Here is a 93,691-nt window from a genome sequence, read left to right on the forward strand (position 1 = left end):
TGGCATGGACACGCCTTTCTCGGCCTGCTGGATGCCGGAGACGACGCCGAGCAGCCGGAAGCCGTCGGTGGGGTCGAAGACCTTGATGGTGAGGTTGCGCACGTGGGTGAAGCCGCGGGCGCGGGCGCGCTCCCAGAGCTGGGTCAGGGCCTCGTTGAGGACGCCTTCCTGGGTCAGCGTGTTGCCCGTCGCCTACCCGGTGCTGCCGGTTCCGCCGCTGGTGCTGCCCGGCGTGGTTCCGGTGCCGCCTTCGGTGCCGGTATCGCCGTTGGCGGTGCCGTCGTCCGCGCCAGTGTCAGCGTCGCCAGGTTGGTCCTCGTTGGAGGTGCCGTCATCCTGCACCTTCGGCCAGATGTCGTGCTCGTGCGCGTATTCCGACGTGTAGACGAAGGACTGCTCGTCGATGTGGATGCTGGCCCAGGGGTCGCCCGCCCCGCAGAGCAGGTCGCCGCGCTGGTAGACGTAGGCGCCGGCCTCGATGCCGCGGCGGATGCCCTTCACGAACACATCATCGCCGACGAGCATGGGCAGGCCGGGATCGCGGCGAAACTCCGCCCGCAGGGTCGCGGTGGTGATCTTGCCCTTCTTCAGCGGCGTGCGGTCGCGGATGTAGGCGGGGGAGTCCGGGTCGTCCTCGGGCAGGCGCAGCTTGTTGTTGGCGCGCAGCACCTCGATGACCTGCTTCTGCCCCTGGCCCGGCTTGTCCGATGCGCTCTGCACGTCGATGGCTGTGTGCGCGAGATCCAGGTTGGCGCCGTCGATGCGGTTGCGGGACGGGTAGAGGACATGCCGGTAGCACTGCTGGATGGCGAGCGCCAGCTCCTGCTCCGAGCGGTGCCACCATTCCAGGATGCGCTCGCGCTGATGCTCGGCGAAGTCGTTGAGCTTCTCGGGGCGGCGCAGCGCGTTCAGCGCCAGGCGCCAGGCCATCTTCTGCTTCATCTCCGGCTTGCGGGCCTTGTCCGCGAGCAGGAAGGCGAGGTTGTTGCGGTTGAGCCGCAGCTCCTCGCTGGCGCCCTTGTGCGCGTAGATCCGCCCGGCCAGGTCGGGCGCCACGACGTTGTCGGCGGAGACCTCCACGGCGTCGTAGCCGAGCACCACGAGCGTGGGTTTGCCGTCGCCGGCGTCATCCGGCACCGTCGAAGGCCGCGATGCGGACGTTGCCGGCGGGTAGCAGGCTGGGGTCGATGAATTCGGCGACGTTCTCGACGCCATCCATGCCCTGGACCGTGTGGGTCAGCGCGATCAGGCAGTGGGTCTTGCCGCCGCCGTACTGGGTGTCCAGCCGGAAGATGCAGGCGACCTGATCCGGACTGCCCGCAAGCCGCAGGCAGACGTTGCGCAGCAGGTCCCGCAGCCCACGTGTGGGGTGGGTGTTGGCGAAGAACAGGCGCGGGTCCTTGTACTCCGCGGGCGCGTCGCCGCGGAGCACCTGGGCCAGGTCGGCGGCGAAGTCCGACTCCGCGATGGTGCCTTGCAGCACGTCGTCGCGGGGGGTGCAGAGATCAAACAGCGTCGGTAATTGCATATCCAGTCCAGGTGCGCCTTTCTCTCGTGTGGCTCGGTCAAGCTCGCTCGGGCGTCGCACCGGCCGCGCGCGTCATTGCTGTCGGCTTGCCAAGGCCCGCACCGCCGACGAGCCTACCGGGGAATCCCGCATCTGTCTACGGAACTGGTGCTGCCGGCGCGGGCCTCGCGGCGGTAGGCGGCGCTGGCACCGGCGCCCGGACGCGCGCAGCGGCGTGATCGCAACGCTCATCGGGCGTCGCACGCGCCTACGGGGCGTCCCGCCGCGGCTCCGGCGTGCGCCCGGGCTGCGCCGACCCGGTCAGGTTCCGGTGGTCGCCGGGGGCAGCGCCCAGCGTGGCGGCAGCCGCGCGCGCAGATAGTCCACCAGGACATCGATGCGCCGCGGGCGTGCGCCCCGCGGCACGTGGTAGGACAGCTCGATCGGCGGCGCCTGCCAGTCTTCCAGCACCCGTGCGAAGCGTCCGCGGTGGCCGTGGCGGGGGCATTCCGCGAGCCATGACGGCAGGATGCCGATGCCGTAGCCGCGGGCAATGGCGTCGGCCAGCATGGCCACGGAGTCGAGCCGCAGGCGTGCCGGCGGCTCCAGGCTGTGCCGTTCGCCGCGCTCGGCGTGCTCCAGGACGACCGGCCCGGTGTCGGCGGCGAGGCCGATCCAGGTGCAGGCCGAGATCGCGTGCGGATGGTCGAGCCGGCAGCAGGGGCCGTGAGGCGCCGCGGCCGTGTAGACGCGCCGGTGCCAGCGCCCGAGCGGCGTGCGCCGCAGCTCGGGCAGCGTGCGGGTGTCGCAGGCGAGCCACAGGTCCGTCGCCCCGGCCGGCGGCAGACCGGCGGGCGGCAGCACCGAGACGGCCATGTGCACCCGCGGATGCTCGGCGAGAAACTCGTTCAGCGTCCGCGTCGCCCAGCCCTGCGCGAAGGCCGGATCGATCCGCACCCGCACGCTGCCCAGCATCTCCTGCGACAGGGCCGCGACCGAGCGCCGGGCTTCCTCGGCCAGCGCGAGGATGCGCTCCGCATAGCCGGCGTAGCAGGTGCCGGCGTCGTTCACCGCCAGCCGCCCGGTGTCCTGGCGCGTGAGCGGCTGCCCGAGCTCCGCCTCCAGCGCGGCGAGTCGGCGGCTGAGGGTCGATTTCGGCCATGCCAGCGTGCGCGCCGCCGCGGTGAGGTTGCCCTCCTCACGCAGGGCCAGCAGCGCCCGCAGGGCCTCGAGGTCCGCCATGCTTGTTACCTTCTTGCAACGACATTCTTGCAACGACATTCCTGCAACGATCTGTTCCGCGAATCGCACTTCTCGACGTGCCGCTGTGGCACTAACATCGACAGCACTTAATGAGAATCATTCTAACCTAGACCGAGGCGCGCGACGATGACACCCGAGCAGTACGTGAAACCTGTCGCTGCATTCCTGATCACGGCGCTGCCGGCGGCCGCCGCGGCGCAGCCGGACACCGGCGCCGAGGTGTCGCTGCCGACGATTCAGGTGGAGGCGGTGGACCAGATTACGGGGCGCGAGATCCCCATCGCCACCGTGCAGCGCACGCTGGCCGCGGACATGGCGGACGTGCTGCGGGCGGACCCGTCGGTGCGCATCGGCGGCGGCGCGCGCAACGCCCAGCGCATTTACCTGCGCGGCATCGAGGGCAGCAATCTCAACATCACCATCAATGGTGCGCGACAGGGGCGGTCGCTGCACCAGCACCGCGGCGGCATCGGCGGCATCGACCCGGATCTGCTGAAGCAGGTGGACATCATCACCGGCCCGTCGGCGGACCTGGGGCCGGGCGCGCTCGGCGGCGCCATCCGCTTCGAGACCGTCGATGCGCAGGACCTGCTCGCGCCCGGGCGCGCGGTCGGCACCGCGGTGAAGGCGGGCTATGCCAGCGCGGACCAAGCGGAGCTGGGGAGCCTGACCTTCTACGGCCTGCTGGAGGAGCACCTGGGGCTGCTGGCCCACGTGTCCGCCGCCAATCGCGAGGACTACCGCATCGGCGGCGGCGGCCGGGTGCCGAACACGGCCGGGCAGGACCGGGACTACGTCTTCAAGGCGACGCTGCTGGATCTGGCCGACCACAGCCTGCGGCTGGGCTTGGAGCGCAACACCAACTCGGGGCTGTATCTCTTCGGCAGCCACGGCAGCGACATGGGTTACCCGCCGGCGGGCGCAGTGGCGGACTACCAGATCATGTCCCGCGATACCGCGACGTTGCAGCACCGCTATCGGCCGGACAATCCGCTGATCGATACCCGCTTCGAGCTCTACGCCAACGACAACACGCTGGATAACGAGGACCGCAACAGCGAGGTCGCGAGCGAGGAGGTCGGCGGCAGCCTGCGCAACGTCGCGCTGTTCAGCATCGGCCCCACCGAGCACCAGCTCACCGTCGGCGCGGACTACTACGACGAGAGCGCCATCAGCCGCCCGGCCGACGGCAGCCGAATCGAGAACGGCTCGCGCAACCTGGGGCTGTTCCTGCAGGAGCGGGTGCGGCTGCACCGGCTCAGCCTATCGCTGGGGGCGCGCTTCGACGACTACTCCGCGGACTACGGCCCGGAGACGGTGACGGGCGACCACATCTCGCCGAACGCCGGTGCCGAGCTGCGCCTGTTCCAGGGGCTGAGCGCCTTCGCGGCCTATGGCGAGGCGGTGCGCGGCAGCGGCCTGATCCCGGTGGGCTGGCTGTCCAACGTGGATGCCTCCACCAACTTCAACGACGGCAAGCCCTTCGACGCGGAGAAGTCCATCCAGCGCGAGACCGGCCTGCGCTGGCTGGCGGAGGGCGTGCTGCGGCCGGACGCGGCGCTCGATGCCGAGCTGACCCTGTTCGACACCCGCATCCGCAACACCATCGAGCGGGTCGGCGGCGGCGGCGGCCCGGTGGCCAAGATCATCAGCAACCCCGACACGATCAAGTCGCAGGGCTTCGAGGTCCGCACCGGCTGGAGCTGGCGCAGCTTCGTCACCCGGCTGGGCTACACGAGCGTCGACACCACCGACAGCGACGGCAACCCGGTCGGCATCATCCGGCGCAAAGCGGCGAGCAGCGGCGATCAGTTCGTCTGGGACAGCAGTTGGAGCCCGCGCGAGGATCTCATGCTCGGCTGGACCCTCACCGCGGTGGCGGGGCTCGACGACGTGCCGGAGGGCGACGACGAGCGCCCCGGCTACACCCTGTTCGACATCCAGGCGCAATGGCAGCCGCCGGCGCTGCGCAACCTGACCCTGGCGCTCGCCGTGCACAACCTGTTTGACCGCCGCTACAGCGACCAGACCTCCATCGCCAGCAGCCGGACCGGGATCATCCACGAGCCCGGCCGCGATATCCGCCTGGCGCTGACCTACCGGTTCTGACCGCAACGAAAACGGCCGGCGTGCGCGCCGGCCATCGGGATCGAAATCGAAATCTGGATCGGAATCGAAATCCTACCCCTAACCGCATTTGCCTCAAGCGGCGTCGATGTGCGGAACCCTTGTGTCGTGCGATATCGCTCCCCGTCGATACCGATACCGATACCGATACCGCTTGTTTTTGAGCTTCACTAAAGAGAGCACCACCCCATGATCGCCACCCCCAACGCGGCGCGGCACGCCGCGCTGTCGCTGCTGACCTGTCTCGCGCTCGGCAGCGGCCCCCTCGCCGCCGACGACCCCGAGCCGCCGGCCGCGGCGAGCGCGCCGGCGGGCCAGCTCTACCTCGTCAGCGTCGGCATCGGCGACTCGGACAACATGACCTTGCGTGCGCAGAAGACCATTGCCGGGGCGGACATCGTCTTCGGCATGCAGATGGTGCTGGAGCAGCACGCCGCGCTGCTCGGGGGCAAGGCCGTCTACGAGGCCGGCCACGGGCTGTTCCGCGAGCTGCCGCCGCGCCCGACGGCACCGCCGGGCAGCCCGGACGCCGACGCCGCCCGACAGCGCGACGGCGAAGACCGCCCCGCGCTGGAGGCGCAAGCGCGCCGGGTCATCCGCGACGCCGTGGCCGCGGGCAAGACGGTGGCGGTGCTGGATTATGGCGACCCGATGATCTTCGGCCCGCACACCGGGTATCTGAGCGAGTTCGCGGACCTGAGCCCGGTGGTCGTCCCCGGCATCTCGAGCTTCAACGCCGCGAACGCGGCCCTGCGGCGCAGCCCCACCGGGGGCGTCGGCAGCCAGGCGGTGATCCTGACCCGGCCGCCGCGCGGCGAGGCCGAAGACGGGCGCGCGGAGACCTTCCGGACCTTGGCTGCGAGCCCCTCGACCCTGGTGCTCTTCACCATGCGCACGAAGCTGCCGGAGCTGGTGGCGCAGCTCAAGGCGAGCCGCCCGGGCGACACGCCCATCGCTATCGTTTTCTACGCCGGGTTCAGCGCCCGGGAGCGGGTGCTGACGGCGACCCTCGACAGCATCCTCGCGGCGGTCGGCGACGCGCCGCTGCCGTTCGCGCACCTGATCTACGTCGGCGAGTTTCTGCAAGGAGCGTCGCCGGAATGAGCGTCGCCGGAACCAGTGTCGCCGGAACCAGCGCCGCCGGACCCGGCGCCGCCGAGCCCCGCGAGCTGCGCCGCGAGATCGGGCCGGGCTCGGCCACCGTGCTGGTCATCGCCAACATGATCGGCAGCGGCATCTTCACCACCTCGGGCTTCATCCTCGCGGAGCTGGGCAGCCCGCAGGCGCTGCTGCTGTGCTGGCTGCTCGGCGGCCTGTTCGCGCTCGCCGGCGCGCTCTGCTACGGCGAGCTCGGCGCCATGCTACCGCACGCCGGGGGCGAGTACGCCTACCTGCGCGAGGCCTTCGGCCCGCTGCCGGCCTTCCTGTCCGGCTGGGTCTCGCTCATCGTCGGCTTCTCGGCCCCCATCGCCGCGGCGGCCATCGCCTTTGCGACCTACTTGCTCGGCGGCGCCGGTGAGCCCTGGCTGGTGCTCGGGCCGGCGGCGCGGCCCTGGCTCACGCTGTCGGCGGTGACGGTGCTGGCCTGCGCCGCGGTGGTGCTCTTGTCTTTGGTGCACATCCACAGCCTGCGTCTGGGGCAGGGCGTGCAGAACGGGCTCACCGCCTTCAAGCTCGGTTTCATCGTCGTGTTCATCGCCGCCGGGCTCGCGCTCGGCCGCGGCGACCTCGGGCACCTGGACCTGGCCCTGCCGGACGCGGGGGCCTCCGGCGGCGGCTTCGCGGTGGCGCTGATCTTCGTCTCCTTCGCCTACAGCGGCTGGAACGCCGCCGCCTATGTGGGCGCCGAGATCCGCCGGCCCGGGCGCAACCTGCCGCTCGCGCTCATCCTCGGTACGCTCGTGGTCATGCTCTTGTATCTGCTGCTGAACCTGGTCTACGTCTATGCCCTGCCGCCGGCGGCGATGGACGGGATGCTGGAGATCGGCACCGGCGCCGCGACGGCGCTGTTCGGCCCCGGCGTCGGCACCCTGGTGGGGCTCGCCATCGCGCTCGGCCTGCTGTCGGTGATGAGCGCGATGATCATGGCCGGCCCGCGGGTCTACTTCGCGATGGCGCGCGACGGCGTCTTCTTCCGCCGCTTCGGCAGCGTGCACGCCGAGCGCCGCACGCCGGTGCAGGCCATCGTGCTGCAGGCGCTCATCGCCATCGGCATGATCCTGGGCGCCGCCTACGACGCGCTGCTGATCTACATCGGCTTCACGCTGACCTTGTCGTCGCTGCTGACGGTGGCGGGCCTGCTGCGGCTGCGCCGCCGGCAGCCCGGCTGGGCGCGGCCTTATCGCACCTTCGGCTACCCGCTGACGCCGCTCCTGTTCATCGGCGGCAGCCTGTGGATTCTGCTCTACACCCTCGCTAGCCGGCCGGTGGTGGGGCTGTACGGGCTCGGCACGTTGCTGCTGGGCGCGATCCTGTATCGTTTGCTGCAATCTATCGTGAATGCGAAAGCATCGCATTACGTTTTGCGCTAAACTTCTGTCCGGCGCCGCGTGAGGGTGCGGCGCCCTGGCAGATCGCCATGATCCACCTCGCGACCGAACCAACGCCCATGCACGGCCGAACGAAACATTGCCCTTCGCCGGGCTGCCTGTCTGCAACCGTCGGTGCTCGTCACCTGGCCGTGGGCTTGGTGCTGCTGGCCGCCGTGACCGCGGCGCCGGCGGGGGAACCGGCGGCGGCGACGGCGGTGCCGGGCGACGCATCGACGAGCGCAGCGAAGCCCGCGATCGAGACCCCGCAACCCGCTGCCGGCGATAAGGCAGCCGCCGACCCCATCGAGATCGAGCTGAACCGCCTGGAGCCGGGCAAGGACGCCTGCCGCCCGTACCTGGTGTTTCGCAATCGGGGCGACGCGGCGCTCGCCGCCTTCACGCTGGAGCTGGTGCTGTTCGACGGCGAGGGCTTCATCAAGCAGCAGTTCACCCTCGATGCCGCGCCGCTGCCGGCGGGCAAGACCAGCGTCAAGCTGTTCGAGATCCCGGGCGTGGATTGCACCGCCATCGGGCGGATTCTGCTCAATCAGGTGACCGCCTGCGCGGGTGCCGACGGCGCGCTGCCGGACTGCATGGCGCGCATCCGGGCGTCGTCGCGGGTGCCGGTGGACTTCTTCAAGTAAGCGACGGGTGCTCAGCCTCATGACCGACCTCACCGACAGTGCAGCGGCGATGCCCGAGGCCGCCGACGCCGCCACCGCCTCGACGGGCGCGAACGCCACGGCCGCAGCCGACGCCGCGCTCGGTACGGCCGCCAACGGCGACCCGTTCGCCGGGCTCTGGTCCGCCGCCGCCGACGGCCTGCCGGGCACGGCGGCGCTCGGCGCCGTCGGGGCGCGGCTGCAAGAGTTGCTCGCGGCCGGCGGCCCGGTGGTAGCGGTGCTCGGGGTGCTGTCCGTCATCGCGCTCGCCGTCGTGCTGCTGAAGCTCTGGCAGTTTCAGCGCGTGCAGCTCGACCGCCTCGGCCCGGCGCAGGCCGCCCTCGCGCGCTGGCAGGCCGGCGACACCGCGGGCGCCATCGCACAGGTCGCCGGCAGCAGGCAGCCGGTGGCGCGCCTGCTGGAGGTCGCGCTCACGGCGCTCGCGCGCCCGGCGGTGGACCTTGCCCTGTTGCGCGAGGAGCTCGCCCGCATCGCCGCCGCCGAGCTGGAGCGGCTGCGCAGCCACCTGCGCATGCTGGAGCTCATCGGCACCCTGAGCCCGCTGCTCGGTCTGCTCGGCACCGTGCTCGGCATGATTGAGGCGTTCCAGCGCCTGCAGGCCGCGGGCAGCCAGGTGGACCCGGCGATCCTGTCCGGCGGCATCTGGCAGGCGCTCCTGACCACTGCGGTGGGCCTGACGGTGGCCATCCCGGTGGTGCTGGCACACGCCTGGCTGGAGCGGCGCGTGGATCATTGCGGCCACCGCATGGAAGATGCGGCCACAAGGGTATTCACACGCGCCGTTGCGGTGCCCGCGCCAGTGACCGCGGCGCCGGCGGCCGCCGCGCTCGAGGTCGGCTATGCGACTTGACAGGCAGGCGCCGCGCGCCGGCCGCGCTGTCGGGCTTACGCCGCTGATCGACGTGGTGTTCATCCTGCTCCTGTTCTTCCTGCTGGCGTCGCACTTCCATCAATGGCGCGCCCTGCAGCTCGACACGGCGTCGGCCGAGCTCGACGCCGAGCGCAGCGCCGACGCCGAGCCGCCGGCGCTGCTGGTGCGCGTGCACGCCGACGGCGCCGTGGACATCAACGGCGAGCCGCTGTCGCCGGCGCAACTGCCGGCGGCCCTGGCGGACTGGCGCGACCGCCGTCCGGAGCTCGCCGTGGTGGTGGCGCCGGGCGCGGACGTGCGGCTGCAGGCCCTGGTGGGGATCATGGACGCCGTTGTGGCCGCCGGCGTCGCAACGGTGCGGCTGCAATGAAGCTCCCGGACCGCCGCCGGCGCTCCCGCCCGGATGACCATTTGATCCCGCTGATCAATGTCATTTTCTTGATGCTGATCTTCTTCATGATCGTCGGGCAGATCCGCCCCGCCGACGCGCTGCGGGTCGAGCCGCCCGAGTCGCAACAGGAACAGGCCGCCGCAGACACCGAGCCGGACCTGGTGCTGGCGGCGGACGGGCGCTTGGCCCTGGGTGATCGCGTGCTCGCGCACGAGGCACTGCCGGCCGCGCTGCGCGACCGGCAGGCGGCCGTCGGCACCGCGCCGGCACCGCTGACGCTCAAGGCGGATGCCGCCGTGCCCGCCGCCGTGCTGCGCGAGACCCTGGCGCTGCTCGCCGCGGCCGGCATCATGGAGGTGCGGCTGCTGACCATCGCGGCGGCCCGGCACTGATGGAGATTCGCGCCCGGCACTGGGTTGCGGCGCTGTCCGCGGCGGCGCTGGCCCACATGGCGCTGGTGGCCGTCGGTGTGGGCATCGCGCCGAAGCCGGCGCCGGTGCAGAAGCCCGTGACTATTCAGCTCGCCGCGGCCGGCAGCGCCGAGGGTGCCGCCGGCGGCGGGGCGGCGGCTGCGCTTGCACCCACGGATGCGCCGCTCGCACCGCTGGCCGCAAGCGGCGCGCTGGCCGCTGTGCCGGCGACCGAGCGCTACGAGGCGCGTGCAGTGCCGCAGGCGACGCCACCGAAGCCCAAGGCCAAGCCTGCCGTAACGCAGAAGCCCAAGCCCGTTGCCAAGCCCAAGCCCGTCGCCAAGCCCAAGCCAGTCGCGAAGCCAAAGCCCAAGCCGCAGCCCAAGCCGCAGCCCCGCACCGCGCCGCCAGCCGCGCCCAAGGCTGCTCCGAAGCCTGCGCCGGCGCCCCGGGCGCAGGCCCAGCCCAAGCCGCCGCAGGGCGCCGGGTCGGCGGTCGGTCGTGCCAAGGCCGGCACCGGCAGCAGTGGCAGCGGCAGCGCTCAAGGCTCCGGCTCCGGGCGCGCAGCGGCCGGCGCGGGTGCAGGGACAGGCAAGGCTGGGACGGGCAAGGGCAAAGGCGGCAGCGCCGCCGGCAAGGGCCGCGGCGCCGGTGGCGGCACGGTCAGCAAGTCCAACTACTACGGCCAGCTCGCGGCGCGACTGAACCGGCAGAAGCGCTATCCCGGCGACGCGCGACGGCTGCGCCAGCAGGGTACGGTGCGCGTCAGCTTCACCATCGACCGCAGCGGGCGCGTGGTGTCGCATCGCATCGTCGGCAGTTCCGGGCACGCCGCGCTGGACCGGGAGGTCAGCGCCATGGTGCGGCGGGCATCGCCCTTCCCGCCGATCCCGGGCAATCTGGGCCAGTCGCGCCTTAGCATCACCGTACCCATCAGGTTCAGCCTGCGCTAAGGAGACACCGATTCATTGGGCCGCCTGCCCAAGAATCGGACGGAGCCGGAGGACGCGCTCTCCCGGCGCCTGCAATCTCAGTGCCTTAACGGCGCTGACAATAGCCGCGCATCCGACCCGGCGAGAAACGCTAAGTACTTTGGCGTTTCCTTAAAGAGCCCTGTCAAGCCGTGGCGGCAACCGAGGGGGCGGGCCGAGGGCGGAGGAGGGCATCCGCGGCCCTGTTGTACCCTGGCACCGTGTCGGTTTGGGCGCCGGCTCAAGCGGCGCGGCTGTCCGTGTCGTTTGCGAGCCCGCTCTCCGCCCGCCGCACACGGACGCGCCGCGCCAAGTGCTCCGGCAGGTGCATGCGCCGAGTGCCGACGCGCACGATGATGTCGCCGTAGTCGCCGCGGTATTCCACCAGTAAGGGCTCCTCGTCGCCGATGCCGAGCAGGTGCAGCCGGTGCCGGGCGTGGTTGCTGGTGACGACGTCGATGCGGACGGGGTCCCCCACGGGCGAGGATGTCAACAGGTGATTGCGCGGCGTCGGCATGGCCTATCTCGGCTGTTGTTGTAAGCTTCCAAAAACCGTAACGCAAATAACAAAGATTCGCAATACGGGCAAGCCGGGATGAGGCTCAGTCGCTCGCTGCCGCGTGCCGGGCTGCTCAGCCGGTGCGTGAGGGTTTGCTTGTGAGAATGATTCGCAATAGTATATAGCGTCTTTCCGTGGCGCAGGTGCGCTACGGTTTGCGCCAGCTCGCGAGCAACCCGGTCACGGGGCTCGGCAGGCCAGCAGGATGTCCCCGATTACGCCCGACCCCGGAGCCGTCCAGTCCGGGCCCGTTGCGGAGACCTGCTGATGATGTTTCCACCCAGTGCCTACCGCGCCGAGCCCCGGCTTGGCCCCGCGGCTTGCGTGGTGTCGGTGCCGCCCGCGGTGCGTGCGCCGTCGGCGGATGCGCCGAGCCGGGACCGGGCGCTGCCGCCCGATGCCGCGCGCAACGGCGAATCGGACCAGATCGCTGCCGTGCTCGGCAGTCACCCGGCAACGCTCGCCGACCACAGCTCCGCCACGGTCGCGGCGCCCGGCGTTGCCGATCGTCGCGCGCTCTGCCTATTCGAGAACTACATCGACGGCGCCTGGCGCCGCCCCGCCGCGCGCCGGTGGCTGACCACCGCGCCGGGCAGCGGCGCCGGCGGCGGCAGCGTTGCGCGTGCCTGTGCCCGCGACGTCGCCCTGGCCTGCGCCGCTGCCCGTGGTGCGGCCGCCGACTGGCTGCGCTGCGGCAGTGCCGTGCGGCGCGCCGTGCTTGGGCAGTTGCCGGCATGCATCGCCGAGCAGGCGCCGACGCTGGTCATGGCGCGCGCCTGTGACCGCGCCATGGATACAGAGCCGCCGGACCCCGGCTGGGCCGCGGACATGGCGCTGGCCGTGCGCGATGTTGTGCGCGGGCTGCGCGCCGGCGCCGCGGCCCTGGTCGAGCCCGCCGTCGCGCGTCGGGTTTGGCCGGCCGCAGCGCCGGAGCGCGCCGTCTGCCGGCAACTGCTGCCGCTGCTCTACGAGGGGCGCGTGGTTGTGGTGCTGCTCTTGTATCCCGATGGGCGGCGCCTACCGGTGCGTCTCCTGCAACTGCTCGGCATCGTCGGCGCGGCCCTGCCCGCGGGCGTGCTGAACGTGCTGACCGGGCTTGGGCTCGAGGCGGGCGTCGCGCTGGTGGAGCGCGCGTCGGCCTCTGCCCGAACGGGCCCATTGCGCGGCCCGACCTCCCACGGCGTCGACGGCGGTGCCGTGGGCCTGTCCTTTCCTGTTCAAACCTGAAGCGGAGCATCCTCCATGCACGTCCATCCCGTCTCCTACTCTCTGCTCGCCGGCCTGCTCTGGGGCGCCGCCGGCGCCGCCACGGCGGCCTGCGATTTCGTCGTCGAAGTCAACGATGCAATGGTCTTCCAGGTCCAGGAAATGGTGGCCGAGAAGAGCTGTGCGGCGATCAACGTCACCATCAAGCACTCGGGCCAACTGCCCAAGCAGACCATGGGCCACAACTGGACGCTGACCAAGACCGCGGACTATCAGCCGGTGGCGATTGAGGGCATGAACGCCGGCCTGGACAACGACTACATTACCCCTGGCGATGCGCGGGTCATTGCGCACACCAAGATTGTCGGCGCCGGCGAGTCCGACAGCATCAGCTTCTCCCCCGCCGCGCTGGAGGCCGGCGGCGATTACACCTTCTTCTGCTCCTTCCCGGGCCACTGGTCCGTGATGCGGGGCAAGTTCGTCGTCAACTGAGCGTGGGAGGCAGCGCTGCCATGGGGTGCTCGCCGCTGTGCCTGCGCGCCGTCGGCGTCTACCTGGGCGTACTGGCACTGCTTTGGCTGTCGGCAGCGGCGCCCGACAGCGAGCCCGCGGCGGCCGACCCGCCCGGTACCGGGGCGGGCGGCGCGCTGCTCACCTATGCCGCCGGGCGCGACGCGTTGGCCCTGCTGCGCGCGCCGCCCGGCATCGCGGAGCGGGTGCCGACGCGCCTCAGGGGCGAGCACCTGCTCGCCGCCGACTGGCTTGCGGAGCCGCCGGTGCCCGACGCCTTCGGTCCACACTTCGACGAGGCGGGCTGCTTCGCCTGCCATGTGGAAGGGCTGCCCCGCGCGCAGGCCCTTGGGCACACGCCGCCGCCGGTGGCGCGGCTGCTGCATCCGGCCGACATCGCCCGCAGCGGCGGCCAGATCAATCGGCACGCCGTCGTCGGCGCGCCGCAGGGCCGCGTGCTGGTGCACTGGCAGACGCATGAGCTGCGTTTCAGCGACGGTACGCCGGTGTTGCTGCGCGCGCCGCGCATCGCCGTCGCCGACGCTGCCGAGGCGCCGCTTGGGCCGGTCACGCTGCGCATGCCGCCCGCGCTGTTCGGCTGGGGCTTGCTGGAAGCCGTGCCGGACGCCTTTCTGCACAACTTCGCGGACCCCGAGGATGCCGACGGCAACGGCATCAGCGGGCGTGTCAGCCTGGTGCAGGATCGCACGCGCGGGCGCCAGGCGGTGGGGCGCTTCGGCTGGAAGGCCGAGCAGCCGTCGCTGCGCCAGCAGACTGCCGCGGCGCTGTGCAACGACATGGGCATCACGACGCCGGTCTTCACGGGCGCGGACTGCCCCGGGCAGCAGGCCGCGGTCGAGCCCGAGCTCGGCGACGCCGCGCTCGAGCAGCTCGTGGAGGCGCAGCGTTACCTGGGCGTGCCGGACCGGCACGGGCGCGAGACGCCGCAGACCATCCCGGGCCGGGTGCTGTTCGATGAGCTGGGCTGTGGCGCCTGCCACTTGCCGGTCATGCTGACCGGGCCGGCGGATGCGCCGGCGCTGGCGGATCAGGTCATTTGGCCCTACAGCGATCTGCTGCTGCACGACATGGGCGAGGGCCTTGCCGACCCGGCGATGGGGCCGGACGACGCCCTGGCCCGGGAGTGGCGCACCGCGCCGCTGTGGGGCATCGGCCGCATGGCCGAGCGCTTCCCGGAACGCGGCTTCCTGCACGACGGGCGGGCGCGGACCCTGCTGGAGGCCATCCTGTGGCACGGCGGCGAGGCGGCGCCGGTGCGCGAGCGCGTGCTGCGGCTGCACCGCGATGAGCGGGCGGCGCTGTTGGTCTTCTTGCGATCCTTGTAGCGGCGGGCCGGCGCCGTGTGGATGAGACAGGGGGCAGGGCGTTCTGTCCCCGGCGATCAGTGCAGCTTGCGCCGCGGCGCCGGTTCCGCTGAGGCTGGTGCCGGCTCGACCTGATCCTGAGCGATCTGCCAGTGCCGGGCCAGCCGCCGGCTCGCGTCGCGCAGCGCAGGCAGCTCGGCGACGCCGGGATGGGTCGAGAGCCAGCGCAGGTGCGAGGCGATGAGCGGCGGCAGCGTCGGCGAGGGGGTGCGCACCTGGCGGCTCAGCAGGAACAGCAGCCCGCAAAGCAACTGCTCGAAGGACTCGTCGCTGGTCATGCGGCGCTTGTCGTGCGGTGGCGCGCGGTGCGCTGGGTGCTACAGGCTTAGCACCCATTGCACCAGCTTGCGGATATCTTCCTCGCTGATGTGCGGGTGCGGCGTCATCGGGACTTGGCCCCAATTGCCGGCGCCGCCGCTGCGAACCTTGGCCACCAGGGTCTCGACCGCGGCGGCGTCGCCCTTGTAGCGAGCCGCAACCTCTTTGTAGGCGGGGCCGATGACCGCGGTCTCTACCTGGTGGCAGACCGTGCAGCCGCTCTTGGTGGCCAGTTCGAGGTCGGCGAGCGTGGGGGGCGAGGCGAGGCTCGCGAGCAAGGCGATGGGAAAGAGCGCAGTCGAAAACCGTGGGTGGCGCATTGTCGCTCCTGGCGTGTTGGCGTTAGTAGGAATACGAATAATAACGCGTCGCATTAACGAGCGAAACGCCGGAGCGACGATGCCGCGTTACGACTGGTGTGTCGGATCAGGCGCCGCCGCCGAGGAGCTGGGGCAGTCGCTTGGGGGGCTGATGTCGGAGGACGGCGAGGGGAGTGCGGTGGGATGGGCTCGGCGATTTCGCCCGGCGGGCTGCCGCTTCCGTGCGGCAGCAGGCGGACCTCAGAACTCCACGGCCAACTGCGCGACGAAGCTGTTGCCGCTGTCGCCGGTGCCGCCTTGGTTCTCGCTGTAGTCGCTGTCGTTGCGGTACTCGAAGGACAGCGCGGTGTTCTCAAGGATGCCGATGGACCAGCCGACGAGCCAGCTCTCCTTCGGCAGCCCCAGCGCCACCGCCTCTTCGGTGCCTTGGTAGGCGACCGCGGCGACGGTGTCCTTGCCGAAGGCAGGGAAGCTGTAGCCGAGCTCGACGTTCCACGCGGAGGGCTTGGCGCCCTTGTCCTTCCAGGCCAGGCTGTCGGCGTCGAAGTGGTCGGTGGCAGACAGGTACTCGCCGATCAGATTGAAGCGGCCGGCGACGACACCGAGGCTCACGGTCCAGCCGCCGGTGCGGTCGATCGCGTCCGTGCTGAAGGTGTCGGCGCGCGGATCTTCACCTTCCACGAGCTCGTCGAAGGCCGCGCTGCGGTTGTCGGACAGCGCGTCCTGCAGTCCGTCGGCGTCGCCGAGGTTGTTGATCCAGCCCGCGGCTAAGGCGACGCCGACGTCGTCCTGCTCCCAGGCATAGCCGAGGTTGGCGCCCCAGCTACTGATACGGTTGTCGCCGTTGAGCTTGGTGTCGCCGTTGAAACCGTAGACGCTGCCGCCGAAGCCCCCAAGGCCATCCACCTGGTACTCGAAGCCCACGAGGGCGGCCGTCTCGCGCGTCTCGCCGAGCTCGAGCGTCAAGGGGTCTGAGACCAAGTTGGTCTCGTAGACGCCGAAGGGCACGTAGATCTGGCCGCCGGTGAAGTACACGGGCGCCACGTCCGGGTTGTAGAGGGTGATGTAGGCGGTGTCGACATCAAGCTCGGTGTCGTCCTCCTCGTAGAGCAGCGAGGCGCCCACTTCGACCCAACTGCCGATCTGCGACATGATGCCGAGCTCAAAGGTGGCGAGCGCGAGGTCGGACTCGGACGGCGCGTCGAAGGGCTCGATGTAGCCCGCTTCCAGCTCGACGACGCCGGCGATTTCAATGTTCTCGAACCAGTTGCCGCCGCTCTGCTCCTTGTCGGCAAGCGCTGCCTCCAGCTCTTTGACGCGCTCCGGCGCGCCCTGAATGCGCTCTTCCTGCGCGCCAAGCTGCTCGCGCATGCGGGCGTTGTCGCGTTCCAGGGCTTCGACGCGCTGGTCGAGCGTCTGTGCCTCAGCGCCCGTTGTCACAGCCGCGACGCAGGCGAGCGCGACGGCGGCGGCGATGGGTCTGTTGTGCATGGGGTCGGTCTCCGGTTGGCGGCTTCATCCGAACGGATGAAGAGCAGTATGATAAATCGTCAAAAAGATATGATCCACGCGGCGCGGCGCGACGCGACGCGACGCGGCGCGCACGCCCGCCGGCCGGGCCGACCCGGTTCGTGCCGGGTCGTCGGCGCTTGGCGGTTGCATGCCGGGCGCTCGCAAGCGCGGGTCTGCAGGGTTGGCCCTAGAGCTCGCTCGCGTGGATCCAGAGCACGGCGTCCTGGGACAGCTCCTTGCCCTCGTGCTCCTTGGTCGGGCCTGAGCCCAGGCAGGCGAAGCCCCAGTGGCCCGGCCGCGGGATGCCGAACGTGAACATGCCGTTGTCATCAGTGATGGCGACGATGGCGCTGGGCGGCACGGGGCCCTTGGTCTCCTTGCTGAAGCTTTGGCCGGCGAGGTCAATGTCGGAATTGATGTACTCGATCTCACACTCCACGCCGGCTGCAGGCTTGCCCTCGCTGAGCAACTGGCCGGTGAAGGTGCCGCCGGCGAAGGCCTGATAAGGCTTCGTCAGCGGGACGATCTCGGTCGGCAGGCCAATGGGCTCGTTCCAGCCCGTGGGCATGGCGCCCTTGTTGACGATACTCTTCGTGATTTGCTGGATGTAGATGTCCTCGGCGCCCTCCATGTACGGTGCCGGCACGACGGCGAAGATGTAGTCACCGTTGCGCTTGATGCCATAGGTCGCGGTGTAGGCGTCCGCCTTGTCATCCCCGGGGCCGGACCATTTCACGGCCTCGAGCTTGTCCTTGAGGTCCGTCTTCTCGCCCTTGAAGACGACGAAGAACTCCTCGGGCTCACCCATGTTCATGGTGTGGCTGTTCTCCATCGGGTGGCCGAACGCCAACACCAGCGGGATGTCGCCTGGCTTCTCCAGCATGACCTCGGGCGTGTATAGCAGTTGGAAATGGGCCTGCGCGCCGCCGGCCAGGGTCGTTGCCGCCGCCGCGGCGATGAGGATGGATTGCTTCATGGGCGTTCTCCGTTGTTGTCGGGGTTGTTGTAAGCGCGGCGGGTGCCGCGTAGCGTGGGATCTCACGGTGCCCGCCCGGTTGGCGGCGGCTGGCCGGGCGCTGCGGGGGTTCGCTTGGTGTGCCGCGGCGTTATTCGACGATGTCCTTGCCGTCGATCTCTACCGCGTGACCGGGACCGGCGTCGAAGACGACCTTGTAGTCGCCGCTCGGCTTGTCGAACTCGAATTCGCTGTTCTCGCTCATCTCGCCCTCGATGATCGGGTTCCCCTTGCCGTCGAGGATGCGAATGCCGACGCCCGAGGCGGAGGAGCCGTCGGAGAAGCCGCCTTCGCAGAGCACCGTGCCGTCGCCCATGTCGTAGCAGGAGCAGAGCGGCGTGTGGGCGTAAACGGCGATGGGGCAGAGCAGGGCGGCGAGGGCGGCGTAGAGGGGGTATCTCAAGGCGGATCTCCTTTGTTAAGGGAATCAGGAGCATGCCGGCGCCGCTGGGGGCGCGGCACGGGTATGCCCCCAAAGGTTAAATGCCAATTCAGGGAATGTAAATAGCAAGTGTTCGTATTTACACAAAGTCCCTTGTGGGGTAAGGTGTTTGCGCGATTCGCCCCTTCGCAGCATCCAACCCCATGCCCGCTCCCGCACACAACGCCCAGAGCCTCCGCGCCATGTCCAATCTCCTACTGCGCCGGTCAGCCTCCGGCCTGCTCGATTCCGGCTCGGACCTCTGTTCGGGGCGGGTCGTCAGCGCCCTAGACGGCGCAGGCCAGCGCCGATGAAGACGCTCAACGATGTTCAGCCGGGCGGGCGCGTGCGCATCCGCCGGCACCTGTCCACGGGCGCCGTGCGCCAGCGGCTGCTGGACTTGGGCCTGATGCCGAACGTGCTGGTGACGGTCGTGCGCAGTGCGCCGCTCAATGACCCCATCGAGGTCAAGCTCGACGCATCCAACGTATCGCTGCGCCGCCGGGAGGCGCGCACCATCGAGGTCTCCGCGGAGGAAACCGATCATGTCTGAGCACGCATCGTCCGGACACCAGGGCGTGCTGGTGGCCCTGGCGGGCCAGCAGAACGCGGGTAAGTCCACACTGTTCAACGTGCTCACCGGGGCGCGTCAGCACGTGGCCAACTACCCCGGTGTGACCGTGGACAAGAAGTACGGCCAGTACGCCGATGACGCCGGTACGGTGCACACCGTGGACCTGCCCGGCACCTATAGCCTTACGTCCTTCTCACTGGAAGAGCGGGTGGCGCGGGAGTTTCTGCTCGACGAGCGCCCGGACGTGACCGTAAACGTCGTTGACGCCTCCAACCTTAGGCGCTCGCTGCACCTGACGCTGCAGTTGCTTGAGCTGGAGCTGCCGACGGTGCTCGCGCTCAACATGATGGACGTGGCCGAGAGCAACGGCGTGCGCATCGATAAGACGGCGCTCGCCGAGCGGCTGGGTCTGCCGGTGGTGGCCACCGTCGGGCGCAAGGGCGAGGGGCGCGAGCCGCTGCGGGCCGCCATCCGCGCCGAGGCGACGCGGCAGGCGGCCGCGCCGACGGCCCCGCCGCCGCCGGTGCGCTACGGCGCGCTGGAGCCGGCCATCGTGCAGCTCATCGCGCGCACGGCGCCGCAGGCGGGGCTGGACGGTGTGCCGCGGCGCTGGCTCGCGCTGCAACTGCTGCAGGGCGACGCGGCGGCGGCGCAAGTGTTGGAGAAGCGCCTCGGCAGCGAGCTCGCGGGCCCCATCCGCGAGGACGCCCGCCGGTTCATCGAGGCCTTCGAGAGCGCCGAGGGCATCGAGGTGTCCGACCATGTGGTCGCCTGCCGTGACCGCGTCGTCGAGACGCTGCTCGACGGTGCCGTGATCGGGGCCGACGACGGCCGACCGAGTGTCACCGACCGCATCGACCGCGTGGTGCTAAACCGCTGGGCGGCGCCGCTGTTCCTGGTGGCCACGGTGTTCGCGATCTATCAGGTGTCCATCGTCTGGGGCTACGAGCTGACCACGTACACATGGCCCTTTCTAGCGAAGCTGCGGGAGCTGATCGCCGGTGTGCTGCCGAGCGCGAATTTTTTGGTGGACCCCTACTCGCGCTCACTCGGGCTGTGGCTGGTGGACTCCGCGAACACGCTGCTCAACTATGTGCCGATCTTTCTGATCCTGTTCGCGGCCATCGCGATCATCGAGGACTCGGGCTATATGGCCCGCATCGCCTTCATCCTCGACAAGATCCTGCATCGCTTCGGCCTGCACGGGCAGAGCACGCTGCCCTTGATCCTCGGCGGCGTTTTCGCCGGCGGCTGCGCGGTGCCGGGCGTCATGGCCACCAAGGGCATCCCGGACACGCGCGCGCGCTTCGCGACGATTCTGACCGTGCCCTTCATGAACTGCCTGGCCAAGGTGCCGCTCTACACGCTCTTGCTCGGCATCTTCTTCGTCGAGCACAAGTCGCTGATGATGTTCTACATCTCCACGATGACCATCATCTTCGCGCTGCTCGTCGCGAAGCTGCTGACCAAGACGGTGCTGCGCGGCCAGGAGACCTCGCCCTTCGTCATGGAGCTGCCGCAATACCATCTGCCGACGGTCAGCGGCGTGCTGCGCCGGTCCTTCGAGCGCACCTGGCAGTACATCCAGAAGGTGGGCACCGTGGTGCTCGCCGTGGCCGTGGTGGTGTTCGCGCTGCTACACCTGCCGGGGCTGTCGGCGGAGAGCAAGGCCGGTTACGAGGAGCGGGGGCAGGCGGCCGTGGCGCAGTTCGAGGCCGCGCTCGCGGAAAACAGCTATCGCGACGTGGCCCTGGGCGACAATCTGGTCCCGCTCGTGAATTACTTCACCGACTACAAGCGCGCCAAGCTGAACGCCGCGGGGGCCGCGGCGTCACAGCGTGTCGCGGAGAAGTTTGAGACTCGCAATCCCGACTTCTATCCGCTGGTGAAGCCGCCGGCCGGGGACCGCGACGCGAAGCGCGCGTGGGGAGCGCTGCGCAAGCTCGCCGCCGCCCGCCAGACGCTGCGCCGGGAGATGCGTGAGGAGCGCATCACCACGTCTATCCTGGGCAGCATCGGCCGTGGGCTGGAGCCGGTGACGCAGTTCGCGGGCTTCGACTGGAAGATCAACGTCGCGCTCTTGTCGTCGTTCGCGGCGCGCGAGAGCAGTGTTGCGACCCTGGGCGTGCTGTTCCAGCAGGACGACGACCAAAACGCGACGCTGGAGGAGCGCATGGGCGCCGAGACCCGCGCCGGCGGCGCCACGGGGCTGCTCGCCGTATCCATGCTGCTGTTCTTTGCGCTGTATCCGCCATGCCTCGCGACCACGATCATGGTCAAGGTGCAGACCGGCTCCTACAAGTGGATGCTGTTTTCCATCGTCTTCCCGACCTTTCTTGGACTCGGCGTCGCGAGCGCCGTCTACAGCATCGGCACGGCAGCGGGTGCGAGCGGCATCACGGCGATGTCGGCGGTCTACTGGGGCGCCTTCGCGCTGCTGCTGCTGGTGGGACTGCTGAGCGAGCGCCAAGCTGGCCGGCGGCTGCGGGCGCGGCTGTCGCAGGCGGGGGCGGACGCTTGATGCGCGGTACGCGTTGCGCAAGCAAGGCGACGACAGTCGTGTGACTCCGGCCATCGACACCTGAGATTCCAACATGAACCAAGCCGATACCGACCACATGCAGACCGAGACGCAACCGCCACCGGCGGCGCCGGACATCAGCGCCGATACGGGCACGAACTGGGCGGACTGGGCCGTGGTCGCCGCGGTGCTCGCGGTGGCGCTCTGGTATCTCTATCGCAAGCTCTGGGCGAAGCGCGGCGGTTGCGGCGGCTGCGGGAAGGGCAGCGAATGCGCCGTGCGCCGCACGGCCGGCGCAGCGCCGCCACCGGGCAGCGTCGAGGTCAAGCTCGACCGCGGCAGCCCGGGGCGCTGATGTGCTGACCGCAGACCGGGCGTCGCGCGCAAGCGAGTCCGCGTCGAGCGACCTCGCAGGTGCGGCGCCCCCCGACAGGGGCGTCGCCGCCGCGCCCGCCATCGAGGTCCGCCACCTCGCGCACCGCTACGGCAGCCGCTGGATCTATCAGGACCTAAGTTTCTCGGTGCCGGAGGGGCGAGTCGTCGCGCTGCTCGGCAAGAACGGCGTCGGCAAGACGACGCTGATCCGGCTCTTGATGGGCTATCTGAAGCCCGTAGGCGGGCGCTGCCGCGTGCTCGGCGAGCCGTCCCACGCCCTGTCCCCGGCCACCCGTGCGCGCATCGGGCTCCTGTTCGAGGGGCATCTCGCCTACCCCTTCATGAGTATCGCGCAGGTCGAGCGCTTCTACGGGCCCTTCTATCCGCGCTGGCGCCGCGACCTCTTCGACGAGCTGGTGGACCGCCTGGAGCTGCCCCGTGACCACAAGATCGCGAACATGTCCTGCGGTCAGCGCTCGCAGGTGGTGTTGGGGCTGATCTTCGCCCAGGACCCGGACCTGATGATCCTGGACGACTACTCCATGGGTCTGGATGCGGGCTACCGGCGGCTGTTCCTGGACTATTTGAAGCGTTACCTGGATCAGGGCGGCAAGACCGTGTTCGTCACGTCGCATGTCGTGCAGGACATGGAATCGCTGGTGGATGACTTGATCTTTCTGCGGCGCGGGCGTGCGGCGCTGCAGATGCCGCTCGGGCATTTCCGCGAGCGCTTCCGCTGCTTCGCCTTTGCGCCGGACGACGGCATGGCGCCTGCGGCGGACGGCGTCATCGAGAGCGTCGACCTGCACGGACGCGAGCCACTGCTCTACAGCTTCGCATCGTCGGAGCAGCTCGCCGAGCACCTCGCGGAGCGCTGGCCGCGGGTGCGGCTCGGCGACGAGCAGCCGATGACGCTGGAGGACGCGTTCATTGGGTTGACGGGGAAATATTAACGGGAGGGCCGAGGAACCAGCGCCCGACGGAGTCGGCACACCCAGGCTTTCGACACCACGGCTGAAACCCATGCTGCGCGCGATCTTTCTCAAGGAATGGCTCAAGCTCCGCTGGTCCTTGTTCGGGCTGCTGCTATTGCATCTGTGCCTGCTCGGCTATCTGTGGCTCCGCCTGCGCCATCAGTTTCAGGTGGAGCACTCGGAGATGATCTGGTACTGGGTGTTCGAGCTGCGCCGGTTGCTCTACGACCAGCTCATGCTGCTGCCGGCGCTGACGGGCGTGGTCATCGCCGTGGCGCAGTTCGGCCCGGAGATGCTGGGCGGGCGCTTTCGCCTGTCGCTGCATTTGCCGGTGCGCGGCGACCTGCTGGTCTGGGCCTGGGTGGCCTTTGGCGCCGGCGTCGGGGCGCTGTTGGCGCTGCTGGATGTGGTGGGGCTGTACGGGCTGATCGGCCTGTTTTTTCCGCGCGAGGCGGCGGCAAGCGCCGTGCTGACGGCGCTGCCCTGGCTGCTCGGCGGCTGGGTGGCCTATGTCGGCACCACGCTGGTGCTGCTGGAGCCGGCCGCGGCGCGGCGGGTCGTGTATCTGGTGCTCGGGCTCGCCTTTCTGGCGCTCCTGTACCGGCACCGCGGCTACCAGGAGTACGACCGCATCCTGCCGGCGCTGATTGCGGCCTCACTGCTGCTGGTGCCCGCCGTGATCCTGCCTGCCCACCGTTATCGCCACCGGAGCTGACCCGCCATGACCGCCCACATTGCCCGCTGGTCGCTCATGCTGCTCGCCGTCTTCCTGCTGGCGGTGTGGTTGCCGCTTGCGAAGGAGCTGTTGTTCGGCTACCGCTATGGCAAGACGGACCTCTTCTACAGCCCGGTCATCGAGCGCTTTGTCTACACGGAGCTGCTGGGCGACGGGCATCAGTTTATCTACCGCGACGATGCCGGTAACGACTACACGCGCGAGGCCTTTGAGGCGCTGATCCCGTTTATCTACTACAAGAACATGGAGATCTGGGGCAGGCTGCCGCTTCTGATCCAAGGCCAAAGCTTCGATAAGGCCGCGATCCAGGCCGAGCGCCTGGTGCTGCAGCTCGACCCGGACGAGTTGCCCGGTCACACGCCGCGCATCGGGCTCTATCCGCTGTTGGAGTCCAATCCCGGCCGTGCCCGGCTCAGTTTTCCGGAGGACATCATGCGCCCCGGCGCCGCGCTGACCTTCATCGGCTCCGATGCGAATCGCGTGGACCCCGCGCTGACCCTGACCTTCACGGCGGCGCTACGCGAGGCCGGCTTCGCCTTCCCCGTGCGCGCGACCTTCGGGCGTGTGTCCATCCTGAAGGCCTTCGACGCCGGTTACTTCCTGGTCGATGCCGATGGCGGGCTGTTCCATCTCAAGCGGGTGGACGGTGCGCCCGCCGTCGCCCGGGTGGCGCTGCCCGAGGGCGTTGCGGTGCGCCATGTCAAGGTCGCCGAGAACCGGCGCGGCGAGCATCTCGGGCTCCTGCTCGCCACGGACGGCCGGTTGTTCCTGTTGGGCAAGCAGGACTACGTGCTGACGCCGCTGCCGCTGCCGGGCTACGATCCGGACCGCATGGAGGTCAAGATCCTGTTCAATCCGCTCCAGCGCACGGCGGTGTATTCCGACCACCGGGAGATCCGCGCCGTCGCCATGGACCGGGACTTCCGACCCATCGCCGAGTACGGCCGCGAGATGGCCATGGCCCGGCCGCGGCCGGTGGACCGGGTCTGGAGCGCGCTGTTGCCTTTCGAGCTAGTGCTGTCGGACCCGAACAGCCGCTATCTCCGCCTGGATCTCCGCCTGCATGGCCGGAGCGCCGCCATTGGCATCGCCGTCGCGCTGCTCGCGGCCTTGCTGCTGCTCCGCCGCCGCGGCCTGTCCTGGTTGGCGCTGCTGCCGTCCCTGGTGTTTGTGGCCGTGACGGGGCTCTACGGCCTCCTCGCGTTGCTGCTGTTTCCGCCGGAGCGGGCCTTGGGCGTCGAGCCGGAGCCTGCACACGCGCGAGCGCTGAGCCCCGCCCCGGCGGGTGACTGACCCGCCGGCCGTGGACGTGCTGAACCTCCTCGGCGGTGCCCGCAAGCAGCCGAGCGCCCCGGCGCTGCTGGTGGTGGGGGCACACCGCGAGGAGCGTGCCTTTGGCGAGGCGGTCGCCGCGCGCTTGCCGGGGGCGGGATTCGATGTGCTGCGCATCGAGCGCGGACTCTCCGGTCGCCGCCCGGGGCCTGAGGCGCTCGACGCCTATCGCCGCCGCCATCGCGCCCTCTATGAGCAGATCCTCGGCCACATCAGGCCGACCCACCACGTCGTGCTGGATCTGCACACCGGCTTCGATGAGTCGGGCCTGTGCGCGGAGGTGCTGTCGGCCGACCCCTTGCTGCTCGGCTGTATCGAGCGGGCCGGCTCAGCCGGCGTGGCGCCTGCGCTGGGCGTCAGCAGGCTGCGCGGCGTGCAGCTCGTCGCCGAGTGCCCGTTGGATGGCCGGCCGGATGCCACCGCCGGCACGTGCGCGCCGCGCGCCGGTTGGCCCCGGCTCAAGCCCGACATCCCGGCCGCCGTCTGGCACGTCGAGCATCCCCTCTACATCGGCGTCGAGATCTACCTGCCCGGCGCGCCCGGCACGGCGGGCATCGAGTTCGGCGCCGCCGTGGTCACCGCCGCCGCGCGCTGCGGGCTGAACCTCATGGCGACGCGGGAGCACACCGCCGTCCGCTGAGCTGGAGGCCGACACCTGCCGGTCGGCCCGCAGCCGGAGCGATTCGGCGTGGGGGCCTGATGGCTCGACGCTTTGCGAATAGGACTAATTCGCGATAGCATAACCGCACTTTCATTATCGTTAATCAAGCTGCGGGGCCATTCGCCATGCTCCAGATCAAACACCAGGTGCCCGGCAGGGTCCGCTTTCACGTCGAGAAGTCTCGTGCCGATGTTGGAGCGGCCGCCGTCGGGCTCGATGACCTTGCGGCGGTCCTGCGCCGGCAGCCGGGCGTCCGGCAGGTCAGGCTGAACAGCGCCTGCGGAAGCCTCGTGCTGCACTACGACCCGGCGCGCACCACGGCGGCGGCCCTGCGCGAGGCCGCGCTGGCGCGCCCGCCCGCGGTGGGCGCTGAGGGCATCGCGCGGCTGGTGCGCGGCTGGCGCTGGCTGTCGCCGGCGCCGGTCCTGCGCAAGCCCGTCGCGGGCTGTCGCCTGTGTCGGTTGCAACTGCGCATCGCGCGCTGGCTCACGCGCTCCACGCTGCGTTGTTGGTGGCAGGAGTGGCGCCGCGGCGGCGACCAGGCCAAGGCCCCGCGCCGTCTGCGCCCGCTGATCGGCACGGTGTCCGGCGGCACGCGGCGGCTGCCGGCGGCGGCTGACCCGCGGCGCCTCCGGTTGTCGCGCTCAACGCCTGTGCGGCTCGTCTTGCCCGCACCTGCCCGACATCAATCCCGGCTGCACGAGGCGGCTTGACCCCGGGGTGTCGATGCGGTTAACCTGCGAATGAGAATGATTCGCAAGCGTCTGCACCACGCCAACTGCCGGTGATTGGGTCGACAGCAGTCACCGCGGCCAGCTAAGTGTTTCTTCCCATTGCATGCATCGGCTCCGCCGATGCCGAGGAGACCCTGGCATGTCCGTTATCACGCTCTCGCCCGTTGCCAATGATCTGACCCACGCGCTGATCCCCGACACGTCGCCCGCAGCCTTCGGGCACAGCCACGCCAAGCCGCGGTCGCGCCGCGTCGCGCATGCAGTGCCGCAAACAGTCGGTGCCGACCTGCGCTTCAGCGGCCACTGGTTCGAGATCCTGTCTGATCTGACGCTGCTCGGGCGCGTCGGGCTTGATCTCGGCACCGACAACGTCCGCTTCCATCAGGAGTTGTCGCTGGCGGGGCTGCGCGTCGACGGCCCGCTCGCGACACTGTCCGGCCGGACGCATGCACTGCGGCTCCTGCTCGGGCGCTGCCATGCGCTGGCGGCGTCCCCGGCGCGCGATGCCCTTGAGCTGCAGGACGACCTGGGTCGGCCGCAGCTCAAGCTCACGGCCGCGATGGCAGAGGACGCGCGGCTCTGGACCATTGTGCTCGGCGGCATTTTCGGCGCGGCCGAGCGCGTGGTGCCGCTGTGCGAGCCGGCCAAGGCGCCTGCCCTGACAGCGCTGACCAGCCATCCCCTCGGCGTCATCCAGGCGCTGTGCGACGACACCGCCGACGCCCCCGGCTTTCGCGACACCGCCGAGCTCACGGGTCAGCTCGCGCTGGCGCCGGCGCGGCTGCATCGCGAGGCCGAGGCCGGCACCGCGAGCGCGATCGCCGTGGATCCGGCGCTCGTCCCCTGCGCCCTGCGCTCGCTGTGCGAGGAGATGCTGCCCATCGTCGTCACCGCCGGCTCGGATGCCCTGGTGCTGCGGCGCGCGGGGGCCTTCCATGCCTTCGACACGGAGGGGGGCCGAGCATGGATCAAGGGCGACGCGGCGCGCTTCGAGCTGGACCTCGCCGCCATCGACAGCGCCTGGGTCACGGGCCGGCGGGGCACATCGCGGGAGCTCCGGCTCTACGACGCCGACGGCCGCGCGCTGGCGGTGCTGGCGGCGGTGCCCTCCGCCTGCCGGGACAAGCCCGGCCCGAACTGCTGCGGCTGCGGCGGCGAGCCGCGCTTCTGGCGCTCCCTGATGAACGCGTTGACGAGCTGAGCCGGCCGGACGCGGTCAAGTCAGCGCGGCGCCCGGGTGGCGGCGCGGTTGCGCCGCCGCCGTCGGGCGTTGCGGTCCCGGCCGGCTCGGGCGCTGAGCCGTGCGGGGCCCGAGCGGGTGGGCTGATGCGGGCCGCTTGGCGGTTCCTTGCGCAACCAAGCCAAATCGGAAGAACAGGCACGGCGCCGTCATGCCTCCGGGTTCCGCCACCAGCAGCGAGTCTTGCCATGACCGCTGCCCCGCGCGATCGTCTCGCCGACGCCACCACGCATTCTCCGCGGACAAGGGGTGGGGCCGGGTCATTGCCGGGTTGCGGGATCTGGCCCGGGCGGATGGCCCGAACAAGAGCAAGCGCGGCTGTCAAAGGGCAGGGGCATCGAGATCATCAAGCGCTGGTTCGCGGACGAGGATCATCAGGGCGAGACCGAGCTCGCCGTCATTGCCGCCAAGCTGAACGCGGGCTTCAAGAAGCTCGCAGCCGCGATGCGCAAGGGCGCAGTGATCCTGACGGACGTGCCGGAGGTGCGCGGCGACACCGCGAGCACCATCTGGCTGTCCGAGGCCGCGGCTGCACCGGGTTCCGCGGCGACCGACAGGATTCGGGTGGTCTATATCGAGAGCGCCTTTTGCGCCGACCAGAACGTCCTGTCAGGCAAGAAGAATTGGACGCGCATCCTGGTTCACGAGATGTCCCATGTCGAATTGGGCACAGACGATCATCGCTATGCCCACAACGCGCTGGGTATGAAGCCCGACAAGCACAACCTCAGCACCGCCACCTGTCTCGACAACGCCGAGAGCTGGGCGTTCTTTGCCGCCGACTGTGCGGGCAACCTTGATGATGGCATCCGTGGCACCGTCCTTAAGGCGATTTCTGTCAAAAAACATACCGCCTGGCTTGTCTTTTCGCCCGCCTTCTGCGTCGCGGCAGCGGGTGCATAGTTCCACTATGCACCCGCTGCCGCTCCTTGAAGGCAGACGAAAATCCTGCGCCATTCGGTACGTTTTTTTCCGGCAATCGCCTAAGTGATCCCCTGCGCCCGTTCGGCGCGGCCAGCCTCGGCGCAGTTCTCATGCTTTTCGCGCCGGCGTGCGAGGCCGACGGCCCGCCCCCGCCGGCTCCAGTTGCACAGGAGAGGCCCATGTCGGGTTTAATGGCGAGTCGCCCTCGGGCGCCCCAAGTACCTCCGGTAACCATCGGCGGCGTCCGCTACGAGCCGACGGCGCAGACCGCCACACCTGGCCCCGAGCACGCCCCTGGCGTGCTCGGGGCCTATGATGCGGCCTCGGGCGCCAGACTCTGGACCCTTGAGGTCTATGGCCAGCAGATCGATTCCCGGCTGGAGCGGGACGTGCAGGAGGATCATTTCCAGAGCCTGGAGGCGACCCCGGACGGCAAGCTGCTGATCGTCACAGAAACCGGCCGGCGCTACGAGGTCGACCCCACGACGCGAGGCGTTCGCGCCCTCCCCTAGGGCGCGCCGGCCGCGCCGCGCTGCTGCGGTCGCCACCGGCGGCCTGCCGCCGCGCGAGCGGAGTCCCCGCCGCGACTCGGCGCTCCAGCCGTTGCACGGTGAGATCTGACGCCGGTCGTCCTGATCTGACATGATGCGAACCATGAGCCGACCAAGGCCGCGGATGTCGATAAGGCGACCGAGCCTACAGACATGACCACGCCATCCGTCACCCCTGATCTGCCCGATCTTGCGGAATGCCGGGCTTCCTTGCCCATGCAGGCGGTCAGCGCTGGCGATTTCTGTCGGGGGATGCGCGAGCAGGATCGTTGTTGATGCTCATCGCCTGCGTCATCCTGCGTCTGGACGAGCGACTGGTCAAAGCCGGTCAGCAGTTGGGAATCGCAGCGGTTTGTCTGCGGTCGGAGACATCGACGGATAACGACGGCTAACGGATACGGATCAGACCTTGATGCGCGTCGCGGCCGGCCGAGCACTCCGGGGCCGGTGGTACGCCGCGAGGCGACGCCGTGGTTCGGGTTGGAAAAGCAGGCGCGGCGCCGTCATGCTCCCTGGCTCAGCCGCCACCAACGAGCCCTGCCATGAACGCTGCCCCGCGCAATCGCCTCGCCGACGCCACCAGCCCGTACCTTGAGCAGCACGCCGGCAACCCCGTCGACTGGTGGCCCTGGGGCGAGGCGGCGCTGACCCTTGCCCGGGATCAGGACAAGCCGATCCTGCTCTCCATCGGCTACTCCGCCTGCCACTGGTGCCACGTCATGGCGCACGAGTCCTTTGAGGACCCGGCGACGGCCGAGGTCATGAACCGGCTCTACGTCAACATCAAGGTGGACCGGGAGGAGCGCCCGGACTTAGATCGCATTTACCAGACCGCGCACCAGTTGCTGGCCCAACGGCCGGGCGGCTGGCCGCTGACGGTGTTCCTGACGCCGGACGACCTGCGCCCCTTCTTTGCCGGCACCTATTTTCCGAAGGCGCCGCGGCACGGGCTGCCGGCCTTCACCGAGCTGCTCGCGAGCATCGAGCAGGCCTACCGCGAGCAACGCGACGCCATCCGCACGCAGAACGACTCGCTGATGGCCGCGCTCGCGTCGCTGGAGCCCGAAGCCGCCGCCGAGGTGCCGGACACCGCGCCGCTGGACGGCGCGCGCCGGCAGCTCGCGGGCAGCTTCGACGCGGCGCGCGGCGGCTTCGGCGGTGCACCGAAGTTCCCGCATCCGACCAATCTGGAGCTGCTGTTCCGCCACTGGGCGGCGACCGCCGCCGATGGCGTGCCGGACCAGCAGGCGCTGCACATGGCCCGTTTCACGCTGGAGCGCATGATCCGCGGCGGCATGAACGACCAGCTCGCCGGCGGCTTCTGCCGCTACAGCGTCGACGACGACTGGATGATCCCGCACTTCGAGAAGATGCTCTACGACAACGGCCCACTGCTCGCGCTCTGCTGCGATGCCTGGGCCATCACCGGCGAACCGGTGTTCCGCGATGCCGCCGCCGCGACGGCCGACTGGGTCATCAACGAGATGCAAGGCCCGGACGGCGGCTATTACAGCAGCCTGGACGCCGACAGCGAGGGCGAGGAAGGGCGCTTCTACGTCTGGGACCGCGATGAGATCGCGGCCCTCTTGACGCCGGCGGAGCTGGCCTTCGTCACCCCTCTGTACGGGCTGGACCGGCCGCCCAACTTCGACGGCCGCTGGAATCTGCACCAGTACCAGACCCCCGAGGCCGTCGGCGCCGCCCAGGGGATGACGCCGGAGCAAGCCGCGGCGCTGCTCAGCTCGGCCAAGGCAAAGCTGCTCGCGGCCCGAGCATCGCGTGTCCGGCCCGGCCGGGACGAGAAGGTGCTCACGAGCTGGAACGCCCTCATGATCAAGGGCATGGCGCGCGCGGCGCGGACGCTGCAACGCCCCGACCTGCTCGACTCCGCCGAGCGGGCGCTCGGCTGCATCCGCAGCACGCTGTGGCGCGACGGCCGGCTGCTCGCGACCTGCAAGCACGGCCGCGCCCATCTCAGCGCCTATCTCGATGACTATGCGCTGCTGCTCGATGCGCTCCTGGAGCTGCTGCAGGTGCGCTGGCGCCGGGCGGACCTGGACTGGGCCATCGCGCTCGCCGACGTGCTGATGGAGCAGTTCTTCGATGCCGAGGCGGGCGGCTTCTTCTTCACCGCCGCGGATCACGAGGCGCTGATCACGCGCCCGAAGCCGCTCGGCGACGAGTCCATCCCGTCCGGCAACGGCGTCGCCGCGCATGCGCTGCAACGGCTCGGGCACCTGCTCGGCGAGCATCGCTGGCTGGACGCCGCCGCGGCGACGTTGCGCTTCGCGGCTGAGCCCATGCGCCGCGTGCCCTACGCGCATGCGACGCTGCTGGCGGCGCTGGATGAGCATCACACGCCGCCTGAGACCATCGTCATCCGCGCCGACCCGCTGTCGCTCTCTGACTGGCAGGCCGCGGCGCAGCAGGGCTACCGGCCGCGGCGGCTGGTGCTGCCGATCCCGGCCGACGTCGGCGACCTGCCCGGCAGCCTGGCCGCCATGGTGCCGCGGGCGGATGCCGGCGCGCTCGCCTATCGCTGCCGCGGCACCCACTGCGAGCCGCCGATCATGAACCTCAGCAGCTTGGCGGACTGAGCGCGGGGGCGGCTGAGCTGCCGCGCAAAAAAGAAGCCCCCGGGCATCCTGCCCGGGGGCCGACGTCGCCATTGGTTGAGTGGGTCCGAGGCCTGCACGTCCGTTCGCGTGAGTCCGTTCCGATGCGTTCCTTGCCGTTGCATCCATGCCGGCGACAGGGTTAGTTTCGCCCAGAATACGCCCTACGTTTGTGGCTTATTACCGCCGCGCGCTGTAGGAATCGGACTACACTGACGCTCGCGGCGCGCGGCCGCTGGGGCTGCCCCGACAGAGCCCGTGCCGCAGGACCGCCGTGCCGATGCGTCTTCCGATCTATCGCCGCGCATTTCTTGTCCACCACCTTTGCTCAGCGCATGCACGACTCCAACCGGCCCGACCCGCTGTTTCCGCCCATCTCGCCCTATGTCACGCACCGCCTGGATGTTGGCGATGGGCATCGCCTGTACATCGAGGAATGCGGCAACCCCGACGGCCTGCCGGCCGTGTTCCTGCACGGCGGTCCCGGCGCCGGCTGCGGGCCGACGCACCGGCGCTTCTTCGACCCCATGCGCTGGCGGCTGGTGTTGTTCGATCAGCGCGGCAGCGGGCGCTCGACCCCGCACGCGGGGCTCGACGCCAACACCACCTGGCACCTCGTCGCCGACCTGGAGCGCATCCGCGAGCACCTCGGCATCGAGCGCTGGCTCGTGTTCGGCGGCTCCTGGGGCTCGACGCTCGCACTCGCGTATGCCGAGACCCACCCGGAGCGGGTCAGCGCGCTGGTGCTGCGCGGCATCTTCCTGTGCCGTCCGTGGGAGATCCGCTGGTTCTACCAGCACGGCGCGCACCTGCTCTTTCCGGACTATTGGCAGGATTTCCTGGCGCCGATCCCGGCGGCCGAGCGCGATGATCTGGTGCAGGCCTATCACCGCCGCCTCACCGGCAGCGACGCGGCAGAGCTGCGCCGCGCGGCGCTGGCCTGGTCCATCTGGGAGGGGCGCTGCGCGACGCTGCTGCCGGACGCGGGCGTGCGCGGCGCCTTCTCGGACGATCACGTGGCGCTGAGCCTCGCGCGCATCGAATGCCACTACTTCGTCAATGACGCCTTTCTGGCGCCGGATCAGCTCATCCGCGACGCGCCCCGGCTCGCGGCCATCCCCGGCGTCATCGTGCACGGGCGCTACGACGCCATCTGCCCGCTCCAGTCCGCGTGGGAGCTGCATCAGGCCTGGCCGCAGGCGGACTTTCAGGTCATCGCCGACGCCGGCCACGCCGCCTTCGAGCCCGGCATCGCCGCCGCCTTGGTGGCCGCCACCAACGGCTTCGCGGACCGCCTCGCCGGCAGCCGATGATCGGCCTATTGCAGCGCGTGTCCGCGGCGCAGGTGGTCGTGGACGGCGCCGTCGTGGGCGCCATCGGCCGCGGCCTGTTGGTGCTGGTGGGGGTGCAGCAGGGCGACGACACCGCCCGCGCCGACCGGCTGCTGGAGCGCCTGCTGGGCTACCGCGTGTTTCCGGATGCCGCCGGCAAAATGAACCTGAGCCTCAAGGACATCGGCGGCGGGCTGCTCTTGGTGCCCCAGTTCACGCTCGCCGCCGACACCCGCAAGGGCACCCGCGCGAGCTTCACGTCCGCCGCCGCGCCGGCAGACGCCGAGCGCCTCTTCGGTCACCTCATCGCGCGCGCCCATGCCGCGCATCCCGACGTCGCCACCGGCCGCTTCGGCGCCGACATGCAGGTCAGCCTCACCAACGACGGACCGGTGACCTTCTGGCTGGAGACCTGAGAGCGGCCGGCGGCGCGGACAGGTCCGATGCCCTCAGCCCTGCGACGGTGCCTGGTCGCCTGCCAGGCGGTTTACCAGGCGGTTTACCAGGCGGGCGCGCAGCGCGATGAGCATGAGCACCAGCGGAAGCTCGACGAGGAAGAACAGCGTCGCGAACAGCACCAGCTTGACCTGGCCCAGGACCGCGGTCCCGATGATGGCGACCAGGGCCAGGTTGCGGATGCTGAGCTCGATCAGCAGGGTGAAGCGATCGCGGTCGGGGAGTCGCGCGAGGACCCCGATGAGCAGCCCGGCGGTCATGGCCAGTACGCAGAAGGGCAGTGCAACCGGGAGCGCGGCGCGCGTGGCGGCGGCCAGCCCGTCGCGCTGGTCGAACAGGATCATCGCCACCAGGGCTGCGATGCCGATGAGACTCAATGCCCGCAGCGATGCGCGGCTGGCGCTGATCCGAGCCGGCATCCGCGCCCGCAAGCCCATCCCCAGACCCAGCGGGAACAGCATCATCAGCACCAATTGGCCGGCCATGCTGCCGACCAAGGTCGGCACCTGGTGCGACTCGTGCAGAAACAGGGACAAGCCGGCCGCGACCAGGGCCGGCATGGTGACCGGGGCGAGTAGCGTGGAGAGGGTGGTGAGGGTGACCGATAGGGCCACATTGCCCTTGCCAAGGTAGCAGAAGAAATTGGACATGGCCCCGCCGGGGCTGGCCGCGAGCAGGATCAGTCCCGCCATCACCCAGGGCTCCGGCCGCTGCACCCAGATCAGCAGGGCGGCGCAGGCCGGGAGCACCAGGAGCTGGCCCAGGGTCGCCACCGCAACCGCCCGCGGATAGCGCAGAACGCCGCGGAAGTCCCCGGGCGTCAGCTCCAGGCCGACGACCAACATCAACAGCCAGACCAGCGCGGGGATGGCGAGGTCGCTGATCGGGTCCAGGCCGTTCATCCGAGCCGGCGTCCGGCATCGCTGCCGGCTGCCTCGCCGGTGGCGCCGGGCCGGGCGATGCCGAGCTTCTGCATGCGCGAGCGCAGGGTGTTGGGGTTGAGTCCAAGCTGCTCGGCGGCATTGCCCTTGCCGTTGATGCGCCAGCCGCAGCGCTCGCAGACGGCAAGGATGTGGTCGCGCTCCACCTGCTCCAGGGTTCGGTGGTCCGCCGCGCTGCGAGGATGTGGCGCAGCGGCGGCCGCGTTCGCGTTGGCGGGCAGCCCGGCCATGGTCAGGCTGGTGCCGGATGACAGGATCAGGGAGCGCTCGACGATGTTCTCCAGCTCGCGCACGTTGCCCGGCCAGTCGTAGGCCAGCAGCTCGGCCACCGCCCGGTCGGGGATATGGGTCACCTGCCGATCGAGCTTGTAGCGCAGCTTCTCCACGAAATAGGCCGTCAGCAGCGGGATGTCCTGCCGGCGCTCGCGCAGCGGCGGCAGGGTGATGGGGAACACCCCCAGGCGATAGAACAGATCGGCGCGAAACGTCCCCTCGCGCACCATGCGCGCGAGATCGCGGTTGGTCGAGGCGATGACGCGCACGTCGGCGCGGCGGCTGGCGGTTGCGCCGACCCGCTCGAACTCGCCGTTCTGCAGCACGCGCAGCAGCTTGGCCTGCAGGTCCAGCGGCAGCTCACCGACCTCATCGAGTACCAGGGTGCCGCCGTCCGCGACCTCGAAGCGGCCGATCTGACGGGCGATGGCCCCGGTGAAGGCGCCCTTCTCGTGGCCGAAGAGCTCGCTCTCGATGAGGGTCGGCGGCAAGGCTGCACAGTTGACCCGGATCAGCGGGCGCTCGGCGCGGCGGCTGCGCCGGTGGATTGCGGTGGCGATCATGTCCTTGCCGGTCCCGGTCTCGCCTAGGATCAGCACCGTGCTGCTGGTCGGCGCCACTTGGTCCACTTGATGCAGCACTTGCGTCAGAGACGGACTCTGGCCGACGAGGTCGTCAGGGCCACCGCAATGCAGCACCTCCTCCCGCCACACCGCATTCTCGGCCTCCACGCGCCGGCGCAGCGCCAGGTTCTCCGCCAGCGCGGACCTGAGCTCCAGCTCCTTGCTCCGCCGCAGCAGGGCGCTGGCGAAGACCCCCGCCAGCAGGCGCAGCCGCCGCACCTGATCGTCTGTCCAGTTGTGGGCGTGACGGATGGCGCCGAAGGACAACCAGCCAAGCGTCTGGCCGGCCGCGGCCACCGGGAGGATGGCCATGGATTTCAGCCCGAAGCTGCTGAGCGCCCGGGCGTCCGCGCTGGCCGCAAGCGGCAGGTCGGTGATCTGGCTGTAGATGGTCGGAACGCCCGCGCGCAGCAACGGGGCCAGGTAAGGAAAGCGGGACTCGGGTAGGGGCGAGGGGATGGGCTCGATGCCCGCCAGGGCCCAGGAGTGGGTCGTCATGAGCTGGCCGGGGAGCGCGTCGAAGCGGCCGAGTGTCCCCCGATCCACGCGGAGAAAGAGCACGATGCGCTGAAGGGCATCCACGATCAGGTCGTCCAACGCCGACGCGTCCACCGCGACGAAGGACGCCGTCAGGTCGGTCACGAGATCCTCGAAGCGGGTGCCGAGGCTGGGCTGCCGCGCCGTCGCTGCATCTTGCCGAGTGCTGGTCACGTCTACCGAAACCCCTGGCTGCGAAGTCTCTCGTGCGCATTGCTGCGCGCCCCTAAGTGGCCCGCGGCGTCGCCTGCGCGCGGCGGCACCAAGCGCGCTTTGCACCGCATGGCGCGCTGTCCGCTGGACGGCCGGTGGCGTGCAGCCGGCGTATGCGGCGGCGGGGCGGGCCGCTCACGATATTTCGTGAATTCCGAAATATCGGGGCTAAGGATAACTCTATTTCGTCATTTGCCGCGCTACTGCCGCCTACTGACGTGTCCGGTCTGAGCGGACAAGCTATCAGTTTTTCTTGTCAGAGCAGCCGCTTGCAGAGCAAGCGGTGGCTGATGAAAAAATTGGCCGGCTTCCTGCTCTATTGCTGAGTTATGACCTTCCGGATCACTCGGCTGTTGGACGGGCAGACAACGGTCGTCAAGATCGATGGGCGGCTTGAAGTCGAAGGCCTCCCTGAGCTCGTGGTCGCCTGCGGTGACCCTGCCTCGGCGCCCATTCTGGACCTTGCGGGCGTGCGGCAGGCGGACGCGGCGGCCGTGGAGCTCCTGCGCCGGCTTGCAGCGGCCGGGGCCCGGCTTGCCGGCTGTCCTCCCTACCTGGCGCTGCGGCTCGGGGTGCCTGCCGCACCGGATGGTCATGACGCGTGAGATCCGACGCGTGAGATCGGACGCGTGAGATTGGACGCGTGAGATTGGACGCGTGAGATTGGACGCGTGAGATTCAAGTAATCCGTGCGCCTGCGACGGCCGGCCACCCATCATTCATTTCGAGGAGAGACAATCCGATGCAGTTGATATCCATACGGAAAGCGCCCAATCGCCCCGGCGCCCGCCTGGGGGGTTGCCTGGCACTGTGCGCCGCCCTGGCGCTCACCGGCCCGGCGGTGGCTGCGGAGAAGCCCAACGTGCTCGTGGTCTGGGGTGACGATATCGGGCAGTCGAACATCAGCGCGTATACGAAGGGGCTGGTGGGCTACCAAACCACCAATATCGACCGCATCGCCGACGAGGGCGTCCTGTTCACGGACTACTACGCCGAGCAATCCTGCACGGCCGGTCGTGCCTCCTTCATGCTCGGCCAGAGCGTATTCCGCTCAGGGCTGTCCAAGGTGGGCCTGCCCGGGGCCAAGGAGGGTATCAGCACGCTGGACCCCACCATCGCCGTGGTGCTCAAGGATCAGGGTTATGCCACCGGCCAATTCGGCAAGAACCACTTCGGCGACCGCGACGAGCATCTGCCCACGAATCACGGTTTCGACGAGTTCTTCGGCAATCTCTATCACCTGAACGCCGAGGAGGAGCCGGAAAACGAGGACTACCCCGGCGATCTGGTGCTGGCCGACGGACAGACCTTCCGGCAGAAGTTCGGCCCGCGCGGCGTGATCCATTCCTGGGCCATGCCCGATGGCACGCAGAAGATCGAGGATACCGGCCCGCTCACCAAGAAGCGTATGGAGACGGTAGACGACGAAACCTCGGCGCGCGCCCTGGAGTTCATCGAGGAGCAGACCAAGGCCGGCAAGCCCTGGTTCGTTTGGTGGAACGGCACCCGCATGCACTTTCGCACCCATGTCAAGGATGAGCTGCGCGGCATCTCGGGTCAGGATGAATACGCCGACGGTATGGTCGAGCACGACCGGCACATCGGTCAGTTCCTGAAAAAGCTGGACGACCTCGGCATCGCCGATAACACCATCGTCTTCTATTCCACCGACAACGGCCCGCACAAGAACACCTGGCCCGACGCCGCCGTGAATCCCTTCCGCGGCGAGAAGAACACGAACTGGGAGGGCGGTTGGCGCGTACCGGCAATGGTGCGTTGGCCCGGCGTGATTCCGCCGGGCTCGGTCAGCAACGAGATCGTCCATCACATGGACTGGTTGCCGACGCTCGCTGCTGCCGCCGGCAAGACCGACATCAAAGAAGACCTGCTCGATGGCTATACCTCGGCCGCACTCGGCCGCGACTACCGGGTCCATCTGGACGGCTATGACATGTCGGCGCATCTGAGGGACGCGGAGAATACCCAGAGTCCTCGCAAGGAGATCTTCTATTTCTCCGACGATGGCGACCTGACCGCCCTGCGCTACGGCGACTGGAAGATCATCTTCATGGAGCAGCAAACGGCGGGCACCTTGCGCGTCTGGATGGACGAGTTCAGCCCGCTACGCGTGCCGCTGATCTTCAACCTGCGTCGCGATCCTTACGAGCAGGCGACCATCACCTCCAACAGCTACCACGAGTGGCAGATCGACCGGGCGTTCATGCTGGTCCCGGCCCAAGCCTACGTGGGCCAGTTCCTGGCGTCCTTCCAAGACTACCCGCCGCGCATGGAGGCGGCGAGCTTCAGCCTGGACAAGGTGATGGAGCAGATGATCAGCCCCGGGCCGCACTGACGGGGCCGGTGGCGGCGGACAAGGACGTCCGTCTGTCGTCTTGCACCCGAGGTTGGGCTCGCCGGGGAACCCCCGGTTGAGCCATTCATGCGTGACCGCTGGGTGATCACGCATGCAGCGCTCTAGCACGGCAATCCGCCGGCGGGCGGGCGCCGCATGGCGGAGCACCCAGCGGGGCGCACCCCCATTTGGGCAGCGGAGGAACACTACCGTGCTGCGACGTCGCCGCTTCAATCTGTCGCTGACCAACCTCATGATCGGCGCCCTCTGCGTCGCGCCGATCTGCGCCCCGGCCGCGGACGGGCAGCATGACTGGGAGTATCAGGCAACGCTGTATTTCTGGGCTGCCGGGATCAATGGCGAGACGGCGGGCGGCGCCGACGTCGATGTCGGCTTCGATTCGCTGATCAAAAACCTCAATTTGGCCTTCATGGGCGCCTTCGAGGCCCGGCAGGAGCAATGGTCCCTCGCGGCCGATCTCGTCTACCTCAACGTTGGGGCCGGCGGCCGCGGCACAGTGCCCGTGCGCGACACGGCCGGGGCACTGCAGGTCTCGGCGGACGTCAAAACGAAGGGTTGGGTGATCAACCTCGCCGGTGCCTACACCCTCATCGAGACCGAGCGGGCGAGTCTTGCGGTGCTGGTTGGGGCTCGCTATCTGGACCTGAGCTTGGACTTCGACTGGGGCCTGGCGGCTGGCGGCTATGGCGTGGCGCGAACGCTCTCGGCCTCGCAGAGCAGTTGGGACGGCGTGCTCGGCGTCAGCGGGCGTGTCGTGCTCGATGGTCGCTGGTATCTGCCCTATCACCTTGATGTCGGAGCCGGTGAGGCTGACTTCACCTGGCAGGCCGCCAGCGGCATCGGGTACGGCTTCGACTGGGGCGACGTGACCCTGCTGTACCGCCACCTCGCCTGGGAATTCGGCTCCGGCTCCGCGCTGGGCAACATCGATTTCAGCGGCCCGCTGCTGGCGGCAAGCTGGAGATTCTGAGCCGCGCGGTCGCGGCGCGTGACGTCGGTCCCGAGACCTTACAGCGAATCGATCCGCTTCAGTGCAGCGTCGAGCCGCCGGAGCGGCCGAGGACCTTGCCGCGCGGGATCGCGAGCAGGATCAGGAGCACCCCGGCGCCGATGCCGACGCCGTTGGCGAGCATCGAGCCGCCGCTGAGCAGGAAGGGTGCGCCGATGAGTGCGGCGCCGACGAGCAGGTTCGCAAAGCGCAGCCCCCGGGCCACCTCGGCCAGTGCGACCACCGACACACAGAGCGCCAGCGCGCCGAGCAGCCAGTCGCTGTCTGCCCGGGCGCCGGTGGTGTCGAGCCAGAGCCGCGTGGTCATGAGCCCGACGCCGATCAGCGCCGACAGCGCGAGCGACCAGGGCAGCGTGACGCCGCCGCCGAGCATGTCCCGAAGCACGGCCCCGGCCGGGCGCGCGAAGGCGCCGGCGGGCGCCATGCCGCGGCCATCGGCGGTGTCGCCGAACAGCAACACGCGCAACACCGGCTTGCCCTTGCGCCGGCGCGCGCCGAGGAACTGCAGCGTTGCCGCCAGCTCGTCGCAGGCGTACGGGATCTGGAGCAGCATCACCAGCGCCGCCGCGAGGCAGGGCGTGCACCAGGCGCCGGTCAGCACCGGCTGAGCGATGCTGAGCGCGATGCCGATGGGGCCGAGCAGCAGGATCAGCGCCGAGGACAGCACCACCACCCAGGGCAGCGTGCGCCAGCGGTTGCGCCCGCCGATGAGCCCCGTCAGCAGCACCAACAGAAACAAGAGCGCGGCGAGCCCCGCGCCCGGCGCCGGCCAGGCACCGGCGCTGTCGGCGCCGAAGAATGGGTCCCAGGTCGCGTCGCTGTGGCCGAGCTGCTGGGCCGCCAGCCAGCGTGTGACCAAGAGCCCGAGGAAGGCGAGGGCGCTGATCGGCAGGCGTTGCGTCCAGGCCGACGGGCTGTAGGCCCAGCCGGCGGGGATGTCCGGCCCGGTGAGCTTGGCCATGGGCGCGACGCCCGGCATCGGCGCGATGACCACCGCGCAGCAGAACACCAGCGCGCCCACCAGCGTGGCGTTGAGGTAGGCCGCGGCGTCCGGCGTCGAGAAGACAACGGGCGCGGCCATGAGCCAGAGCCCGACGCCGGCGGTGGGGAGCCGCGCCCAGCCGTGCCGCCAGGACAACGACAGCGCCGCAAACAGCAGCACGAGCGCCCCCGCCGCGAGGTCGCTCCAGGCCATGGCGCGCTGCGCATAGCCGAGCGTCGCCGGGCTGGCCAGCAGCCAGGCACCGAGGGCGATGTTCAGCAGCGGCGCCCAGCGCGTTGCGTCGTGCTCGTCGCGCTGCACGCGCTCGAAGGCGGCGTGGATCTCGGCCGGGTCTTCGTCTTGCTCTTCCGCCGTCGTGAGCCAGGGCGGCGGCGTCAGCTTGTTGCGCCGATACCAGCCTGCGGCGTCCGCCTGCAGGTGCTCGACCATCGTTGCCAGCACGTCGCGCAGGCGGTGCTTCGGGCTCCAGTCCAGGAGCCCACGGGCGCGGCCGATGTCGAGCTCGTAATGGTCCTCGGCCAGCGTGGTCATGTAAGGCCGGATGAAGGGCGCCTCGCCGCGGTGGACGCCATCCGGCACCAGCGGCTGTGCCTGCTGCTGCAGCCAGGCGCCGGCGGCGGCGATGGGCGGCGGCAGGCTGTGGGTGCGCCAGCCCTCGGCGCCGTGCAGCAGCTCCGCCAGGCGGTTCTGCAGGGCCTGGTAGCTCATCGCCTCGGGCTCGCCGGCCAGCATCGGCGTCAGGCCGTCGACGCGCTCGCGGCGCTCCACCAGCCGCACGCACAGCGCAATCAGGTCGTCGACATGAATGAACGCCTGCCCGCGGCGCGTGTTGCCGGCGTACAGGCTTGCCGTGATGCGCCGCTCGTACAGCCGCTGGATCTGGTGCGCGATGAAGGGCGAGCCGCAGTCGTCGGTGTAGACGCCGGCGACGCGCAGCAGCACCGTGGGCAGCGCGCCGCGCGCCTCGCCGATGACCTGCTCGGCGGCGAGCTTGGACGCGGGGTAGGCCCACTTGGGCGCGAGCGGCGCGTCCTCGGTGATGGGCAGGCCCGGCAGCGTCGGCGCGTGCACGAGCATGGTGCCGGCGTAGACGAAGAGCCCGACGTCGAAGTCCTCGCGCAGCGCCTGCAGCAGCCGGCGGGTGCCGTCCACGTTGAGCTGCTGATAGAGCGGATGGTCCGCGCCGGACAGGTCGTAATAAGCCGTCAGGTGGAAGACCACGGCGATGCTGCGGCCGTGCTCGCGGGCGAGGCCGGCGAGCGCCGCGGCCAGGCTCGCGTCGTCGGTGAGATCGGTCTCGATGCAGCGGTGCTCGGCGCCGTCGCAGTTGAGATCGAGCCCGACCACGTCGCAGTGCGGCGCGAGCGCCGCCGCGAGCCGGGTGCCGATGACGCCGCTGCTGCCGGTGATGAGGATCAGCGGGCGTTGGCTGGACCTGCCCCCGTGCGGGCCGCCGTCGGCCTGCGCTTGCGACCCGGGGGCGTCGAGCATCGGTCAGGGGGCCTCGATGGCGATGGGCATGTCCGCGAGCGGCACGCGGTGGCGCTCGCCGGGCCGCAGCGCGATGCGCTGCTCGCCGACGCGGATACCGATGGCAGCGCGATCCGCCGAGATGGCGCGGAGCTCCATGCGCGCCTGACTGATGTCGAGTGCCAGCGTCTGGCCGCGAAAGCGCAGCCGAATGCACAGCGCGGCAAGCTCGTCCGGAAGCTGCGGGTTGAGCCAGAGCCGCCCGTCGCGGATCTCGATGCCGGTGTAGCAGCGCTGCACCAGGTCCACGGTGCCGGCCATGGCGCCTAAGTGAATGCCCTCGGACGTGGTGCCGCCCTGGATGTCCGCGACATCGCTCGCGACGGCCTGCGTGAAGAGCTGCCAGGAACGACGCCGGTCGGAGCGCGCAAGCACCCAGGCATCGACGACGCGGCTCAGCGTCGAGCCGTGGCTGGTGCGGGCGCCGTAGTAGTCGATGTTGCGCGGGATCATGTCGGGGTCGAAGGCGTAGCCGAGCCGCTTGAACAGCGTTGCCAGGGCCTCCGCCGACAGTAGGAAGAAGAGCATCAGCACGTCCGCCTGCTTCGTGGCCTGGTAGTGGTTCACGGAGTCGCCCTCCGCTTCCAGGATGCGGTCCAGTCGCTGGATGTCGCCATAGTGCTCGCGGTAGCGCTCCCAGTCCAGTTCCTTCAAGCGCTCGAAGCCCTCGAACTGGCTGATGATGCCCTCGCCGTGGAAGCAGACCCGGAGCTTGCGGCTCACCGTGTCCCAGTGTTGCAGCTCGGCCGCGTCGATGCCGAGCTGCTCGACGAGCTCGTCCCAGCGCTCTCGCGGCAGGTGCGCCGGCAGCTCCAGCGCCCGGCATAGCACCCAGCAGGCCATCACCGTGGTGTAGGCGTGGTTGTCGAGGCCCAAGTCGCTTCGGTCCGGATAGCGGGTGTGGAACTCGTCCGGGCCGACGACGCCCTTGATCTCGTAGCGGTCCAGCACCTGGTTGCGGGTCGCCTTGCTGGCCCAGAAGCGGGCGATCTCGAGCAGCATCTCGGCGCCGAAGAAGGACAGAAACTCCCGGTCGCCGCTGGTCTGGTAATACTGCCAGATGTTGTAGGCGATGGCCGCGTTGACGTGGCGCTGCAGATGCGTCTCGTCCGGCACCCAGTTGCCGGAGCGCGGGTTCAGATGCAGCGCCTGACTCTCCTCGCGGCCGTTACTGCCGCTTTGCCACGGATACATGGCGCCGTGATAGCCGGCGGCCTTGGCGGCGGCCCGGGCGGCGTCGAGCCGGCGGTAGCGGTACATCAATAGGGAGCGGGTGATCTCGGGCAGCCTGAGATCGAGCGTGGGAAAGATGAACAGCTCGTCCCAGAAGATGTGCCCGCGGTAGGCCTCGCCGTGCAGGCCGCGCGCCGGCACGCCGACGTCGAGGTCCATCACCTGCGGCCCCGCCGTTACCAGCAGGTGAAACAGATGCAGGTGCAGGATGGCCGCGGTGCGCTCGCCGTCGTCCCGGGCCAGCGTGAGCCGGAGGTCGAAGCGCCGCCATAGCTGCGCCCACAGCAGCGCGCTGCCGGCGAGCAGCGCGTCGAAGCGCGGCAGAGCCGCGATGGCGTTGCGGGCCTCCTGCCCGCTCTCGCTGATGGCCGCGTCGCGCGAGGTGTAGAGCGCGACGATCTTCTCGATGACCACGGGCTGTCCGGCGTCCATCGGCACATCGAAGGCCTGGCCGATCCAGTCGGCGCGCTGGATCAGCCGCGGCTCCAGATCCAGCGGCACGTCGTCGTGGTAGAGCCGCGTGCAGGCGGCGAGCGCCACCTCCAGGCGCGACTGGCGCGTGCGCACCTTGAGCCAGATGCCGTCCTCGCCGACCGCGTCCGTGACGATGGGCTCCAGGTGGTTGCCTTCGAGCGCGCCGTAGCGCTCGACGCCGGCGTTCTGGACGCTGCCGTCGAGCGCGCTTTCCACCGTGATGCTGCCGGACCAGTCCAGGGGCGTGAGCTCCGTGGCGAGGGCCGCTAGGTGCTTCTGCCCCATGTGCACGAAGCGCCGCTGCCTGAGCGCCGTCGTGCGCCCGAGCGCGTCGCGAAAGCGCACCTCCCGCAGCAGCACGCCGCGGCGCATGTCCAGCGTCTGGCGCGCGCTCAGGATCTCCATGTCGTCCATCGAGAAGCGGCTGCCGTCGTCGAGCTGGAGGCCGAGCGGCAACCAGTTGGGCAGGTTGACCAGGTCCTCGTTCTCGACAACGCGCCCGTGCACGTCGCTCTCCGTCCGGTTATAGCCGCCGGCGACGTAGGTGCCGGGATAGTGGTGCGCCGACGCCGATGCCTCCGGCGCGGCGCCGCGGGTCGCGAAGTAGCCGTTGCCGAGGGTGCAGAGCGCCTCGCGCAGGCGCTCCTGCTCCGGCTGGTAGTCGTCGTACTGCCAGTGCCATGCGCTCATGCGGGGCTCCGTGGGTGCGTGAGGGGCCGCTCAGACCCCATTCAGACCTCATACAGGCCGACAATGCGGCTCTGCTCAATGATGTGCTCCGCATAGTCGCGCAGGAAGCTGTCGCGGTCGGGTGTGCCGCGCACCGGCTGGTCCAGCGCATAGAGCCAGAAGTAGTAGTGATGCGGCCCGTGTCCCGGCGGCGGCTGCGGGCCGCCCCAGCCGACGTCGTCGTAGTCGTTGGGGCCGGGGCGAAAGCGGTCCTCGCCGTTTTCGGGGATCTGCTGCGTATCCGGCGGGATGCCGTACAGCGTCCAGTGCGTGAAGCCGGACGGCGAGGGCGCGTCGGGGTCGTGGCAGATGATGGCCAGCTCGCGGGTGCCCTCGGGCACGCCGGTGATGATCAGCTCCGGCTGGTCGTCGGCACCGGTCTTGGTGTAGCGCTCCGGCATGCCGGTGCCGGTGGCAAAGGCGGAGGATGACAACTGCATGGTCATGGGCTCGCTCCTGAATATTGAAGGTTCAATTAGGGAAGCGCCGAAGCATTCGGCGTTCCTTGTCTCAAGCTCCCCCGTGTCATGCAAGGATCGGGGCGGGTCGGTGCGATGCCCCTCGCGTTGCGCGGCTTGTCTGGCGGCGGCGCCGCGCGCAGCATGACCGGCACGGGATCTGCCGCATGCCTGGCATCAACCCAAGCCGGAGAGCAGCCATGACCCCAATGCCGATTCGCCCGCCCACCGCCGCCCCCTGCATCCGCCGCGCAGGCGCCGTGGTCTTCGCCATGCTCCTGCTCACCGCCGCCACCGCGTCCGCGCAGGGCGGCCCGGAGCCGCCGGACGGGATGCTCGCGCCGATGGAGGCGCCGCGCCCCGTGAACCCGGACGGCACCGGCATCGAGGCGCTGCCGGGCTCCGACCTGTGGCTCAAGGCGCGGCTCATCGCGAGCCTGAGCAGCAACGCGGAGCTGGCCCCGTTCGAGATCGGCGTGTCGGTAGACGACGGCACCGCGATCCTGACCGGCAGCGTCGACACCGAGGCGCAGCGCGCGCTCGCCGCGCGAGTGGCGGGCGAGCTCACCGGCATCGCGCGGGTCGAGAATCGCATCCTCGTGGCCCCGGCCGGCAGCGCGGCGCCGCGCTCTGACCCGTTCTTTCGCGTCATCGAGCAGGCCGACATCGCCACCCGCGTCAAGCTCCAGCTCCTCTGGCGCAGGCCCGGCGACGGCGTGCTGCTGCATGTCTCCGCCCGCGACGACACGCTGGTGCTGACCGGCGAGGTGGCGAGCAGCGCCGCCCGTGCCCGCGCCGAGCGGATTGCGCGGCGCACCGCCGGCGTCGCCGCGGTCGACAACGAGCTGCGCGTCAACGCACCGGCCGTGCGCGCGGAGGAGGCGGCCATGGCGAAGTCGGCCCAGCCTAAGTCCGACGCCTGGATCGAGACCCGGGTGTTGGCGGCGCTGCGCTTCGACGGCACCCTTGATGCCGAGCGCGTTGCCGTCAGCGCCGAGCAAGGCGTCGTGACCCTGACCGGCGCGATGCCCACGGCGGCGCAGAAGGCGGACGCTGCCCTGATTGCCGGCGAGGTGGACGGCGTGCAGGCCGTCGCGAACGAGCTTGGCGTTGACGGGGCTGTTTAAAACAGAAGGGCCGAGGGCCGAGGGCCGAGGATGTCTTCCTTGGCCCTTGGCCCTTGGCCCTTGGTCCTTGGTCCTTGACCTTATGCGAGCGGTTGTTGTGCCCCAATGGCGGGTCATCTGCCCCGGCCGGCCGCAGTCCGATGCTCAGCCCCCGGCGCGCTCGATCTCGGTCAGGTGCGCAAGCAGCGCCCGCACGGCGTCGGCATCGCGCAGCCGGTAGGCCGCCGTGCTCGGGCGCGGTGCCGCGGATACCAGGATGCCGATGCCGCCGCGCTCGGCCAGCGCGCGGAAGGCGTCCTCGTCCGTGTCGTCGTCGCCGATGTAGATGGGGAGCACGTCCGGGCCGTCCAGGTCCAACTGGGCCAGCAGCCAGGTCACGGCGCGGCCCTTGTCCCAGTCGATGTCGGGCCGGAGCTCGTAGATCTGCTTGCCGCCGGTGCGCTTGAGCGTCGGCAGTGCCTGGGCCGTCGCCGCCACGGCCTGCTCCACCTGCGGCATGTGCTCGGCGGCGACGCGGCGGTAGTGCACGGCGATGGCAAAGCGCTTGCGCTCGACCTGGGCGCCGTCGATGGCGGCGAGGCGCTGGTGCAGCCGCTCGGCGGCGTCGGCGAGGTCCTCCAGGGCATCGACGCCCTCCGGCTGCTCCAGGCGCAAGTCCGGCCCGCGGATGTCGAAGCCGTGGCTGCCGGCGTAGATCAGCTCGTCGAGGTCCACCAGCGCGGCGACGTCGTCCAGATCGCGGCCGCTGACGATGGCCACCGGCATCACGGCCGCCGCCGCGCGCAGCGCGGCGCGCATGGCGGGGTCGATGTGGGCGTCCTCCGGGCGGTCCACGATGGGCGTCAGCGTGCCGTCGTAGTCCAGGAACAGCGCCGGGCGGCGCTCGGCGAGCCGGCGCGAGATCAGCGCCGGCTCGGTCAGGAGCTGCGGGCCGACGACGCTCGGTACCTCGGTGGCGGCATCGATGCGCACGCCGCAGAGGTCGTGCAGCACCCGATGGGCGCCGGCCTCGCGCAGCGCCTCCGTCTGGCCATCGCGGGAGACGCCGATGACGAGGGCGAAGTCGCCGCGCCGCGCCGCGCGCACGCCGGCGACGGCGTCCTCGAGCACCGCCGTGCGCGCCGGCTCGGCACCGAGCCGGGCGGCGGCCTCGATGAAGGTGTCCGGGTCGGGCTTGCCCGCGAGTCCGAGCGCGTCGGCCACGACGCCGTCCACCCGTGCGTCGAACAGCTCCGCGATGCCGGCCTTGTGCAGGATGGTGTCGCAATTCTTGCTCGCCGTGACCACGCCGACGCGGAAGCCCGCGGCCCGCAGCCGCTGCAGCAGTGCCACCGCGCAGCCATACAGCTCCACGCCCTGCTCGCGCAGGGCGGCGTGGAACAGCGCGTTCTTGCGGTTGCCGAGGCCCCACAGCGTCTCGCGCTCGGGCGGGTCGTCCGGCGCGCCGGTGGGTAAGTTCACGCCGCGGGCGGCGAGGAAGTGCTTGACGCCTTTGATACGCGGCTTGCCGTCGACATAGCGCCGATAGTCGCGCTCGACATCGAAGGGGCTGTGGTCCTCGCCGCCGCGGGCCGGGCGCTCGCGCAGGTAGGCATCGAACAGCTTCTTCCACGCCGCGGCGTGTACCTTCGCGGTGCGCGTCACGACGCCGTCGAGGTCGAACAGCACCGCGTCGAGCTCGCTGCGGGAGAGGGTCGTGCTGGGCTCGGAGTCGGGCATGGGGGTCTCGGGATGGGTTGCGGGCGGCACGAACGCGTGCCGGCGGCCGCGGTGCCTGGGCTTGCAGCGGGGGACGCAGGGAGACAAGCAAAAAAGGTGCCTCGGCGGGGGCGGCCAAGGGCCGAGGGCCGAGGGCCAAGGGAGCCCTCCTTGGCCTTTGGTCCTTGGTTCAGCTTGCAGATGCGTCGAGTTTCGAACGGGGCGACCTCTGAGACGTCAACATAATCGTGGTCGTCATCGAAGGTTCGCGGTGTTGACGGGCGTTGACTGGAGTGTTGACCACCAGGTCAACACGGCCACCGAGCGGGATGCACTGGTGTCGCGACTGCGGGGGGCGACCTGGAGGTCGGCTCTCCAGCCGGGCCCGGCCCGGCTCCCGCTCCGGCTCGGCTACGGGAGGGGAAGTGCTGTGCTACCGAGTCTCCGCGGTTCCCGCGCCTCGCTGCCCCGCGATGCAGCGGTCGGGATCGGTTGGCGCTCGGTTCGATTTCGATAGCGATTTCGATAGCGCGCCGGAGGTCAGCGCGCGCCGGACACCTGCGGTCGAGCACCGCGGCCTGGCGTCAGTCCAGCCCGCGGGCGCCCTTGAGCTTGGCCTTCTTTAGGGTCGCGCCCTTGAGCTTGGCCTTGCGCAGGTCGGCATCGCTGAGATCCGCGCCGGTGAGGTCGGTGCCGCGCAGGTCCGCCTGGCGCAGGCGCGCGTCGTGCAGGTCGGCGCCCGTCAGGTCCGCGTCACGCAGGTTGGCGCCGTTGAGGTGCGCATGGCGCAGGTCGGCGTCGCGGAGCTTGAGGCCGCTCAGGTTCTTGTCGTCGAGGTCGACGCTGCTCTTGCCCTTCTCGCGCCGCTCCTTGACCCATTGGTTGAAGCTCTCGACGTCGCCGTCTTTGAGCAGCTCTACGGCCTTTTTCGTCGCCACGCTCGGATCTCCGCCGGGGAATGCCCAAAGCCTAGCAGATGCGCCGGCGGCGGTGCGGTGGCCAAGGTCTGCAATGGCCTCTATGCTTTGGCGCATGCCTTCCGCCGCCGCCTTGCCATTTGCGCCATGCATCCGGTCCTGATCGTCGTGCCCGTGCTTGGTGCCGTGCTCGGTCCGCGGCTCTGGGCTCGGGCGCAGCTCAATTTCCACGATGGCGAGGACAGCACCTTCCTGCCGGCCGGCGAGCTTGCACGGCGGCTGCTGGACCGCCACGGGCTCGGCCAGGTGCGGGTGGAGGTCACGGACTTGGGCGATCACTACGACCCGCTCGCCCGCGCCGTGCGTCTCAACCGGGCGCGCTTCGAGCGCCGCAGCCTCACCGCCGCCACCACGGCCGCGCACGAGGTCGGCCATGCGCTGCAGGACGCGTCCGGGCACTGGGCCTTCCGGCTGCATCGGGTGCTGGTGCGCGTCGCCCGGGTCACCACCGGCGTCGGCTCCGCACTGCTGCTGGCCGTGCCGGTGGCGGCGGTGGCCGCGCAGACGCCGGCACCGGCGCGTGGGCTGGGCGTTGCCGCCGTGGCGATGCTCGGCACCGGCTTTGCCGCGCAGCTCGCGGCACTGCCGTCCGAGCTGGATGCGAGCTTCGCGCGCGCGCTGCCGTTGCTGCGCGATTGCTGTCTGTCCGAGGCGCAGGCGCAGGACGCCCGCCGCATCCTGTTCGCCTGCTCGCTGACCTATGTCGCCTCCGCGGCGGTGCCGGCGCTGGCGCTGTTCCCGTGGCTTGCCCCATGGCCGGGCGCGAGGGTCGGCGCAGCGGCGGCGCTGGGGCTCATGGCGTCGGGCTCCGGCTTCGCGCCGGTGGTCCCAGCAGCGCGGGAGCGCGCCGTGCGGCGGGTCTCCGGCGGCCCGGACCTGCGGCGCTCGTCCGGGCTTGCGCCGCGCGACCCGCCGTTGCCGGGAGTGTTTGCGCCGATCTGGGTTGCTGCGCCACGCGCAGCGGCGGGGCAGCGGCGTGAGGCCGAGACGTTGTTGCACTGCAGGCGCGCGGCTGTCGCCCGCGGCGTGCCGGAGCTCGCGCCGCCGATGCGCGCGCTGCGCCGCCTCGCCCGGCCGCTGCTGCGCGGCTGGCTGCGGGTCACGGGGGACTATTGACCGCGCCGGCATACTCGGGTCAGATGACCCGATCGGCGTAACAGTTCTGTAACACTTGGCTCCGTCGGCGCTCGCGTGCCGGGCGCCGCCGACCGCCATGCGACCAGAGGGCGCCTGCCGGGTTCTCCCAGCACGCCACGCACCACCAAGAGGAGCCCATGACCGACGACACCGCTATCCCGCCTGCCGCCACCGAGCGCGTCATGCCCGTGCACCGATGCCGCGGTCGCGTGCGGCTGCAGGTGCACGGGCTCTACCGCAAGCCGGCGCTGCGCCGGCGGTTGGAGACGGCACTCGCGGACGTGTCCGGTGTCGAGCGGGCGGCGGCCAACCTCGCCACCGGCAGGCTGCTGGTGCTGTTCGCGGCACCGATGACGCTGCCGCGGCTGGTGGCGCAGGTGGACGCGCTGCTCGGCGAGCGGTGCATGCCCCGCCCGGCGGCGCGTCTGCGCCGCTATCCGGCGAGCAGGGCGCTGGCTTCGTTCGCGGCGCTGCTGCGCGGTCTCGGGCGCTTTGTCGTGGCCGAGCCGAGCTTCGGCGCCCTGGCCGGCACGGCGTCGGCCGCGCACCCGCGACGGCTCGAACCGCAGCCGCTCCAGGCCTGGTTTGCGATGCAGCTCGCGGCGGTGGAGTCCGCGCTGTCGGCGAGCCCCGAGACGGGCCTCGCCGCGGACGCCGCGGCGGAGCGGCTCCGCCGCTACGGCGAGAACGCGCTGGCGGCGGCCGAGACGCGCTCCGACATCGCCATCTTCGTCGGTCAGTTCAACAGCCTGCCGGTGGGGCTGTTGGCCGTCTCCGCCGGCGTGGCCGTCGCCACCGGCGGGGTGCTCGACGCGGCGGTGATCCTGGGTGTGATCATCATCAACGGCGTCATCGGCTTTGTCACCGAGCGCCAGGCGGAGCGGACTATCACCTCGCTCACGCAGACCGGCGCGCGCACCGTGAAGGCGCTGCGGGGCGGCGAGGCCGTGACCGTGCCGGTGGAGCAGATCGTCCCCGGCGACGTGCTGCTGCTCGCCCCGGGTGACTACGTGGCGGCGGATCTGCGGCTGTTGCGCGCGCACCGACTGAGCGTGGATGAGTCGGCGCTCACGGGTGAGAGCCTGCCGGTGAGCAAGGATCCTGAATTCATCGCCAAAGAGGACACGGCGCTCGGCGACCGCCTGAACATGGCCTACATGGGCACCCACGTCACCGGCGGGAACGGCCGCGGACTGGTGGTGGCCACCGCGGCGGCGACGGAGCTCGGCCAGATCCAGACCATGGTGGGCGAGGCCGAGGCGCCCGAGACGCCGATGCAGAAGCAGCTCGGGCGCATGGGGACGCAGCTCGCGCTCCTGTCCGGCGGCGTCTGCGCCGGTGTCTTCGGCATCGGCGTGCTGCGCGGCTTTGCTTGGCTTGAGATGCTGAAAGTCTCGGTGTCCCTCGCCGTCGCGGCGGTGCCCGAAGGCCTGCCGGCGGTGGCGACGACGACGCTCGCTATGGGCATCAACGAGATGCGCCGGCGCAACGTCGCGGTCCGCCACCTGGATGCCGTCGAGACCCTGGGCTCCGTGCAGGTGTTCTGCATGGACAAGACCGGCACGCTGACCATGAACCGCATGGCCGTCGTCGCGCTGCACGGCGCGGGCGAATCCATCAAGGTCAGCGATCACCAGCTCTTCGACGAGCACGGCCATACCGTGGACGCGCTGGAGCGCCCGGAGCTGATTCGGCTCATGCAGATCGTCGCGCTGTGCAGTGAGACCGAGGTCAAGGGCGCCCCCGGCAAGTGGCAGTTCGAGGGCTCGCCAACCGAGAACGCGCTGGTGGAGCTGGCACTGGACACGGGTATCGACGTGGCCGCGCTGCGCGCCGAGCGCCCGCGGCTCAAGACCCGCTACCGCGCCGAGGGGCGGCCCTTCATGAGCACCCTGCACCCGTACAAGGCGGGCAAGCATCTGCTCGCCGTCAAGGGCAGCCCCGAGGAGGTGCTTGGACTCTGCACGACCCTGCTCCGCGGCGGTCGCAAGGTGCGGCTCACCAAGATCACACGCGCCAAGATCATCAACGAGAACCAGCGCATGGCGGGGCAGGCGCTGCGCGTGCTCGGCGCCGCCTACCGCGAGCTCGACGACGGCGTCATGCCCGAGAAGACCGAAGGGCTGTGCTGGCTTGGCCTCGCCGGCATGGCGGACCCGATGCGCCCCGGCATGGACCGGCTCATCGCCGAGTATCACCGCGCCGGCATCGAGACCATCATGATCACCGGCGATCAGAGCGCGACGGCCTATGCCATCGGCAAGGAGCTCGGCCTATCCGGCGAGCGGCCCCTGCAGGTGCTGGAATCGAACAAGCTGGAGGACATGGACCCGGATCTGCTGGCCGGGCTGGTGCGCAACGTGCACGTGTTCGCGCGGGTGAGCCCGGCGCACAAGCTCAAGATCGTGCGCGCGCTGCAGGAGGCGGGCATGGTGGTTGCCATGACCGGCGACGGCATCAACGACGGGCCGGCACTGAAGGCCGCGGACATCGGCGTGGCCATGGGCGAGAGCGGCACCAACGTGGCGCGGGAGGTCTCGGACGTCGTGCTGGAGGACGACAACCTGCACACCATGACCATCGCCGTGGCGCAGGGGCGGACCATCTACAACAACATCCGCAAGATGATTCACTTCATGGTCTCCACCAACCTCACCGAGATCGAGGTGATGCTGGTCGGCGTCATCCTCGGCTGGGGCGAGACCATGAACCCGATGCAGCTCCTCTGGATCAACCTGGTGACGGACATCTTCCCGGGGCTCGCGCTGTCCATGGAGCCCGCGGAGCCGGACATCATGACCCGCCCGCCGCGGGACCCCGAGGAGGCGATGATCACCCGCGAAGACCTCAAGCGCATGACCTTCGAGTCCGGCATCATCGGTATCGGCACGCTTGGCGCATTCGTCTACGGTATGCGCAAGTACGGCCTCGGACCGGCCCCGGCCACGCTCGCATTCAATACGCTGGTAATGAATGAGCTAGCCCATGCGCTCAGCTCGCGCTCGCGTTACCGCAACGTCTTCGGCGGCGAGAAGCTTGCACCCAACAAGCACCTGACCCGCGCCGTGCTCGGCATGGCGGCGTTGCAGGTGGTGGTGAGCCTGGTGCCCGGGGCGCGCCGGCTGCTCGGCACCGTACCGCTCGGCTGGATGGACCTCGCGGCCATCGGCGCCGGCGTGCTGCTGCCGCTGATCGTCAATGAGGCGACGAAGCCTGCTTATCGCGGGCCGGAAGGAAAGTTTGAAGTTTGAAGGGTGAAGGGTGAAGGTTGAAGTTTGAAGTTTGAAGTTTGAAGGGCGGGCGCTACTCGATAAGTTGATTAGTGACGGTTCATCGGTACTCTGGCAGGAGTGAATCAGTGCAGCACAACCCGACGGCAAGGGCATCGAAATCGCTATCGGGATCGCTATCGGGATCGCTATCGGGATCGCTATCGGGATCGCTATCGGGATAGACAGGACACGACACTGGGTCCGGCCATGAGATGCGCGATTTCGATTTCGATCCCGATCCCGATCCCGATCCCGATTTCGATTTCGATGGCAAGGAGCCCTAACCACCTCAGTCACGAACAGTCGGGAGCCCGCGAATGAGCGACGACTTCATCTTTACGTCCGAATCCGTGACCACCGGCCATCCGGACAAGCTCTGCGATCAGGTGAGCGACGCCATTGTCGATCACTTTCTGAGCCAGGACCCGAACGCCGGCATCGTCGCCGAATGTGCCGTGGCGAGCGGCGTGCTGTTCATCTCGGCGCACTACGCCTCCAGGGCCGGGCTCGCGATCCCGGACGTGGCGCGGGCGGTGGTCCGGGGGGTCGGCTATCCGCGGCAGGTGTTCGACGCGGACGCCTGCACCATCATGACCAGCTTCATGGATCATACCGAGCGGGACTACCGGGAGCTGGACCTGGATGCGCTGGACGACGACGGCATCGCCGGCATCACCGCGAAGGACCAGGTGACGGTGTTCGGCTACGCCTGCGATCAGACCGACGCGCTGATGCCGCTGCCCATCAGCATCGCCCACGCGCTGGTGCGCAAGCTCGACGAGCCGGGGCTCGATCGGGAGCTGCCCTACCTGCTGCCGGACGCCAAGGTCCAGGTCGGCGTCGAGTATCGCGAGAACCGGCCCGTTCGCATCCACAGCGTCGCCGTCGAGACGAGCCAGCGCGAGGGCAGCGCCCCGGCCCCGGACCGGCTGCGAGCCGACCTGATCCATGGGGTGATTACGCCCGTACTCGCCGAGCAGAGCGTCGCCCCGGATGGCCACACCCACTACTTCATCAATCCGGAGGGGCCGGTCATCGGCGGCGGCCCCGCCGTGCACTCCGGGCTCACCGGCCGCAAGACCGGCATCGATACCTACGGCGAATACGCCCGCCACAGCGGTGCCGCGCTGAGCGGCAAGGACCCGATGCGCATCGATCGGGTCGGCGCCTATGCGGCCCGCTACGCGGCCAAGAACGTCGTCGCCGCCGGACTGGCGCGCGAATGCGAGGTGCAGCTCAGCTACAGCATCGGCGCGGCGGGACCCGTCAGCCTGCGCGTGCGCACGCTCGGCACCGGCAGCATCGACGACGCCGACATCGCCCGGCGCCTGCGCGAGACCTTCGACTTTCGCATCGGCGCCATCGTCCGCGATCTGCGCCTACGGGAGCTGCCGGGCGAGCATCCCGAGGGCTTCTACCGGCGCCTCGCCGTCTACGGCCAGATGGGGCGAACCGATTTCGACGTGCCCTGGGAGCGTACGGACCGCGCCGGACGCCTCGGCTAGAGCGCGCCTCGGCGAGTCGCGGGGCCGCTGTCGGCGCCGGAACTTGGTACTTGCGTCTGTGAGGTTGCGACAGCGCCGCAGCAACCTTGTAGGCGATGCGCCAGCAGGCCCGCCATCCAACTGATGGATGTGCAAGCCGTGCCGATGACCCGGGAACAACGGCCTTGACCATCACCTCGGCCGCGCGGGCGCGCAGACTGCGTAGTCAGGCCATCCTGGCCTGACAGAATCGGGGCTGGAAGCGCTGGCTACGCGCGCCGTGCGATCGGGCCATCGGCCGCGTTGTTACGCTCAATGGACGCTCTGGATCCCGGAAAACGTGGCCTGTGCAGGCCTGTCCCAAATTGTTCCCTTGCGGGTCACCCCTAACCACACTGAATGCTGTCGGGCCTCTTCGTCCTGAGAGCGTTCGAGCCCCGAGCCCCGAGCCCCGCAGCGCGGCAACGTCCGCCCAGGTTACAGCCGTCCGCACTGCCCGCAATGCACGCGCAGAGCCCCACGTCCGGGGACAAGCTTGGATCAGCAGCGTCTCCTGCATGGGCTGGGGATCGACGTCGAGCTACCCGCGACGGTGTGGCGCTAATTCATCACGTTGACGTGTTGCCGGGTAGTTGTGCACGGGATTTCGCATGCCGCACACACCACCTGGCCTCGCGCGACCGCTGCACCTGCAACTCCGATTCAGGTTACTTGGTTCGGTCTCGGAAGCCAGCTAAGAGATAAGTCAACTGTCCCCGGAACTTCCCCTCTCGTCCCGAGTTTTCCCGCGCTCGTCGTTGACAACACCGCCATCTCAAGGGCAAATTCCATAGCCACACGGGCCGGATCGCGCCAACGTCCAACAAGTGGATCAGCGCGGACGCCCGCGGACAGTCGCGAACCGGACCGTCGGCGCACGACGCCGGCGCAGGCGTGGCGGCGAGCCTCGTCGTCTCCACCGCGGGCGCCGGCTATCCACAACGTTAGCCAACAATAGAGCGTGGTCCACGTTAGCAAAATAAGGATGAAGACTAAACATGAAGATTAGTAGGATCGTTATAAGGAATTTCAGATCATTTGAATACTTAGACGCCCCTATATCAGCAGGGACAACTTGTGTCATTGGTGAGAACAACACCGGTAAAAGCAATTTCCTCCACGCGATCCGGCTATGCCTTGATGCGGGCCTGTCTTCGACTTACCGATCACTAATGCCGAATGATATTCACTCGGTGGTGGATATCTCGCAGCCAAGCCAAGTGTTGGTCGGTCTTGAGATCACCGACTTTGCCGGAAAAGTCAATGAAGAAGCGCTTGTTGGTGCTTGGCAGAGCGAACCGGGATTGGCCCGTTTAATCTATCGCTTCCGGCCGAAGAGGAGCATACGCGAGGATTTGGAGTCAGGAGAAATCGAAGCCGGTGAGCTGACGGTCGAAGACTATCACTGGGAAATCAGTGCCGGCGGTGATCCTGACCGGGATCTTGCAGAGGTCGAATGGAACGAAGATGTCGGCGCACAAATCCGGTTTTCTGACCTGCAATCGTTCCTGGTCGTGTTCCTTCCCGCTCTACGAGACGTTGAGAGCGACCTGAGACAGTACCGGGCTTCGCCTCTCGCACGACTGATCAACGCGATGGAGATCGATCAAGACGAGCGGGAGGAATTGCTCGAAAAGCTTCGTGAAGCCAATCAGGGTATCGCTGAATCGCCTTCCGTGAAGACGATTGCGGAGGCCATCGACAGATCGTTCAAGGCTGTTACCGGACCCGCGTTCAGTATGGATGTCGATCTTGGGGTTGCTGAGCCCTCATTCCAAGCCATCGTTCGCGCCCTGCGCGTTCTGATGTCGAATGAGGCAATGAGTGATTTCGATCCGTCGGCAAACGGTCTCGGCCTCAACAATATTCTCTATGTCTCGATCCTGATCGAGTATTTCCACAAGCGGCTTGCCCAGCAAAAATCAGCGGGGCAGATCATTCTTTTTGAAGAGCCGGAAGCGCATTTGCATCCGCAGTTGCAGCTTACCCTTTTCAACGCACTTAGTGTGCTTCCGTTCCAGTCGATCCTGACAACGCACAGTACTCATATTACAGCGCAGGCGGACCTCGCGTCCTATGTCGTACTGACGCAAACGGGGAAGCCGGCCATCGCGTCATCAGTGCCTGCTGCGAATGGCAGACTCAATGAAGCCGATGTCAACGATCTTGAGCGCTACCTGGACGCAACCAAATCCAATCTCCTTTACGCCCGCAAGGTCATGCTGGTAGAGGGTCCGGCCGAGTTGTTCCTGATTCCTGCGCTTATTAAGCAGGTCAAGGACATCGATCTCGCCCGTGAAGGGGTGTCGGTAATTCCCATCTATGGCGTGCATTTCGATGTCTATGCGCGCCTCTTTTCGGATAGCGGCTTACCAAAAAGGTGCGCAATTGTGACGGATGGGGATCTAAAGCCGAGTGATGCCGTACCAGGACTCGAAGGCGAGGATGAACTGCCGCCACCACCGGACCTTGAGGCGCTTGGAAATGACTGGGTGCAGGTCTTCGCTTGCAAAACGACCTTTGAGCGGGCGCTGGTGTTTCCCGGCACACTGGAGATGTTCGCCAGGGCGGCAGAGGAAGTCGGTGCGCCTATCGTTGCGGGCCGGCTTCGGGGCGGTTTGCAGAGCATTAACGACGGTATGGATGAGGAAGACGAAAGGAAACTGCTTAACGACCTGCGCGCGTCGGTCCTCAATACCGCTAAGCGATTCGGGAAAGCCCGCTTCGCCCAGGTGGCGGCACGACATGTGGACTGCGCCGAAGTCATGCCGAAATATCTCGGTGAGGCCGTCAGGTGGCTCGTTGAGGAATGAATCTCACCACCGAACAAAAGACCGCCGTTCGCTGTGATGGGAACGTTCTGATCACGGCCTGTCCCGGCAGCGGCAAGACACGGGTCATCATCTCAAAGCTGGTCCGGGCCATGGATGAAGTCCGGGACACGCCGCGCATGCTCGCCTGCATTACCTACACCAATACCGCAGTTCACGAGATCGAGGCAAGGCTTCGCCACCATGCGCAACCCGGTGACGAGAATTTCTACGATGTTTGCACCATCCACTCGTTTTGTCTGAATCACATATTTCGCCCTTTTTGCCATCTGATTGACGGTTACAAGCAGGGATTCAAGGTTCTGACGCCTGATAGCGAAGAGTTTGCTCATTATGTTGCATCAACCTGGGAAAGGTATGGGCGATATGACGTGACTTTCAGGGATATCGACGAGTTCGTAAATCTGCGGATCAACCCCGAGGGTGAGCCTGTCGGGTACGGAATCGAGCGGGGCACGCTAACCCCGGAAGTGGCGAACACCTTCTGGGAAACGATCCGACGTGCCGGATACATCGATTTTTCGAGCATCATCTACTACTCGCTTCTGCTGCTCCGGGACCGGCTCGAGATTCTTGACTATGTTGCTTCTCGATTTGCATGGATTCTGGTCGATGAGTTTCAGGACACATCCGATCTTCAGGTCGAAATCCTTTCCCTGATCGGCGATCGTCGGCGGACCCGATTCTTTCTCGTCGGTGATCCGCTCCAATCCATTTTCGGCTTCGCCGGAGCAAGACCCGATCTTGCCGACGATTTTGCCGGTCGCATCGGAGCCAGGACGGATTTACCGCTTTCCGGGAATTTCCGATCCAGCCAGCCAATCGTGGATCATGCTGAGTTGATTTTTGTTCGTACCCCGCCCATGGAGGCGCTTGGCCCTGTAAGGGCCTATACGGAGCTGCCGCAGTGGCAGCACGGGGGCTCGGCTTTTGAAGTGCTCACGGATTACTTCCTTCCAGCTCTTGATGGTTTGGGGATTCCGTATGGCAATGCCGCAGTGCTTGCCTCGACCTGGTTCCCGTTGTTCCCTCTGGGCAGACAACTACGCAAATACGGCATTAGCATCGTAGGTCCCGGCGCACGACCATATAAGCGTAGATCGCAGTTTGCGCCGCTCGCTGAGCAGGTCTGTGGCTATCTGATGGAATCGAACCCGGACACAATCGTCGGGATTGAGCGCACACTGTTTAATACGCTTCTCGACATGACAGGCCGCGCGAACTTCGATGTCTTTTCGTATCGCGGCCGCGTTGTTGTGTTTCGGCTGCTGGAAAAAGGGAAGGAACTATACGAAGTTCACATGGGCGCGATTTCCTGGCTGGAAGCGGCAGCCAACGCGTTTTCCGACGTTCTCATTGATGCGGAATACATCACAGAAGGGGAACGACATCTGTTTGCCGCTTCCGTGGGGGAGATGAAGTCGGATATGCAACGAAATAATGTGGATTTAGCCAATCTTGCAATTGCTGATGTGGGAATTTATGCCAGCCCGGATGCTGCGCTCAAGCTTTCAACGCTCCATTACGCGAAAGGCCGGGAATACGATGCTGTTGCCATGATCGACATGCATGAAGGAAAGATTCCGCATTGCTACTCAAGGACAGAGGAGGAGGTTCTTGAATTTAAGCGTCTATTCTATGTTGGAGCAACCCGCGCAAAGCGTTTTCTCCTATATGTCACGGACGATTCGGGCCGTAATGGACCATCTCGATTTCTGCGCGAGATTCAAGACTCGTTTAGGTAAGTGGCGTCAATTGTAAAAATCTATGGCTAACAATCGCATACACTCGAGTTCCAGGGACAGTTTACTTAATTCGGTCTCGATAGCCAGCTAAGAGATAAGTAAACTGTCCCGTAACTTGAGCTCGGAACTGCTAGCCGCCGTCGGTGCAGCACCGCCTCCACCGACTTGGCGACGAGGATGCGGGCGAGCCTCTCTAGCAGCGTGTCGCTGTCGGCGGCTCGCGCACGCTGTCGCTGGGCGGGCCGAAACTGCGCTCCATCTGGCGCTCGATCAGACGCAGCAGGGCGGTTGCCTCGCCGAGGCGTTGGCGTTGGTCGAGGCCCTGATTGATGCCTTGCTCGATGTAGTGGTCGATGAAGGTCTGCATGAGCGGTTTTCCGTTAGAGGTCTGTTGCAGCAGGGTGCGGACGGTCGGCTCTTCGACCCGCTGCGTACTTTTGGACGAAGTAGTGCAGCAAATAGCCCGGATGGGGCGCCGCGATATCCGGGGTCAGCGACGGTTGCCGGAGGCCGCGTTCATCCATCCGGGCTGCGCTGGCTGCATCATGATAGGGAACGCGTGAGCGGCAAGGTGCTCGACACCTTGCCTCAATCGACTGCCGGATCTGGTCTTGAGATACGGACATGATCTGCGCCGACCGTGAGCATGGCACCGTCGGCAAGGGCATCGGCATAGCGCTCGATGACCCGTTCCATCAGGGCGATTCGCTGTGCGGCGGGAAGATCGGGCAGGCGCACGATGCCGGTGTGGGGCTCGTCGCGGTGGAACTGAGTTGGAGATGAGTCAGGGTATCCGGTATGCAGTTTGGCCGATAGCGAACGTTCATTTGGTTCGCTGACGGAGGAGGTGGGTCCGCGACTTCGCGGCAAGGGACGGGGGAGGTCGTGTGGAGAAGGCTCCGACAGGTCCGAGGCGGTGCGCACGGGTGTAGGGGGCGCGGTCGAGGCCGGCGCACAAAAAACCCCGCAACGGCGGGGCCAAGGTTGCTTGCTCAAACGGAACCACGCTCCTCAGCGCCGCCGACCCCAAGCACGGCCGGCGGCATCGCGTCGTGCTCAGGCCAGCCGGTGATGGCTCTGCATGTGCAGATAGACCTGGTTCGACACCTCGCGCATCGCGTTGCTGCGGTTGGTGATCCAGGTGCCGTAATGGTCGGTGCGGTTCGACTTCTCGATGATGCCGACGAAGGTGTACGGACGCGGCCGGCCGCGGGTGTCGCGACACTCGATGATGCCCATGTTGCCGCACAGCATCGCCGTGGACCCGGTCTTGTCGTAGACCCGGACATCGGACGGCATGTTCCTCACGCCGCGCGTGATGCGGTCGTGGTTCGGCAGCGCCATGATGTCCAGCAGCTCCGACGAATGCGGCATCTGCCGGTGCCACTGCGCGAACAGGAAGCGGCTGTAATCCCGTGCCGATGCCCGGTTGAGGTAGGTGCGCCCGTTGCTCGGGATGTACTCCACGATGCTGGTCTGGCGGAAGACCCGGGGCGCGTGGCGCTTCAGCACGCGCTCGGTGGCCTGCGCGCCCAGATTGCCGTTGTAGCGGCTGACGATCTGCATGATCTCGTTCGTCGCGCTGTTGCTGCTCTTGCGGATCATCTGCTCCATGGTGCCGCGGATCGAAGCGGTGTATTGCAGCCGGCCCGGATTGTCCTTGAGCGTGTAGAAGAAGGCCTGCGCGACGAAGGGCTTCATCATGCTCGCGGCCTGGAGAGGCTCTTCTTCGTTGATGGACACGAGCTTCTTGCGGCCGGTGAAGTCGTAAACGGACCAAGCCGTCTTCTCGTCCCAGCGGATCTTGCCCTCCGCGCGGAGCCGGTTGACGAGGCTCACGACCTGGCCCTGCAGCGTGGGCAAGCGCGCTGCGTCGGCGGCCATGGGCAGGCCACCGAGCACGGCGCCTGTTGCCAACAGCGTGCGGCCGATGAAGCTGCGGCGGTCCATCGTCGGTGCGTCGCCCGACAGGTCGGCGCTGCTGCGCGCGCCGTGGAGCTGTTCGTTCTGCGATATGCCAAACATGCTGGTTACCCCCGGTGTACCGGCATTGTGCGAATGCGGAAAAATCCGTCTGCGATGCCCGCAAGCGGACATCGCTCCCCCCGGACACGACGGGTCCACCACAAGGCGATGTGCTCAAAGGATAGGCAGGAGCGTCCGGAAAAACAAGTCCGCATCAAAAGAAAAACCACGGCAAGTCAGCCGACTCCGGGGTTTTCTTAAAGCGGGGCGGGAAGACGGGCTGTCGGGGCGTGGCGACATGCCGCGCGCCGGGCGGGCTGCTCGGTGCATGGCAACGGCGAGTCCGGTGCTGCGACCCAGGCGCCAAGGTCTCGGCGGCGCTGAGCGGGGCGTCGTCAGCCCTGCCGACGGCGTGGGCGGCGCAGTTCTTCGGTGGGCTCGGTGACGCCGCGCAGGTGGCTGGTCATGATGATGCCGCTGTGGCGGTGGCGGCGGCGCGCGCTCGGATAGCTCGGGGTGCCCAGGCGCGGCTCCATGGCATCGAGCTCGAACAGCATGAAGTGTGGGGTGATGGCACGCAGGCGCTTGAGCCGCGTAGCGACCCGCAGGTGGCGGGTGCGGATCTGGATCGGGCAGCCCACCGGCAACGAGCTGCGCGGGGAGGAGATCACGCACCAGCCCAGATCGTCGTCGTAGGCGAGCAGGCAGGGCACCTGGCCTGCGCTGTGGTCGGGGGCGTCCTCGCTCACCGCTGCGAAGACGTTCACCAGGGTCGCGAAGCGGGCGCGGCGCGTAATGCCGATGACGATTTGTGCATCGTCGAGGCGCACGATCCGCGCGACCTCTCCGATGGAGGGCCGCAGAAAGCCCTCGTCGCCGATGCCGTAGACGACAACCGAGCCCAGGGCGATGGGCTTGGTGTAGCGCGTCTCCTTGGTGCTGACGATGCTGTGCTGATCGCTCTGCTGGAGCACAACCCATTCGGTGCCGAGGGCGCCTTCGCCGCTGTCGTTCTGTGTCGCCGAGCGTCCGGCAAAGGCCGCGTTGCCGAGCATATGCGCCCGCTTCGCCTGGTCTGCGGTGAAGACCATCTGCAGGTGCGCGCTGACCCGGTCGAAGCCGGTTTCCAGGCGAAAATCGCAGCGATGCCGTTCGCTCTGGTCGGGGCGGTGGGGCGGCACGCCGTGCTCCAGGCTGCGCAACATCGCGCGCAGAATGGGCCGGCGCGCGAGCGGTGGCAGGCCGGCGAGGCAGGCGGCAGTCGCGCTGCTGGCCTGCGTCAGATGTTGGCGCCCCGTCTCCTTGTCTTGGCGGACCGCGTCGGCGAGCACGTTGCAGTCGATGAGCACCCGATGGATGGTCCCCTGTGCCGCCGAGCGGCTGGGTGGCCCGTCTTGGTGTGCATGGGTGAAGCGCACGATGCCGCCGACGGCGATCTTCGGCAGATAGCTGATGACGAGTGCGTCCGGCAATGCGACACAATAGCTGTCGAGGAAGCGCTGGCGCCGCTTGCTCCAGGTGAAACAGTCGAATAGGCCGAAAGCCTGGATCAGCGCGTAGATGCGCTGCGGGCGGGTGGTGCCGTCGGTGTCCAGCAAGAGACGGTCATCGCACATGGCCGGCACGGCGGTGTTCTGCACGCCGGCGCGGCAGAGCACGCAATACAGGGTGTTGACCGCCAGCCAGGCGTTTTGCGGCAGGGGCTGGAAGCGCAGCGCGCGCAGCCGCTGCTGCAGGTGCGTGAGCTCCATGACGCGGGTGGCGGACTCCAGGATGTGCGTGAGCTCGGCCCGGCCATGGCGTTCATCGGTGCGGTAGTCGGCTTCGACCACCGACAGATAGCAGGCGCCGAGCGCGCCGATGACCTCATCGGTCATGTCCAGCAGCTCACGCTGCGGCTGCGGCTCGGGCACGCCGTCTTCGTTCTTGCGCAACGCATCTCGCGCTGCGGCGAAGGTTGGCCATAGCCGCTGCTGTAGGGCGGTCGCGAGCTTGATGCGCTTGGCGGCGGCCAGGTTGCTGCGGTTCAGGGTCCGCACCTGAAACAGCGCTTCCTTCAGCAGCAGTTGCGGGGACTCGAACTCGTCATCAAGGTTGCGGATGAGCTTAGTGGGCGAGCCGACCGGGCTCGCGCCCCATTGGCTCGGCGAGGCGATGCCGAATCTGAGATCCAGCCGATCGGGCTGCGGTGATTGGTTGCGAAAAAACATCCCCGGGCCTTTGAGCGACGGTGCGCTCAGCGTGAGCTGTGGCTCGTCCGGGCGGCAATCCCACCTGCACGCCATCACGGGCGACTGGCGGTCTCGTTGCTGCGGGACCGCTCGTGTTCTGTGGTACGACTGCGAGCGAGCCGAGCCTTGGCTCCCGTTCGCGCGGCCGTCCGCCGTAGTGCTGTGCGCTGTCGCCCGCCATTAACCCTGCGCCCGTCCCCTGGAGGTAGCTCGTCGGGATGTGATTCGGCCGTGGTGCTGCCCTCGCTTAGGGAGGAGCCCGTGCCCGCGCCTGAATTCAGCATACGGGAAGGCCGCGGCGGCACACGTGCGGACTATCACAGTTCCGCCTGGTACTACTGTGGTGGAGGAGCATTTGGCCCGGGGCATCCGAGCACATGCTCCGGGGTCAGTCGTCCGGATCGGGCGGTGCCAGCGCGCCGCGGGCGGCAAGGGTCTCGTCCACCTTGTCGGCGATCTGCCGCTCGATCTGGCCCTTCACCGCCGTCAACAGCAACCCGAGCTTGATGCTCAGGTCCAGGGCCTCTTCGGTGACCGTAATCTGCCCCGAGACACCGGAGCGCCAAAAGCTGAGCGTGTCGCCGTCCCATGCGTAGTCGGCACCGAACTCGCTGTCGACCCGCTCCGCGATGCGCTCGACCTCCGCCTTCGCCTCCACGAGCGTGAGCGTGTGCTGGCGCACGATGTGGATAATGGACATGCACTTGGCCTCCTCGGCGGCGCGGCTGGCCGCGCCTTGCTGTTCTCGGGCACGCGCCCGCGGCGTCGCGCGGTTCCCGCGCAGCGGGGCCCCGCGCCCGGCCGCCCGCTGCACCGCACGCAAGGTTAGTACAGATCCGGGGGCCGGTGGCCAGTGCCGCCATCAGGGATGCTGATCGTCGTTTGGCGCTTGCCGTTGCGCGAGCCCCTGCCGGAAGGCCGCGGAGCGCCGATCGCCACCCCGCGGCTGCGGGCGCGCGCGCCGGTTCAGCCGTGCGTCGATGTCCTCGCAGAAGCCCTCGTCACCCAGTACCCAAGCCTTGTTCGTGGCATCGCGGATGCGTTGCACCGTGGCGTCATCCGGTGCCGCGTCGCAACGCTCCCGATAAGCGGCCTGGCGCGCCGCCGGGTGCTCGCCCAGGGCGTCGTAGACGGGGTGCGGCGTCACCAGCTCGTCCTCGGTGCCGAGCGCGTTGGCGCCGTAGCTCGACCATTCGTAGTCGGACGCTGTCGGCACCAGCCCGGCGCGGACCGGGTTGCGCTCGATGTAGCTGGACACCTCCAGCAAATAGGCCTGCGGGTCCAACAGCGTCGCCCGGTAGCGCCCGTCCCAGAGCGTGCCGGTGCGCTCATAGCGCTGGTTCGCATGCTGCACGTAGTAGCGGCCGGTGTACTGCATCAGCTTGCCGATGTCGCCGTCCTCCGCGGGCGTCAGCAGCAAGTGGAAGTGGTTCGGCATGAGCACGTAGGCGTGCACGGCGCAACGGAAGCGGGCGGCGGCGTCGCGCAGTGTCGCCCAGAGTACCCAGTAGTCCTCTTCGTCATGCAGTATCCGCGTCCGGTTGTTGCCCCGCTGAACGACGTGTTGCGGATAGCCCGGAAGGATGAATCTCGGTAGCCGTGCCATGGCGCTGCTCCTCTGCTGCTGCCCCCAAGCTGAGTATAGACGAGCAGTGGAACACGTCCCCATTGTCGCGCGATTTCCGCGCGATTTCGGCGCGACACGGCGAGTTCGGATACCATACTCGGTTTTCCCGTGATGCTTTAGCTTATGCAAGACCTCAATCCGATCCGTGCACAAATCGCTGACCTCCAGGGGCGTGTCGAGTCCCTGAGGGGGTATCTTTGACTTTGCCGGCAAGCAGGAACGACTGACCGAAGTCCTCCGCGAGCTAGAGGACCCGAACATCTGGAACGACCCCGAGCGGGCCCAGTCCCTCGGCCGCGAGCGCGCGGCGCTGGAGCAGGTCGTCGTCAACTTGGAGCAGCTCGGCGCCGGCCTTGGCGACGCATCGGATCTGCTCGAGATGGCCGCCGAGGAAGGCGACGCGGACACCGTAGCAGCGGTGGCCGCAGACCTCGCGGACGCCGAGCGGCGCGTCGGCGAGCTTGAGTTTCGCCGCATGTTTTCCGGCGAAATGGACAGCTCCAATGCCTTCCTCGACATCCAGGCGGGCTCGGGCGGCACCGAGGCGCAGGACTGGGCCGAGATGCTGCTGCGCATGTACCTGCGCTGGGCCGAGGACCACGGCTTCAAGACCGAGCTGATGGAGGTCTCGCCCGGCGACGTGGCCGGCGTCAAGTCCGCCACCGTCGCGGTGCAGGGCGACCACGCCTTCGGCTGGCTGCGCACCGAGACCGGCGTGCATCGGCTCGTGCGCAAGTCGCCGTTCGACTCGGGCAATCGCCGGCACACGTCGTTTGCCGCCGTGTTCGTGTCCCCGGAGATCGACGACTCCGTCCACATCGACATCAACCCGGCGGACCTGCGCATCGACGTCTACCGCGCCTCCGGTGCCGGCGGCCAGCACGTGAATCGCACCGAGTCTGCCGTGCGCATCACGCACAATCCCACCAACATCGTGGTCCAGTGCCAGAACGACCGCTCCCAGCACAAGAACAAGGACCAGGCCATGAAGCAGCTCAAGGCCAAGCTCTACGAGCTGGAGATGCAGAAGCGCCGCGACACGGCGCAGGCGCTGGAAGACACCAAGGCCGACATCGGCTGGGGCAGCCAGATCCGCTCCTACGTGCTCGATCAGTCCCGCATCAAGGACCTGCGCACCGGCGTCGAGACCGGCAATACGCAGCCCGTGCTCGATGGGGCGCTGGATCAGTTTATTGTGGCGAGCTTGAAGAGTGGACTCTAGGAAGGGCCGAGGGCCGAGGGGCAAGGCCGATGGTCGGCGCTTGGTTTGAGAGCGACACAGCGACCATTCGCCGTGCCGAAGATTGCAGTACGTGAATAACCCATGAGTGACACACAGCCAAACGACGCCGACACCGCACCGGTTCCGCCCGAGCCGGACGAGCACAAGCTAATCGCGCAGCGGCGCGAGAAGCTTGCGGCCATCCGCGAGCAGGGCATCGCCTTTCCGAACGACTTCCGCCGCAACGTCGTCGCCGGCGAGCTGCACGCGGAGTACGGCGACATGGACGCGGCAGAGCTGGAGACGCGCAACGTGCGCGCGAAGGTGGCCGGGCGGCTCATGAGCCGGCGGGTCATGGGCAAGGCGAGCTTCGCGCACTTGCAGGATATGTCCGGGCGCATCCAGGTGTTCGTGCAGCGGGATCTGCTCGGCGATGACGAATACGCCTGGTTCAAGAAGGACCTCGACATCGGCGATATCGTCGGCGCGTCCGGGCAGCTCTTCAAGACCAAGACCGGGGAGCTGTCGGTCAAGGCAGATTCGCTTCGGCTGCTCACCAAGTCCCTGCGCCCGCTGCCCGAGAAGTGGCACGGGCTGTCGGACCAGGAGAGCCGCTACCGGCAGCGGTATCTCGACCTGATCATGAACGAGTCGGCGCGGCAGACCTTTCGCACCCGCACGCGATTGGTCCACGGCATTCGGGAGTTTCTCGATGCGCGGGACTTCATGGAGGTCGAGACCCCGATGATGCAGGCGATCCCGGGCGGTGCCGTCGCCCGGCCCTTCGTCACGCATCACAACGCGCTCGACATGCAGTTGTTCCTGCGTATTGCGCCGGAGCTGTACTTAAAGCGGCTGGTTGTCGGCGGCTTCGAGCGGGTCTACGAGATCAACCGCAACTTCCGCAACGAAGGGCTCTCGACCCGGCACAACCCCGAGTTCACGATGCTGGAGTTCTATCAGGCCTACGCGGAGTACACGGACCTGATGGATCTCACGGAGGAAATGATTCGCGCGCTTGCCCTCGGCGTGCTGGGCACTACGACCGTGCACTACCAGGGTACGGACTACGACCTCGCCCGGCCCTTCGCGCGCATGACCGTGCGCGAGTCCATCCTGCACTTCAATCCGGACATCGAAGGGGCCGCGCTCGACGATCTGGCGCGCGCCCGGGAGATCGCCGCCCGGCTCGGCATTCCGCTCAAGGACAGCTACGGGCTCGGCAAGGTGCAAGTGGAGATCTTCGAGAAGACGGTCGAGAACCGGCTCATGCAGCCGACCTTCATCACCGCCTATCCGACGGAGGTCTCACCGCTGGCACGGCTCAACGATGCCGACCCCTTCGTCACGGACCGCTTCGAGTTTTTCGTCGCCGGCCGCGAGATCGCCAACGGCTTCTCGGAGCTCAACGACGCCGAGGACCAGGCCGATCGCTTCCGCAAGCAGGTGGCCGACAAGGACGCGGGCGACCTGGAGGCCATGCATTTCGACGCCGACTACATCCGCGCGCTGGAGCACGGCATGCCGCCGACGGCGGGAGAGGGCATCGGCATCGACCGGCTGGTGATGCTGTTCACCGACTCGCCGTCGATTCGGGATGTGCTCTTGTTTCCGCACATGCGGCCGGCAGACTGAGCTTGCAGCTGCAGCGCTGGTGCTTAGCTGCGGAAATCCCGACAACGACAACGACCCGAGAACGGTGTCGGGATTTGCGGACTGCTGCACTAGTCGGCTGCGCTGTCCAGCTCCACCTTGTCGTAGACCTCGATCAGTGCCAGGCTTGCCCCGACCGATTCGAGCGGAACGGTCTCGGACAGACTCTCGTAGGTACTGAGCAGCCACTGGCCGTCCTCCTGGCGGACGTAGAGCTCGGCGCTGACGCGGTGCTGGGAGAGCAGGAGATAGGTTCTTAGGCTCGGCAGCCGCCGGTAGTGCGAGAACTTATCGCCGCGGTCGTAGGCCTCGGTGGAGTCGGACAGGATCTCGATGATGAGCGTCGGGTTGGTGATGGTGTCGCGGCGCTGATCGTGGAAGCTGCGCTCGCCGCAGACCGCCATGACGTCAGGGTAGGCACCGATGTTCGCGGCATCGACGCGGACCTTCATGTCGCCTGCATAGACGTAGCAGGGGCGGCGCTTGAACTGGGCGCGGAGTTCGGCGCTGACGTTGACCGAGATGGTGTTGTGCTCGGCGGTCCCGCCCGTCATCGCGAATATCTCGCCGTCGACAAACTCGCTGCGAGCGTCCGTCATCGCCCGCTCGGCGGCGAGCCAGTCGTCGAAGCTTAGGCGCGGGACGGGTTGCACGGACATGCGGTGGCTCCGGAGGCCTGGTTTCGTCCCAGTATAGTGTTGCTTGTGCCGCCGGCTATGCCGACGGCGACCGTCCTATTCATCGGCGATGGACACATCCTTACCGGCAGCGGTCAGCTTGGCGGTCTTGTCGTTGATGTAGTCGAAGGGGCTGTCCGGGAAGTCCTTGTACTTGCCGAGGCCCGCGTACTCCAGCAGGCCGACGAAGTGGTAGCGGTAGAGCATGCTCTCGATGCGGGCGATCTCGGCCTTCTCGCCGGCGGGGCCGTCGAGCAGCACCAGCGTCGGACGATATTCGACACCGAGGGCGTCGGCGAGCTTGCGGCCCGTCGTGGGCTGGCCGTCGGTACCGGTGAGCTCGGCATCGGAGTGCGCATCGACGCGCACGACGGTGAAGGGACCGAGCGCGTCCGTCACCTCCGCGGCCGTCAGGTGCCCGTCGTGCAGCGCGTCGCAGGCGACGCAGGCCGCGTCCTCGAACAGCAGCAGCAGCGGGCCGTCGATCGCGCTCAGGTCGCCGACATCGACGGCCTCCCGGATCTTCGGGTGTGAGCGAAAGCTGTAGGCGGGCGCATCGGCGGCTGTCTTCTGCGCGTCCAGGTACGCGGCGAGCGTCTGCCCCTCGTAAGCCTTGGCATCGACGTAGTCCAGCACCCGCTTGAAGTCCTGCACGTTGCGATAGCCGCTGACCCGTGCGACAGGGTCGCCGGCGCCGTTCAGGAACACCACCGTCGGCGTGAAGCGCACGTCGAGCTGCTCCGCCAGCGCCTTCTCGGTCAGCGTCGTGTCGGCGTCGAGCGCCACCTCGCGGTCGCCGCGGACGTTGAGCGCGATGACGTCGAAGCGCTCCTGCAGCCACTCGCTGTAGTCGCTCCCCTGGAAATTCTCCTCAATCATCTTGAAGCAATAGGGGCAGCCGTTCATCTCCAGGAACAGGATGACGTGCTTGTCGCCGTCCGCGGCCTCGCTCAGGTCCTCGGCGATGTCGAGGAAGCTCTCCTTGAACCAATCCGGGTGGCTCGCCTCCTTGCCGCCGAGTACCCGGCCGGCGTCGCCGGTGTCGGCCAGGGTCGGGCTCGCGGCGAGCGGCAGCAGAACGAACAAGAGGATCAGGAACTTTGCGCGGGGCAAGGAAGTCATGCAGTGATCTCCTGAGGGGATGAAGACGGGGCGACCAAGGCCTTCAGCAGGGCAGTTTAGCAACCGGCACGGCCGCGCCCAAGAGGCGCCGGATCAGCGCCGCCGAAGCGTCCGGTGCCGCCGCGCTGGTCCAGCAGCGCTGGTCGCCGGGTGTGTTGTCTGCGTCGCGCAGCAGCCCCGTCTCTGCCAGCCGGTTGCGTACGTGGCGGGCGACGGCGGCGCCGGCGTCGGTGATCCGCACGCCGGGCCCGGCGATATCGCTGATGAGTCCATGCAGCAGCGGATAATGGGTGCAGCCGAGCACCAGCGTGTCTGCACCGCGCTCAAGCAGTGGCGACACCAAGTCCGCGACCAGCCCGCGCAGGGCCTCGGCCTCGAAGTCGCCGGTCTCGATGAGCTCGACCAGGCCGGGGCAGGGCTGCGTTAGCACCTGCACCGGACCGTGGAAGCGCCCGCGCAGCGCCTCAAACTTCTCGCTCTTCAACGTGCCGCTGGTGGCTAGCACGCCGACGACGCCGCTCTTGGTGCAGGCCGCCGCGGGCTTTACGGCGGGCTCCATGGCGATGATGGGCAGCTCATGCAGCGCCCGCAGGTGCGCCGCGGCGATGCCGGTGGCCGTGTTGCAGGCGATGACGATGGCCTTCGCGCCCTGCTCGATCAGGAACCCGGTGATGGCCTCGGCGCGGGCGCGCACCAGCTCCGGTGCCCGCTCGCCGTAGGGCGCGTGGCCGGAGTCGGCGACGTAGCAGAGGTGCTCGGCCGGTAGCGCCCGGCGGATCTCGGCGAGCACCGTGAGCCCGCCGACGCCGGAATCGAATACGCCGATGGGACCGTCGGCGCTCGCGCCCATGCCCGTGCGCTGCCTGCGCGCCAGGGCCTCAGGCGGCCACGTCGCCGAAGCCGTAGGCCGGCGCGCGCAGCTTGAGCACCGGCCCGTCGTCGCCGAGCCTGAGCTCACCGCCCTCGGCGGCGGCGATTTCGGCCACCACCAGCATCTCCCAGCGCCCGGACGCGGTGGCCCGCGCATCGACGACGCGCCCCGGCCCCTGCTCGGAGCTGCTGCCGGGCGCAGTGAGGGCATCCCCAGGCTGCGGGCGTGTGTCCGTCTCGACCTCGGCGATGTACATGCGCCGCTTCAACTTGCCCAGGTACTGCATGCGCGCGACCACCTCTTGGCCCGTGTAGCAGCCTTTATGGAAGCTCACGCCGTCGATGAGCTGCATGTTCGTCATCTGCGGCACGAAGCTGTCGGTGGTTTCTGGCAACACCGTCGGCAGGCCGGCGCGGATATCGTGCAGCGCCCAGAGGTCCGGATGCGCCTCGACGGCGCCCGCCTCCGCGGCACCCTGCCACAACGCCTGCGCGACCGCCACGGGCGCGATGACGAGATAGCGCGGGCGCTCGCCGGCGACGCGGATCAGCGCGCCGTCGCCGGCGCGGCTCATGGCGTTGTCGTCCTGCGGCAGGGCGCCGAAGTGGGCCGCGAGCACCGCGTCGGCACAGGCACCGATGACGCCGAAGCAGACCAGGGCATCGCTGGCGTCGTCGATGCTGGCCTTGGCCCGCAGCAGGAACATGCGCAGGCGCTTCAACAGTGCCCCCATCTGGCTGCGCGGCAGCACTAGAAACAGGCTTTCTTCAAGGCGTAGCAGCCGGAAGTTGGCGAGCATGCGGCCCTTGGGGCTGCAATGGCTGCTGAGTTGGGTATGGGTGTCGGAGAGCTCGCGGACGTCGTTGGTCACCTGGCCTTGCAGGAAATCTGCCGCCTCCGGCCCGCCGATGGCGATGAGCCCGAGCTGCGAGAGGTCCGTCAGCGCGCAGGCGGTGTCCGGCGCCGCTGCGGTGAGCGTCACGTTGGCGGGCTCGGCGGCCGGGGCGCCGCGGGCGGTGAGAAAGCTTTGCCAATCCGGGTTCATGGGTTCGGGTCTCCCTTGCTAATGGTGCCGGGAACGGGCAGGCTGCAAAGCATAGCGGCTGCCCCGCGGGGCGTCGATGAATCAGGGCTGTGATCCAGCATCGCCGATGTGGGGCCGATCTGCGGCAATCCCGCGCGGCGCTCGCCTCGTGCCCACACCGGCCGCCATGCTGGCGGGTGCGGGTCGGATCACGCCGCCGCCCAACCCGACTTTCCTTATACCGAGCCCACCTCTGCCCATGCCCCTCGGCGCCGACAGCCTCGTCCTGTACAAGATTCACCCTGCCCGCATCGTCAGCCTCGGCGAGAAGATCGAGATCGAGGTGGAGGGCGGTCAGAGCAAGCGCGTGCGCCCGAAGGACATCGTGCCGCTGCATCCGGGGCCGTTGAAGCGCCTGGCGGACTTGGGCGAGCCCGGCGGCGCCCCGCCGGATGAGGCCTGGGAGCTCTTGGAGGGCGCCGAGACCAACCTGAGGGAGCTGGCGGAGCTAATCTACGGCGACTTCACGCCGGCCAGCGCCTGGGCGGTGTGGAAGCTCTTGGACGAGGGCCTGTGGTTCGAGGGCACGCCCGAGCTGATCCGGCCGCGCGCGCGCGAGGCCATCGAGCACGACCGCGCCGAGCGCGAGGCGAAGGCCCGCGCCGAGCAGGAGCAGGCCGATTTCATAGCGCGCGTGGCAAAGGGCCGCATCATCGACGCCGACCGCCCGCGCTTGGTCGAGGTGGAGCGGCTCGCCAACCAGCAGGGTGAGCACAGCCGCATCCTGAAGACGCTGGACCTGCCCGAGACGCCGCAGGCGGCGCATCGGTTTCTGGTGCGGGTCGATTACTGGCCGGCCGAGCACAACCCGTATCCCATGCGCAGCGGCGTCGCCGTCAGCGAGCCGGACCTGCCGGTGCCGCCGCTGGCGGATGAAGACCGGCTCGATCTCACGCACCTGCCGGCCTTCGCCATCGACGACGAGGGCAACCAGGACCCGGACGATGCCGTCAGCATCGACGGCGAGCGCATCTGGGTGCACGTGGCCGACGTCGCGGCGCTGGTGGCGCCGGACAGCGAGCTGGACCGCGAGGCGCGTGCTCGCGGCGCGAATCTCTACCTGCCGGAGGGTGTCGTCAACATGCTGCCGGCGGCGGTCACCGAACAGCTCGGATTGGGTCTCCAGCCCATCTCGCCGGCCTTGTCGTTCGGACTCAAGGTGGGCGACGACGGCGAGCTGTCGGATATCGACATCCGCCCGACGCTGATCCGCGCCGAGCGGCTCAGCTACGCCGGTGCCGAGACCAGGCTCGCCGAGCAGCCCTTTGCGGCGCTCAACGCCGCCGCGGCACGCTACCGCGCCCGCCGCGAGGCCCAGGGCGCCGCTGGGCTCGACCTGCCGGAGGTGAGTCTGCGGGTCACGGACGGCGAGATCCTGATCCGGCCCATCGACCGCCACGGCTCCCGTGCCATGGTCACGGACCTGATGCTGATGGCGGGCGAGGCTGCGGCGCGCTGGTGCGGCGAGCGCGGCCTGCCCATTCCCCATGCGACGCAGCCGCCGCCGGACAGCATCAGGCAGCCGGAGGGCATGGCGGCCATGTACGCCTATCGCCGACAGTTCAAGCCGAGCCGCACGACCATCGACCCTGGCCCGCACTTCGGGCTCGGCTTGCGCGCCTATGCCCGCGCGACGAGCCCGTTGCGGCGCTATGCGGATCTGCTCGTGCATCAGCAGGTTCGCGCCGCGCTGGCGGGTCGCGCGCCGCTGACGGCCGAGCAGGTGAGCGCCCGCGCCGGCGAGGCGGACCAGGGCGGCATCGCCGTGCGCCGCGCCGAGCGGCAGTCGAACCAGCACTGGAAGCTCGTGTACCTGCTGCGGCACGGCGGCTGGCAGGGGGAGGGCGTGGTCGTCGAGCTCGGCGAGCGCAAGGACACGGTGATGATCCCGGCGCTGGCGCTGGAGACCAAGCTCCGCGCGAAGGTCGATCTGGCGCTGGATCAGCACCTCAGGCTCGGCTTGGTCGATGTGGATCTGTACGACCAGGACGCTCGGTTTCGGGTGCTGGGCTGAGCCCGGTTGCTGCCGGGCGCTCTGTATCAGTTAGCGGAACAGCTCGCCGGTGTCGTCGGCCCTGGCCGCCGCGAGCAGCCAGCGCTGGAGCTGGTCCGTGTCGCGGCAGGTCTCGATGCGCTCGCGGCTCGCCACATCGACGGCCAGGCCGCGGTCTTCCAGCAGCGCCAGGACTGCGCGGGCCACGCCTTGTGCCACGCCTTGTGCCACGCCCTGTGCGGCACCCTCGCCGCGCACGGCATCGAGATCCTCGTAGCCCTCGCGCTGCAGCAGGTTGCGCAGCACCGCCCGATGCCCGGCCTCCCGGTCGTACAGCGCCTCCACCGGCACCGGATTGCGCAGCAGGCCGGGGGCGGTCAGGATCTCCCCGGGGTGCACGACGCGCATCGGCTCGTTCGGGCGGTAGACCTCCACCCGGCGCGGCCCAAGCAGCCGCACTACCCAGACTTGGGTCGTGCCGTTGCCGAGCAATTCTGCGATCTTCGTTTGCAGCTCGTCCTCGTCCTGGCCCTTGCCGGCATACTCCACCGCGAGCGGCGGCACGCCCTTGATCCAGCCGCGCTCGTCGCCGGCCGGTGCGATGGCGATGTCCGGTGCGCGCAGCGTGCCCTGCTCCGGCGAGAAGCCGGCGTCGATGCCGGCCCAGTCCACGGCCGGGTCCGTCTCCAGGGCGGCGGCGCCGATCAGGTTCGGACCCGCGTGCTCGCGGCCGGACGGCGCGCAATAGATGGGGTGACCGCTGCTTAGCTCGTAGCGGTCGCCGTCGCGGAGCTGGTCGGCGCGGAACGGGCCTTGCGGGTCTGCTTTCGGATTGCTGGCCATGGTCTCGATGTCCGCTGTCGTCGTTGCGGTCAGTGTAGCGCGCCGATGCCGGCGCGGCACACGTGTGCGGCGAGGGTTGCTCCCGTCACTCGACCGGCTCCGTGCCGATCGCCGGCACATCGCTTGCCGTCTCCTCGGGCATGGCCGCAGGTTGCTCGGTTGCCGGCTGGATTGCCGGCTCGGCCGCCGGCAGCAGCGCCAGCGCCCGCGCGAAGTCCGAGGGGTTCAGGTACTGGATCACGACGCCGCCGTCCGCATCGCGGGCGATGTCCATGCCCCGTTCCGGATACAGCCAGTGCACGACGCCGGAGTCCTCGGTGCGGCGCTCCGCGGGCTCGCCGAAGCGCCCGGCGATGTCGCGCGGCTCCAGGCTCTTCCAGGGCAGATAGGTCAGGATGCGGATGGGCGCCCCGGCGAGCCGCTCCACGTCCGTCGGGTCCAGCTTCACCTTGCGGCTGCCGCTGCCGGTCTTGCTGATGCGAAGCCCGCGCTCGTACATCGCCGCCAGCTCCGACTCCTGCAGGTCCAGCGTCACGATCCAGTCCGCGCGCAGGTTGCTCAGCATGATGTCGTTGAAGTAGACCTCGACGCTGTGGCTGCCGTTCGGGTTCACGAACAGGTTGACCTTGCCCTCCTCATCGAGCAGCGCACGCACATCGGCCAGCGTGCTGTCGCCGACGGTCAGGTCGAACACGCGCGTGTTACCGGCGGCATCCCGGCTCGCGTCCCAGGGATAGAGCCGCAGGCCGGCGCGGTCATTCGGCAGCAGCGGCAGCACCAGCAGGATGCCGATGAAGGCCATCAGCGCCGCGGCGAGGGTGGTGAGGATGATCTTGCGGTCCATTTTGCGAGGGGCTAGGGGCTAGGGGCTAGGGGCCAGGGGCTAGGGGCTAGGGGCTAGGGACGAGGAGCTGGGACGGCGTTGGGGCGATGGTGATCGTTGGCCTGATTGACGCTCTGCGTCCTTGTCGGGGCACTGCGACGACAACGCGCTTGGTCCGACCGGGGCCGCGCTAATCAAGCAACAGCGCCGCAACCACGGCGCGGCCCTCGCTGACCAGGATGTTGTAGGTGCGGCAGGCCGCGCCGGTGTCCATCACCTCGACACCGATGCCGCGCCGCAGCAACGCGTGCTGAACCGCCGGGTCCGGAAAACGCTGGCGGCTGCCGGTGCCGAGGATCAGCACCTGGGTGCCTTCCAGCAGCACCGCCTCCAGGTGCGCGACGCTGAGCGACGCCACATCGTCCGGCCCCCAGTCCAGCGCCACATGCCCCGCCGACACCGCCACGCTGCGGGCGTAGTCGCGGCCGTTGATGCGCACCCGCCCGGCGTCGTAGGCCTCGATGAGGTTGGCGCCCGGGTCTGCGATTTCCGCGAATTTCATGTCGACGATGCGCTCGATGTCGGCGGCTGCGTGTGCGACTGAGGATCGGGCTGCTTCACTCGATCCCAAGGGCACGGCAGCCGGCTCAGGCGAGGCTGCGCAGAGCCAGGGTGATTGGTCTGGGCAGGCTCGGGATGGCGTCAGTCTAGATCACTACGGTTGCTGTCGTCGTCAGGTCTTGGGCGAGGTCGCGACGGTGCGGAGCATGCCGAGCAGTCGCTCGGCGGCAGCAGCCCAGCTCACCCGTTCGGCGAGCGCAGCCGCCATCGCAGCGGTGTTGCGGAACGCCGCCGCACGGTCCTGCAGGGTGGACTCGATGCGTCGCTCCCATGCCTGCGCATCGGTCTCGCAGTCGCCGGTGACGGGCACGATGCAGCGGTTTGCCTGTTCCAACGCGCGGTGCTCACGGAGCAACTGCGCCAGGCCGCTCTGCTCGCTGATCAGGATCGGCGTGCCGGCTGCCAGGGCCTCGATGCCGACCAGGCCGAAGCCTTCGCTGCGGGACGGCATCAGCACCAGGGAGGCCGTTTTTAGGTCGCGCTCCAGCCGCTCCGCGTTCGGCACGTACTCGCGCGTCTGGATGTCCGTGCCCGGGCTGCCGGCGCAGCCCTCCAGCCACCGCCTCAGCTCATCGCCCTTGCCCGGCTCCGCGCCGCGGACAATCAAGCGTGGCCGCTGGCCGCGCAGCAGGCCGACCGCGCGGGCGGCGATGTCGAGCCCCTTCAGCTCCCGGTCTTCGGTGCGACCGAGCAGCAGGCAGATCGCGAGCGGTGCGGGTGTGCGCTCGGCCTTGGGACTGCTGATGCCAGGGTCCAGCCGCAGCACCGGGGGCGGCGCCGTCAACCCGTGGAGGCGGGTGGCGATCTCGTCGTAGAGCCTGGGGCCGACGGCCACCACCAGATCCGCCGTCTCCGCGAGCGCCTCCTGACCCAGCTCTTTGTGCTCGCCCTTGGCTGCGGCCGTGGTGCCGGTCTGCGGTTTGAAGCGCTCGATGTCGCCCGGGGCGGTGTGGATGATGTGCACGCGCCGGGCGCCCGGGCAGTGCTCCTCCGCCTGCACCTTGGCCGCGGTGCCGGTGACGTGGTCGTGGCCGATGACGATGTCGGGCGTGAAGCCCTTCGGCAGATCGGGGCGCAGGTAGAGCCGGGCCTTGCCGTCCATGCCGATCTCCCGGCGCGCATCGATGAGCAACACGCCGTGTGATTGCGCGTGGGCGCGTTCCTCGGCATCCGAGTCCGAGACCAGGCAGGCTACATCTTGTCCCGCCTGGCGCAGCGCGATGCACAGTTCCCGGTTGAAGGTGGGCACGCCGCCGTGGCGGGAGAACCATTCGGAACAGATGGTGAGGATGTGAAGCGGGCGGTCCGCGGCTTGGATCAAGGGGACTTCCTCCAGAGGCAGTCGTCCGGGCTGTGAGTCCGGTCCAGGCAGGGCGCTCGGGCCGAACTGCCGGCGCGTGATGGTGCGGTCGAGCCCGGTGAGGCGGGGTGGCAGGTGCGGGAAGTAATAGGCCACGGGCTGGGCCTCATCGCGACATGGACTCTCGTCCCAGGCCCGCAGCAGCAGCGCCCGGAGGTCATCCGTATCGCCCGTGACCGGCGCAGCCAGAAAGGCGCTCAGGTAGTGTCGGGCGCTATCCAGATCGCCCGCCGACAGCGCCATCATGGCCTGGAGCCAATCGAGCGGATCGCCTGCCTCGGTATCGCGCAGGTTGGGGAATTGCCCGAGTGCCGCGATGGCCGCGTCCGGCGCGCCTGCACAGAGTCGGGTGAAGGCTTCACGCACGGCAAGGTCGAGAAAGCGCGGGAACTCCGCCCGGCCGCGCGCAGCGCGGTCGGCTGCCCCGGCCCAGTTGCCTAACAGCTCCGCAAGTAACAGCTCGGAGAGCGCCTTGGATTGCGGGTCCAAGCACTCTTCGCCGGTCCAACCCGGCGCCTCCAGCAGCAACCCCCGATCGTTTGCCGCGTAGGCGAGGTAGAGCGCCATGTTGACGATGCGGTAACGGCTGCCAGACCCGCTGACCTGGATGCGCCGGATCCCCTCGCGCAGGGTCGCGATGGCCTCGGGTGTCCTGCCTCGGCGGTCCAGGATGCGTCCGAGCGACTGGTAGAGCGAGAAGAGGCTCTTCTCGGCCGGTACCTTGACGATGCCCTCGCGCAGCAGCGCCACGGCCTCGTCCGGCTTTCCGCTGCGGTCGAGGATCTCGGCGGCAGCTTGGTAGAGCGGCGGGCTGGTCGGGATCTTGGCGAAGCCCTCGCGCAGCAGCGCCACCGCCTCATCCGGCTTGCCGCTGCGGTCGAGGATCTCGGCGGCGGCCTGGTAGAGGGAAGCCAGGCTCTTCTCGGCCGGTACCTTGGCGATGCCCTCGCGCAGCAGCGCCACGGCGTCGTCGGGGTTGCCGCGGCGGTCGAGGATCTCGGCGGCGGCCTGATGGAGCGGCTGGCTGGTCGGAATCTTGGCGATGCCCTCGCGCAGCAGCGCCACGGCCTCATCCGGCTTGCCGCTGCGGTCGAGGATCTCGGCGGCGGCCTGGTATAGAGCGAACAGGTTCTTCTCGGCCGGCACCTTGACGATGCCCTCGCGCAGCAGCGCCACGGCGTCGTCGGGGTTGCCGCTGCGGTCGAGGATCTCGGCGGCGGCCTGGTAGAGCGGCCCCAGGCTCTTCTCGACCGGCACCTTGGCGATGCCCTCGCGCAGCAGCGCCACGGCGTCGTCGGGGTTGCCGCTGCGGTCGAGGATCTCGGCGGCGGCCTGGTGGAGCGGCTGGCTGGTCGGGATCTTGGCGATGCCCTCGCGCAACAGCGCCACGGCGTCGTCGGGGTTGCCGCTGCGGCCGAGGATCTCGGCGGCGGCCTGGTAAAGCGCGTCAAGACCCTTCTCGGCCGCAACGTTTCTGATCGCCTCGCGCACGGTCTTTTCAATGCGCCCGGCGCCATGGGCTTCCGCTTCCAGCCTGATTCGCAGTCCCCAAGCGTCGGCCGGCGAGCGCGGCCCCGTACCCGCGCGGGCATGCTCCACGGCACGCCGCAAGTCATCATTGCGCCGCCGGTACGCGAGCAGTCGCGCCAGGTAGTAGTGCAGCCCCTTGGCGCCGCCGCCGTCGGACAGCAGCGCGGACAGGAAGGCGATGCGCTCGTCCACCTCGGCCGGGTCCCGCGGGACGGGCGTGACCCAGTTGATGAGGGCGTGGACGTGGCCTTCGAAGCGCTGGCCCACCTCGCGCAGGGCCTCGTCGTCCCCGGCCTGCACATAGTGGTAGCGGGCCTCCACGAAGGCGCCGCCGAGTCGCTCCGGGGGGCCGGTGATCTGCCTGGCGCGGAAGTGGCGGCCGAACCAATCGCCGGCCACGCGGTGGGCCTGCTGCCTGGCTTCCGGCGGCAGCGAGGCGACCACGGTGTCGCGGAGCAGCGACGGCATTGCGTAGCGTTGGCGCCGGAGCTCGATGACGTAGCGGTCGACGAGCTCGGCCCGCAGCCGCGGCAGCGTGTCGCCGGCATCGATGAGTCGCTCGAGCGCCTGCGGCTCCACCGGGTTGCGGAACACCGCGAGCCGCCGCAGGAAGCGCTCACCCGCCGCGTCCAGCCCCTCCCGGGCGCGCTGGAACATCTCGGACTCGATGCGCGTCAGCAGCTCTGCCGACACCTTGCGGTCCTTGGCCTCCCAAGTCTCGTGGGCGAATCCGAGCAGGTCGTCGAGGGGCTCATAGCGCAGGCGGTTGGCGAAGAGGCGCAGCGCGCGGGGATAGCCGCCGAGCCAGGTGGCGATGTCGTGCTTGCGGGCGTGCGGGAACTCGCCGTCGATACCCTCGGCGGCAAGCAGGTGATCGAACAGCTCGACGGCCTCGTCCGCGGGCAGCCCGTGCAGCCGATGCACCGCCCAACGCTCGTTCGCGCGCTCGCGCTCCAGCTCCCGGCTGGACAGCAGCAGCACGCGGCCCGCGCCGCGGCTGCCGCCCAGCTCCTTCAGCACGCGGGCCAGCTCCGGGGAGGGCTTGCCGGAACCGGGGACGAAGCCCCGCTGCAGCTCGTCGATGACCAGGAGCACGGGCCGGGCGAGGATGGCCTTGAGGGTGGGCAGGCTCAGGCTGTCCGCGAGGCGATGATCGCCCTGGTCCGCCAGGGTCTCGGCGAGGTTCAGCAGCAGGTCGTCTTCCAGGCCGACCGACGCGGCGGGGCATTCGACCAGGGGTTTCAGCACCGCCGCAGAATCCAGGCGCACCATCAGCTCCTCGGCGATGCGGGTCTTGCCGACGCCTGGGAAGCCCTCGATGACGCAGATCGGCGGACCCTTGGGCCACCACTCCTGCGCCAGCCAGTCGATCAGTTGTTGGTGCTCGCGCCCGTACAGCCGTGCCATCTCGAAGACCACCCGTTGCCTTATCGTGCTTGTCCGCTGACCGGTCAGAATACACGAGCGGACGGTGCTCGGGCTGGGTGTGCGCAGTGCTTGCCCGGCGCGCCCTGCCCGCGCTTGAGGGCCGCCGTCGGCAGTCAACCTTGTTCGTAGGCGGCGATGAAGTCGTCGCGAGCGATGCCCGCTTGGCGGCAAATGGTGCGGAGCGTCGATGCCTTCAGGTGTGGATGGTTGGGGATGGTCATCGGGGTGACGGTGCCGTCCGGGTTGGCGCGGCGGAGCGCGATGTGCTGGCGCTCGCGTACGACCTGGAAACCCAGTCGCGAGAGTGCGCGGAGCACCCGCTGCTTGTCGGCATCGACGGGAAACTTGGACATCGGTCCAGGGAATTGCCGGTCGTCGGCCTGCTCAGGCGATGGCCGCCTCGGCGATGAATGCGTCCAGCACCGGGTCGTCCGGCTCTAGTCCTTCTGTGCCGAAGGTTTCGACGTGGAACTGCAATGCGGATTGCACGTCGCTCAGGGCTGCGTTGAAACTGTCGCCCTCGCCGACGACAATCCCCTTGATCCCTACCGGATAGGCGACGTAGCCGTCGGCATGCTTCTCGATGACGATCTTGATGTTGTTCATGTGAGCTCTCCGCACAGTGGCTGACCCGCCGCCGAGGTGGCGGGCGCGTCTAGACCTCCCGATAGATCCGCGCCCCGTCCTCGACGAACTCGCGGGCCTTCTCCTGCATGCCCAGCTCGATGGCCCGCTCGGCGTCGTCGAGCTGGTGCGCCTTGGCATAGTCGCGCACGTCTTGGGTGATCTTCATGGAGCAGAAGTGGGGGCCGCACATGGAGCAGAAGTGGGCGACCTTGTGCGAGTCGTGGGGCAGGGTTTGGTCGTGGAATTCGCGGGCGCGGTCGGGGTCGAGCGAGAGGTTGAACTGGTCCTCCCAGCGGAACTCGAACCGCGCCTTGGAGAGCGCATTGTCGCGGATCTGCGCACCGGGCAGGCCCTTGGCGAGGTCGGCGCCGTGGGCGGCGATCTTGTAGGTGACGATGCCGTCGCGCACGTCCTGCTTGTTCGGCAGGCCGAGATGCTCCTTGGGCGTCACGTAGCAGAGCATGGCGGTGCCGTACCAGCCGATGTTGGCGGCGCCGATGCCGGAGGTGATGTGGTCGTAAGCCGGCGCGATGTCCGTGATCAGCGGCCCCAGCGTGTAGAAGGGCGCCTCGAAGCAGTCCGCAAGCTCCTTGGTGACGTTCTCCTCGATCATCTGCAGCGGCACGTGGCCTGGCCCTTCGATCATCACCTGGACATCGTGCTCCCACGCGAATCGGGTCAGCTCGCCTAAGGTTTCCAGCTCCGCAAACTGCGCCTTGTCGTTGGCGTCGGCGATGCTGCCCGGGCGCAGCCCGTCGCCGAGCGAGAAGGACACGTCATAGGCCTTCATGATCTCGCAGATCTCATTGAAATGCGTGTACAGGAAGTTCTCGCGGTGATGGGCCAGGCACCACTTGGCCAGGATGGAGCCGCCGCGGGAGACGATACCCGTCACGCGGTCCGCCGTCAGCGGGATGTAGCGCAACAGCACGCCGGCGTGAATGGTGAAGTAGTCCACGCCCTGCTCGGCCTGCTCGATGAGGGTGTCGCGGAACATCTCCCAGGTCAGCTCTTCCGGCTTGCCGTCCACTTTCTCCAGCGCCTGGTAGATGGGCACGGTGCCGATGGGCATGGGCGCGTTGCGCAGGATCCATTCGCGGGTCTCGTGGATGTTCTTGCCGGTGGAGAGATCCATCAGCGTGTCGCCGCCCCAGCGGGCGGACCAGACCATCTTTTCGACTTCTTCTTCGATGCTGGAGGTGGTGGCCGAGTTGCCGATGTTGGTGTTGACCTTCACCCGGAAATTCCGGCCGATGATCATCGGCTCCAGCTCCGGGTGGTTGATGTTGGCGGGGATGATGGCGCGCCCGCGGGCGACCTCGTCGCGGACGAATTCGGGCGTGATGGTCTCGGGCAGCGCGGCGCCGAAGGACTGGCCCCGCTGCTGGCGCAGCAGCTTCTCGTAGCGCGGGTCGGCGCGCAGCTCGTCCAGGCGCATGTGCTCGCGGATGGCGACGTACTCCATCTCCGGCGTGATCTCGCCGCGGCGGGCATAGTGCATCTGCGAGACGTTGTGCCCGGGCTTGGCACGGCGCGGCGTGCGCAGGTGCTCGAAGCGCAGATGCGCAAGCCGCGGGTCCCGCTGGCGGTGGCCGCCGAACTCCGACGTCGGCCCGGCCAGCGCTTCGGTGTCGCCGCGGGCATCGATCCACGCAGCGCGCACGTCCGGCAGCCCGCGCAGCAGGTCGATGGTCACGTCCGGGTCCGTGTAGGGGCCGGAGGTGTCGTAGACGAAGACCGGCGGGTTCTCTTCGATGCCGTCGGCGGTGCGCGTCGGCGACTGTGCGATCTCGCGCATGGGCACGCGGAGGTCCGGCCGCGAGCCCGTCACATAGCGCTTGGTGGAGGCGGGGAAGGGGCGGGTGACCTCGTCCGACAGCCGGGCGGTGGTGGCGATGAAGTCTTTAGGGATGGCGCTCATGACGGCTCCTCAGGGCTCGGCTGGCCCGGTTGCGACGACGGGCCGGTGCAATGGCAGCGGGAGCGGTGCGAGCGGCGAGGCAGAACAGGCAGGTACGGCTTCGGCTCGTCCGCGCTTCCCTCCGCCGGTATCAACCGGATCAGGTTCCAAGGGACTCTCTCAGCCCGTGTGCGACGACGGGCACCCCCAGCGGGACTCGCCGGGAACGCTAGCCAAAGGCAGGCGCGAATGCAACCGCTTCCGTCACAGGCCCTTTCCACCATGCGCCCGCTCCGTGATTGGTCGAAGCGGCGGAGGTCGAAGCGGCGGAGGTCGAATCGGCGGAGGTCGAATCGGCAGAGGTCGAATCGGGTAAGTCGAATCGGCAGAGAGGTTGCTATCGGCTTGTGGCCGGTCATCCAGCGGTCACCGAAGTGCGCTAAGTTGCCCGGTCCGCCGCCGTTCGCGGGCGGCGCCAACCAATCATCCGATGAGGAGCACACCATGGACCCAAAATCGATGTCGACCCTCGGCGCCACCTCGTTGCTGGCCCTGACGCTCGGGCTCGCCGGCTGCGGCGAGGGCGAGCAGGGCGCACAGCCGGGCGAGCGTGCACCGGCCGCCGAGGTCGCCCCTGGCGCCGCCCCAGACGCCGCCCCTGATGCGGCCAACGACGCAATCGCCGAGCCGCCGCCCCCGGCAACGTCGGACGCTGAGCCCGTGGCCCCGCCGTCGTCGCTGGATTCCATCGAGGCCCATGCGCGGGCGGCCGCGAAGGAGCTTCAGGCCGCCGGCACCGAGGCTGCCGCCGCTGCCGCTGCCGCGACCCGGGCCTTCTCCGAGACCGCGTCCGAGCGTGCCGCCGAGCTGTCCGCGGCGCTGGAAGAGCAGGGCAGCGCCCTGGCAGGGCAGGCGAGCGCCCGCGCTGAGGAGCTGATGACCCGCGTGCGGGGCCATCTGGAAGACAACGACTTGGGCTCCGCCAATGACGCGCTGCAGAAGCTCAAGGACCTTCAGCACGAGCTGCCGGAGGAGCTGAGAACGCAGATCCAGCAGTTGCGCGAGAAGATGAACGACATGATCGACGACCAGACCGCCGGCTGACGTCGCCCGCGCCGACCGGCAACCCCGTGGCCCGCGGCTCGCCGTGGGCCCGCCGCCCGCACCGAGCCCGATCCATGACCCAGCCGCCCCACCCGCACCTCGCCGACAGCCCCTGGCCAAGCGCCGCCGAAGAGAACCCCGAGGAGCCCACCCCCGAAAGCCCGCAGATGGCCTCGGCCTCCTTTCGACTGGCCTACGCCGACATCGACTTCCTGCGCCGCGCGGAGCTGCGGCCCGTACGTCTGCAACTGGAGCTGCTGAAGGCGGAGCTGGCGCAGCAGGAGGCGGGCGTCGAGTCCACCGTCGTCATCTTTGGCAGCACCCGCATCCCGGAGCCCGAGGCCGCGCGGGCGCGGCTCTGCGCCGCCGAGGACGCGCTCGCCGCCGCGCCGGACGACCCGGTGCTCGCCGAGCGTGCGGCCGTCGCCCGGCGCATCGAGGCGAAATCGAAGTACTACGACGAGGCCAGGCGGCTCGCGGCCATGATCACCGAGGTCTCGCAGCAGAACGACCACCGGGACTTCGTCGTCGTCACCGGCGGCGGGCCGGGCATCATGGAGGCCGCCAACCGCGGTGCGGCCGACGCCGGCGGGAAGAGCCTGGGGCTCAGTATCGTGCTGCCGCACGAGGAGCGGCCGAACCGCTACGTGACGCCGGAGCTGTCGTTTCAGTTCCACTACTTCGCGGTGCGCAAGATGCACTTCGTGCTGCGGGCGCGGGCGCTGGTGGTGTTCCCGGGCGGCTACGGCACGCTGGACGAGCTGTTCGAGACCCTGACGCTGATCCAAACTCGCAAGGTGCACCCGGTGCCGGTGCTGTTGTTCGGTCGTGACTACTGGGAGCGCGTCATCAGCTTCGACGCGCTGGTGGAGGAGGGCACCATCGACCCGAGGGACCGTGACCTCATCACCTATGTCGAGACCGCGGAGGACGCCTGGGCGCGCATCCGGGCGTTCTGGCACGCGGCCGATATGGGCGCGGGGTGAGCGGTTGGCGGGATGTCGATTTCGATACCGATTTCGATTTCGATGCATCGATGGTGGATGGTGGATGGTCGGGAGTATTGGGTTTTTAGATTGCTTGGCTTGAGATAATTTATCGCGTTGATGTTGCGGGGGCGCCGGTTCTGGCGAATCCTAGCGGGCCGCTTGGCAATTGCCCTTGCCGACACCGCTGGATGGAGCAACAAAACCATGACCGATCGCATCGACGTCGGCGGCCTGCAGGTCGCCACTGCCCTGCATGACCTGATCCGCGACGAGATCGCCCCCGGCACCGGCATCGAGCCGGCGGCCTTCTGGGCCGCCCTCGCGGACATCGTCGCCGAGCTCGGACCGCGCACCAGTGCACTGCTTGCGCGCCGCGATGCGCTCCAGGCGCAGATCGACGACTGGCACCGCGAGCGCCGCGGCCAGCCCATCGATACTGCCGCCTACCGCGCCTTCTTGACCGACATCGGCTACCTGGAGCCGGAAGGCCCGGAGTTCCGCGTCACGACAAGCAACCTGGACCCCGAGATCGCGAGCATTGCCGGCCCGCAGCTCGTCGTGCCCGTCAACAACGCCCGCTATGCGCTGAACGCCGCCAACGCCCGCTGGGGCAGCCTCTACGACGCCCTCTACGGCACCGATGCGATCCCCGAAGACGGCGGCGCCGAGCGCAGCAGTCAGTTCAACCCGGTGCGCGGCGAGCGCGTGGTCGCTGCCGCGGTGGCATTCCTGGACCAGCGCTTCCCGCTCGTGGGCGGCGCGTCCCATGGCAGCGTGTCGGGCTATCGGGTCGAGGACGGCCGGCTCCGCGCCGGCGACGCGGCGCTGGCGGACCCCGACCAGCTCGCCGGCTGGCAAGGGCCGGCCGATGCGCCCACCGCGGTGCTGCTCGTGAACCACGGCCTGCACGTGGAGCTGCTGATCGACCGCGCCCATGCCATCGGCGCCAAGAGCCCGGCCGGCGTCAAGGACGTGGTGCTGGAGTCCGCCGTCACCGCCATCCAGGACTGCGAGGACTCTGTAGCTGCCGTAGACGCCGAGGACAAGGTCGGCGTCTACCGCAACTGGCTCGGCCTCATGCGCGGCGACCTGACGGCCAGCTTCAGCAAGGCCGGCAAGATGCTGGAGCGCCGCTTGGAGCCGGACCGCAGCTACACGGCACCCGACGGCGGCGAGCTGACGCTGCCCGGCCGCTCCCTGATGCTGGTGCGCAATGTCGGCCATCTCATGACCACGGACGCCGTGCTGACCGCCGACGGCGAGGAGATCCCGGAGGGCATTCTCGACGGCATGGTCACGGTGCTCGCGGCCGTGTACGATCTGAACGGGCTTGGTCCCAACGGGGGCGCCGTGCGCAACAGCCGTGCCGGCAGCGTCTACATCGTCAAGCCCAAGATGCACGGGCCGGACGAGGTGCAGCTCGCCGTGGACCTGTTCGCGCGCATTGAGGACGCGCTCCACCTGCCGCGCAACACGCTCAAGATCGGCATCATGGACGAGGAGCGGCGCACCACGGTGAACCTCAAGGAGTGCATCCGCCGCGCCGCCGAGCGCGTCATCTTCATCAACACGGGCTTCCTGGACCGCACGGGCGATGAAATCCACACCAGCATGGAAGCCGGCCCGATGCTGCGCAAAGGCGCCATGAAGACCGCGCCCTGGCTGCTGGCCTACGAGGACTGGAACGTCGACACCGGCCTCGCCTGCGGCCTGCCCGGCCATGGCCAGATCGGCAAGGGTATGTGGACCATGCCGGACGAGATGCGCGCGATGCTCGACACCAAGATCGGGCATCCCCGGTCCGGCGCCAACTGCGCCTGGGTGCCGTCGCCGACGGGTGCCACGCTGCATGCGCTGCACTACCACGAGGTCGATGTTGCCGCCCGCCAGGCGGAGCTCGCCGCCGGCGGCCCGCGCGCGGCGCTGGACGACATCCTGACCATCCCGCTCGCGGACCCGGCCACCTGGACGGCGGACGACATCCAGCAGGAGCTGGACAACAACTGCCAGGGCATCCTCGGCTACGTCGTGCGCTGGATCGACCAAGGCATCGGCTGCTCCAAGGTGCCGGACATCACCGACACCGGCCTCATGGAAGACCGCGCGACGCTGCGCATCGCAAGCCAATGCCTCGCCAACTGGCTGTACCACGGCGTCGTCGGCAAGGAGCAGGTGATGGCGACGCTCAAGCGCATGGCCGAGGTCGTGGACCGCCAGAACGCCAATGATCCGATGTACCGGCCCATGGCCCCCGGCTTCGACGGCATCGCCTTCCAGGCCGCCTGCGATCTCGTCTTCAACGGCCGCGCCGAGCCCAACGGCTATACCGAGCCGGCCCTGCACCGCCGCCGGCGGGAGCTGAAGGCGCAGGGCTGAGCTGCCGCCCCCGGGTACGCCGACTTCAGTCGGCCCCCTCGGTAAGGGCGGACTTCAGTCCGCCGTCGGCGCTGGCTTGATCGGCCGAGCAAGCCGCGGTTCGGCTGCGTGTGAGCATCCCACCACGGCTCACGGCCGATCAGGTGGAGTCGGGATCGATGCCGAGCGCTCGCAGGCGCCGAGCATAGCGGTCGGCCCGCGCGTCGGCCGCCTGCCGCAGCGCCGCTTCCTGCTGGCGCTGCTGCTCGGCGTCCTTCCGCAGGGCGGCCTCCTGCTGGCGCTGCTGCTCCGCATCCTTCCGCAGCGCGATCTCCTGCTGGCGCGCCTGCTCTGCCTGCCACCGCAGCGCCGCCTCCTGCCGCCAAAGGTCCTCCAGGGCCGCGGCGTCCAACAGCGTCTCGCCGCTCGCGGCATCGACGATGACCACACCGCGGTGGCCGGGCTCGGTGCCGAAGTCGAGCCCGGTCGTGCGGCTGCGCAGCAGGCCCCGGGCATCGGGTCGCAGCGGGCGGTAGCCGCCGCCGATCAGGCGGTAGCCCTGGATCGAGTAGCTGACGACGCCTATCGGCTCGAAGGTCTTCACGATCAAGTACTCGCTGATTCCGGCGCGGCGGTAGATCTCGACCTTCTCGGTCTCGTCGCCGTCCTGGTAGGGCGAGACCACCTCGATGATCAGGCTCGGTCGGGTGCCCTCGCTCGGCACGCGGAAGGAATTGCGGGGGCGGTCGCGGTCACGGATGTCCGGGATCACGGCGATGTCCGGGGCCGGCTCCTTGAGCCCGGCGATGCCCCATTTCATCTTGACGTCGCTGTAGACCGCCCGGGTCGGATCGTTGCGGAAGTGATGGCGAAGCCTGACCGCAAGGTCGTGCACACAGAAGTCGTGCTCCGTCCCTTGGATCAAGTGGTCGCCCTCCTGCGGGTCGAGAAAGGCGTCGGGCGCCAGCGGCTCCTCGCGATAGCCGAGCGTGCCGTCCGGGTACCGAACCGGGACCTCGCGCCAGCCGTGGGGCGAGGCGTCGCTGCCGACGGGGGCCGCATTGGGCTGCATGGCACTGGCTCCAGGCTCCGACGGGATCGAATCGAGCCCGGAGTATAACGTCGGAGCGTGGGCATGTGGAAAGCCGCAGGCCCGCCGCGGAGCAGTTGCCGATGACGTGAAGTTTACTCCTCAGAACAGGCGGTTGGTGTAGATGGCTCTGGCCCGGCCCAGTCTCTCGATTCGGGCCGGAGCTGGGCCGGAGCTGGGCCGGAGAGCCGACCTCCAGGTCGGCTCCGCACGCGCGGTATCGGTGCATCCCGCTCTGTCGGTGTTGACCTGGAGGTCAACACTCCAGTCGGAGCGCGCGAACGCGCCGCGACGTCCTGACACGGTCCGTTGCCCAATCTCGGGACGTCTGCCAGTCCCGGGCCGGATGAATCCGACGTACCCGGGCTGCACTGACCCCTTGAATGCGGGACGAATATCGCCCGTCCGCCCCAGGCTGTCATCCGCGCGTAGACACCTTGCTCAGGCGCGGTTTAGTGTCTCTCCTCATCGCATCCAGGGGCTTTTGCCGTCTCCGGTATGCGCGGATGCAGGATCGGCAGGACGGTCTTTTCCAGGCGAGGACAGCATGAGCACAACGGACCAGCCGGGCGTCGCCGGCGTCGAGGCAGAGGTTGGGGTTCCGGGCATCGCCGGCGCCACGGACGTGGACGCCGGTCTGTACAACGTGTCGGCCGAGCACGGCGACCGGCAGGCGCAGGCTGCGGCGCCGGCGCTGGAAGGCGGCGCATCGGCTGCGCTGCTGACGGACGCGACCGGCCGGATCATCAGCGCCAATGGCGCAGCCGCCGCGATGCTGGGCTATAGCGAGGCGGAGCTGCTCTCGCTGTCTCTCGGCGACATCGATCCGAGTCTCGGCTTGGAGCGGCTGCGGCAGGTCAACGGTGCTTTGCTGACACAAGGCGTGCTGCGCTTTGAATCCATTGCGCGCCATCGCGGCGGCCATGCGATTCCGGTGGAGGTGACGCACTGCGCCATGGATGGTCGGCAGCCGGCGGAGCTTGTGGCGCTGTCCATCCTCACGGACATCACCGAGCGCAAGCGTGCCGAGGCCGAGCTGGAGCGCCATCGCTGTGACCTGGAGGCATTGGTCGAGGCCCGCACCGCCGAGCTGGCCGAAGCCCTCTCCCGCCTCCAGACCGCCACCGCGGCTGCCGAGCTCGGTTTCTGGGAGCTGGACCTGACGGACCAGAGCACCACCTGGGACGAGCGCAGCTTCGAGATCTTCGGCTTTCCGGAGCCGGCACGCCGCCCGACCCCCGACCTCGACTTGTGGCTGGCGCTCGTGCATCCGGAAGACCGGCCAATCATCGAGGCGAGGCTCCCGCAGGTCGGCGAGACCATCGGCCCCTTCCGCTACGGGCACCGTATCGTCCGGCCGGACGGCGCTGTTCGCCACATCTCCGCCACCGGCCAGGTGGTGCGCGATGAGCAGGGCGCGCCAAGGCGCATCGTGGGTTTCAACCAGGACGTCACCGAGGCCGTGGAGGCGGAGTTGGCGCTCCGCCGCTCCGAAGAGCGCCTGCAGAACATCCTCTACGGCACCGACGCCGGCACCTGGGAATGGAATGTCAGGACCGACGCGGTCGTCTTGAACGAGCGCTGGGCGACCATGCTCGGCTGGACGCTGGCCGAGCTGGCACCGCATAGCATCGATACCTGGAAGCGACTGACCCATCCCGACGACCTCCGCGAGGCCATGGCGCGCCTTGCCCGCTGTCGCGGGAGGGAGGCCCCGCTGTACGAGTGCGAGCTGCGCATGCGCCACCGCGACGGGCACTGGGTGTGGGTGCTCGACAAGGGGCGGGTGGTGGAATGGGGCGCCGACGGCGAGGCCGTGCGCATGGCAGGCATCCACCTGGAGATCAGCGACCGCAAGTGCGCCGAGCAGGCCTTGGCCCGCCAGGAGGAGCGGTTCCGGCGCTTCTTCGAGGACAACGGCTCGGTGATGGTGATGATCGACCCCGACAGCCGCCGCATCGAGGCCGCCAACCAGGCCGCTGTGGCGTTCTACGGCTATCCGGCGGAGCGCCTGGTCGGCATGTGCATCGACGACATCAACACCCTGCCATCGGCTGCGCTGGCAGCGCGGGTGCAGGAGATCCGCGCGAATCGGCTCGCGGTCTTCAGGTCCTCACACCGTCTGGGTTCGGGAGAGGTGCGCGAGGTCCGGGTGTACAGCTCGCTCATCCAGGTCGACGATCGGACGCTGTTGTTCTCGATCATCCACGACGAGACCGCCCGCGTGCGCGCCGAAGCCGAGCTGCGCGAGGCCAAGGAGGCGGCCGAGGCCATGGCCCTGGCCAAGGGCCGATTCCTCGCGCAGATGAGCCACGAGATCCGCACGCCGATGAACGGCGTCCTGGGGCTCGCCGAGCTGGCCCTGCACCGACCGCTGGAGCCCGTGGCCCGGGGCTATCTGGAGAAGCTGCTGCGCTCCGGCCGCAGCCTGCTCGGCATTTTGAACGACATCCTCGATCAGAGCCGCATCGACGCGGGGCATTTGCAACTGCAGCACGCGCCCTTCGACGTGCAGGAGCTCCTGGGCGGCCTGCTGGACCTGTTCGGCGAGCTGGCCGCCGAGAAGGGGCTCAGGCTGCACGTCTGCGCCGCGGACGATGCGCCCCGCCACCTGCTCGGTGATGCGCTACGTGTTCGCCAGGTGCTCGCCAATCTGATCGGCAACGCCATCAAGTTCACCGAGCATGGCGAGATCCGCTTGCAGGTCACCTGCCTTGGGGTGCAGGACGGGGTGGCACGGGTGCGCTGGGCGGTGACCGATACCGGACCCGGCATCGATGCGGCGAGCCGGGCGCGGCTCTTCACGCCCTTTGCGCAGGGGGACGAGTCGATCTCCCGCCGCTACGGCGGCACGGGCCTGGGCCTCAGCATCAGCCGTGGGCTGGTGGACATCATGGGCGGGCGGCTGTCGGTCGACAGCACGCTCGGGGCGGGCAGCAGCTTCGTCGTGGAGCTGCCGCTCGCGGTGGCGGCCGCGCCTGCGCCGTCCGCAACGCAGCATTCGGCCCCCGCGGATTTGCGCGGGGTGCGGGTGCTGGTGGCGGAAGATCACCCCATCAACCGTCAGGTGCTTGCCGACATGCTCGCGCTGCTCGGCGTGCAGGCGACCCTGGTCGTCAACGGCAAGGAGGCGCTCGACGCGCTGGAGCGGGCATGCTTCGACGCCGTGCTGATGGATATTCAGATGCCCGAGATGGACGGCCTCACCGCCATCGCCCGCCTGCGCGAGCGGCCCGGCGGCGGCGCGTTGCCCGTGATCGCCATCACCGCGGGGGTGACGGAGGCCGAGCGCGCCCACGTCGCCGCGGTCGGCGCGAACGAGCTGCTCGCGAAGCCGGTGAGCCTGGAGACCCTGGTGGACGCGCTGCTGCGCTGGCTGCCCGCCGGCTCGGCGGCGCCGGCCGCGCGGCCGGACGGGGAGCAGCCGCGCCCGGCGGCCCCGGCCGGAGCGTCCGCGGCGCCGCTGCCGGCGTTGCCCGCCCTCACCGGCTTCGACATGCAGCGGCTGCAGAAGACCATCGGCCGCCAGCGCGTCGAGGTCTTTGTTCAGTTGTTCGCCGAGTCGACCGGCGACGACATGGCCGCGTTGGAGCGCGCCCTGGATGCCGGCGACCGGGCCGCCGCTCGGCGAGCGTTGCACAGCCTGCGGGGCGCCTGCGCCTTCGCCGGTGCGCTTGCGCTGGACGACAGCGCGCTGTCGCTCGCGGACACGCTCAAGCAAGGCCAGCCGGCGGCCGGTCCCCTGGCTGCGCTGCGGCAGGCCTACCATGACGCCGGCGCGGCGCTCGCATCGCTGTTGCCGTCGGCCGCCGGCGACGGTGCCTGAGCCGGGAGGCGCGGCGCGTTGCTCGCCGGGCCGATGAGCGGGGCCGAGGTCGCTGCGGGTACACTGTCGGCCGTGCCGAGCACGCCGCCCTCTTGCCGACGCTTGTCCCTGGAGACACCAATGCCCCCGCAACGCCCTGGCCGACGTCCCGCTTGGCGCCTCGCGCTGCCGCTGCTGCTGGCCGCGGCCGGCGCGAGCGCCGGGCCGATCACGGTGCCCGATATCGTCGCCGAGCTCTCGGCCAGCGACTATCGCGGCTATGTGGAGGACTTGGTCGGCTTCGGTACGCGCTGGTATGCCACCGACGGCAACGCCGCGGCCACGGACTATGTGCGCGATACGCTGGTGGGCTTTGGTCTCGACACCCGCGAGCACCGGTTCGACTACGGCGGCGTGACCTTGGCCAACGTCGAGGCGACCCTGCCCGGCCTGGTGCGCCCGGACGACATCTTCATCCTCGGTGCGCACTTCGACTCCATCGCCAGTCGCAGCCCCGGCAAGCCGTCTGCGAACGACGCGCCCGGTGCCGACGACAACGCCAGCGGTACCGCGGGGATGCTGGAGATCGCCTCGGTGCTGAGCCGCTACCGGTTCGAGGCGACCATCCGCTTCATCGGCTTCAATGCCGAGGAGCAGGGCATGAAGGGCAGCGAGGCCTATGCCGAGGATGCGTGGAGCGCGGGCGAGCGCATCCTCGGCATGGTGAACCTGGACATGATCGGCCGCACCGACGGTACAGCCGCGGAGGACATCGAGGTCATCGGCGACGCCGACCTGGTGGCCCTGCTGGTGGCCAACATCACCGCGTTCACGTCGCTGCCGGTGTCCGGCCACGTCGAGACGCCGCTGTGGAGCGATCACCAATGGTTCGCGGCCGGCGAGTATCCGGGCTCCGAGTCGGTGATGCTGATCGAGGACGAGCTCTGGGAGCTTTGGTCCACCAACCTGGACTACCACAAGACCTCGGACACCGCGGACAAGCTGGACTACGGCTTCGCGCTGGAGGTGAGCCGCGGCGCCGCGGCGGCGATGATCGATCTCGCGGGATTGGCGGGATTCGCGGGCGTGCCGGTGCCGGTGCCGGCGGTGTGGCTGCTGTTGCTGCCGGGGCTGCTGCTCATGGCCCGCGATGGTCGTTGCCGTGCCCGGCGAGCGTGAGGTCCCGGCGTAGCGCCCGTCGGCGCGGCCGCGAGCAGGCGGACATCAACGTCGCCAGCTTGCAACCGGAACGGGCGCATCCCATTCAGCAGTCGGCGTCGCGCGGTGGTTGCGCGGCAGGTGCTGCTGCCCTTGGTCGGGCATTGGAGGATCGACGATGACCCCTGTTTTTGAACACAATTTTGACACGAACCGCTCCGCCACCGGCTCCCGCGGGGCCGTGATGGGCCTGCTCGCCGTCGCGCTGCTGCTCGCCGCCGGCGCCGCACAAGCCGGCCGCAGCGGCGCCTTCGAGGGCACCGTGGAGCGCGTCTGGGAAGACGGCTTTCGGCTCGACGCCGGCTCGCGTCAGGTGACCGTGGACGCCTACGACCTCTGCGGCGACTTTACGCAGCGCCATGTCGCCGTCGGCGACCGTCTCAGCATCACCGGCGAATTCGAGGGCGGTGAGCTCGACGTGTTCACCATGGTGCGCGAGGACGGCAGCAAGGTCTGCCGTTGAGCCGAGCCCCATGGGGCGCCGACCGGGATCGCCGGCTTTCCAGCCGGCTCGCCGCCGGGGCGGCGAACTGGGACTGCCGGCTTTCCAGCCGGCTCGCCGCCGACGCGGCGGACTGGGAGCGCCGGCTTTCCAGCCGGCTCGCCGCCGACGCGGCTCAATGCCGCGTCGCCGGCGTCTCAGCCGACAAGCGGGCACATGCGCAGTCGTCCGCCCCGCGGCGCGGCATGGCCAACCGCCCGGCTCCCGCGCCGCAGATCGCGCGCCGGGGGCATCGAGCCCCCGGCACGCGAAGCCGGCTGAAAGCCGGCGGTCCCAGTCCGTGCCGGCGCGGTTTCGAGCTCGCTTGTCGGGCCTGGATC

Annotated in this window: 79 protein-coding genes and 1 riboswitch; of the genes, 46 read left to right on the forward strand and 33 right to left on the reverse strand. The window is 68.9% G+C overall.

Going from position 1 to position 93,691, the window contains the following annotated elements; all coding sequences use genetic code 11:
* Nucleotides 1-192: 192 nt before the first annotated feature.
* From ML01_RS15235 to ML01_RS15245, 3 genes are all read right to left on the reverse strand, one after another.
* Nucleotides 193-1,137: a hypothetical protein gene (locus ML01_RS15235; RefSeq protein WP_058556261.1), complete on the reverse strand. Its 945-nt coding sequence runs from the start codon at nt 1,135-1,137 to the stop codon at nt 193-195.
* A complete protein-coding gene (locus ML01_RS15240; RefSeq protein ID WP_058556262.1) occupies nt 1,127-1,528 on the reverse strand; it encodes a hypothetical protein in 402 nt (133 codons plus the stop codon). Before ML01_RS15240 ends, ML01_RS15235 begins: the two co-directional genes overlap by 11 nt.
* A 300-nt stretch (nt 1,529-1,828) precedes the next feature.
* Entirely contained in the window at nt 1,829-2,749 is a 921-nt protein-coding gene (locus ML01_RS15245) for a LysR family transcriptional regulator (RefSeq protein WP_058556263.1), read from the reverse strand.
* A 165-nt stretch (nt 2,750-2,914) separates the two neighbouring features.
* Between ML01_RS15245 and ML01_RS15250 the strand changes: the two genes are divergently transcribed.
* The 8 genes from ML01_RS15250 to ML01_RS15285 all read left to right on the forward strand — a co-directional run bounded on the left by ML01_RS15250 (nt 2,915) and on the right by ML01_RS15285 (nt 10,736).
* On the forward strand, nt 2,915-4,879 hold the full coding sequence (locus tag ML01_RS15250) for a TonB-dependent receptor domain-containing protein (RefSeq protein WP_254045275.1): 1,965 nt from the start codon (nt 2,915-2,917) through the stop codon (nt 4,877-4,879).
* 207 nt (nt 4,880-5,086) lie between these two features.
* Entirely contained in the window at nt 5,087-6,001 is a 915-nt protein-coding gene (locus ML01_RS15255) for an SAM-dependent methyltransferase (protein ID WP_058556264.1), read from the forward strand.
* The gene (locus tag ML01_RS15260; protein ID WP_058556265.1) at nt 5,998-7,428 is read left to right on the forward strand and encodes an APC family permease; all 1,431 of its coding nucleotides are present in this window, start codon (nt 5,998-6,000) and stop codon (nt 7,426-7,428) included. The genes ML01_RS15255 and ML01_RS15260 overlap by 4 nt, the downstream gene beginning before the upstream one ends.
* Before the next feature lie 77 nt (nt 7,429-7,505).
* The gene (locus ML01_RS30255; protein ID WP_216819198.1) at nt 7,506-8,072 is read left to right on the forward strand and encodes a hypothetical protein; all 567 of its coding nucleotides are present in this window, start codon (nt 7,506-7,508) and stop codon (nt 8,070-8,072) included.
* A gap of 19 nt (nt 8,073-8,091) precedes the next feature.
* Nucleotides 8,092-8,961: a MotA/TolQ/ExbB proton channel family protein gene (locus ML01_RS15270; protein ID WP_082674325.1), complete on the forward strand. Its 870-nt coding sequence runs from the start codon at nt 8,092-8,094 to the stop codon at nt 8,959-8,961.
* Nucleotides 8,951-9,352, forward strand: a complete 402-nt coding sequence (locus tag ML01_RS15275) for a biopolymer transporter ExbD (protein ID WP_058556266.1) — start codon at nt 8,951-8,953, stop codon at nt 9,350-9,352. Before ML01_RS15270 ends, ML01_RS15275 begins: the two co-directional genes overlap by 11 nt.
* Complete coding sequence (locus ML01_RS15280) at nt 9,349-9,765, forward strand: biopolymer transporter ExbD (protein WP_058556267.1); 417 nt, start codon at nt 9,349-9,351, stop codon at nt 9,763-9,765. Before ML01_RS15275 ends, ML01_RS15280 begins: the two co-directional genes overlap by 4 nt.
* Nucleotides 9,765-10,736, forward strand: a complete 972-nt coding sequence (locus ML01_RS15285) for an energy transducer TonB (protein ID WP_058556268.1) — start codon at nt 9,765-9,767, stop codon at nt 10,734-10,736. The genes ML01_RS15280 and ML01_RS15285 overlap by 1 nt, the downstream gene beginning before the upstream one ends.
* Nucleotides 10,737-10,995: 259 nt before the next feature.
* Here ML01_RS15285 and ML01_RS15290 read toward each other — a convergent pair whose 3' ends face one another.
* A complete protein-coding gene (locus ML01_RS15290) occupies nt 10,996-11,271 on the reverse strand; it encodes a FeoA domain-containing protein (RefSeq protein WP_058556269.1) in 276 nt (91 codons plus the stop codon).
* Nucleotides 11,272-11,580: 309 nt separating this feature from the next.
* Here ML01_RS15290 and ML01_RS15295 point away from each other — a divergent pair, with 309 nt between their 5' ends.
* The 3 genes from ML01_RS15295 to ML01_RS15305 are packed head-to-tail and all read left to right on the forward strand — an operon-like array spanning nt 11,581 to nt 14,375.
* Nucleotides 11,581-12,540, forward strand: coding sequence for a hypothetical protein (locus ML01_RS15295; RefSeq protein WP_058556270.1), 960 nt, complete (start codon nt 11,581-11,583; stop codon nt 12,538-12,540).
* A gap of 15 nt (nt 12,541-12,555) precedes the next feature.
* The gene (gene azu, locus ML01_RS15300) at nt 12,556-13,011 is read left to right on the forward strand and encodes an azurin (RefSeq protein WP_058556271.1); all 456 of its coding nucleotides are present in this window, start codon (nt 12,556-12,558) and stop codon (nt 13,009-13,011) included.
* Nucleotides 13,012-13,031: 20 nt separating this feature from the next.
* The gene (locus tag ML01_RS15305; RefSeq protein WP_058556272.1) at nt 13,032-14,375 is read left to right on the forward strand and encodes a di-heme oxidoredictase family protein; all 1,344 of its coding nucleotides are present in this window, start codon (nt 13,032-13,034) and stop codon (nt 14,373-14,375) included.
* A gap of 56 nt (nt 14,376-14,431) precedes the next feature.
* Here the strand turns inward: ML01_RS15305 and ML01_RS15310 are convergent, their stop codons facing one another.
* From ML01_RS15310 to ML01_RS15330, 5 genes are all read right to left on the reverse strand, one after another.
* Nucleotides 14,432-14,692 carry a hypothetical protein gene (locus tag ML01_RS15310; protein WP_058556273.1) on the reverse strand — a complete coding sequence of 87 codons (261 nt, stop codon included), beginning with the start codon at nt 14,690-14,692 and terminating at the stop codon, nt 14,432-14,434.
* Nucleotides 14,693-14,731: 39 nt separating this feature from the next.
* Complete coding sequence (locus tag ML01_RS15315) at nt 14,732-15,052, reverse strand: c-type cytochrome (protein WP_058556274.1); 321 nt, start codon at nt 15,050-15,052, stop codon at nt 14,732-14,734.
* A 240-nt stretch (nt 15,053-15,292) separates the two neighbouring features.
* The gene (locus tag ML01_RS15320; RefSeq protein WP_058556275.1) at nt 15,293-16,543 is read right to left on the reverse strand and encodes an LbtU family siderophore porin; all 1,251 of its coding nucleotides are present in this window, start codon (nt 16,541-16,543) and stop codon (nt 15,293-15,295) included.
* 208 nt (nt 16,544-16,751) lie between these two features.
* Nucleotides 16,752-17,540 (reverse strand): DUF4198 domain-containing protein, encoded by a 789-nt coding sequence (locus ML01_RS15325; protein ID WP_058556276.1) that lies wholly within the window; start codon nt 17,538-17,540, stop codon nt 16,752-16,754.
* A 130-nt stretch (nt 17,541-17,670) separates the two neighbouring features.
* A complete protein-coding gene (locus ML01_RS15330) occupies nt 17,671-17,982 on the reverse strand; it encodes a type 1 fimbrial protein (RefSeq protein WP_058556277.1) in 312 nt (103 codons plus the stop codon).
* Nucleotides 17,983-18,310: 328 nt separating this feature from the next.
* On the opposite strand from ML01_RS15330, the gene ML01_RS15335 reads away from it, so the two are divergent.
* The 15 genes from ML01_RS15335 (at nt 18,311) to dtd (ending at nt 32,984) form a co-directional block, all read left to right on the forward strand.
* Complete coding sequence (locus tag ML01_RS15335) at nt 18,311-18,553, forward strand: FeoA family protein (protein ID WP_058556278.1); 243 nt, start codon at nt 18,311-18,313, stop codon at nt 18,551-18,553.
* The gene (gene feoB / locus ML01_RS15340) at nt 18,546-21,095 is read left to right on the forward strand and encodes a ferrous iron transport protein B (protein WP_058556279.1); all 2,550 of its coding nucleotides are present in this window, start codon (nt 18,546-18,548) and stop codon (nt 21,093-21,095) included. The genes ML01_RS15335 and feoB overlap by 8 nt, the downstream gene beginning before the upstream one ends.
* Nucleotides 21,096-21,168: 73 nt before the next feature.
* A complete protein-coding gene (locus ML01_RS15345) occupies nt 21,169-21,450 on the forward strand; it encodes a FeoB-associated Cys-rich membrane protein (RefSeq protein WP_058556280.1) in 282 nt (93 codons plus the stop codon).
* 1 nt (nt 21,451) lies between these two features.
* A complete protein-coding gene (locus ML01_RS15350) occupies nt 21,452-22,423 on the forward strand; it encodes an ATP-binding cassette domain-containing protein (protein WP_254045276.1) in 972 nt (323 codons plus the stop codon).
* A gap of 70 nt (nt 22,424-22,493) precedes the next feature.
* The gene (locus ML01_RS15355) at nt 22,494-23,159 is read left to right on the forward strand and encodes a hypothetical protein (RefSeq protein ID WP_058556281.1); all 666 of its coding nucleotides are present in this window, start codon (nt 22,494-22,496) and stop codon (nt 23,157-23,159) included.
* A gap of 6 nt (nt 23,160-23,165) precedes the next feature.
* Complete coding sequence (locus ML01_RS15360; protein ID WP_058556282.1) at nt 23,166-24,473, forward strand: DUF4857 domain-containing protein; 1,308 nt, start codon at nt 23,166-23,168, stop codon at nt 24,471-24,473.
* Nucleotides 24,466-25,152 (forward strand): hypothetical protein, encoded by a 687-nt coding sequence (locus tag ML01_RS15365; protein ID WP_156427748.1) that lies wholly within the window; start codon nt 24,466-24,468, stop codon nt 25,150-25,152. Before ML01_RS15360 ends, ML01_RS15365 begins: the two co-directional genes overlap by 8 nt.
* 146 nt (nt 25,153-25,298) lie before the next feature.
* Nucleotides 25,299-25,886 (forward strand): hypothetical protein, encoded by a 588-nt coding sequence (locus ML01_RS15370; protein WP_058556284.1) that lies wholly within the window; start codon nt 25,299-25,301, stop codon nt 25,884-25,886.
* Nucleotides 25,887-26,046: 160 nt separating this feature from the next.
* On the forward strand, nt 26,047-27,108 hold the full coding sequence (locus tag ML01_RS15375) for a hypothetical protein (RefSeq protein WP_058556285.1): 1,062 nt from the start codon (nt 26,047-26,049) through the stop codon (nt 27,106-27,108).
* Nucleotides 27,109-27,396: 288 nt separating this feature from the next.
* Nucleotides 27,397-28,050 (forward strand): M35 family metallo-endopeptidase, encoded by a 654-nt coding sequence (locus tag ML01_RS15380; RefSeq protein ID WP_058556286.1) that lies wholly within the window; start codon nt 27,397-27,399, stop codon nt 28,048-28,050.
* Nucleotides 28,051-28,262: 212 nt separating this feature from the next.
* The gene (locus tag ML01_RS15385; RefSeq protein WP_216819199.1) at nt 28,263-28,583 is read left to right on the forward strand and encodes a hypothetical protein; all 321 of its coding nucleotides are present in this window, start codon (nt 28,263-28,265) and stop codon (nt 28,581-28,583) included.
* A 236-nt stretch (nt 28,584-28,819) separates the two neighbouring features.
* The gene (locus tag ML01_RS28840) at nt 28,820-29,014 is read left to right on the forward strand and encodes a hypothetical protein (RefSeq protein ID WP_156427749.1); all 195 of its coding nucleotides are present in this window, start codon (nt 28,820-28,822) and stop codon (nt 29,012-29,014) included.
* A gap of 150 nt (nt 29,015-29,164) precedes the next feature.
* Entirely contained in the window at nt 29,165-31,219 is a 2,055-nt protein-coding gene (locus ML01_RS15390; protein ID WP_058556288.1) for a thioredoxin domain-containing protein, read from the forward strand.
* Nucleotides 31,220-31,572: 353 nt separating this feature from the next.
* A complete protein-coding gene (gene pip, locus ML01_RS15395; RefSeq protein ID WP_058556289.1) occupies nt 31,573-32,550 on the forward strand; it encodes a prolyl aminopeptidase in 978 nt (325 codons plus the stop codon).
* On the forward strand, nt 32,547-32,984 hold the full coding sequence (gene dtd / locus ML01_RS15400; protein WP_058556290.1) for a D-aminoacyl-tRNA deacylase: 438 nt from the start codon (nt 32,547-32,549) through the stop codon (nt 32,982-32,984). Before pip ends, dtd begins: the two co-directional genes overlap by 4 nt.
* 33 nt (nt 32,985-33,017) lie before the next feature.
* Here the strand turns inward: dtd and ML01_RS15405 are convergent, their stop codons facing one another.
* Entirely contained in the window at nt 33,018-33,926 is a 909-nt protein-coding gene (locus ML01_RS15405; RefSeq protein WP_058556291.1) for a bile acid:sodium symporter family protein, read from the reverse strand.
* The gene (locus ML01_RS15410) at nt 33,923-35,572 is read right to left on the reverse strand and encodes a sigma 54-interacting transcriptional regulator (RefSeq protein ID WP_058556292.1); all 1,650 of its coding nucleotides are present in this window, start codon (nt 35,570-35,572) and stop codon (nt 33,923-33,925) included. Before ML01_RS15410 ends, ML01_RS15405 begins: the two co-directional genes overlap by 4 nt.
* Nucleotides 35,573-35,964: 392 nt before the next feature.
* Here ML01_RS15410 and ML01_RS15415 point away from each other — a divergent pair, with 392 nt between their 5' ends.
* The 3 genes from ML01_RS15415 to ML01_RS15425 all read left to right on the forward strand — a co-directional run bounded on the left by ML01_RS15415 (nt 35,965) and on the right by ML01_RS15425 (nt 38,955).
* On the forward strand, nt 35,965-36,216 hold the full coding sequence (locus ML01_RS15415; RefSeq protein ID WP_156427750.1) for a hypothetical protein: 252 nt from the start codon (nt 35,965-35,967) through the stop codon (nt 36,214-36,216).
* 137 nt (nt 36,217-36,353) lie between these two features.
* Entirely contained in the window at nt 36,354-37,964 is a 1,611-nt protein-coding gene (locus ML01_RS15420) for an arylsulfatase (RefSeq protein ID WP_082674327.1), read from the forward strand.
* 211 nt (nt 37,965-38,175) lie between these two features.
* Nucleotides 38,176-38,955, forward strand: a complete 780-nt coding sequence (locus ML01_RS15425; RefSeq protein WP_058556294.1) for a hypothetical protein — start codon at nt 38,176-38,178, stop codon at nt 38,953-38,955.
* Nucleotides 38,956-39,013: 58 nt separating this feature from the next.
* On the opposite strand, the gene ML01_RS15430 is transcribed toward ML01_RS15425, so the two are convergent.
* Genes ML01_RS15430 through ML01_RS15440 form a run of 3 tightly spaced genes read right to left on the reverse strand, consistent with a single transcriptional unit; the run spans nt 39,014 to nt 44,409 of the window.
* Nucleotides 39,014-41,488: an NAD-dependent epimerase/dehydratase family protein gene (locus ML01_RS15430; RefSeq protein WP_058556295.1), complete on the reverse strand. Its 2,475-nt coding sequence runs from the start codon at nt 41,486-41,488 to the stop codon at nt 39,014-39,016.
* Nucleotides 41,489-41,491: 3 nt separating this feature from the next.
* The gene (locus ML01_RS15435; RefSeq protein WP_058556296.1) at nt 41,492-43,924 is read right to left on the reverse strand and encodes a glycoside hydrolase family 65 protein; all 2,433 of its coding nucleotides are present in this window, start codon (nt 43,922-43,924) and stop codon (nt 41,492-41,494) included.
* A 41-nt stretch (nt 43,925-43,965) separates the two neighbouring features.
* Nucleotides 43,966-44,409: a YbhB/YbcL family Raf kinase inhibitor-like protein gene (locus ML01_RS15440; RefSeq protein ID WP_058556297.1), complete on the reverse strand. Its 444-nt coding sequence runs from the start codon at nt 44,407-44,409 to the stop codon at nt 43,966-43,968.
* 212 nt (nt 44,410-44,621) lie between these two features.
* On the opposite strand from ML01_RS15440, the gene ML01_RS15445 reads away from it, so the two are divergent.
* A complete protein-coding gene (locus tag ML01_RS15445; RefSeq protein ID WP_162268031.1) occupies nt 44,622-45,548 on the forward strand; it encodes a BON domain-containing protein in 927 nt (308 codons plus the stop codon).
* 144 nt (nt 45,549-45,692) lie between these two features.
* Here ML01_RS15445 and otsB read toward each other — a convergent pair whose 3' ends face one another.
* Complete coding sequence (gene otsB, locus ML01_RS15450) at nt 45,693-47,267, reverse strand: trehalose-phosphatase (protein WP_058556299.1); 1,575 nt, start codon at nt 47,265-47,267, stop codon at nt 45,693-45,695.
* Nucleotides 47,268-47,830: 563 nt separating this feature from the next.
* Complete coding sequence (locus ML01_RS15455; RefSeq protein WP_058556300.1) at nt 47,831-48,184, reverse strand: pentapeptide repeat-containing protein; 354 nt, start codon at nt 48,182-48,184, stop codon at nt 47,831-47,833.
* A gap of 126 nt (nt 48,185-48,310) precedes the next feature.
* On the opposite strand from ML01_RS15455, the gene ML01_RS15460 reads away from it, so the two are divergent.
* The 5 genes from ML01_RS15460 to ML01_RS15480 all read left to right on the forward strand — a co-directional run bounded on the left by ML01_RS15460 (nt 48,311) and on the right by ML01_RS15480 (nt 58,731).
* Nucleotides 48,311-49,339: a zinc metallopeptidase gene (locus ML01_RS15460; protein WP_162268032.1), complete on the forward strand. Its 1,029-nt coding sequence runs from the start codon at nt 48,311-48,313 to the stop codon at nt 49,337-49,339.
* A gap of 158 nt (nt 49,340-49,497) precedes the next feature.
* Nucleotides 49,498-52,611 carry an HAD-IC family P-type ATPase gene (locus ML01_RS15465; protein ID WP_082674331.1) on the forward strand — a complete coding sequence of 1,038 codons (3,114 nt, stop codon included), beginning with the start codon at nt 49,498-49,500 and terminating at the stop codon, nt 52,609-52,611.
* A 338-nt stretch (nt 52,612-52,949) separates the two neighbouring features.
* Nucleotides 52,950-54,137 carry a methionine adenosyltransferase gene (metK, locus tag ML01_RS15470; protein WP_058556302.1) on the forward strand — a complete coding sequence of 396 codons (1,188 nt, stop codon included), beginning with the start codon at nt 52,950-52,952 and terminating at the stop codon, nt 54,135-54,137.
* A gap of 1,016 nt (nt 54,138-55,153) precedes the next feature.
* Complete coding sequence (locus ML01_RS15475) at nt 55,154-56,968, forward strand: ATP-dependent endonuclease (RefSeq protein WP_058556303.1); 1,815 nt, start codon at nt 55,154-55,156, stop codon at nt 56,966-56,968.
* Nucleotides 56,965-58,731, forward strand: a complete 1,767-nt coding sequence (locus tag ML01_RS15480) for an ATP-dependent helicase (RefSeq protein ID WP_058556304.1) — start codon at nt 56,965-56,967, stop codon at nt 58,729-58,731. The genes ML01_RS15475 and ML01_RS15480 overlap by 4 nt, the downstream gene beginning before the upstream one ends.
* 193 nt (nt 58,732-58,924) lie before the next feature.
* Here the strand turns inward: ML01_RS15480 and ML01_RS28845 are convergent, their stop codons facing one another.
* Entirely contained in the window at nt 58,925-59,098 is a 174-nt protein-coding gene (locus tag ML01_RS28845) for a hypothetical protein (protein ID WP_156427752.1), read from the reverse strand.
* 257 nt (nt 59,099-59,355) lie between these two features.
* On the opposite strand from ML01_RS28845, the gene ML01_RS28850 reads away from it, so the two are divergent.
* Nucleotides 59,356-59,514: a hypothetical protein gene (locus ML01_RS28850; protein ID WP_156427753.1), complete on the forward strand. Its 159-nt coding sequence runs from the start codon at nt 59,356-59,358 to the stop codon at nt 59,512-59,514.
* A 273-nt stretch (nt 59,515-59,787) separates the two neighbouring features.
* Here ML01_RS28850 and ML01_RS15485 read toward each other — a convergent pair whose 3' ends face one another.
* The 4 genes from ML01_RS15485 to ML01_RS15500 all read right to left on the reverse strand — a co-directional run bounded on the left by ML01_RS15485 (nt 59,788) and on the right by ML01_RS15500 (nt 64,533).
* A complete protein-coding gene (locus tag ML01_RS15485) occupies nt 59,788-60,756 on the reverse strand; it encodes a serine hydrolase (protein ID WP_082674332.1) in 969 nt (322 codons plus the stop codon).
* Nucleotides 60,757-61,091: 335 nt separating this feature from the next.
* Complete coding sequence (locus tag ML01_RS15490; protein ID WP_058556305.1) at nt 61,092-62,906, reverse strand: hypothetical protein; 1,815 nt, start codon at nt 62,904-62,906, stop codon at nt 61,092-61,094.
* Nucleotides 62,907-63,315: 409 nt separating this feature from the next.
* Nucleotides 63,316-63,627 (reverse strand): polyhydroxyalkanoic acid system family protein, encoded by a 312-nt coding sequence (locus ML01_RS15495; RefSeq protein ID WP_156427754.1) that lies wholly within the window; start codon nt 63,625-63,627, stop codon nt 63,316-63,318.
* A gap of 162 nt (nt 63,628-63,789) precedes the next feature.
* Nucleotides 63,790-64,533, reverse strand: coding sequence for a transposase (locus tag ML01_RS15500; protein ID WP_058556307.1), 744 nt, complete (start codon nt 64,531-64,533; stop codon nt 63,790-63,792).
* 144 nt (nt 64,534-64,677) lie between these two features.
* On the opposite strand from ML01_RS15500, the gene prfB reads away from it, so the two are divergent.
* Together prfB and lysS are read left to right on the forward strand one after the other, a co-directional pair.
* A protein-coding gene (gene prfB / locus ML01_RS15505; protein ID WP_156427755.1) for a peptide chain release factor 2 occupies nt 64,678-65,776 on the forward strand; the annotation gives its coding sequence in 2 pieces (ribosomal slippage) (nt 64,678-64,752 and nt 64,754-65,776; 1,098 coding nt in all).
* A 102-nt stretch (nt 65,777-65,878) separates the two neighbouring features.
* The gene (gene lysS, locus ML01_RS15510) at nt 65,879-67,411 is read left to right on the forward strand and encodes a lysine--tRNA ligase (RefSeq protein ID WP_058556309.1); all 1,533 of its coding nucleotides are present in this window, start codon (nt 65,879-65,881) and stop codon (nt 67,409-67,411) included.
* 89 nt (nt 67,412-67,500) lie between these two features.
* Here lysS and ML01_RS15515 read toward each other — a convergent pair whose 3' ends face one another.
* From ML01_RS15515 to ML01_RS15530, 4 genes are all read right to left on the reverse strand, one after another.
* Entirely contained in the window at nt 67,501-68,088 is a 588-nt protein-coding gene (locus ML01_RS15515) for a Uma2 family endonuclease (protein ID WP_058556310.1), read from the reverse strand.
* A gap of 75 nt (nt 68,089-68,163) precedes the next feature.
* The gene (locus tag ML01_RS15520; protein ID WP_058556311.1) at nt 68,164-69,228 is read right to left on the reverse strand and encodes a thioredoxin fold domain-containing protein; all 1,065 of its coding nucleotides are present in this window, start codon (nt 69,226-69,228) and stop codon (nt 68,164-68,166) included.
* Nucleotides 69,229-69,271: 43 nt separating this feature from the next.
* Nucleotides 69,272-70,078, reverse strand: a complete 807-nt coding sequence (gene murI, locus ML01_RS15525; RefSeq protein ID WP_058556312.1) for a glutamate racemase — start codon at nt 70,076-70,078, stop codon at nt 69,272-69,274.
* A 28-nt stretch (nt 70,079-70,106) separates the two neighbouring features.
* Nucleotides 70,107-71,144, reverse strand: coding sequence for a folate-binding protein YgfZ (locus ML01_RS15530; protein WP_058556313.1), 1,038 nt, complete (start codon nt 71,142-71,144; stop codon nt 70,107-70,109).
* A 238-nt stretch (nt 71,145-71,382) separates the two neighbouring features.
* Between ML01_RS15530 and ML01_RS15535 the strand changes: the two genes are divergently transcribed.
* Nucleotides 71,383-73,197 carry an RNB domain-containing ribonuclease gene (locus ML01_RS15535; RefSeq protein ID WP_058556314.1) on the forward strand — a complete coding sequence of 605 codons (1,815 nt, stop codon included), beginning with the start codon at nt 71,383-71,385 and terminating at the stop codon, nt 73,195-73,197.
* Between the two features lie 30 nt (nt 73,198-73,227).
* Here the strand turns inward: ML01_RS15535 and ML01_RS15540 are convergent, their stop codons facing one another.
* The 7 genes from ML01_RS15540 to thiC form a co-directional block, all read right to left on the reverse strand.
* Nucleotides 73,228-74,019, reverse strand: a complete 792-nt coding sequence (locus tag ML01_RS15540) for a Uma2 family endonuclease (RefSeq protein ID WP_058556315.1) — start codon at nt 74,017-74,019, stop codon at nt 73,228-73,230.
* 85 nt (nt 74,020-74,104) lie between these two features.
* Entirely contained in the window at nt 74,105-74,863 is a 759-nt protein-coding gene (locus ML01_RS15545; RefSeq protein WP_216819200.1) for a hypothetical protein, read from the reverse strand.
* Nucleotides 74,864-75,032: 169 nt separating this feature from the next.
* Nucleotides 75,033-75,404 carry an Mth938-like domain-containing protein gene (locus ML01_RS15550; RefSeq protein ID WP_058556316.1) on the reverse strand — a complete coding sequence of 124 codons (372 nt, stop codon included), beginning with the start codon at nt 75,402-75,404 and terminating at the stop codon, nt 75,033-75,035.
* A gap of 171 nt (nt 75,405-75,575) precedes the next feature.
* Nucleotides 75,576-79,760 (reverse strand): tetratricopeptide repeat protein, encoded by a 4,185-nt coding sequence (locus ML01_RS15555; protein WP_156427756.1) that lies wholly within the window; start codon nt 79,758-79,760, stop codon nt 75,576-75,578.
* A gap of 134 nt (nt 79,761-79,894) precedes the next feature.
* Nucleotides 79,895-80,134 (reverse strand): type II toxin-antitoxin system HicA family toxin, encoded by a 240-nt coding sequence (locus ML01_RS15560; RefSeq protein WP_058556318.1) that lies wholly within the window; start codon nt 80,132-80,134, stop codon nt 79,895-79,897.
* 31 nt (nt 80,135-80,165) lie between these two features.
* Nucleotides 80,166-80,387, reverse strand: coding sequence for a type II toxin-antitoxin system HicB family antitoxin (locus ML01_RS15565; RefSeq protein WP_058556319.1), 222 nt, complete (start codon nt 80,385-80,387; stop codon nt 80,166-80,168).
* A 49-nt stretch (nt 80,388-80,436) separates the two neighbouring features.
* Nucleotides 80,437-82,329 (reverse strand): phosphomethylpyrimidine synthase ThiC, encoded by a 1,893-nt coding sequence (gene thiC / locus ML01_RS15570; protein WP_058556320.1) that lies wholly within the window; start codon nt 82,327-82,329, stop codon nt 80,437-80,439.
* A 99-nt stretch (nt 82,330-82,428) separates the two neighbouring features.
* Nucleotides 82,429-82,527, reverse strand: a riboswitch (TPP riboswitch).
* Between the two features lie 285 nt (nt 82,528-82,812).
* On the opposite strand from thiC, the gene ML01_RS15575 reads away from it, so the two are divergent.
* The 3 genes from ML01_RS15575 (at nt 82,813) to ML01_RS15585 (ending at nt 86,777) form a co-directional block, all read left to right on the forward strand.
* Nucleotides 82,813-83,412, forward strand: a complete 600-nt coding sequence (locus ML01_RS15575; RefSeq protein ID WP_156427757.1) for a hypothetical protein — start codon at nt 82,813-82,815, stop codon at nt 83,410-83,412.
* A 167-nt stretch (nt 83,413-83,579) separates the two neighbouring features.
* A complete protein-coding gene (locus ML01_RS15580; protein WP_216819202.1) occupies nt 83,580-84,398 on the forward strand; it encodes a TIGR00730 family Rossman fold protein in 819 nt (272 codons plus the stop codon).
* A 207-nt stretch (nt 84,399-84,605) separates the two neighbouring features.
* Nucleotides 84,606-86,777 (forward strand): malate synthase G, encoded by a 2,172-nt coding sequence (locus tag ML01_RS15585; RefSeq protein WP_058556323.1) that lies wholly within the window; start codon nt 84,606-84,608, stop codon nt 86,775-86,777.
* A 139-nt stretch (nt 86,778-86,916) separates the two neighbouring features.
* Here ML01_RS15585 and ML01_RS15590 read toward each other — a convergent pair whose 3' ends face one another.
* Nucleotides 86,917-87,828: a Uma2 family endonuclease gene (locus ML01_RS15590; RefSeq protein WP_058556324.1), complete on the reverse strand. Its 912-nt coding sequence runs from the start codon at nt 87,826-87,828 to the stop codon at nt 86,917-86,919.
* A 565-nt stretch (nt 87,829-88,393) separates the two neighbouring features.
* Between ML01_RS15590 and ML01_RS15595 the strand changes: the two genes are divergently transcribed.
* The 4 genes from ML01_RS15595 to ML01_RS30260 form a co-directional block, all read left to right on the forward strand.
* Nucleotides 88,394-91,672, forward strand: coding sequence for a PAS domain S-box protein (locus ML01_RS15595; protein WP_058556325.1), 3,279 nt, complete (start codon nt 88,394-88,396; stop codon nt 91,670-91,672).
* Nucleotides 91,673-91,792: 120 nt separating this feature from the next.
* A complete protein-coding gene (locus tag ML01_RS15600; protein WP_058556326.1) occupies nt 91,793-92,830 on the forward strand; it encodes a M28 family metallopeptidase in 1,038 nt (345 codons plus the stop codon).
* A 157-nt stretch (nt 92,831-92,987) separates the two neighbouring features.
* Nucleotides 92,988-93,332 (forward strand): hypothetical protein, encoded by a 345-nt coding sequence (locus ML01_RS15605; protein WP_156427759.1) that lies wholly within the window; start codon nt 92,988-92,990, stop codon nt 93,330-93,332.
* The coding region (locus ML01_RS30260) for a hypothetical protein (protein WP_216819201.1) at nt 93,329-93,691 on the forward strand (363 nt) is incomplete at its 3' end. The genes ML01_RS15605 and ML01_RS30260, both read left to right, overlap by 4 nt.

The organism is Thiohalocapsa sp. ML1 (assembly GCF_001469165.1).
In the GTDB taxonomy this organism is placed as follows: Bacteria; Pseudomonadota; Gammaproteobacteria; order Chromatiales; family Chromatiaceae; genus Thiohalocapsa.

Bases quoted from the DNA above. Each gene is read 5' to 3' on its own strand.
- ML01_RS15435 (WP_058556296.1), bottom strand. From the start codon at position 43,924: ATGAGCGCATGGCACTGGCAGTACGACGACTACCAGCCGGAGCAGGAG.
- ML01_RS15555 (WP_156427756.1), bottom strand. From the start codon at position 79,760: ATGGCACGGCTGTACGGGCGCGAGCACCAACAACTGATCGACTGGCTG.
- ML01_RS15465 (WP_082674331.1), top strand. From the start codon at position 49,498: ATGACCGACGACACCGCTATCCCGCCTGCCGCCACCGAGCGCGTCATG.
- ML01_RS15440 (WP_058556297.1), bottom strand. From the start codon at position 44,409: ATGACCATGCAGTTGTCATCCTCCGCCTTTGCCACCGGCACCGGCATG.
- ML01_RS15535 (WP_058556314.1), top strand. From the start codon at position 71,383: ATGCCCCTCGGCGCCGACAGCCTCGTCCTGTACAAGATTCACCCTGCC.
- ML01_RS15285 (WP_058556268.1), top strand. From the start codon at position 9,765: ATGGAGATTCGCGCCCGGCACTGGGTTGCGGCGCTGTCCGCGGCGGCG.
- ML01_RS15315 (WP_058556274.1), bottom strand. From the start codon at position 15,052: ATGCGCCACCCACGGTTTTCGACTGCGCTCTTTCCCATCGCCTTGCTC.
- ML01_RS15305 (WP_058556272.1), top strand. From the start codon at position 13,032: ATGGGGTGCTCGCCGCTGTGCCTGCGCGCCGTCGGCGTCTACCTGGGC.
- ML01_RS15480 (WP_058556304.1), top strand. From the start codon at position 56,965: ATGAATCTCACCACCGAACAAAAGACCGCCGTTCGCTGTGATGGGAAC.
- ML01_RS15460 (WP_162268032.1), top strand. From the start codon at position 48,311: ATGCATCCGGTCCTGATCGTCGTGCCCGTGCTTGGTGCCGTGCTCGGT.
- ML01_RS15270 (WP_082674325.1), top strand. From the start codon at position 8,092: ATGACCGACCTCACCGACAGTGCAGCGGCGATGCCCGAGGCCGCCGAC.
- ML01_RS15240 (WP_058556262.1), bottom strand. From the start codon at position 1,528: ATGCAATTACCGACGCTGTTTGATCTCTGCACCCCCCGCGACGACGTG.
- ML01_RS15500 (WP_058556307.1), bottom strand. From the start codon at position 64,533: ATGGCACGGCTACCGAGATTCATCCTTCCGGGCTATCCGCAACACGTC.
- ML01_RS15360 (WP_058556282.1), top strand. From the start codon at position 23,166: ATGACCGCCCACATTGCCCGCTGGTCGCTCATGCTGCTCGCCGTCTTC.
- ML01_RS15565 (WP_058556319.1), bottom strand. From the start codon at position 80,387: ATGAACAACATCAAGATCGTCATCGAGAAGCATGCCGACGGCTACGTC.
- ML01_RS15445 (WP_162268031.1), top strand. From the start codon at position 44,622: ATGACCCCAATGCCGATTCGCCCGCCCACCGCCGCCCCCTGCATCCGC.
- metK (WP_058556302.1), top strand. From the start codon at position 52,950: ATGAGCGACGACTTCATCTTTACGTCCGAATCCGTGACCACCGGCCAT.
- ML01_RS15280 (WP_058556267.1), top strand. From the start codon at position 9,349: ATGAAGCTCCCGGACCGCCGCCGGCGCTCCCGCCCGGATGACCATTTG.
- ML01_RS15515 (WP_058556310.1), bottom strand. From the start codon at position 68,088: ATGTCCGTGCAACCCGTCCCGCGCCTAAGCTTCGACGACTGGCTCGCC.
- ML01_RS15490 (WP_058556305.1), bottom strand. From the start codon at position 62,906: ATGTTTTTTCGCAACCAATCACCGCAGCCCGATCGGCTGGATCTCAGA.
- ML01_RS15420 (WP_082674327.1), top strand. From the start codon at position 36,354: ATGCAGTTGATATCCATACGGAAAGCGCCCAATCGCCCCGGCGCCCGC.
- otsB (WP_058556299.1), bottom strand. From the start codon at position 47,267: ATGCCCGACTCCGAGCCCAGCACGACCCTCTCCCGCAGCGAGCTCGAC.
- ML01_RS15550 (WP_058556316.1), bottom strand. From the start codon at position 75,404: ATGAAATTCGCGGAAATCGCAGACCCGGGCGCCAACCTCATCGAGGCC.
- ML01_RS15585 (WP_058556323.1), top strand. From the start codon at position 84,606: ATGACCGATCGCATCGACGTCGGCGGCCTGCAGGTCGCCACTGCCCTG.
- ML01_RS15600 (WP_058556326.1), top strand. From the start codon at position 91,793: ATGCCCCCGCAACGCCCTGGCCGACGTCCCGCTTGGCGCCTCGCGCTG.
- ML01_RS15255 (WP_058556264.1), top strand. From the start codon at position 5,087: ATGATCGCCACCCCCAACGCGGCGCGGCACGCCGCGCTGTCGCTGCTG.
- feoB (WP_058556279.1), top strand. From the start codon at position 18,546: ATGTCTGAGCACGCATCGTCCGGACACCAGGGCGTGCTGGTGGCCCTG.
- ML01_RS15375 (WP_058556285.1), top strand. From the start codon at position 26,047: ATGTCCGTTATCACGCTCTCGCCCGTTGCCAATGATCTGACCCACGCG.
- ML01_RS15560 (WP_058556318.1), bottom strand. From the start codon at position 80,134: ATGTCCAAGTTTCCCGTCGATGCCGACAAGCAGCGGGTGCTCCGCGCA.
- ML01_RS15485 (WP_082674332.1), bottom strand. From the start codon at position 60,756: ATGTTTGGCATATCGCAGAACGAACAGCTCCACGGCGCGCGCAGCAGC.
- ML01_RS28845 (WP_156427752.1), bottom strand. From the start codon at position 59,098: ATGCAGACCTTCATCGACCACTACATCGAGCAAGGCATCAATCAGGGC.
- ML01_RS15390 (WP_058556288.1), top strand. From the start codon at position 29,165: ATGAACGCTGCCCCGCGCAATCGCCTCGCCGACGCCACCAGCCCGTAC.
- ML01_RS15355 (WP_058556281.1), top strand. From the start codon at position 22,494: ATGCTGCGCGCGATCTTTCTCAAGGAATGGCTCAAGCTCCGCTGGTCC.
- ML01_RS15275 (WP_058556266.1), top strand. From the start codon at position 8,951: ATGCGACTTGACAGGCAGGCGCCGCGCGCCGGCCGCGCTGTCGGGCTT.
- ML01_RS15260 (WP_058556265.1), top strand. From the start codon at position 5,998: ATGAGCGTCGCCGGAACCAGTGTCGCCGGAACCAGCGCCGCCGGACCC.
- lysS (WP_058556309.1), top strand. From the start codon at position 65,879: ATGAGTGACACACAGCCAAACGACGCCGACACCGCACCGGTTCCGCCC.
- ML01_RS15295 (WP_058556270.1), top strand. From the start codon at position 11,581: ATGATGTTTCCACCCAGTGCCTACCGCGCCGAGCCCCGGCTTGGCCCC.
- ML01_RS15475 (WP_058556303.1), top strand. From the start codon at position 55,154: ATGAAGATTAGTAGGATCGTTATAAGGAATTTCAGATCATTTGAATAC.
- thiC (WP_058556320.1), bottom strand. From the start codon at position 82,329: ATGAGCGCCATCCCTAAAGACTTCATCGCCACCACCGCCCGGCTGTCG.
- dtd (WP_058556290.1), top strand. From the start codon at position 32,547: ATGATCGGCCTATTGCAGCGCGTGTCCGCGGCGCAGGTGGTCGTGGAC.
- ML01_RS28850 (WP_156427753.1), top strand. From the start codon at position 59,356: ATGATCTGCGCCGACCGTGAGCATGGCACCGTCGGCAAGGGCATCGGC.
- ML01_RS15405 (WP_058556291.1), bottom strand. From the start codon at position 33,926: ATGAACGGCCTGGACCCGATCAGCGACCTCGCCATCCCCGCGCTGGTC.
- ML01_RS15540 (WP_058556315.1), bottom strand. From the start codon at position 74,019: ATGGCCAGCAATCCGAAAGCAGACCCGCAAGGCCCGTTCCGCGCCGAC.
- ML01_RS15310 (WP_058556273.1), bottom strand. From the start codon at position 14,692: ATGACCAGCGACGAGTCCTTCGAGCAGTTGCTTTGCGGGCTGCTGTTC.
- ML01_RS15575 (WP_156427757.1), top strand. From the start codon at position 82,813: ATGGACCCAAAATCGATGTCGACCCTCGGCGCCACCTCGTTGCTGGCC.
- ML01_RS15335 (WP_058556278.1), top strand. From the start codon at position 18,311: ATGAAGACGCTCAACGATGTTCAGCCGGGCGGGCGCGTGCGCATCCGC.
- ML01_RS28840 (WP_156427749.1), top strand. From the start codon at position 28,820: ATGCCGGGCTTCCTTGCCCATGCAGGCGGTCAGCGCTGGCGATTTCTG.
- ML01_RS15430 (WP_058556295.1), bottom strand. From the start codon at position 41,488: ATGCTCGACGCCCCCGGGTCGCAAGCGCAGGCCGACGGCGGCCCGCAC.
- pip (WP_058556289.1), top strand. From the start codon at position 31,573: ATGCACGACTCCAACCGGCCCGACCCGCTGTTTCCGCCCATCTCGCCC.
- ML01_RS15520 (WP_058556311.1), bottom strand. From the start codon at position 69,228: ATGACTTCCTTGCCCCGCGCAAAGTTCCTGATCCTCTTGTTCGTTCTG.
- ML01_RS30255 (WP_216819198.1), top strand. From the start codon at position 7,506: ATGCACGGCCGAACGAAACATTGCCCTTCGCCGGGCTGCCTGTCTGCA.
- azu (WP_058556271.1), top strand. From the start codon at position 12,556: ATGCACGTCCATCCCGTCTCCTACTCTCTGCTCGCCGGCCTGCTCTGG.
- ML01_RS15495 (WP_156427754.1), bottom strand. From the start codon at position 63,627: ATGTCCATTATCCACATCGTGCGCCAGCACACGCTCACGCTCGTGGAG.
- ML01_RS15590 (WP_058556324.1), bottom strand. From the start codon at position 87,828: ATGCAGCCCAATGCGGCCCCCGTCGGCAGCGACGCCTCGCCCCACGGC.
- ML01_RS15345 (WP_058556280.1), top strand. From the start codon at position 21,169: ATGAACCAAGCCGATACCGACCACATGCAGACCGAGACGCAACCGCCA.
- ML01_RS15290 (WP_058556269.1), bottom strand. From the start codon at position 11,271: ATGCCGACGCCGCGCAATCACCTGTTGACATCCTCGCCCGTGGGGGAC.
- ML01_RS15530 (WP_058556313.1), bottom strand. From the start codon at position 71,144: ATGAACCCGGATTGGCAAAGCTTTCTCACCGCCCGCGGCGCCCCGGCC.
- murI (WP_058556312.1), bottom strand. From the start codon at position 70,078: ATGGGCGCGAGCGCCGACGGTCCCATCGGCGTATTCGATTCCGGCGTC.
- ML01_RS15605 (WP_156427759.1), top strand. From the start codon at position 92,988: ATGACCCCTGTTTTTGAACACAATTTTGACACGAACCGCTCCGCCACC.
- ML01_RS15370 (WP_058556284.1), top strand. From the start codon at position 25,299: ATGCTCCAGATCAAACACCAGGTGCCCGGCAGGGTCCGCTTTCACGTC.
- ML01_RS15580 (WP_216819202.1), top strand. From the start codon at position 83,580: ATGGCCTCGGCCTCCTTTCGACTGGCCTACGCCGACATCGACTTCCTG.
- ML01_RS15595 (WP_058556325.1), top strand. From the start codon at position 88,394: ATGAGCACAACGGACCAGCCGGGCGTCGCCGGCGTCGAGGCAGAGGTT.
- ML01_RS15545 (WP_216819200.1), bottom strand. From the start codon at position 74,863: ATGGACCGCAAGATCATCCTCACCACCCTCGCCGCGGCGCTGATGGCC.
- ML01_RS15245 (WP_058556263.1), bottom strand. From the start codon at position 2,749: ATGGCGGACCTCGAGGCCCTGCGGGCGCTGCTGGCCCTGCGTGAGGAG.
- ML01_RS15325 (WP_058556276.1), bottom strand. From the start codon at position 17,540: ATGAAGCAATCCATCCTCATCGCCGCGGCGGCGGCAACGACCCTGGCC.
- ML01_RS15385 (WP_216819199.1), top strand. From the start codon at position 28,263: ATGGCGAGTCGCCCTCGGGCGCCCCAAGTACCTCCGGTAACCATCGGC.
- ML01_RS15320 (WP_058556275.1), bottom strand. From the start codon at position 16,543: ATGCACAACAGACCCATCGCCGCCGCCGTCGCGCTCGCCTGCGTCGCG.